The sequence below is a fragment of the Pseudaminobacter soli (ex Zhang et al. 2022) genome, assembly GCF_014595955.1.
GTDB classification, from domain to species: domain Bacteria; phylum Pseudomonadota; class Alphaproteobacteria; order Rhizobiales; family Rhizobiaceae; genus Kumtagia; species Kumtagia pseudosoli.
On record NZ_JABVCF010000002.1, the window covers coordinates 394,034 to 503,549 of the forward strand.

Annotated in this window: 103 protein-coding genes, 2 pseudogenes and 1 riboswitch; of the genes and pseudogenes, 63 read left to right on the forward strand and 42 right to left on the reverse strand. The window is 63.5% G+C overall.

The window, feature by feature from the left end; genetic code table 11:
• Positions 1–204 precede the first annotated feature (204 nt).
• Positions 205–1,839 (forward strand): AMP-binding protein, encoded by a 1,635-nt coding sequence (locus HUI96_RS05095; RefSeq protein ID WP_188253563.1) that lies wholly within the window; start codon positions 205–207, stop codon positions 1,837–1,839.
• Positions 1,840–1,894: 55 nt separating this feature from the next.
• Here the strand turns inward: HUI96_RS05095 and HUI96_RS05100 are convergent, their stop codons facing one another.
• The 3 genes from HUI96_RS05100 to HUI96_RS05110 form a co-directional block, all read right to left on the reverse strand.
• Positions 1,895–3,175 (reverse strand): GNAT family N-acetyltransferase, encoded by a 1,281-nt coding sequence (locus tag HUI96_RS05100; protein ID WP_188253564.1) that lies wholly within the window; start codon positions 3,173–3,175, stop codon positions 1,895–1,897.
• Positions 3,175–4,584, reverse strand: a complete 1,410-nt coding sequence (locus HUI96_RS05105) for an oligosaccharide flippase family protein (protein ID WP_188253565.1) — start codon at positions 4,582–4,584, stop codon at positions 3,175–3,177. Before HUI96_RS05105 ends, HUI96_RS05100 begins: the two co-directional genes overlap by 1 nt.
• Before the next feature lie 98 nt (positions 4,585–4,682).
• On the reverse strand, positions 4,683–8,426 hold the full coding sequence (locus tag HUI96_RS05110; RefSeq protein ID WP_337917980.1) for a PAS domain-containing protein: 3,744 nt from the start codon (positions 8,424–8,426) through the stop codon (positions 4,683–4,685).
• A 292-nt stretch (positions 8,427–8,718) separates the two neighbouring features.
• Between HUI96_RS05110 and HUI96_RS05115 the strand changes: the two genes are divergently transcribed.
• Positions 8,719–8,958 (forward strand): hypothetical protein, encoded by a 240-nt coding sequence (locus tag HUI96_RS05115; protein WP_425299197.1) that lies wholly within the window; start codon positions 8,719–8,721, stop codon positions 8,956–8,958.
• 77 nt (positions 8,959–9,035) lie between these two features.
• Entirely contained in the window at positions 9,036–10,091 is a 1,056-nt protein-coding gene (locus HUI96_RS05120; protein WP_188253567.1) for a dipeptidase, read from the forward strand.
• A 185-nt stretch (positions 10,092–10,276) separates the two neighbouring features.
• On the opposite strand, the gene HUI96_RS05125 is transcribed toward HUI96_RS05120, so the two are convergent.
• Positions 10,277–11,437: a M20 aminoacylase family protein gene (locus HUI96_RS05125; RefSeq protein WP_188253568.1), complete on the reverse strand. Its 1,161-nt coding sequence runs from the start codon at positions 11,435–11,437 to the stop codon at positions 10,277–10,279.
• Positions 11,438–11,695: 258 nt separating this feature from the next.
• Here HUI96_RS05125 and HUI96_RS05130 point away from each other — a divergent pair, with 258 nt between their 5' ends.
• Entirely contained in the window at positions 11,696–12,826 is a 1,131-nt protein-coding gene (locus HUI96_RS05130) for a D-alanyl-D-alanine carboxypeptidase family protein (RefSeq protein WP_237683955.1), read from the forward strand.
• A gap of 9 nt (positions 12,827–12,835) precedes the next feature.
• Positions 12,836–13,960 carry a GTP-binding protein gene (locus tag HUI96_RS05135; protein WP_188253570.1) on the forward strand — a complete coding sequence of 375 codons (1,125 nt, stop codon included), beginning with the start codon at positions 12,836–12,838 and terminating at the stop codon, positions 13,958–13,960.
• Positions 13,961–14,016: 56 nt separating this feature from the next.
• Here the strand turns inward: HUI96_RS05135 and HUI96_RS05140 are convergent, their stop codons facing one another.
• The 4 genes from HUI96_RS05140 to HUI96_RS05155 all read right to left on the reverse strand — a co-directional run bounded on the left by HUI96_RS05140 (position 14,017) and on the right by HUI96_RS05155 (position 17,582).
• Positions 14,017–15,270: a L,D-transpeptidase family protein gene (locus HUI96_RS05140; RefSeq protein WP_188253571.1), complete on the reverse strand. Its 1,254-nt coding sequence runs from the start codon at positions 15,268–15,270 to the stop codon at positions 14,017–14,019.
• A gap of 177 nt (positions 15,271–15,447) precedes the next feature.
• The gene (locus HUI96_RS05145) at positions 15,448–16,398 is read right to left on the reverse strand and encodes an acetyl-CoA carboxylase carboxyltransferase subunit alpha (protein WP_188253572.1); all 951 of its coding nucleotides are present in this window, start codon (positions 16,396–16,398) and stop codon (positions 15,448–15,450) included.
• Positions 16,399–16,485: 87 nt separating this feature from the next.
• The gene (locus tag HUI96_RS05150) at positions 16,486–17,397 is read right to left on the reverse strand and encodes a tyrosine recombinase (RefSeq protein WP_188253573.1); all 912 of its coding nucleotides are present in this window, start codon (positions 17,395–17,397) and stop codon (positions 16,486–16,488) included.
• The gene (locus HUI96_RS05155; protein ID WP_237683956.1) at positions 17,394–17,582 is read right to left on the reverse strand and encodes a histidine kinase; all 189 of its coding nucleotides are present in this window, start codon (positions 17,580–17,582) and stop codon (positions 17,394–17,396) included. Before HUI96_RS05155 ends, HUI96_RS05150 begins: the two co-directional genes overlap by 4 nt.
• Before the next feature lie 118 nt (positions 17,583–17,700).
• Between HUI96_RS05155 and HUI96_RS05160 the strand changes: the two genes are divergently transcribed.
• From HUI96_RS05160 to HUI96_RS05170, 3 genes are read left to right on the forward strand one after another with little or no spacing between them, the layout of a single operon-like run.
• The gene (locus HUI96_RS05160) at positions 17,701–18,312 is read left to right on the forward strand and encodes a shikimate kinase (protein ID WP_188253574.1); all 612 of its coding nucleotides are present in this window, start codon (positions 17,701–17,703) and stop codon (positions 18,310–18,312) included.
• On the forward strand, positions 18,309–19,430 hold the full coding sequence (gene aroB, locus HUI96_RS05165) for a 3-dehydroquinate synthase (protein WP_188253575.1): 1,122 nt from the start codon (positions 18,309–18,311) through the stop codon (positions 19,428–19,430). Before HUI96_RS05160 ends, aroB begins: the two co-directional genes overlap by 4 nt.
• Positions 19,427–20,395 (forward strand): transporter associated domain-containing protein, encoded by a 969-nt coding sequence (locus HUI96_RS05170; RefSeq protein WP_188253576.1) that lies wholly within the window; start codon positions 19,427–19,429, stop codon positions 20,393–20,395. The genes aroB and HUI96_RS05170 overlap by 4 nt, the downstream gene beginning before the upstream one ends.
• 5 nt (positions 20,396–20,400) lie before the next feature.
• Here the strand turns inward: HUI96_RS05170 and HUI96_RS05175 are convergent, their stop codons facing one another.
• On the reverse strand, positions 20,401–21,288 hold the full coding sequence (locus HUI96_RS05175; RefSeq protein ID WP_188253577.1) for a DMT family transporter: 888 nt from the start codon (positions 21,286–21,288) through the stop codon (positions 20,401–20,403).
• Positions 21,289–21,381: 93 nt separating this feature from the next.
• Here HUI96_RS05175 and HUI96_RS05180 point away from each other — a divergent pair, with 93 nt between their 5' ends.
• Both HUI96_RS05180 and HUI96_RS05185 read left to right on the forward strand, forming a co-directional pair.
• A complete protein-coding gene (locus tag HUI96_RS05180; protein ID WP_237683958.1) occupies positions 21,382–21,672 on the forward strand; it encodes a type II toxin-antitoxin system Phd/YefM family antitoxin in 291 nt (96 codons plus the stop codon).
• Positions 21,669–22,067: a PIN domain-containing protein gene (locus HUI96_RS05185; RefSeq protein ID WP_188253578.1), complete on the forward strand. Its 399-nt coding sequence runs from the start codon at positions 21,669–21,671 to the stop codon at positions 22,065–22,067. Before HUI96_RS05180 ends, HUI96_RS05185 begins: the two co-directional genes overlap by 4 nt.
• 25 nt (positions 22,068–22,092) lie before the next feature.
• On the opposite strand, the gene HUI96_RS05190 is transcribed toward HUI96_RS05185, so the two are convergent.
• Entirely contained in the window at positions 22,093–22,395 is a 303-nt protein-coding gene (locus HUI96_RS05190) for a BolA family protein (RefSeq protein ID WP_188253579.1), read from the reverse strand.
• Between the two features lie 166 nt (positions 22,396–22,561).
• Between HUI96_RS05190 and HUI96_RS05195 the strand changes: the two genes are divergently transcribed.
• The 4 genes from HUI96_RS05195 (at position 22,562) to HUI96_RS05210 (ending at position 27,328) form a co-directional block, all read left to right on the forward strand.
• Complete coding sequence (locus HUI96_RS05195; protein WP_188253580.1) at positions 22,562–23,179, forward strand: J domain-containing protein; 618 nt, start codon at positions 22,562–22,564, stop codon at positions 23,177–23,179.
• 182 nt (positions 23,180–23,361) lie between these two features.
• Entirely contained in the window at positions 23,362–24,348 is a 987-nt protein-coding gene (gene cobS / locus HUI96_RS05200) for a cobaltochelatase subunit CobS (RefSeq protein WP_188253581.1), read from the forward strand.
• An 11-nt stretch (positions 24,349–24,359) separates the two neighbouring features.
• A complete protein-coding gene (gene cobT / locus HUI96_RS05205; RefSeq protein ID WP_188253582.1) occupies positions 24,360–26,255 on the forward strand; it encodes a cobaltochelatase subunit CobT in 1,896 nt (631 codons plus the stop codon).
• 71 nt (positions 26,256–26,326) lie between these two features.
• The gene (locus tag HUI96_RS05210; protein ID WP_425299202.1) at positions 26,327–27,328 is read left to right on the forward strand and encodes an esterase-like activity of phytase family protein; all 1,002 of its coding nucleotides are present in this window, start codon (positions 26,327–26,329) and stop codon (positions 27,326–27,328) included.
• Between the two features lie 120 nt (positions 27,329–27,448).
• On the opposite strand, the gene HUI96_RS05215 is transcribed toward HUI96_RS05210, so the two are convergent.
• Entirely contained in the window at positions 27,449–28,549 is a 1,101-nt protein-coding gene (locus HUI96_RS05215) for a saccharopine dehydrogenase family protein (RefSeq protein WP_188253584.1), read from the reverse strand.
• Positions 28,550–28,670: 121 nt separating this feature from the next.
• Here HUI96_RS05215 and HUI96_RS05220 point away from each other — a divergent pair, with 121 nt between their 5' ends.
• A complete protein-coding gene (locus tag HUI96_RS05220; RefSeq protein WP_188253585.1) occupies positions 28,671–29,099 on the forward strand; it encodes an Lrp/AsnC family transcriptional regulator in 429 nt (142 codons plus the stop codon).
• A gap of 31 nt (positions 29,100–29,130) precedes the next feature.
• Here the strand turns inward: HUI96_RS05220 and HUI96_RS05225 are convergent, their stop codons facing one another.
• The 3 genes from HUI96_RS05225 to rpmB all read right to left on the reverse strand — a co-directional run bounded on the left by HUI96_RS05225 (position 29,131) and on the right by rpmB (position 30,919).
• Positions 29,131–29,826, reverse strand: a complete 696-nt coding sequence (locus tag HUI96_RS05225) for a spermidine synthase (protein ID WP_188253586.1) — start codon at positions 29,824–29,826, stop codon at positions 29,131–29,133.
• A gap of 3 nt (positions 29,827–29,829) precedes the next feature.
• Entirely contained in the window at positions 29,830–30,510 is a 681-nt protein-coding gene (locus HUI96_RS05230; RefSeq protein WP_237683959.1) for a queuosine precursor transporter, read from the reverse strand.
• 115 nt (positions 30,511–30,625) lie between these two features.
• On the reverse strand, positions 30,626–30,919 hold the full coding sequence (gene rpmB, locus HUI96_RS05235) for a 50S ribosomal protein L28 (protein ID WP_188253587.1): 294 nt from the start codon (positions 30,917–30,919) through the stop codon (positions 30,626–30,628).
• A 230-nt stretch (positions 30,920–31,149) separates the two neighbouring features.
• On the opposite strand from rpmB, the gene HUI96_RS05240 reads away from it, so the two are divergent.
• Both HUI96_RS05240 and HUI96_RS05245 read left to right on the forward strand, forming a co-directional pair.
• Positions 31,150–31,929 carry a DUF3108 domain-containing protein gene (locus tag HUI96_RS05240; RefSeq protein WP_188253588.1) on the forward strand — a complete coding sequence of 260 codons (780 nt, stop codon included), beginning with the start codon at positions 31,150–31,152 and terminating at the stop codon, positions 31,927–31,929.
• Between the two features lie 237 nt (positions 31,930–32,166).
• Positions 32,167–33,060, forward strand: coding sequence for a DMT family transporter (locus HUI96_RS05245; RefSeq protein WP_188253589.1), 894 nt, complete (start codon positions 32,167–32,169; stop codon positions 33,058–33,060).
• A gap of 4 nt (positions 33,061–33,064) precedes the next feature.
• Here the strand turns inward: HUI96_RS05245 and HUI96_RS05250 are convergent, their stop codons facing one another.
• Together HUI96_RS05250 and gloB are read right to left on the reverse strand one after the other, a co-directional pair.
• Positions 33,065–33,493, reverse strand: coding sequence for a cupin domain-containing protein (locus tag HUI96_RS05250; protein ID WP_188253590.1), 429 nt, complete (start codon positions 33,491–33,493; stop codon positions 33,065–33,067).
• Complete coding sequence (gloB, locus tag HUI96_RS05255; protein WP_188253591.1) at positions 33,493–34,260, reverse strand: hydroxyacylglutathione hydrolase; 768 nt, start codon at positions 34,258–34,260, stop codon at positions 33,493–33,495. Before gloB ends, HUI96_RS05250 begins: the two co-directional genes overlap by 1 nt.
• Before the next feature lie 166 nt (positions 34,261–34,426).
• Here gloB and HUI96_RS05260 point away from each other — a divergent pair, with 166 nt between their 5' ends.
• Complete coding sequence (locus tag HUI96_RS05260; RefSeq protein ID WP_188253592.1) at positions 34,427–35,173, forward strand: class I SAM-dependent methyltransferase; 747 nt, start codon at positions 34,427–34,429, stop codon at positions 35,171–35,173.
• Positions 35,174–35,181: 8 nt separating this feature from the next.
• On the opposite strand, the gene metW is transcribed toward HUI96_RS05260, so the two are convergent.
• The gene (gene metW / locus HUI96_RS05265) at positions 35,182–35,796 is read right to left on the reverse strand and encodes a methionine biosynthesis protein MetW (protein WP_188253593.1); all 615 of its coding nucleotides are present in this window, start codon (positions 35,794–35,796) and stop codon (positions 35,182–35,184) included.
• Positions 35,797–36,007: 211 nt separating this feature from the next.
• Positions 36,008–37,180, reverse strand: coding sequence for a homoserine O-acetyltransferase MetX (gene metX / locus HUI96_RS05270; protein ID WP_188253594.1), 1,173 nt, complete (start codon positions 37,178–37,180; stop codon positions 36,008–36,010).
• Positions 37,181–37,239: 59 nt separating this feature from the next.
• A riboswitch (SAM riboswitch) is annotated at positions 37,240–37,317 on the reverse strand.
• A gap of 184 nt (positions 37,318–37,501) precedes the next feature.
• On the opposite strand from metX, the gene HUI96_RS05275 reads away from it, so the two are divergent.
• Complete coding sequence (locus HUI96_RS05275; protein ID WP_188253595.1) at positions 37,502–38,602, forward strand: cache domain-containing protein; 1,101 nt, start codon at positions 37,502–37,504, stop codon at positions 38,600–38,602.
• A 19-nt stretch (positions 38,603–38,621) separates the two neighbouring features.
• On the opposite strand, the gene HUI96_RS05280 is transcribed toward HUI96_RS05275, so the two are convergent.
• The 3 genes from HUI96_RS05280 to HUI96_RS05290 form a co-directional block, all read right to left on the reverse strand.
• The gene (locus HUI96_RS05280; RefSeq protein WP_188253596.1) at positions 38,622–40,586 is read right to left on the reverse strand and encodes a glycosyltransferase; all 1,965 of its coding nucleotides are present in this window, start codon (positions 40,584–40,586) and stop codon (positions 38,622–38,624) included.
• Position 40,587: 1 nt separating this feature from the next.
• The gene (locus HUI96_RS05285; protein WP_188253597.1) at positions 40,588–41,781 is read right to left on the reverse strand and encodes an HlyD family secretion protein; all 1,194 of its coding nucleotides are present in this window, start codon (positions 41,779–41,781) and stop codon (positions 40,588–40,590) included.
• Between the two features lie 175 nt (positions 41,782–41,956).
• On the reverse strand, positions 41,957–43,714 hold the full coding sequence (locus HUI96_RS05290) for a hypothetical protein (protein ID WP_188253598.1): 1,758 nt from the start codon (positions 43,712–43,714) through the stop codon (positions 41,957–41,959).
• Positions 43,715–43,905: 191 nt separating this feature from the next.
• Here HUI96_RS05290 and hisC point away from each other — a divergent pair, with 191 nt between their 5' ends.
• A complete protein-coding gene (gene hisC / locus HUI96_RS05295; protein ID WP_188253599.1) occupies positions 43,906–45,015 on the forward strand; it encodes a histidinol-phosphate transaminase in 1,110 nt (369 codons plus the stop codon).
• A 2-nt stretch (positions 45,016–45,017) separates the two neighbouring features.
• Positions 45,018–45,953 (forward strand): prephenate/arogenate dehydrogenase family protein, encoded by a 936-nt coding sequence (locus tag HUI96_RS05300; RefSeq protein ID WP_188253600.1) that lies wholly within the window; start codon positions 45,018–45,020, stop codon positions 45,951–45,953.
• Between the two features lie 3 nt (positions 45,954–45,956).
• Here HUI96_RS05300 and HUI96_RS05305 read toward each other — a convergent pair whose 3' ends face one another.
• A complete protein-coding gene (locus HUI96_RS05305) occupies positions 45,957–46,937 on the reverse strand; it encodes a DUF2125 domain-containing protein (RefSeq protein WP_237683961.1) in 981 nt (326 codons plus the stop codon).
• A gap of 106 nt (positions 46,938–47,043) precedes the next feature.
• Here HUI96_RS05305 and HUI96_RS05310 point away from each other — a divergent pair, with 106 nt between their 5' ends.
• From HUI96_RS05310 to HUI96_RS05320, 3 genes are read left to right on the forward strand one after another with little or no spacing between them, the layout of a single operon-like run.
• Positions 47,044–47,580 carry a gamma-glutamylcyclotransferase gene (locus HUI96_RS05310; RefSeq protein ID WP_188253601.1) on the forward strand — a complete coding sequence of 179 codons (537 nt, stop codon included), beginning with the start codon at positions 47,044–47,046 and terminating at the stop codon, positions 47,578–47,580.
• A 52-nt stretch (positions 47,581–47,632) separates the two neighbouring features.
• Positions 47,633–48,220 (forward strand): YqaA family protein, encoded by a 588-nt coding sequence (locus HUI96_RS05315; protein ID WP_188253602.1) that lies wholly within the window; start codon positions 47,633–47,635, stop codon positions 48,218–48,220.
• 21 nt (positions 48,221–48,241) lie between these two features.
• Entirely contained in the window at positions 48,242–48,757 is a 516-nt protein-coding gene (locus HUI96_RS05320) for a disulfide bond formation protein B (protein ID WP_188253603.1), read from the forward strand.
• 314 nt (positions 48,758–49,071) lie between these two features.
• On the opposite strand, the gene secA is transcribed toward HUI96_RS05320, so the two are convergent.
• Positions 49,072–51,813: a preprotein translocase subunit SecA gene (gene secA / locus HUI96_RS05325; RefSeq protein ID WP_188253604.1), complete on the reverse strand. Its 2,742-nt coding sequence runs from the start codon at positions 51,811–51,813 to the stop codon at positions 49,072–49,074.
• 229 nt (positions 51,814–52,042) lie between these two features.
• Here secA and HUI96_RS05330 point away from each other — a divergent pair, with 229 nt between their 5' ends.
• The 6 genes from HUI96_RS05330 to HUI96_RS05355 all read left to right on the forward strand — a co-directional run bounded on the left by HUI96_RS05330 (position 52,043) and on the right by HUI96_RS05355 (position 56,328).
• Positions 52,043–52,933, forward strand: a complete 891-nt coding sequence (locus tag HUI96_RS05330) for a peptidylprolyl isomerase (protein ID WP_188253605.1) — start codon at positions 52,043–52,045, stop codon at positions 52,931–52,933.
• A gap of 247 nt (positions 52,934–53,180) precedes the next feature.
• Positions 53,181–54,422, forward strand: coding sequence for a bifunctional glutamate N-acetyltransferase/amino-acid acetyltransferase ArgJ (gene argJ, locus HUI96_RS05335; protein WP_188253606.1), 1,242 nt, complete (start codon positions 53,181–53,183; stop codon positions 54,420–54,422).
• A gap of 5 nt (positions 54,423–54,427) precedes the next feature.
• The gene (locus HUI96_RS05340; protein ID WP_188253607.1) at positions 54,428–55,207 is read left to right on the forward strand and encodes a GNAT family N-acetyltransferase; all 780 of its coding nucleotides are present in this window, start codon (positions 54,428–54,430) and stop codon (positions 55,205–55,207) included.
• Complete coding sequence (locus HUI96_RS05345; protein ID WP_188253608.1) at positions 55,204–55,614, forward strand: (deoxy)nucleoside triphosphate pyrophosphohydrolase; 411 nt, start codon at positions 55,204–55,206, stop codon at positions 55,612–55,614. The genes HUI96_RS05340 and HUI96_RS05345 overlap by 4 nt, the downstream gene beginning before the upstream one ends.
• 114 nt (positions 55,615–55,728) lie before the next feature.
• Positions 55,729–56,040: a hypothetical protein gene (locus HUI96_RS05350; RefSeq protein WP_188253609.1), complete on the forward strand. Its 312-nt coding sequence runs from the start codon at positions 55,729–55,731 to the stop codon at positions 56,038–56,040.
• A 111-nt stretch (positions 56,041–56,151) separates the two neighbouring features.
• Entirely contained in the window at positions 56,152–56,328 is a 177-nt protein-coding gene (locus HUI96_RS05355) for a Flp family type IVb pilin (protein ID WP_188253610.1), read from the forward strand.
• Between the two features lie 20 nt (positions 56,329–56,348).
• On the opposite strand, the gene HUI96_RS05360 is transcribed toward HUI96_RS05355, so the two are convergent.
• Complete coding sequence (locus HUI96_RS05360) at positions 56,349–57,242, reverse strand: methyltransferase domain-containing protein (protein ID WP_188253712.1); 894 nt, start codon at positions 57,240–57,242, stop codon at positions 56,349–56,351.
• An 80-nt stretch (positions 57,243–57,322) separates the two neighbouring features.
• Between HUI96_RS05360 and HUI96_RS05365 the strand changes: the two genes are divergently transcribed.
• The 5 genes from HUI96_RS05365 (at position 57,323) to HUI96_RS05385 (ending at position 60,868) form a co-directional block, all read left to right on the forward strand.
• Positions 57,323–58,096, forward strand: a complete 774-nt coding sequence (locus HUI96_RS05365) for a ComF family protein (protein WP_188253611.1) — start codon at positions 57,323–57,325, stop codon at positions 58,094–58,096.
• A gap of 30 nt (positions 58,097–58,126) precedes the next feature.
• On the forward strand, positions 58,127–58,396 hold the full coding sequence (grxC, locus tag HUI96_RS05370) for a glutaredoxin 3 (RefSeq protein WP_188253612.1): 270 nt from the start codon (positions 58,127–58,129) through the stop codon (positions 58,394–58,396).
• 12 nt (positions 58,397–58,408) lie between these two features.
• Positions 58,409–59,275, forward strand: a complete 867-nt coding sequence (locus HUI96_RS05375; protein WP_188253613.1) for a carbon-nitrogen hydrolase family protein — start codon at positions 58,409–58,411, stop codon at positions 59,273–59,275.
• Positions 59,272–59,697 carry a DUF1178 family protein gene (locus HUI96_RS05380; protein ID WP_188253614.1) on the forward strand — a complete coding sequence of 142 codons (426 nt, stop codon included), beginning with the start codon at positions 59,272–59,274 and terminating at the stop codon, positions 59,695–59,697. Before HUI96_RS05375 ends, HUI96_RS05380 begins: the two co-directional genes overlap by 4 nt.
• Before the next feature lie 280 nt (positions 59,698–59,977).
• A complete protein-coding gene (locus tag HUI96_RS05385; RefSeq protein ID WP_188253615.1) occupies positions 59,978–60,868 on the forward strand; it encodes a DMT family transporter in 891 nt (296 codons plus the stop codon).
• Positions 60,869–60,893: 25 nt separating this feature from the next.
• On the opposite strand, the gene ubiG is transcribed toward HUI96_RS05385, so the two are convergent.
• Positions 60,894–61,646 (reverse strand): bifunctional 2-polyprenyl-6-hydroxyphenol methylase/3-demethylubiquinol 3-O-methyltransferase UbiG, encoded by a 753-nt coding sequence (gene ubiG, locus HUI96_RS05390; RefSeq protein ID WP_188253616.1) that lies wholly within the window; start codon positions 61,644–61,646, stop codon positions 60,894–60,896.
• A 145-nt stretch (positions 61,647–61,791) separates the two neighbouring features.
• On the opposite strand from ubiG, the gene HUI96_RS05395 reads away from it, so the two are divergent.
• On the forward strand, positions 61,792–63,564 hold the full coding sequence (locus HUI96_RS05395; RefSeq protein ID WP_188253617.1) for a cation:proton antiporter: 1,773 nt from the start codon (positions 61,792–61,794) through the stop codon (positions 63,562–63,564).
• Between the two features lie 156 nt (positions 63,565–63,720).
• A complete protein-coding gene (locus HUI96_RS30230) occupies positions 63,721–63,885 on the forward strand; it encodes a zinc ribbon-containing protein (RefSeq protein ID WP_188253713.1) in 165 nt (54 codons plus the stop codon).
• A gap of 172 nt (positions 63,886–64,057) precedes the next feature.
• Here the strand turns inward: HUI96_RS30230 and HUI96_RS29820 are convergent, their stop codons facing one another.
• The 9 genes from HUI96_RS29820 to ccoN all read right to left on the reverse strand — a co-directional run bounded on the left by HUI96_RS29820 (position 64,058) and on the right by ccoN (position 74,640).
• Positions 64,058–66,214 (reverse strand): calcium-binding protein, encoded by a 2,157-nt coding sequence (locus tag HUI96_RS29820; protein WP_188253618.1) that lies wholly within the window; start codon positions 66,212–66,214, stop codon positions 64,058–64,060.
• A 342-nt stretch (positions 66,215–66,556) separates the two neighbouring features.
• The gene (gene ccoS, locus HUI96_RS05410) at positions 66,557–66,712 is read right to left on the reverse strand and encodes a cbb3-type cytochrome oxidase assembly protein CcoS (protein WP_188253619.1); all 156 of its coding nucleotides are present in this window, start codon (positions 66,710–66,712) and stop codon (positions 66,557–66,559) included.
• Positions 66,709–68,970: a cation-translocating P-type ATPase gene (locus tag HUI96_RS05415; RefSeq protein ID WP_188253620.1), complete on the reverse strand. Its 2,262-nt coding sequence runs from the start codon at positions 68,968–68,970 to the stop codon at positions 66,709–66,711. The genes ccoS and HUI96_RS05415 overlap by 4 nt, the downstream gene beginning before the upstream one ends.
• Entirely contained in the window at positions 68,967–69,464 is a 498-nt protein-coding gene (locus tag HUI96_RS05420; protein ID WP_188253621.1) for a FixH family protein, read from the reverse strand. Before HUI96_RS05420 ends, HUI96_RS05415 begins: the two co-directional genes overlap by 4 nt.
• Entirely contained in the window at positions 69,461–71,017 is a 1,557-nt protein-coding gene (ccoG, locus tag HUI96_RS05425; protein WP_188253622.1) for a cytochrome c oxidase accessory protein CcoG, read from the reverse strand. The genes HUI96_RS05420 and ccoG overlap by 4 nt, the downstream gene beginning before the upstream one ends.
• Positions 71,018–71,248: 231 nt before the next feature.
• The gene (ccoP, locus tag HUI96_RS05430; protein WP_188253623.1) at positions 71,249–72,112 is read right to left on the reverse strand and encodes a cytochrome-c oxidase, cbb3-type subunit III; all 864 of its coding nucleotides are present in this window, start codon (positions 72,110–72,112) and stop codon (positions 71,249–71,251) included.
• A gap of 3 nt (positions 72,113–72,115) precedes the next feature.
• A complete protein-coding gene (locus tag HUI96_RS05435; RefSeq protein WP_188253624.1) occupies positions 72,116–72,268 on the reverse strand; it encodes a cbb3-type cytochrome c oxidase subunit 3 in 153 nt (50 codons plus the stop codon).
• Between the two features lie 11 nt (positions 72,269–72,279).
• Complete coding sequence (gene ccoO / locus HUI96_RS05440; RefSeq protein WP_188253625.1) at positions 72,280–73,011, reverse strand: cytochrome-c oxidase, cbb3-type subunit II; 732 nt, start codon at positions 73,009–73,011, stop codon at positions 72,280–72,282.
• Between the two features lie 15 nt (positions 73,012–73,026).
• A complete protein-coding gene (gene ccoN, locus HUI96_RS05445; protein ID WP_188253626.1) occupies positions 73,027–74,640 on the reverse strand; it encodes a cytochrome-c oxidase, cbb3-type subunit I in 1,614 nt (537 codons plus the stop codon).
• Between the two features lie 210 nt (positions 74,641–74,850).
• Here ccoN and HUI96_RS05450 point away from each other — a divergent pair, with 210 nt between their 5' ends.
• The gene (locus tag HUI96_RS05450; protein WP_337917992.1) at positions 74,851–75,363 is read left to right on the forward strand and encodes a hemerythrin domain-containing protein; all 513 of its coding nucleotides are present in this window, start codon (positions 74,851–74,853) and stop codon (positions 75,361–75,363) included.
• 9 nt (positions 75,364–75,372) lie between these two features.
• Here HUI96_RS05450 and HUI96_RS05455 read toward each other — a convergent pair whose 3' ends face one another.
• The gene (locus tag HUI96_RS05455; protein WP_188253627.1) at positions 75,373–76,095 is read right to left on the reverse strand and encodes a Crp/Fnr family transcriptional regulator; all 723 of its coding nucleotides are present in this window, start codon (positions 76,093–76,095) and stop codon (positions 75,373–75,375) included.
• A 154-nt stretch (positions 76,096–76,249) separates the two neighbouring features.
• Here HUI96_RS05455 and hemN point away from each other — a divergent pair, with 154 nt between their 5' ends.
• Complete coding sequence (gene hemN, locus HUI96_RS05460; RefSeq protein WP_188253628.1) at positions 76,250–77,599, forward strand: oxygen-independent coproporphyrinogen III oxidase; 1,350 nt, start codon at positions 76,250–76,252, stop codon at positions 77,597–77,599.
• A 186-nt stretch (positions 77,600–77,785) separates the two neighbouring features.
• Positions 77,786–78,835, forward strand: a complete 1,050-nt coding sequence (locus HUI96_RS05465) for a capsular polysaccharide biosynthesis protein (RefSeq protein WP_337917993.1) — start codon at positions 77,786–77,788, stop codon at positions 78,833–78,835.
• Between the two features lie 336 nt (positions 78,836–79,171).
• Here the strand turns inward: HUI96_RS05465 and HUI96_RS05470 are convergent, their stop codons facing one another.
• Complete coding sequence (locus tag HUI96_RS05470) at positions 79,172–79,894, reverse strand: hypothetical protein (protein WP_188253629.1); 723 nt, start codon at positions 79,892–79,894, stop codon at positions 79,172–79,174.
• 201 nt (positions 79,895–80,095) lie between these two features.
• Between HUI96_RS05470 and HUI96_RS05475 the strand changes: the two genes are divergently transcribed.
• Together HUI96_RS05475 and HUI96_RS05480 are read left to right on the forward strand one after the other, a co-directional pair.
• On the forward strand, positions 80,096–80,890 hold the full coding sequence (locus HUI96_RS05475) for an ABC transporter permease (RefSeq protein WP_188253630.1): 795 nt from the start codon (positions 80,096–80,098) through the stop codon (positions 80,888–80,890).
• A 132-nt stretch (positions 80,891–81,022) separates the two neighbouring features.
• Complete coding sequence (locus HUI96_RS05480; protein WP_188253631.1) at positions 81,023–81,862, forward strand: FkbM family methyltransferase; 840 nt, start codon at positions 81,023–81,025, stop codon at positions 81,860–81,862.
• A gap of 375 nt (positions 81,863–82,237) precedes the next feature.
• Here the strand turns inward: HUI96_RS05480 and HUI96_RS29825 are convergent, their stop codons facing one another.
• Complete coding sequence (locus HUI96_RS29825) at positions 82,238–83,008, reverse strand: CatB-related O-acetyltransferase (RefSeq protein ID WP_188253632.1); 771 nt, start codon at positions 83,006–83,008, stop codon at positions 82,238–82,240.
• A 163-nt stretch (positions 83,009–83,171) separates the two neighbouring features.
• Here HUI96_RS29825 and HUI96_RS05490 point away from each other — a divergent pair, with 163 nt between their 5' ends.
• Complete coding sequence (locus HUI96_RS05490; RefSeq protein WP_188253633.1) at positions 83,172–85,643, forward strand: glycosyltransferase; 2,472 nt, start codon at positions 83,172–83,174, stop codon at positions 85,641–85,643.
• A 784-nt stretch (positions 85,644–86,427) separates the two neighbouring features.
• Here the strand turns inward: HUI96_RS05490 and HUI96_RS05495 are convergent.
• Entirely contained in the window at positions 86,428–87,084 is a 657-nt protein-coding gene (locus tag HUI96_RS05495) for a TetR/AcrR family transcriptional regulator (protein ID WP_188253634.1), read from the reverse strand.
• A gap of 122 nt (positions 87,085–87,206) precedes the next feature.
• Between HUI96_RS05495 and HUI96_RS05500 the strand changes: the two are divergent.
• The 10 genes and pseudogenes from HUI96_RS05500 to HUI96_RS05550 all read left to right on the forward strand — a co-directional run bounded on the left by HUI96_RS05500 (position 87,207) and on the right by HUI96_RS05550 (position 97,171).
• Positions 87,207–88,522 (forward strand): annotated as a pseudogene (locus HUI96_RS05500) (FAD-dependent oxidoreductase).
• A 64-nt stretch (positions 88,523–88,586) separates the two neighbouring features.
• A pseudogene (locus HUI96_RS05510) lies at positions 88,587–90,168 on the forward strand (ABC transporter substrate-binding protein).
• A gap of 190 nt (positions 90,169–90,358) precedes the next feature.
• Complete coding sequence (locus tag HUI96_RS05515; protein ID WP_188253635.1) at positions 90,359–90,982, forward strand: FMN-binding negative transcriptional regulator; 624 nt, start codon at positions 90,359–90,361, stop codon at positions 90,980–90,982.
• Between the two features lie 142 nt (positions 90,983–91,124).
• A complete protein-coding gene (locus tag HUI96_RS05520; protein ID WP_188253636.1) occupies positions 91,125–91,340 on the forward strand; it encodes a hypothetical protein in 216 nt (71 codons plus the stop codon).
• 318 nt (positions 91,341–91,658) lie between these two features.
• Positions 91,659–94,031: a tandem-95 repeat protein gene (locus HUI96_RS05525; protein WP_188253637.1), complete on the forward strand. Its 2,373-nt coding sequence runs from the start codon at positions 91,659–91,661 to the stop codon at positions 94,029–94,031.
• A gap of 123 nt (positions 94,032–94,154) precedes the next feature.
• Positions 94,155–94,541, forward strand: a complete 387-nt coding sequence (locus tag HUI96_RS05530; protein ID WP_337917995.1) for a hypothetical protein — start codon at positions 94,155–94,157, stop codon at positions 94,539–94,541.
• A gap of 246 nt (positions 94,542–94,787) precedes the next feature.
• A complete protein-coding gene (locus HUI96_RS05535) occupies positions 94,788–95,303 on the forward strand; it encodes a tetratricopeptide repeat protein (protein ID WP_188253638.1) in 516 nt (171 codons plus the stop codon).
• A 70-nt stretch (positions 95,304–95,373) separates the two neighbouring features.
• Positions 95,374–95,955 (forward strand): hypothetical protein, encoded by a 582-nt coding sequence (locus HUI96_RS05540; RefSeq protein ID WP_188253639.1) that lies wholly within the window; start codon positions 95,374–95,376, stop codon positions 95,953–95,955.
• A 95-nt stretch (positions 95,956–96,050) separates the two neighbouring features.
• Positions 96,051–96,551 (forward strand): hypothetical protein, encoded by a 501-nt coding sequence (locus HUI96_RS05545; RefSeq protein WP_188253640.1) that lies wholly within the window; start codon positions 96,051–96,053, stop codon positions 96,549–96,551.
• A gap of 248 nt (positions 96,552–96,799) precedes the next feature.
• Positions 96,800–97,171 (forward strand): endonuclease domain-containing protein, encoded by a 372-nt coding sequence (locus tag HUI96_RS05550; protein ID WP_188253641.1) that lies wholly within the window; start codon positions 96,800–96,802, stop codon positions 97,169–97,171.
• Between the two features lie 271 nt (positions 97,172–97,442).
• Here the strand turns inward: HUI96_RS05550 and HUI96_RS05555 are convergent, their stop codons facing one another.
• The 4 genes from HUI96_RS05555 to HUI96_RS05570 are packed head-to-tail and all read right to left on the reverse strand — an operon-like array spanning position 97,443 to position 100,523.
• Positions 97,443–98,120, reverse strand: a complete 678-nt coding sequence (locus HUI96_RS05555; protein ID WP_188253642.1) for a methyltransferase family protein — start codon at positions 98,118–98,120, stop codon at positions 97,443–97,445.
• Positions 98,117–98,929: a sterol desaturase family protein gene (locus HUI96_RS05560; protein ID WP_188253643.1), complete on the reverse strand. Its 813-nt coding sequence runs from the start codon at positions 98,927–98,929 to the stop codon at positions 98,117–98,119. The genes HUI96_RS05555 and HUI96_RS05560 overlap by 4 nt, the downstream gene beginning before the upstream one ends.
• Positions 98,926–99,930, reverse strand: coding sequence for a phosphatase PAP2 family protein (locus HUI96_RS05565; RefSeq protein WP_188253644.1), 1,005 nt, complete (start codon positions 99,928–99,930; stop codon positions 98,926–98,928). Before HUI96_RS05565 ends, HUI96_RS05560 begins: the two co-directional genes overlap by 4 nt.
• Positions 99,931–99,974: 44 nt before the next feature.
• Positions 99,975–100,523 carry an A24 family peptidase gene (locus HUI96_RS05570; RefSeq protein ID WP_188253717.1) on the reverse strand — a complete coding sequence of 183 codons (549 nt, stop codon included), beginning with the start codon at positions 100,521–100,523 and terminating at the stop codon, positions 99,975–99,977.
• 430 nt (positions 100,524–100,953) lie between these two features.
• Between HUI96_RS05570 and HUI96_RS05575 the strand changes: the two genes are divergently transcribed.
• The 10 genes from HUI96_RS05575 to HUI96_RS05620 all read left to right on the forward strand — a co-directional run.
• The gene (locus HUI96_RS05575; RefSeq protein ID WP_188253645.1) at positions 100,954–101,145 is read left to right on the forward strand and encodes a hypothetical protein; all 192 of its coding nucleotides are present in this window, start codon (positions 100,954–100,956) and stop codon (positions 101,143–101,145) included.
• A 130-nt stretch (positions 101,146–101,275) separates the two neighbouring features.
• Entirely contained in the window at positions 101,276–102,211 is a 936-nt protein-coding gene (cpaB, locus tag HUI96_RS05580; RefSeq protein WP_188253646.1) for a Flp pilus assembly protein CpaB, read from the forward strand.
• A 120-nt stretch (positions 102,212–102,331) separates the two neighbouring features.
• On the forward strand, positions 102,332–103,783 hold the full coding sequence (locus HUI96_RS05585; protein WP_188253647.1) for a type II and III secretion system protein family protein: 1,452 nt from the start codon (positions 102,332–102,334) through the stop codon (positions 103,781–103,783).
• A 13-nt stretch (positions 103,784–103,796) separates the two neighbouring features.
• Positions 103,797–104,093 carry a hypothetical protein gene (locus tag HUI96_RS05590; protein ID WP_188253648.1) on the forward strand — a complete coding sequence of 99 codons (297 nt, stop codon included), beginning with the start codon at positions 103,797–103,799 and terminating at the stop codon, positions 104,091–104,093.
• 81 nt (positions 104,094–104,174) lie between these two features.
• Entirely contained in the window at positions 104,175–105,713 is a 1,539-nt protein-coding gene (locus HUI96_RS05595; RefSeq protein WP_188253649.1) for a TadE/TadG family type IV pilus assembly protein, read from the forward strand.
• A gap of 5 nt (positions 105,714–105,718) precedes the next feature.
• Positions 105,719–106,198 carry a TadE/TadG family type IV pilus assembly protein gene (locus HUI96_RS05600; RefSeq protein ID WP_237683964.1) on the forward strand — a complete coding sequence of 160 codons (480 nt, stop codon included), beginning with the start codon at positions 105,719–105,721 and terminating at the stop codon, positions 106,196–106,198.
• Positions 106,192–106,785, forward strand: coding sequence for a TadE/TadG family type IV pilus assembly protein (locus tag HUI96_RS05605; protein ID WP_188253650.1), 594 nt, complete (start codon positions 106,192–106,194; stop codon positions 106,783–106,785). The genes HUI96_RS05600 and HUI96_RS05605 overlap by 7 nt, the downstream gene beginning before the upstream one ends.
• Positions 106,786–106,805: 20 nt before the next feature.
• Entirely contained in the window at positions 106,806–107,951 is a 1,146-nt protein-coding gene (locus HUI96_RS05610; RefSeq protein WP_188253651.1) for a response regulator, read from the forward strand.
• Positions 107,948–108,550 (forward strand): L,D-transpeptidase, encoded by a 603-nt coding sequence (locus HUI96_RS05615; RefSeq protein WP_188253652.1) that lies wholly within the window; start codon positions 107,948–107,950, stop codon positions 108,548–108,550. The genes HUI96_RS05610 and HUI96_RS05615 overlap by 4 nt, the downstream gene beginning before the upstream one ends.
• An 18-nt stretch (positions 108,551–108,568) precedes the next feature.
• The coding region (locus HUI96_RS05620) for an ATPase, T2SS/T4P/T4SS family (RefSeq protein ID WP_237683965.1) at positions 108,569–109,516 on the forward strand (948 nt) is incomplete at its 3' end.

Consider the following 109,516-nt stretch of genomic DNA (forward strand, 5'->3'; position numbering starts at 1 on the left):
TTGCACCGGGCCAGATCTGCACCTGCATCCAACGTGGATGGGCGTTGCGGTGCAGTATCCACGTGCAATGACAAGCCGCGTTGACGCATATCAACTTCCGCGCAATCGGCTCGGGGCCATCCGCAAGTGCCACCTTGCTGAGCGGGGGACATCGGCCTAAGCATTTCGTTGCGGTTCGATCCTGAGCCGAGCGCCGGGACCACGATGCTCCAGCAGGCCGACAGCTATGAACGGCTCTACCGCGATTTCCGCTGGTCAATCCCGGCCCGCTTCAACATAGGCGTCGCCGTCTCCGACGGATGGGCAGCGCATCAGCCCGATCGCGTCGCACTCATTGAGTACCGGGCCCAGGGAGAGCCCGACAGGCTGACCTATGGCGAACTTGCACGCCAGTCTAGTGCGCTGGCTTCTGCGCTGCGGCACCGAGGCATCGGCCGCGGCGATCGGGTTGCGCTGCTATTACCGCAATGCTTCGAGACGGTGATCTCGCATGTGGCCATTTACAAACTCGGCGCCATAGCGGTGCCGCTTGCGCTGCTCTTCGGCGTCGAGGCACTGGAGTACCGGCTCCATGCGGCGGCGGTGAAGGCCGTCATCACGAACGCAGACGGAGCGCGAAAACTCTCCGCGATCAGCGGCCGGTTGCCGGCCCTTGAACTCATCGTCTCGACGGATGGCGCCGACGGTGATGTCGCCGGCTTCGAACAGTTCGTCTCCGATCATTCGCCCGTCTTCGAGGCGGTCGACACTACCGCAGACGATCCGGCGATGATGATCTTCACCTCGGGCACGACCGGGCCGCCCAAGGGAGCGCTGCACGGCCACCGCGTGCTGCTCGGGCATGTTCCGGGCGTGCAGTTCCCCCACGAGTTCCTGCCGCAGCCGGGCGATCTCTTCTGGACGCCGGCGGACTGGGCGTGGGCCGGCGGGCTCCTCAACGTGCTGCTGCCCGGCCTCTACCTCGGCGTGCCGGTGGTTTCCGGCCGGTTCCAGAAGTTCGACCCGGAGGCGGCGCTTGGACTCATGGAGAAAATGCGGGTGAAGAATGCCTTCATCCCACCGACCGCGCTCAGGATGCTCAAGACGGTCACGGATGTCCGCAAGCGCTTCCGCCTCGAGTTGCGCACCATCGGCTCCGGCGGCGAGGCGCTTGGACGCGAGACATTCGAGTGGGCCCGCAACGAACTGGGCATCGTGGTCAACGAGTTCTACGGGCAGACGGAGTGCAATCTCGTCCTCGCCTCCTGCGCGAAGCTCGGCGTCAGTCTCAGCGGCGCCATTGGCAGGCCGGTGCCGGGCCATGAGGTCGCGGTGATCGACGCGGATGGACATGCTCTTCCTCCGGGCGAGACCGGGCAGATCGCCGTGCGGCGCCCGAACCCGGTGATGTTCCTCGGCTACTGGCGCAACGAGGAGGCCACGCGCAGAAAGTTCGTCGGCGACTGGATGACCACGGGCGACCAGGGGATGGTCGACGAGGACGGCTACTTCCACTTCGTCGGCCGCGACGATGACGTCATCACCTCGTCCGGCTTCCGCATCGGACCGGCCGAAATCGAGGATTGCCTCACCGGTCATCCCGCGGTCGCGCTAGCTGCCGCCATCGGCAAGCCTGACGTGCTGCGGACCGAGATCGTCAAGGCCTACGTTGTGCTGCGGGATGGGTTTGAGCCGAGCGAGGAGCTTGCCGGCGAGATCAAGGTCTGGGTGCGCGAGCGGCTTTCGGCGCACGAATATCCGCGCGAGGTCGCGTTCGTGGATTCCATGCCGCTGACTACGACAGGCAAGGTGATCAGGCGGATTTTTCGAGAGCGCGCCAAGGCCGAAGGGCTGGGATGAAAGAGTCCCGAGGGCAGGGCCGAGGACGATTTCGACGCACCCCGGTCCGGGCCGCCTAACGCTTCAGTATTCCCTTGATGCGATTGCGGAGAATGCGCGCCATGTTGCGCGTCTGCCGGTAAAGGTGCAACTGCGACGCGGCCTGACGCACCAGCCGATCCGAATTGGGCGTCAGCCCTATGATCATCGTTCCCATGCTGCGCCGTTCCGTCCACAGGCGGCTCATCACCGGATGATCCGGGACCGCGCAGGAATCGGTGGCCTCGATGTTGGGATCCTCGAGATGCTGTTTGGTGACCTCGATCATCAGCAGCGTGCCGGGCGAATAGGCGGAATAGGCTTCGTCGTAGGCCGTCTTCCAGGTATAGGCCATGCCCCCCTCAACGAAGACGACAAGGCTGGCGATCGGCTCTCCGTTCAGGGTTAGCAGGTGGATGCGGCATTTGTCCTGCTCGGCCAAGCCGTGCACGGCTTCACGGGCAAAGGCGGCGCGGTAGCGGTCGATCGCCATTGCCGTGCGCTGGCGTCCCTTCCAGCCGGAGGCCTCAAGGGTGAGGAAGGCCTCCAGCCCATCGCGGACCTCGTCCTCCCCCCGCGCGACCACATACTCCAGCGCGCCCTTCTCGGCGAGCCGGCGCTTCGTGCGGCAGAATTCACGGTAGTGATGCGACTTCAGCGAGTTCTTGAGATAGGTCTCGCCGTCGAGATTGCTCTTCAGGAAGGGCCGGTGCATCACCGCGGTGAGATCTGTGGGCAGTCCGCGGGCGTCGGCGACTGAGGCGATCATAGTCGCCGCCGGTCCGTCCAGGCGCATCTCCGGCAGCACGAGGACCCTCGGCAGCTTCAGATGTGGCCTCGCCAAAATGTCGAGGAAATCGTCGACCACGCCTGCGGGATCGTCGCGGTCGAGCAGCGGTATGCCGAGCGGACCGAACGGACTGGCCCAGGTCCGCATGATCGACACGCCGAGAGGCACGCTGGGTTTTTCGACTGAGAACGGCACGAGCAGCCGCAGGCGGGATTTGTCCTCGCCGCCGTCGCGGATCACCGCCAACCGCACCTCGCGGTCTTCGAGGCGTGGCATCGCGGGAGCGAGAAAATGCGGATTGAAGAAGATGTTGGGCTCGATGGTGCGGGCGCAGAGGAAGTCCAGTTCCTCGACCAGCGAAAACCCGGCGGATGCCGGGTAGATGCTGAGGCGGCGCAGCTTCTGCCGCAGTTCGATCCGCTCTTCCTGCGCAGGCAGGGCGACACGGCTCTCGAGGCCGGCGAGGCCTGAGATCATGGTGCCCGCCGGTCCGCCGCTGATTTCCTCCAGCAGAGGCTGTGCGGCCATCAGGAAGCCCTCCGGGAACGGAGCGGCGGCAGGAGGATCATCATGACAATCCCAAGCTTGCGCCAGGCGGTGAAGGACAGCACCGCCGCCTCGAACGTCATCGAGGCCGCATTGGCGAAGGCGGCGCCCCAGAGGCCGAAGCGGGGAATGAGGATCACGCTGAGCGCGACGTTCACCACCAGCGTTACAGCATAGATCACGGCACATATGTTCTGATGATCGCTCATGGTGAGGAGGCTTTCGCTCGGACCCACCGAGGCGCGGGCGACCACCCCGAACACCAGCGGGAAGAGCAGCGGATAGCCCGCCTCGAAGCCCGGCCCGAACAGCTTCAGCATGAAGTCGCCGATGAGCAGCACGGCGCCGCCCATCAGCAGCGACGGCCAGAAGGTCCATGCGGCGGTCTCCCGTGCAAATTCGGCCAGCCGCTCCTTGTCTCCGTGAGCGAACTGCGAATAGCGCTGGGCGACGCCGGCTTTCACGGCGAAATAGACGAAATGGACTAGGGCGAGGGTCTTCACCGTGGCGAAATAGATGCCGACCTCATTCGGCGGCAGGAAGAGGCCGACCATAAGCACGTCGGCATTCGTGAGCAGGAACGAAAAGCCCTCGATCAGGAAGATCGGCAGGGAAACGATGATCCAGGTCCTGAGATGAACGGTCCGCGGCCCGGGCGGTAGCTTGGCATCGACGTCGGCGGTCGTCTCGGCAAGCTGGATGATGGTCGTCGCATAGGTGCCGAGGATCGCTGACCAGATGGCGATTTCGGCGGTCGGCGGATAGCTGAGTGCGAGCGCGCCGGCCATGAAGGCTAGGATCAGGACCGGGCGGGTGATGTAGGTTGGCGCGAGCGCCGAAATGCCCCAGGAATAGGCGCGCGCCACCCCCTGCAAGAGATCCGAGAGCGCGATCATCGGCACGCAGAACAGGCCGAGGATGAAGGGCACGACGTAGTAGGGTTCGATCCGGTCGGACGCCAGCCATACCGCAGCCATTGCGACAAGGGCGAGCCCGGTCGACAGGAACAGGACCAGACGTCGGCTTGTGAGCAGCACCCCGCGCAGTTCGGCCAGCATGCCCTTGTCGCGGTATTCGGGGATGAAGCGGATCACCGAGGTGTGAAAGCCGAAGCATGCGACGCTGCCGGCGATCACCATCGCGGTCCAGACGAGCACGAAGATCCCGTACTCGAAGCCGCCCATCCAGCGTGCCAGCAGCACCTGGCTGACAAATGCGATCGCTGCGCTGACAACGCGAATGGTGAAGGCGATCAGGGACATACGGCTTGCTTCGCCGCGCTCGCCGGGATCGAAGACGATCTCGTCGATCCGGTCGACCAAAGGCCGCAGGCGGAGCGCGAGGCGCTCCGGCAGAAGCCTTTCGGCTGTCGACGCCGCGGAAAAGCGCACGCGATTTACTCTCCGATCCCGCCGTTCATCGAAGGGTCTATTCGCCACCCGTTAAGAATCGGTTGGGTGGCGGAGCGTGCTGGGAGATGCGGCGCGGTTCAGGGACTCCGCGCGGCCCCTGCATTCGAAGCGCGCGACCACCGGTCGATCTTCTCCTGCAAGGCCTTGGGGCTGATCGGCTTGGGCAGATAATCGTCCATGCCGGCATCGATGCAGCGCTCGCGATCGCCCTTCAGCGCATGAGCGGTCACCCCGACGATCGGCGTGCGCGTCCCCCATTCGGCTTCCATGGCGCGGATGGCGCCGGTCGCCTCCAGGCCATTCATCTCCGGCATGGAGACGTCCATCAGCACCATGGTGGGTCGGATCTTGGCGAATGCCTCGACGGCGAGCCGGCCGTTGGAGACGATCTGGAAGGTCAGCCCGGTCTCGGCGAGAATCTGGGTGAAAACCAGTTGGTTCACCTCGTTGTCCTCTGCGACGAGGATGTCGACGCGGTGCGGGTCGTTCTTCATCTCGGAAGGCTTCGGCTGCTGAGGCTTGAGGCTTTGGATCGGCTGCGCCTGGGCGATGTTCCCGCTCGGCGCTTCTGTCCTAGAGGGAGCACTCCGCGGCTCGAACTCGGCGCCCGGAGAGCGGCCACGGCGATGGCGGTCGGCCTGGATCGTGGCGACCAGCGTCTCGAGCAAGGCCGAGGATCGGGTCGGCTTCGTGAGCTGCGCCTGGATCAGCGCCTCCCGCACGGCTCCCACCCCGAGCGACTGATCCACCGAGGTCAACATGACGATCGGCGTCTCGGCCACGGATGGTGTCTGGCGAACGACGCGGGCCATCTCGAGCCCCGACATGCCGGGCATCTGGTAATCGAGCAGCACGCAGTCGACGGTCAGGCCGAAGCGCGCTGCCGCCTTAAGGACTTCCAACCCTTCAGCGGCACTGGATGCGGCGCAGGCGTCGAAGTTCCAACTCGCCATTTGCTCCATCATGATGGTGCGGTTGACCGCATTGTCGTCGACGATCAGGATGCGGGCGCCGGTCACATCGATCGGGACCATCTTCTGCACCTTCGGTTTGTCGCTGCGTGGCAGTGCAAGGGTAAACCAGAAGGCCGATCCTTCGCCCTCCTTGCTCCCAACGCCAACCTTGCCGCCCATCATGGCCACCAGACGAGACGTGATGGCCAGCCCAAGGCCGGTGCCTTCGTGCCGGCGGGTGGAGGAAGCATCCACCTGGCTGAACTTCTCGAACACCAGGTCCAGCTTGTCCGCCGGAATGCCGATGCCGGTGTCCTTCACAGCCACGCGCAGATTGGTGCCATCGTCGCCGTTGGAGGCAGTTGCCTCGACGAGGACGTGACCGCGTTCGGTGAACTTGATCGCGTTGCCGATAAGGTTGGTGACGATCTGCCGGATCCTGCCGACATCGCCGACATAGGCGTCCTCGATCTCGGGCGCGACCCGGACGATCAACTCGAGGTCCTTCTCCTTGGCGCGGGTGGACAGAAGCGTCGCCACGTCCTCGATCGCCTCCGAGAGGTTGAAGGGAGCCGGATCGAGGACAAGCTCGCCGGCATCGATCTTCGAGAAATCGAGGATGTCGTTGATGATGGTGAGGAGCGCGTTGCCCGATTTGACGATGATGTCGGTGAAGGTCCTCTGCTTGGCGTCGAGTTCGGACCGGGCGAGCAGTTCGGCCATGCCGAGCACGCCGTTCATCGGGGTGCGGATCTCGTGGCTCATGTTTGCCAAAAACTCGGACTTGGCACGGTCGGCAAGCACGGCGCGGCGCTGGGCATCGCGCAACTCCTGCTCACGCCGCTTCTGTTCCGTCACGTCGACGGTGGAGCCGATCAGGTGGCGAGAGCCGTCCGATGCGGCGAAGGCGGCCTTTCGGGCCACCTGATGGCGGACGGAGCCGTCCGCCTCGTTCACCACCTCCTCGGTCTCGACCATTTCGCCGGATGCCAAGACGGCGCGATCGGCATCAGCCATCAGGCCCCCATCCGCACCGAAGATTTCGAGATCGGTCCGGCCTACCGCATCGTCCCTGGAAAAGCCGGTGAGTTCGCACCAGCCCTTGTTCACATAAGTGAGCCTGAAGTCTTCCTTCTTGGCGTAGATCGCGACAGGGACGTTGTCGATCATGCTGCGGAAGATCTCGTTCTCGCGCAGACTCTCCTTCAGCTGCGCCTCGCGCGCCTTGATCTCCGTTATGTCCGTACTGGAGGCGAACAGGCGCATCGTTCCGTCATCGATCACGAGCCGGTTCTTGCGGGTCATCACCTCGCGGACCGTGCCGTCGCGATGGGTGACGGCCTCTTCCGTCTCGACGCTCCTGCCCTCGACGGCAACCTTTTGGTCGTCCGAGGAGAACCCCTCTGCCTCGCCGGCCCCGAACAAGTCCCGGTCAGTCTTGCCGGATGCCTCTTCCTTGGAGAAGCCGGTCAGCGCGCACCAGGCCTTGTTCACATATTCGATCCTAAGATCGGAAGTCTTGATGTTGGTCGAGACCGGGAGCTCGTCGAGGACGCGTCGATAGAGCTCGATCTGGCGCATCGATTCGCGCAGCGAATTCTCGCGCGACTTCAGTTGGGTCACGTCGAGAAGAAATCCGGCGACGTACTGATTGCCATTCCCGGTCTGCACCCGAGTCTTGCGTACGATCCGCGAACGGCCAACACCGGTGATCTCCAGGTCCTCTTCGGCCTCGAAGGGCTCGCCGGTCTCGAGGACACTCCGCTCGGCGCTTTCGAAGCGCGCCGACTCCGAGTCGTCGTTGAAATACTCGCTTCGCTTGCCAATCATGGATTGCGGCGAGACATCGTGGAGCGTGGCGAACGCCTTGTTCACCAGGACATATCTGAGCTCCCTGTCCTTGGCGAAGATCGGATCCTTGATGCTGTCGATGACCGCCTCGGCGAGCCGCGACCTCTCATGGATTTCGGCCAGTTCGCGTTCACGCTCCTTCATCTCGGTGATGTCGAAGTACGAGACCAACCGCTTGCCGCCTGACAGAGCAGTGACCGCATACACCACGGTCGTGCCGTCGCGCTCCAATTCGCACGGAGCGATGTCGCCGGCGCGGATCTCGGCGAGCCGGCTGGCCACATAGTCCTCCCAGCGCGCGTCCGCGATGTGAGGGTTGTTCTTACGGTCGATATCCAACAGTGCCCTGAAGGGCGATCCCACCGGAACTGCGCCCTCCGGCAGGTTCCAGATCCTGTAGAATGCCTTGTTGATGATATCGGCATTTAGGTCGGCGTCGAGCAGGACCACGCCGAGGTCGAGCGAATCGATCGTCCGCTGCAGGTCGAAAAGCAGGCGCTCCGTCCTCTCGTTCGCCTCATCGAGCGCGGCGCGCTTCATTTCGAGTTCGGTGTCGGTACATTTCCCGACCGTTGCGGCGGCGCTCGAGTCCCCGCCTGGAGCTGTGGGTTTCGGCGGGGGAGCGTCGCCCATTGCAGCGGCAAGCTCGCTCAAGGAGACAGCGAGGCTGGTGATGTTCCGGGCCGTACCGCGGTAGCCGAGAAAGCGGCCTTCCGGGTTGAACCTCGGATACCCGGTGACCGAAATCCAGCGGCAGTCGGGCTGCGCGCCCTTCAACTCGTAGACGAAATCGCGAAACGGCCTGCGCGCCTGCAGGTCCTGCATATGACGCGCGGCGCCCTTACTGCGGGCCGCGAGCTGAACGAGGGAGTCGAGCCGGAAGCGGCCGAGCACCTTCGACGGATCGATTCCCGTCTGTTGCTGATGGCCGTAGGAGAGCCAGGAGAAGCGAAGCTCGGGATCGGTTTCCCAGATCCAGTCCGCCGATGCCTCGACGATCTCCTCAGCTTCCTCCAAGGACAGATCGAGGGCCGGGCATCCGGCGACACCGGCCAGCTTCAGGGTACTTGATTCGTTCCTGCACGGAGAGGCTGGACCTCCCCCTTCTCCCAGCTTCATCGCGTTCCGACCCCACCCAGGCGAGCAGCCGCCTTCCTCCCCTGCGCACTGGTAGGGGAGAACCATTAACGATCAGCTAACCATAAAAGGCGTGGTGAAGCTCAGATCTTGGGGAGCCGTGGGGCAGCGAACTGCGTTTGCCATACGGACGCCGACGCGCGATGATCGGCGGAAGCGCGAGGAGGCGATTTTGCTGACCAGAAGACCCATTTCGACGGCGCCGATGGACGGTAGCAAGGTGAGGATCGTTTGGACCGATGCCGATGGCCAGGAGAATGAATCCATCGGACAGTACCGCTCGCTGGAGCGCATGCGTAGGACCGGCGGAGATTGGGATGACAGCGATGCCGGGTGGTGGGTATTCGTCGATGGCACGACGCAGAAGAAGGTGGATCCTACCGTCTGGATCAGCGGTGAAGACGGGGAGTGACTGGCGCGACGCCGCGCATCACGTCAGGTTCCACTGGCAATCGCCGGCAGGCGACCTCTGACCAACCAGGGAATCCCATGCAGCAGGTTTTCGACGGACACAACGACGTCCTCCTGAAATTGTGGCAGAGGCAGAGGAGCGGCTTCGAGCCGATCTCCGAGTTCATCCAGGAGGCGTCGGGTGGCCATATAGACCTGCCACGCGCGGCTGAGGGCGGTCTCGCGGGCGGCATCTGCGCGATGTTCATCCCTTCCGGCGACCTGCGCGTCGATCGGCCGGGCCGCGACGGCAGCTACCGGACGCCGCTTGCAGAACCGGTCCCGCGTGGACCATCCCTCGACATTGCTATCGAGATGGCCTCGATCGCATTCCGCCTCGAACGTGCCGGCGCATGGAAGCTTTGCCGGAATACGGTGGAGATCAGAGACGCGATGGCGACAGGCACATTCGCGGCCGTGCTCCACATGGAAGGCTGCGAGGCGATCGGGCCCGACCTGGATGCGCTGGATCTTTTCCATGAAGCCGGCCTGCGATCGCTCGGCCCGGTGTGGAGTCGCCCGAACATCTTCGGCCACGGAGTGCCCTTCGCCTTCCCCATGAGCCCAGACACGGGTCCAGGGCTGACCGAAGCGGGCAAGAACCTGGTGCGTGCGTGTAATCGCCTGGGCATCCTCATCGACCTCTCCCACATCACCGAAAGGGGCTTTTGGGATGTTGCGTCGATCAGCGAGCAGCCGCTGGTCGCCAGCCATTCCAACCCGCATGCGCTGGTGCCGGTCGCCCGCAACCTCACCGACCGGCAACTGGATGCGATACGGGAAAGTCAGGGACTGGTAGGGCTGAATTTCGCGGTGACCATGCTGAGATCCGATGGCGGCGACAATCCCAATACGCCACTCCCGGTACTCGTCCGGCACATCGACTATCTGGTCGAGCGGCTCGGGATAGACTCCGTAGCGATCGGCTCCGATTACGACGGCGCCACCATTCCCGCCGAGATCGGCGATGCAGCCGGATTGCAGAACCTTGTCAAAGCGCTGCAGGATGCCGGCTACGGCGAGGCGGAACTCGCCAAAATCTGCCGCGAGAACTGGCTGAGAGTTCTGGGGGCAGCCTGGAAGGAAGAGGAGTAGGCGCCTACGTTTTCCCGGCTGGCGGCGTTTTGACAAGACCGGACCGAGCGCCCGTCATCCCGGGCGGAGCATGAGTAAAGCGAGTGCGCAGACCCGGGATCCATTCCGTAACCTTTCGGCCGACCGGAATGGATCCCGGATAACCGCTTGTCGCTTCGCTCCTCGCGGCTTCCGGGATGACGAAGCTAAGCCAGCGCCGTTTCCGCCAGCCTCACCCAGTAGCTGACACCGTGAGGTATGGCCTCGTCGTTGAAGTCATAGGCGGGGTGGTGGAGGTTGGCGCTGTCACCGTTGCCGATGAAGATGAAGGCGCCGGGGCGGCTCTCCAGCATGTAGGAAAAATCCTCGCCGCCCATCAGCGCCGGGATGGCACGGTGGACCTGCGGGTCTCCGGCGACAGAGGCGGCGACGTCCCCGGCGAAGACCGCCTGCTCGGCATCGTTGACGGTGACGGGGTAGTTGGAATCGAAATCGAACTCCACCGATGCGCCGAAGGTAGCCGCGACACCCTCGCAGATCGCCCTCATCCTGTCGCGCGCCGTAGCGGCGACCTCCTTGCGCAGGCTGCGCACGGTGCCGGCAATCTGGGCATGTTCGGGAATCACGTTGTAGGCGTCGCCGGCGTGGAACTTGGTGACCGTGACGACGATCGAATCGGCCGGATCCGTGGTCCGCGAGGCAATGGTCTGCAGGGCGATCACGAGATGGCTCGCGATCACGATGGGGTCGATGGCCTGATGCGGCAGGGCCGCGTGGCCGCCCCGTCCCTTTATGGTGATCGTGAACTCGGCGGTCGCCGCCATGATCGGGCCGGGCCGGATCGCGAATTCGCCGACGGGCAGGCCGGGCATGTTGTGCATGCCGAACACCTTCTCGATCCCGAAACGCTCCATCAGACCGTCCTGCACCATCGCCAGGCCGCCGCCGCCGCCCTCCTCGGCGGGCTGGAAGATCACCGCGACGGAACCCGCAAAATTCCGCGTTTCGGCAAGATACTTCGCCGCGCCGAGGAGCATTGCGGTGTGCCCGTCATGACCGCAGGCATGCATCTTGCCGGGCGTACGCGACGCGTGCGGCCGCTCGACGGCTTCGGTGATCGGCAGTGCGTCCATGTCGGCACGCAGCCCGACGGTCGAGCCATCACCCCGCCGGCCCTTGATGACGCCGACCACGCCGGTGCGGCCCAGGCCGGTGACGACTTCGTCGCAGCCGAACTCCCTGAGCTTCTCGGCGACGAAGCGAGCCGTTTCGAAGACGTCGTAGTTCAGTTCAGGATTCTGGTGCAGGTGGCGGCGCCACCCCGCGATCTCGTCCTGCATCTCGGCGGCCCGGTTCAGAATAGGCATGTCGTTGAAAGTCCTGCTCACATTTCAAGGCCCGGAACTATTTACCTCCGGGCAGCTTTGCCTTCATGGCGTCACATAGGCTAAATAGCACGGCCCGGCGCAGCAGGCTTCATGCGCTCCGACCAAGCGCGACGCGGTCGCATAAGCTTATTGATCTGAGATCGATTCCGGCAAGAGGCTATTTCAATAACGATGATCAGCCGATTTTCCGTCTTAGCCACCGTCCTTATGTGCACCGCCGGCTCAACCTTGGCTCCCATGGGCCCTGCCGCGGCCAACCCCTCGATCCTTTTCGACCTGGGCACCGGCCGCGTCATTGAAAGCGATGATGCCCTGCATCGCTGGTATCCGGCCTCGCTCACCAAGCTGATGACCGCCTATGTGGCCTTTCGCGCGGTACAGGCCGGCGAGGTCAGCTTGTCGTCCCCCGTCCTTATCTCGAAGCTGGCCGCCAAGCTGCCGCCCAGCAAGATGGGGTATCCCGTCGGATCGGAGCTGACGCTCGACAACGCCTTGAAAATCATCATGGTCAAGTCGGCCAACGACGTCGCCCACTCGATCGGCGAAAGCATTGCCGGTTCGCAGGCTGCGTTCGCGCAGCGGATGAACGCGGAATCGCGCCGGCTCGGTATGACCGACTCGCATTGGGTGAACCCGCACGGACTGCACGACGAGGGGCAGTATACATCGGCGCGGGATATCGGGATTCTGGCGGCCGCGCTTCGTCGCGAGTTCCCTCAGCATTCGAAATACTTCTCGCTCGAGGGCCTGCTCGCCGCCGGGAAGCAGATGCCCAACCACAACAACCTGATCGGCCGCTTCGAGGGAGCGGACGGCATGAAGACAGGCTATATCTGTCCGTCCGGCTTCAATCTCGTCGCCTCGGCAACCCGCAACGGGCGCACGCTGATGGCAGTCGTGCTCGGTGGGGAGTCGGTCGACGATCGCGACGAAAAGGCGGCGCAGTTGCTGACGCAGGGCTTCGGCTCAGCCCCCAACAGCGGGCCGCTGCTTCAGGAGTTGAAGACCAGCGCAGCGCAGCCGATTGCTCCCTCGGACATGACCAACCAGTTGTGCACCAAGCAGGGACGCGAAGCCAAGGCGAAGAAGCAGAAGCAGCTTCAGGCCGACATCAAGGCGGGGCGTGCCCCTGCCAAGGCGGCGAGCCTGCTCAGCGACTTTTCGCGCCCGCGGCAACTGGTGAAGATCGAGCTCGGGGGAGCAACCGGACCGATGGCAAAGGCTCTTTCGGAGGCATTGGCGGCAGCCGAGGCGGAGTCCAAGGCCGAAAAGCGAGCCGATGTACCGATCCCAACCTGGCGGCCGGACCTGCCGCCGCCGACCGTGACGGCAGTCGGCCAGGGCGACGGCGAATCGCGCGTGCAATAGGCTTTATCCGTGAATCAATTCCCCATCCCCGTCTCGGTGCTCACCGGATTTCTGGGTGCCGGGAAGACGAAGCTCCTCAACCGGCTGCTGCGCGATCCGGAACTCAAGGACACCGCGGTGATCGTCAATGAGTTCGGCGAGGTCGCGATCGACCACCTGCTGGTGGAGCGCGCTTCCGACGGGATCATAGAACTCTCCGACGGGTGCCTGTGCTGCACCGTGCGCGGCGAACTGGTGGACACGCTGGCAGACCTGATCGACCGTCTTCAGACAAGGCGAATCGAAAGGCTGTCGCGCGTGGTGATCGAGACGACAGGGCTGGCCGATCCCGCGCCGGTCCTGCAGTCGATCATGGCGCATCCCGTGCTGGTGCAGGCTTTTCGGCTCGACGGTGTCATAACCCTAGTTGATGCGGTGAATGCGGAGGCGACGCTCGACGCCCATGTCGAAGCGGTGAAGCAGGTCGCGGTCGCGGACCGGCTCGTGATCACCAAGGCGGATCTCGCCGATCAGGACACGCTGGAGCCGCTGAAGCGGCGGCTGCGCGACATCAATCCGAACGCCGCGATCCTCGACGTGCGCGACCAGCAAGCCACGGGCGCCGGCTTGCTGGCATGCGGCCTCTACGATCCCGCGACCAAGACGGCGGATGTGCGCCGCTGGCTGGGGGAGGCGGCAAGCGGCGGCGAGCACCACCATCACCACGACCACGGCGACCATCACCATGATAACGACCACGGCCACGCCGGCTCGGTCCACGACGAGCGCGTAAGATCGTTCTCGCTGGTGCATCCCCAGCCGGTGCCGTATTCGGCGATCGAGATGTTCCTCGACCTGCTGCTCTCGGTGCACGGGGACAAGGTACTCAGGATGAAGGGGATTATCGAGCTTCGCGAAGATCCCTCACGCCCGCTGGTCGTCCATGCCGTGCAGCGCACGCTGCATCCCCCGGCACGGCTGCCAACTTGGCCGGATGAGGGGAGGGGCGTGCGCCTGGTGCTGATCACCATGGACATGCCGGAAGACTATGTCAGGCGACTGTTCGCGATCGTGACCAGCGAGCCCTCGGTCGACACGCCGGACCGCGCGGCGATCGAGGACAATCCGCTCGGCATTCCCGGGTTCATGCGGTAAGTGCGCCGGTAAGTTCAGGCGCCGAACTGCTGGCAGCCTCTATCGCTCCGAGAGGCTCAACTGCCGAACAAGTCGGAAAGCCGCTTGCCCATCCGGCCCAGCATCCCCGGCTGCTGGGCGTAAGCCTCGACTGGTGCCGCAACCGGCGCAGGCGCGGGCTCCGGCTTCGGGGCTTTGGCGAGTTCGGCCGCGGCAATCTGGGCGGCTCTATCGGCGGCCTTTTGCGCGGCAGCCTCCTTCTTGGCAGCCTCCGTCGCCTCGCGTTCCGCCATCTTGCGCCCCAGCGGCGAATCTATGCGTCCCATCCGGGTAGTCGTCTGGACGACCGACCCATCCGCCCCGAGGCTCGGCGGCTCGATGGCGACGCGCTCGCCGCGCGCCCGCTTCCTCGTCCATTCCGCGACGACTTTTGCCTCGTCGAGTCCGCCGATCGTCGGTTTCGGCGCAGCCTGTTTCCCGGAGCCGAGCATGCTCGTGAAGGCGGCGTCGTAGGTCGATTTATACGACTGGTAGGCCACCTTCAGCGAGTCAGGCTGGGTGAAGGCGGGGCAGGTGGCGGTCGGCGAAAAGGTGGCGCCGTCGGCGGTCACCGCGTTGAAGACATAGCGCTTCTCGCAGACGTCCACCTTCGGCGGCACCTTGGTGATCTCGAAATGATCGTAGCCGTCCTTGAGGTTCTGCCAGAACTCGTAGTTGGGGTCGTCGCGATAGCGCGCCATATTCTGCGCCGTCATGCGGAACGGGAACGACTGCACCTGGAACTCGGTCTGGCCGCCGCGGAAGGATTCTCGGGCAAGCGCGTAGATCTCGGTGATCTGCGCGTCATTCATCGAGAAGCAGCCGGACGAGGAGCAGGCGCCATGAACCATCAGGTTGCTGCCGGTACGGCCATGCGCCCGGTCAAAGGCGTTCGGGTAGCCGATGTTGAAGGCCAGATGATAGTTCGAGTTCGGGTTCATCTGCGCGGGGCGAACGGTGTAGAAGCCTTCCGGAGACTGCCGGTCACCCTCGATGAACTTCGGGCCGAGTTTCCCCGACATCTTGCAGATCTCGTAAGACGCCAGAAGATCGTAGCGGCCGTTCGTCTTCTGCTTCCAGATCTCGAGCACGCCTTCTTCCTTGAAGACGCGCGCCAGGATCGGCGAGCCCTTGTTCATGCCCTTCGTCTGCATGACCTGCACGAGGCGCGGCGGAAGCGGCGCTTCGGCATTACCCTTGGCGATGTTGTCGAGGGCGGATTCGGTGCAGCCGGCGATGCCCAATGCGGCAACGATCAAGCCGGCGCGAAGATATTTGGCAAGCTTCGGCATAATCTTCGGCGACGTCCCCATAAAGCCCGGCCCCCTCTGGCGGCCGAATCAGTCGGACCATAGGGCGGCTATGCTTGATGAATGCTTACTGCCCCAGGTCTTAGCCGGAATCTGAATGCCCGCAAAGGCGGGGCAAATTTATGGCGAAATCCTGACCTGGTCCAGTAAGGCAAAGATCTAAAGGGTTCGCCCGATCGCCAGGTACTTCTCGCGCCGGTCTTCCCGGAAGTCGATGTTGGCGCCAGCGAATTCGGCGAGGGTCTTTTCGACCACGTCTCCTGTCGCGGCGATCACGAGATCCGGGCTGCGGTGTGCCCCGCCGGTCGGTTCGGCCACGATACCGTCGATGATCTTCATCTCGAGCAGATCCTGCGCGGTGATCTTCATCGAGACGGCCGCGTCTTTCGAGCGCGTCGTGTCCCGCCAAAGGATCGAGGCCGCGCCTTCCGGCGAGATCACCGAATAGATCGAATGCTCCAGCATGAACACGCGGTTTGCGGTTGCGATGGCGATCGCGCCGCCGGAGCCGCCTTCGCCGATCACCACCGAAACCGAGGGAACCTTGAGCGCGAGGCAGGCCGAGGTCGACCGGGCGATCGCTTCCGCCTGACCGCGCTCCTCGGCGTCGACACCCGGATAGGCGCCTGCCGTGTCCACCAGCGTCAGAACGGGTATGCCGAACCTGTCGGCGAGTTCCATCACGCGCACCGCCTTGCGGTAGCCTTCCGGCCGAGGCGAGCCGAAATTGTGCTTCAGCCGGCTCTTGGTGTCGGAGCCTTTCTCCTGGCCAAGCACGGCGATGGGCTCACCCTTGAAGCGGCCGAAACCGGCGATGATCGCATGGTCGTCCCCAAACGCCCGGTCGCCTGCTAGCGGGGTGAAGTCGGTGATCAACTTCTTCACGTAGTCGACGCAGTGCGGCCGGTCGGGATGGCGCGCGACCTGCACCTTCTGCCAGGGGGTCAGCGCGCGGTAGATGTCGCGCAGCGCGTCCTTGGACCGCTTCTCGAGCCGACTGATCTCCTCGGCGACGTCGACCGCCTCGCCGTTTTCGGCGAGTTTCTTGAGTTCGATGATCTTCCCTTCGAGGTCGGCGACCGGCTTTTCAAAATCGAGATAATTGTACATGCGCTCTCGGACTTGCGAGCCCGTCGAGGTGGGCCGGGAGGATGGGGCGGACGGCCTGAAGCCGCTGAAATCCGCCTCCACATACCGTCAGAGCGGTTTATCGGCAAGCGGATGATGGTCGTTGACGAGGCGGACGAGCCGCTCTTCCAGCACATGCGTATAGATTTGTGTCGTCGAGATGTCGGCATGGCCGAGCAGTTGCTGAACCGCGCGAAGGTCGGCGCCGTTCTGCAGCAGATGGCTCGCGAAGGCATGGCGGATGACGTGCGGCGATATCTTGGCCGAAGCAATCCCCGCCCGGGCGGCGAGGGATTTCAGTTCGCGGCCAAAGACCTGCCGGGGCAGGCAGCCGGTCTCGGAAGCAGCCGGGAACAGGTATGGACTGCCAGCGAAGGCCGGATGCGCGGTCCTTGCCTCCTGCCAGGCGCGCATAGCCTGCCTGGCCTTGGGCGAGAGCGGCACGAGCCGCTCCTTGTTGCCCTTGCCCTTCACTACGAAGAAGCGCTCGTCCCGGGCGGCGACCGACACCGGCAGGCTGACCAGTTCGGAAACGCGAAGCCCGGTGGCGTAAAGCACCTCGACTAGCGCATGCAGCCGGAGGCTGGCCAAGTCGTCGGGCTTCTCCGCTGCCTCCTGGGCGGCCTGGTCGAGGAGACGCGAGGTCTCGGCCTCGCTCATCGTCTTCGGCAGGGCGCGCTCACGGCGCGGGCCGTCCAGCGTTCCGGTCGGATCGTCGGAACGAAGCCCTTCGGCATAGAGGAACTTGAAGAACTGACGCAGGACAGAGAGTTTTCTCGCCTGCGAGGTCGAGGCAAATCCGCGCGTCGCCAGGCTCGAGAGATGGGCGCGAAGCGCCTCCGTGCCGGCATTGGCAATGTTGCCGATTTCCTCGTCGGCGTCCTCGAGATCCCGGCGATAGGACGCCAGCGTGTTCTCCGATGCGCCGCGCTCGGCGCTCATCATTTCGAGAAACGCCTCGATGCGAACCGATCCTCTCACAGATTGGAGCCCGACTTCACCTTGTCGAGCGGGACATCGACCGTCATTTCGCCCTGGTGCGGCTTCACGAAGTAAGCGAGCCCGAGCATCACCGCATAGGCAATGGCCACCAGGATGGCGAGCCGCACAAGAAATCGGGAGACGGTGGGCATCATCACCGGCAGGGGCTCTCCGCACGCAAGCAAGGTAGCCTTCCTTATCTTTCTGCACCGCACGAGTTCAAGTGCACTAACCGCCGATGGCACCTGCGCTTGACGCGATCCGGCATTCATGCCGTAACGCGGCGAACGCCAAGAGGAGCAGATGGACACGGAGGAAGCCCTCTCGCCGATAGACGCCCCGCCCCGCCTGACCGAGATGCTCGGGCGGCGCTCGATCGTGTTTGTCGGTCTGATGGGCGCCGGAAAGACGGCGATTGGGCGCAAGGTTGCGACGGCCCTTGGACTTCCCTTCATCGACAGCGACCAGGAAATCGAATCGGTGTCGCGGATGACGATCCCGGAACTGTTCGAGCGCTATGGCGAGCCGGAGTTCCGCGCACTCGAGCAGCGTGTCATCCACCGTGTGCTGGAGGGCGGCCCGCAGGTGTTGTCGACGGGCGGAGGCGCATTCATGAACGCGCAGACGCGGGCGATGATCGCGGAGCACGGCATTTCGGTATGGCTCAACGCCGAACTCGACGTGCTCTTCCCACGAGTGGCCAAGAAGCAGAACCGGCCGCTCCTGAAGACCGCAGACCCGCGCGGCACGCTGGAGCGGCTGATGCACGAGCGCTATCCCACCTATGCGCTGGCAGATGTGACGGTGAATTCGCGCGACGAGCGCAAGGAAGTGATCGTGAACGAAGTCCTTGAAGCACTCGCCGCCCACCTCGCCGAGCCGAGGATAAACGAAGAAGAAAGGCCGGCGGAATGACGGGCGAGGCCGTGGATACTGTTCGCGTTGCGCTTGGCGAGCGTGGCTATGACATCCTGATCGGCCCCGGCCTGCTGGAGCGCGTCGGTGAGGAGATCGCCGCCCGCCTGCCGAAGGTGAGGGCGGCCGTCGTGACCGACGAGAATGTCGCCGCTCGGCATCTGTCGACCATGACGGCCGGCCTGGAGAATTCCGGAATTGCGGCTACGCCGATCGTGCTTGCGCCGGGCGAGAAGACCAAGAGTTTCGCTGCTCTTCAGGAGGTCGTGGACAAGGTGCTGGCGGCCCGACTCGAGCGCGGCGACGCGGTGATCGCGCTGGGCGGCGGCGTCATCGGCGATCTGGCCGGCTTCGCTGCCGGGATCATCCGGCGCGGCATGAATTTCGTGCAGGTCCCCACATCGCTGCTGGCCCAGGTCGATTCATCGGTCGGCGGAAAGACCGGCATCAACACCGCCCACGGCAAGAACCTCGTCGGCGTCTTCCAGCAGCCGCGGCTGGTGCTGGCGGACGTGAACGTCCTCGACACGCTGCCCGAGCGCGAGTTCCGAGCAGGCTATGCGGAAGTGGCGAAGTACGGGCTGATCGACCGGCCGGATTTCTTCGCCTTCCTGGAGAAGAACTGGCGCGCCGTGTTCTCGGGCGGGTCGGAGCGTACCTATGCGATCGCCGAGTCCTGCCGTGCCAAGGCGGACGTTGTTGCCCGCGACGAGTTCGAGACCGGCGACCGCGCGCTTCTCAATCTCGGCCACACCTTCGGCCATGCGCTGGAAGCGGCCACCGCCTATGACGGCAGCCGGCTCGTGCATGGCGAGGGCGTGGCGGTCGGCATGGCGCTGGCGCATCGCTTCTCGGCCCGGATGAACCTCTGCAGCCCCGACGATGCGCAGAGGGTGGAGGCGCATCTTGCGGCAGTAGGCCTGCCGTGGCGCATCTCCGATATTCCGGGGGAGCTTCCGGGCGCCGAGGGGATGCTTGACTACATCGCACAGGACAAGAAGGTGAAGCGGGGGGCGCTGACCTTCATCCTGACGCGCGGCATCGGCCAGTCCTTCATTGCAAGGGATGTGCCCGCCTCAGAGGTGCTCGCCTTCCTGAGGGAGCAGTTGGAGGGATGATAGCCGGCATCCTGATCGGGGCAGCAGGTGCGTTCGCGCTGGTCCTGATTGCATGGCTGCTTCGCAACAGCATTTTTGCGGGGCAGGCCACCCGTCTGAAGGCGATCGAGGATCGCCCGGATCAGCTTCCGCCCGGAACCGAGGAACAGGTCGCCGCAAGTGCCGCGGACACTCGCCAGGCGGATCGGCTGCGCGCGCTTGTCGATCTCCGGGAACTCGAAGTCTCGGACGTGATGGTCCATCGCACGGCCATGCGCTCGATCAATCTCGACCATCCGGTCGAGGCGATCGTCCGCGAGATCATACGGAGCCCGCATACGCGCATGCCGCTTTGGCGGGGATCGCTCGACAACATCGTCGGCGTCATTCACGCCAAGGATCTTGCGCGCGCACTCAGCGAGGCGGGCAACGACCTCTCCCAAATCGACCTCATGAAGATCGCCTCAAAACCGTGGTTCGTGCCCGACACGACGAGTTTGGCGGATCAACTCAACGCCTTCCTGAGACGCAAGACGCATTTCGCGGTCGTGGTCGACGAATATGGCGAGGTCCAAGGCCTCGTCACACTCGAGGATATCCTCGAGGAGATCGTCGGCGATATTGCAGACGAGCACGACATCGACGTCCAGGGCGTGAAGCAGGAAGCCGACGGATCGGTCGTGGTGGACGGCAGCGTGCCGATCCGCGACCTCAACCGCGCGCTCGGCTGGAACCTGCCGGACGACGAGGCGGTCACCATTGCCGGTCTGGTCATCCACGAGACGCAGTCGATCCCCGAGGAAAAGCAGTCCTTCACCTTCCACGGCAAGCGCTTCACCGTCATGAAGCGAGAGAAGAACCGGATCACCCGGATCCGGATCAAGGCGGCGAGCGACGCCGGCGTTCTGGCTCCGGCTCCTGCGATCGCCGCTCGTCCGTCCTTACCGAAACCGAACTCGCCGGAGCAGGGACTGCAACCGGGCTGACGCGTCTATGCGACCGGCGCCAGCCGGCGCCTCCGGCGATCGTGATAGACGATGAGCAGCCCGCTGGCGACGACGAGCACGATGCCGCAGATCGCAAGCGTGTTGGGCAAATGGCCGAAGACCAGCAGGCCGGAAATGACCGCCCAGACAGTGAAGCAGTAGTAGAACGGCGCGACTGCGCCCGTCGGTCCCACACGATAGGCCATGAATATGAAAAAGTGGCCGAAGATCAGGAAAAACCCTGAGCCGGCGAGCAGCAGGAGGTGCCGCAAGCCGGGGGCTTGCCATTCCTCCAGCAGGAGATGGCCGCCGGCTGCACCGGCAAGCACGATCACCACCGCCGACATGGCGACGATCATCCCGGGGATGTCGGCCCCGATGCGCCGCCCGGCCAGATCGCGCCCGGCGCAGAGCACCGCGTTGGCCAATGCGAGGATCGCGTAGACGGATATGCCCTCTCCGCTGGGCTGGGCTATCATCAGCGCGCCGGCGAAGCCGAGGCTGATCAGCGCCATGGTCATCCCCGAGACCTTCTCGCCGAATGCCAATGATGCGCCGAGGATCACGACCAACGGGGTGATCTGGCCGAGCGCCGTGGCGTCCGCGATCGGCATGTTCGCCAAGGCGACGATGAAGCACATTACGGCAATCGTCTCGAGCAGATTGCGCGACAGCACCTGAGCGTCGAACATCATGCGGATGCGACCGCCATAGCCGAGCGCGAAGAGGAGAGGCATGCCCCAGATCATCGCCGCGATGCCGCGCATCATCAGCACCTGGTAGGGCGGTAGGCCCTCCGTGGCGAGTTTCATCAGGGTATCGTTCGTCGCATAGGATCCCGTCGCCAGGATCATGAACAGCGGACCCCGGAACGGGAGGATGGAAGATGACATCTTGGGATGAACGGGTGCGAGGGCAGTTTCGCGAGCATTTGACGCAAGTCTCGTCGACAATCAATCCGGCCAGAGAGATCAGGCAACTAGACCATGGTCATTGACCCTGGTCACCAACTGCGTATTCTTATGTTCGGCAAGGTGAGTTTCATGACCAATCGCGTCTCCAAATCGCAGTTCAAAGCGCGGGCGCTGGAGTTTTTCCGCGAGATCGAGGCTTCTGGGGAGCCGATGATCATCACCGATCATGGCGAGCCCAAGCTTGAGGTTCGGCCTTATTCCAGACCGAAGCGCGATCCACGAGAGTTTCTCCGTGGGACCGTCATACGCTACGAAGATCCGTTCGAGCCGGTCGGCCTTGAGGACTGGGAAGCGCTCAAGTGATCGTCCTAGACACTCATGCCCTGATTTGGTGGTTGAGCCCGAAGCCGTCGAAGCTCTCCCGTCGAGCATCTGAGATCATCGAGCAGAAACTGCTTGAAGGAGAGGTTGTAGCGTCAGCGATCTCTGCCTGGGAAATCGCCATGCTTGTCACAAAGGGAAAGCTGGAGCTCTCAGTCGACGTCATGGCGTGGTTGGAGGCCGCCGCAGAGGTCGAAGGGTTCAGGTTCGTGCCTGTCGATACCGTCGTCGCGGTCAAGAGCCAGATGCTGCCTGGCATTTTTCACCCGGATCCAGCCGACAGGATGATCGTAGCCTTGGCGAGAGAATATGGCGCACCGCTAGTGACTGCGGACGGAAAGATAACCGAGTATCCGCATGTCACCACAATCTGGTGACTGAAAGCCGGTTAGATTGAGCCCCTCACCACCGCGTTGGCTCGCCCGGCGCGGCGGGCTCGATGGCGAGCGCGTGCAGTCCGCCCTTGAGCACATCCTTAAGCTGCTCGTTCACCGCGCGGTGGCGCTCGACGCGGCTCATGCCGGCGAAGGCCGCCGAGACGATGCGGACGCGCATATGCGTCTCGCCCTCGCCGTCGAAGGTGGCCACGTGGCCCGATTCCACGTGATGGTGGCCGGCGTGAAGATGGCTCTCGTTGATGACGAGAAGCCGCTCAGGCGCGAAGGCTTTTTGTAGTTTCGCCTCGATATCGGATTGGATCGACATTATATCTCCGACAGGACGCTTTGGGGCCGCTGAGAGGGGAGGCACCTGTTGGCCAGATGCCCGAGGGAGGCGACGGCCAATCAGATCCGCGATTCAGCGGTTAGGGTGAACCTTCCCCAAAAGTCAATTCTTGTTTCGTACCGACGACCGCACCATAACAGCTGGAATGAGCACGTTTTCGAAATATTTCGAGAAGATCCGAGTGCGCCCCGATCCCATGACCGAGGCCAAGCCGGAGGCGCCGACCTGCCAATGGGACGGCTGCACGGAGGCGGGTACGCACCGCGCGCCGGTCGGGCGCATGCGCGAAGGAGAGTATTTCCGCTTCTGCTTCGATCACGTGCGCGAGTACAACAAGAGCTTCAACTACTTTGCGGGTGCCCCGGCAGCCGAGATCGCCCGGTTCCAGAAGGAGGCGATCACAGGCCACCGTCCGACCTGGTCCGTGTCCTCAAATGGTGGCGCGCGCTTCGCGGCGGACTTTTCGCAGAAGCGCTCCGGGCGGGCGGGCTACCACAATCGCATGCGGGATCCGTTCAACCTGTTCTCGCAGCAGCGCGCCGATGCATCCCCGGCCGAGCGAAGGGCAAAGCCGCTCGAAGGCAAGGCGCTCGATACGCTTGGTCTTGACGTAGATGCGACAGGACAGGCGATCAAGGCACGCTACAAGGAGCTGGTGAAACGCCACCATCCCGACGCCAATGGCGGCGACAGGGGATCGGAGGATCGGTTCCGCGAGGTGATCCAGGCGTATCGGCTCCTCAAACAGGCAGGCCGCTGCTGAGGAGAAGGCCGTTCGCGGGCGGCGGTGCCCATCGCTTGCCAGGCTCCTCAGGCTTTTGGGCCAGACAGGAACCGTTCATTTGCGGGACCTTTTTCCAACTTTCATCCGCGGGGAAAAGGTCTTAAGACCGCGCGCGGATGACAAATTCCGGTGAAGCGCGTGGCTTCGCCAGTGGAGCAAAGATGAACAAGGTCGATCGCGACATTGCCAACCTGCCGGATACGACGGTCTCCGTGAAGGAGACGTTCGGCTTCGAATCCAATATGGTCGTGCCGGCCTATTCCGTTCCAACCGAACATGTGCCGGACATCGACCCGGACTATCTGTTCGACCGCCAGACTACACTGGCGATCCTTTCGGGCTTCGCCTTCAACCGCCGCGTCATGGTGTCGGGCTATCACGGTACCGGCAAGTCGACCCACATCGAGCAGGTGGCGGCACGGCTCAACTGGCCGTGCGTGCGCGTGAACCTGGACAGCCATGTCAGCCGCATCGATCTGGTCGGCAAGGACGCGATCGTGCTTAAGGAAGGCAAGCAGGTCACCGAATTCCGTGACGGCATCCTGCCCTGGGCCTACCAGCACAATGTCGCGCTCTGCTTTGACGAATATGACGCCGGCCGCCCGGACGTGATGTTCGTCATCCAGCGCGTGCTGGAAAGCTCGGGCCGCCTCACGCTGCTCGACCAGAGCCGCGTCATCCGACCGCACCCGGCCTTCCGCCTGTTCGCGACCGCCAACACGGTCGGCCTCGGCGACACCACCGGGCTCTACCACGGTACCCAGCAGATCAACCAGGCGCAGATGGACCGCTGGTCGATCGTCACCACGCTGAACTACCTGCCGCACGACAACGAGGTGGCGATCGTGCTGGCGAAGGCCAAGCACTACCGCGACGCCAAGGGCAAGGACATCGTCAACAAGATGGTGCGGCTGGCCGACATGACGCGCTCGGCCTTCATCAACGGCGATCTCTCCACCGTGATGAGCCCGCGCACGGTGATCACCTGGGCCGAGAACGCCGAGATTTTCGGCGACGTCGGCATGGCTTTCCGGCTGACCTTCGTGAACAAGTGCGACGAGCTGGAGCGGCCGATCGTGGCGGAGTTCTACCAGCGCTGCTTCGGCCAGGAATTGCCGGAGAGCGCGGCGAACGTGGTGTTGAGCTGATCTACGGCAAGATGTCCGGCCCCGGCGATAATACCCGCAAGAAGCCGAAGAACGGCGCAGACACGGACGTCTTCAAGCGTTCCGTGACGGTGACCATGCGCGCCATTTCGGGCGACCGGGAGATGGAGGTCGGCTTCGCCAAGGACAAGGCGGCGCTGGCCGGAAGCCGGGCGCGCCTGCCGGAGCTGCCGAAGAAGCCTTCCGCCAATGACATAGCGGTCACGCGCGGACTGGGCGACTCCATGGCCCTGAAGCGCGCCTGCCACGACAACCGCATCCATACGCGGCTTGCTCCCGAAGGACGGCAGGCGAGGGCGGTATTCGACGCCGTCGAGCAGGCGCGGGTGGAATCGATCGGTTCCCGGCGGATGGCAGGGGTCGCCGACAATATCGGCCGGATGCTCGAGGACAAATATCAGCGCGCCAATCTGGCGGATGTGCGCGAGCAGTCCGAAGCGCCGCTGGAGGAAGCTCTCTCGCTGATCGTGCGGGAGAGGCTGACCGGCCGTCCTGTTCCGAAGAGCGGCGAGCGTCTGGTGTCGCTCTGGCGCGACTGGATCGAGCAGAAGTCAGGTGGTGCACTGGACCGCCTGAGCGGCGAAGTCGAGGACCAGAATGCCTTCGCGCGTGTCGTGCGCGACATGCTGGCGTCGATGGACATGGCCGAGGAACTCGGCGACGAGCAGCAGAACGAGGACACCGAGTCGGAGGACAACGAGCCGCAGGGCGAGGAAAGCTCCGAATCGGGCGAGGACGACACCGGCGCCGAGCAGGCTCAGCCCGAAGAGACCGAAGCGACCTCCGAGGAGGAGCAGGCCGGCGAGATGGAGGCGGCGGACGCCGACGCCGACGATACGACCGATGACGAGGATGCCGACGCCGAGACGCCCGGCGAGATGCGGCGGAAGGAGGATCCCTTCGCCAATCTGCCGAGGGAGATCGACTACAAGGTCTTCACCACGCAGTTCGACGAGACGGTCGGTGCCGAGGAGCTCTGCGACGAGGAAGAGCTGGATCGGCTGCGGGCCTTCCTCGACAAGCAACTCTCCAACCTGCAGGGCGTGGTCGGGCGCCTGGCGAACCGGCTGCAGCGCCGCCTCATGGCGCAGCAGAACCGATCCTGGGACTTCGATCTCGAGGAGGGCTACCTCGACACGGCGCGACTGGTCCGCATCGTAATAGACCCGATGCAGCCGCTCTCGTTCAAGCAGGAGCGCGATACCAAATTCCGCGACACGGTGGTGACGCTGGTGCTCGACAATTCCGGCTCGATGCGCGGCCGGCCGATTACTGTGGCGGCGACCTGCGCCGACATCCTTGCGCGTACGCTGGAGCGCTGCGGCGTCTCGGTCGAGATCCTCGGCTTCACCACCCGCGCCTGGAAGGGCGGGCAGGCGCGCGAAAAATGGCTGAAGGACGGCAAGCCCGCCAATCCGGGGCGCCTCAACGACCTTCGCCACATCATCTACAAGAGCGCTGACACGCCGTGGCGCCGGGCGCGGCGCAATCTCGGCCTGATGATGCGCGAGGGGCTGCTCAAGGAAAACATCGACGGCGAGGCTCTGCTGTGGGCGCATCAGCGGCTGATCGCCCGGCCCGAGCAGCGCAAGATTTTGATGATGATCTCGGATGGCGCGCCGGTCGATGATTCCACGCTGTCGGTCAATCCGGGCAACTATCTGGAGCGACACCTGCGCGCGGTCATCGAGCTCATCGAGACGCGCTCGCCGGTCGAATTGCTCGCCATCGGCATCGGCCACGACGTGACGCGCTATTACCGCCGCGCCGTGACCATCGTCGATGCGGAGGAACTCGCCGGGGCCATGACCGAGCAACTCGCCTCGTTGTTCGGCGAGGAGACCCCGCGCGAACTGCGGCGGTCCGGCGGCCTGCGCAGGGCGGGATGACGCGGGCTCTTGAGCTGATCAAGGCACTTATTGGTTTGCCCCGTTTCGCGCGGGCGCGACGGAGATCGGTGCTGATCGGATCTTTCTTTGCAGCTCTGACCTGCCTTCAGCCTTTTACGTCTTCTTTCGCCGCCGACCCCGCTCCCATCGAGCAGATGGAGATTTCGTCGCGGACGATCACCCAGTTCCGCATCGGCCGGGACGAGACCCGGTTCGGGCCGCTGGAGTTCGTCGGCGGGCTCGAGATGACGTCGAGCGGGCGCGATTTCGGCGCGCTCTCGGCTTTCCGGTTCCTGAAGCCCGGCAGCGACTTCATCGGCGTGGCGGATACCGGCTTCTGGTTCTTCGGGAAGGTTGAGCGGGACGATGCTGGCCGACCGGTGGGCTTCGGCGACTTCCGCATGGTCCAGATGGTCGACACGGCCGGCCAACCAATCACGAAGAAAGAACTCGTCGATGCCGAGGGACTGGACGTCAAGGACGGCATAGCGACCGTAGGCTTCGAGCGCGACCATCGCCTCTCGCAGTTCAGGATCGATCCCGACAACATGAAGGCGCCGTTCAGGGAGCTCGATTTCCTGATCCCGAAATGGGAACTGCGCAAGAACCGCGGTTTTGAGACGGTGACGCGCGCCCCCGCCGGCGGTCAGCGGAAGGGTGCGTTGGTGGTCGTCTCGGAGAAGAGCCTGGACAAGGCCGGCAATATCTTCGCCGCGATCATCGAGGGCCCGGACAAGGGCATCTTCACGGTCAAGCGCATAGGCGAGTTCGACATCACCGATGGCGCCTTCCTGCCCGGTGGGGACCTGCTGCTGCTGGAGCGCAGCTACGGTCTGGCAGAGGGCGTGAAGATGCGGCTGCGCCGCATCCCGGGCGAGACGATCGCCAAAGGGAAGGTGGCCGATGGCCCCGTGCTGTTCGAGGCCGACATGTCTTACCTGATCGACAACATGGAAGGCCTGGACGTCTGGCAGCGCGCCGACGGCGCGACGATTGTCTCCCTCATTTCCGACGACAACCACTCCATCCTGCAGCGAAATCTCTATCTGGAATTCATGCTGCACGACGAGTGAGGCGCTTATACCCCCCCCTTGAGGGGAGGGTCGGGGTGGGGGTTAAGAACGTCGTGCTTTCTCGTTTACCCCACCCGACCTCAAGGCCACCCTCCCACAAGGGGAGAAGGGGATTGCGCCTTACGCCGCCAGATGCTGTGCGCCCGCCTGGGCGTAGTTGCGGCCGAAGCTGTTGGCGAGGAAGGCGTCGAGCGAGATGTCTTCCTGCCGGACAAAACCCTTCTGGGGCAGCGCGCCCGAGGCCAGCATGTCGAGCACCGCGCAGATGCCGGAGGCCGTGGTGATCTGGATCGCGCTACGCACGGTGTTGCCGATGCGGCGGCTGTAGATCTTGTTGGCGTAGGTTTCCTGCATGAGCCGGCCGTTCTTGCGTCCGCTGACGGTGACGAAGATCACCACCACGTCCTGCAGCGTCGCAGGCAGGGCGTTTTCCAGGATGTCCTTCAGCACGTCGCGGCGGTCGCGCAGGCCGAGATCGTTGAGCAGCGCCTTCATGATCGCGGCATGGCCGGGATAGCGAATGGTGCGGTAGTTGAGCGTCCGCACCTTGCCGGCATAGGTCTCGCACAGCGTCCCGAGTCCGCCCGAAGTGTTGAAGGCCTCATAGGTCACGCCGTCGAGCGAGAATTCCTCGCGCTCTTCCAGCGGCGGCACCTCGGTCAGTTCGCCGTCCACGATGGCCTCGCAAGGCTCGCAATATTCATTGATGACGCCGTCGGTACTCCAGGTGAGATTGTAGTTCAGCGCATTGGACGGAAATTGCGGCAGTGCGCCCACCCGCATGCGCACGCTGTCCAGCGTGTCGAAATGCTTTGCATGGTCGTTGGCGACGATCGAGATGAAGCCCGGCGCCAGGCCGCATTGGGGAATGAAGGCGGTGCCGGCACTTGCCGCCAGTTCCTTCACGCGGCGGGTGCTGGCAACGTCTTCGGTGAGGTCGAGATAGTGCACGCCCGCACTTGCCGCCGCCTCGGCGATCCGGGTCGTGAGGTGGAAGGGGGCCGCGCTCAGCACCGCGAATTTTCCGGCAAGCACCGCTTCCAGCGCGCCGGCCTGGCCGATGTCGATCTGCCGAGTGGCGATGCCGGAGACGACATCCAGCGCATCGAGTTGCGCCTGCGAGCGGTCCACCACGGTGACGCGATAGTCCTCGCTTCCCGCCAGCATGTCCGCGATTGTTGCGCCGATCTTGCCTGCGCCGACGACGACGATTTCCTTCATTGGCTACCCCCTTTGGAGTGGAATCCCGGAAAGTAGTAGCTTGGACCCCCGTCGGATGACAGTATCGCTTTGCGCGAAATAGCGCTACAGTTCAGGCAATCCGCCGAGGAGATTGTGCAGAATGACGACCGATGCCGACCGCGCCTTGATCGGGCTGCTGCGCGAGAACGCCCGCGCCTCGACGGCCGACTTGGCGCGCCGGCTCGGCGTGTCGCGAACGACCGTGCAAAGCCGGCTGGAACGGCTGGAAAAGAGCGGCGTGATTTCGGGCTACAGCGTGAAGCTCGCGCCGGACTACGAGAAGAACCTCGTCCGCGCGCACATCCTCGTGACGGCACTGCCCAAGCTCTCGGCTTCCGTCGAGGCCGTTCTCCGCCGCATTCCGGAGGTCCGCACGCTGCATTCTGTGAGCGGCAGTTTCGATATGATCATCATCGTGGAAGCGCCGTCCGTGCGCGATCTCGACACGCTGATCGACAGCATCGGAGCGCTGGAGGGCGTGGAGCGCACGCTGTCTTCCATCATCCTGTCCACGCGAATCGACCGCTGAAGCGGCAATTGCCAGACTCGGCGGGTGGAAATCAGCCGGCTCGCTGGCGACCTGCTTCGTCCTGCTTGGTGGCGAGCCAGATGACGTGCCGCGCGCCGCGCTTGCCGCCTGCGCGGGCTTTCACTTCCTCGGTCGAAAACCCTGCCTGACGCAGGCGATTCGTGAAGGATCGATCCGGTCCCGACGACCACACGGACAGTACGCCGCCCGGCCGCAGCGCAGCACGTGCCCGATGCAGGCCAGCCAAGCTGTAGAGCGCGTCATTGGCCTCGCGGGTAAGTCCTTCGGGGCCGTTGTCCACGTCGAGGAGAATCGCGTCGTAGGTCGCCGAGGCAGACTTTATCAGTAGGCCGACGTCGGTTTCGCGGATGGTCACGCGCGGATCGTCGAGGCAGTCGCCGAACACTTCCGCCATCGGGCCGCGCGCCCAGGCGACGACGGAGGGCACCAGTTCCGCGACGGTGACATGTGCGTCAGCGCCGAGCGCGGAAAGGGCTGCGCGAAGCGTAAAACCCATGCCCAGGCCGCCGATCAGAATCTGCGGCGAGCGTCGTCCGCCGATCCGCTGGCAAGACAGCGTTGCCAGCGCCTCCTCCGAGCCGCTGAGACGGCTGTTCATCAGTTCGTTCGTCCCCAGCATGATCGAGAATTCGCCGCCGCGCCTTTTGAGGCGAAGCTCTCCACCGCCCGGCGTCTTCGCTGAATCGAGCTGGACCCAGGGCAGCATCGACTATGCCGTGGCCGTTGCCGGCTGGCTCCAGCGGGCTGCAATCAGCCTGTAGGGAATGAGCGCGAAAACAGCGATCAGCAGCTTCAAGGTGAGGTCGCCCAGCGCCCAGGACAACCAGCGCGGCGCCTCGGTCGCGAACGAGCCGAACAGCGGCGCGGCTTCCAGCGCGAAAGCGTCCTGCGGGCCGAGGAAGGAAAAGGCCGCAGCGAAGGCCACCGAGAAGAAGATCATGGTGTCGACGACCGAACCGGCGAGCGTGCCGAAGATCGGCGCCCGCCACCAGCTCTGCCGGCGTAGCCAGTTGAATACGGTGACGTCCAGGAGTTGGGCGACAAGGAAGGCCGTGCCCGAGGCGATCGCGATACGCACCACCCGCCCGGCGGCGGTGTCGAACTCGATCAGGCCGAGCCGGAAGAGAAGCGGCGGGAAGATGATCGAGCAGGTGACCGCCAGCATGAAGCCGACGAACACCACCCGGCGGGCGAAGAGCGGGCCGTAACGCCGGTTGGCGAGGTCGGTGACCAGGAAGGCGAAGGGATAGGTAAAGGCGCCCCAGGTCAGGATGTCGGCGAGTGACAGTTGGCCGAGCGTGCCCTGCACGGGGAATTGGACGAGGATGTTCGAGGCGACGACCACGACAGCCATCGCGGCCACGAAGGGCAGATAAGTCTGGGATTTCATTTTTTTATCCTGGGTGATGGAACCAGTAGGAACCGGGGCGACGGCACACTAATGAACGGAGCCCGGCATCAGAGATGCCGGGCTCCGGTGAGGCGGTCGTCCCCCGCCTAAAAACTCAAGCAGCCTGTTCGGCCAACTTCTTGGCGATCTGCTTCTTGATGAGGCGGGCGCGCTGCGAAAGCTCGCTCTCGTCGGCCTTCGTCAGGAATGCGTCAAGGCCGCCACGATGCTCGACCGAGCGGAGCGCGTTGGCGGAGATGCGCAGGCGCACGTTCTGGTTCAGCGCTTCCGACTGCAGCGTGACGTTGACCAGATTCGGAAGGAAGCGGCGGCGGGTCTTGTTGTTGGCGTGGCTGACATTATTGCCGGTAAGAACGGCCTTGCCAGTCAGTTCGCAAGCACGGGACATTTTTCGTTCAACCTTGTTCTCGTTCCGGCCAACGGACCAGCCTCGCCGGGGTGTGGCGCACGGTCTCTGCGGGCGGCCTTTGGAAAAGTCGAGGTTCCTTAGTGGGAATTGACCGGGGCGTCAAGGCGGGTGCGGGCATCCTCGCAAATACGCGCCGGTTTCACATTGCTGCCCAATTCCTCGCATTCCTCGGTTGTATGCGAAACGAGATCCCGAGCCGGGCCAGACCCGTGAAGATTTTCGCGCGTCTCGGCGTATTGCTCGTCGCGAGCTTGGTCGCGGCGATTGCCGGCGCGATTTCCGCACAAGCCGAAACGTTCCGCGGCGAATACACGATCTACATCTATGGCCTGCCGATCGCGCGGTCCACCTTCGAAAGCGATGTCAGTCGCGACCGGTTCAGGATCGACGGCACAGTGGCCAGCGCCGGTCTCGCCGAAATCTTCGAACGCACGCGCGGCAGCGCCACTGCGTCAGGGCGCTTTTCCGGGGAGCGCACCCAGACCGGGGGCTTTCGCATGGAATATACCGAGGGCCGTAGGAAACAGATGACTGCGCTGGGGTTCAGCGGCGGAACGGTGGTGAAGAACGAAAACGTGCCGCCTCTGAAGAAGAGGGGAGACAAATGGGTGCCCGTTCGCGCGGAGCATCTGAAAGACGTCATAGACCCGCTTTCAGCGGGTCTGGTCAGGGCGAACAGTCCGGACGAAGTTTGCGGCCGCACCGTAAAGCTCTTCGACGGCGAGTTCAGGTTCGATACGACGCTCCGGCCCGTTGCCACACCGGCGGCTGCGAAGGACTATGGCGACAAGGTCGTCACCTGCCGGGTGTCCGTCACGCCTGTGGCTGGCTACAGGAAGGGCCGGCGGGCGCTGGACTACCTGAAGAGCAAGAGCAAGATCATCGTCTCGTTTGCGCCGCTGGGCTCGACGGGCGTCTATGCGCCCGTCTACGCGACCATCGGCACAGAGATTGGCACGGTGAAGGTCTTTTCAAAGCGGCTTGATTAGACGGCGACGCACCCCTCCCCCTCGAGGGGAGGGTGGCCGCGAAGCGGCCGGGAGGGGTCCTTACGGCCGGCCTCGACCTCTTCTTTTTACAATTAAGTCGCGGCCGGCCGCGACGACCCCCTCTGGCCGCTTCGCGGCCATCTCCCCCACAAGGGGGAAGAGGACGCTGGCGCGGCGACTTGAACGGCCGCCAATCGTCGCATAAGCCAGCCGAAACGCTGCGGAGGGAAGGGCAAGATGGCGCGGGCGACCCTGATCGGCTTTTCGGCCATCGCAATGTGGGCGATGCTGGCGCTGCTCACCGATGCCTCGGGCAAGGTGCCGCCCTTCCAGTTGTCGGCGATGACCTTCGCCATTGGTACCGCGGTGGGACTTCTCGCACGCGCGATCAGCCGCAAGCCGGAGAAGCCGGTCAGAATCCCGCCGGTTGTCTGGCTGATCGGCATCGGCGGGCTGTTCGGCTACCACTTCTTCTATTTCACCGCGCTGCGCAACGCTCCGGCGGTCGAGGCCAGCCTGATCGCCTATCTATGGCCGCTGCTCATCGTGCTTGGCTCGGCCGTGATGCCGGGCGAGCGGCTTCGCTGGTACCATGTCGCCGGCGCGCTGATGGGGCTTGCCGGGACGGCGCTGATCGTCACGCGCGGCGGCGGCCTCTCCTTCGAGCCGCGCTATGCGTTCGGCTATGCGATGGCGGCGGCCTGCGCGCTGCTCTGGTCTTCCTACTCGCTCTTATCGCGGCGTTTCGCCGAAGTGCCCACCAGCATCGTCACATGGTTCTGCGCTGCGACCTCGATCCTCTCGCTTGTCTGCCATTTGGCTATTGAAGAGACCGTGCTGCCGGCGAGTGCAGGCGAGTGGCTGGCGGTGCTTGCGCTGGGGCTGCTGCCGGTCGGCGCCGCCTTCTACGCCTGGGATTTTGGCGTGAAGCGGGGCAACATCCAGGTGCTGGGTGCGGCGAGCTATGCCGCGCCGCTTCTCTCCACGCTCGTGCTGATCGCGACCGGCTTCGCCGAGCCGAGTTGGAACGTGATCGCCGCCTGCGTGCTGATCACGGTGGGCGCCTTGCTCGCCGCCAGGCCGAAGTTCCTGTTCGGGTCAAGCGTCGCTCAGAACCAGGCCGCGGCCTAGGGGCTTACGGCCGCCAGCCGGGCGGGGCCAGTTCGAACGAGGCAAACTGGAAACCGGGCGCCACCGTGCAGCCCACCAGCGTCCAGTCTCCCAGGCTGCGTGCGCTCTGCCAATGGCCGGCAGGGACGACTGTCTGCGGCCGCTCTTCGGCCAAGAGGTCGGGCCCGACCCTATGAACGGCGACCTCGCCCGACGGCGAAGCGATCGATAGTTCCAGCGTCGAGCCGGCATAGAAGTGCCAGGCCTCCGCTGCATCGCGAACGCGGTGCCAGGCCGAGACTTCGCCCCGAGTGAGCAGGTAGTAGATCGCCGTCGAGGCTCCGCGACCTCCCTCCGGCGCGTCGCGAAACGTCTCGGCATACCAGCCGCCTTCGGGATGGCGCTGCATGCCGAGCGTCTCGATGATCGTCTCGGGCGTCAGCGCGCCTTTCATCAGAAACGGTCCTTGCGCCTGCGGATCTCGGCAAACACCTCCACGTCGGAGGCGCCCTCCATGCCGAGGCGGCGACGGATGGCGGGATCGTTCGGACGCAGGAAGGGATTTGCCGCGAGTTCGCTGCCGATGGTGCTGGGAAGCGTCGGCATCCCGTCCTCGCGCAGGCGGTCCACCTCGGCGGCGCGCTCGCGCAACGCGGGGTTTTCCGGGTCAATGGTCAGCGCGAAGCGCGCGTTGGACTGGGTGTACTCGTGGCCACAGTAGAAGACGGTCTCCGGAGGCAGCGCCGCCAGCGTCTGCAGCGAGCGCCACATCATCTCGGCGTCACCCTCGAGAGGCCGCCCGCAGCCTAGCGAGAACAGCGTGTCGGCGCAGAACAACGTTTTCGCGCCGGGGATGTGATACGAGATGTGGCCAAGCGTGTGGCCGGGCGTCGAGAGCACGTGAACTTCGCGGGCCCCCAGCTTGAAGATGGACCCGCCGTCGACGGTCTCATCAATGCCGGGGATGCGCGACGCCTCCTTCGCCGGTCCTACGATCCTCAGCCCGAAGCGATTCTTGAGCGCCAGATTGGCTTCGACATGGTCGCCATGATGATGGGTGGTGAGGATCATGGTCGGGGTCCAGCCGGTGCGCTCCACGGCATCCAGGATCGGCCCTTCCTCGGGAGCGTCGATCAGCGCGGTCTCGCCGGTCTCGCGGTCGCGCACCAGCACACCGAAATTGTCGCTGCGGCACATGAACTGGTCGATGTCGATCGGCATGGCGGTGCTCCCTTCGGGTTTGGGATAATAGGGCGGTTCAGCCGAGCGGTCATCCCTTACGGAGCACGCGCTTATCCCCATCGCCCAGTCGAAAGGGGAGGGAGCCCCGGATCGAGGTGCCAGACATGTTGAACTCCACCGGCCGGGAAGTTACCGTCGCGGCAGCATGAATTCGGATATCGTAGATCTCAGGGCATTCTATGCGTCGCCGCTCGGGCAGGTGGCGGAGCGCTCGATCACATTTGCGCTGTCGGCGCTCTGGTCGCCTCTGCCCGACGAGCGGCTGGTGGGGCTAGGCTACACCCTGCCTTGGCTGGAGCGGTTCGGGCCCGATGCCGAACGCGTCTTAGCCTTCATGCTGGGAACGCAGGGCGCGGTGCGCTGGCCGGCGGAAGGCCCGTCCCTGACCGCCATGGTGTTCGACGAGGAGCTTCCGCTGGCCGACTCGTCGATCGACCGGATGCTGGTGGTGCATGCGCTCGAGCATGCCGAAAGCCCGCGCGAGACGCTGAAGGAGATCTGGCGCGTGCTGGCGCCGGCCGGCCGCGCGGTGATCGTGGTGCCGAACCGGCGCGGCCTGTGGGCGCGCTTCGAGCACACACCGTTCGGCACGGGGCGCCCGTTCTCGCGCGCACAGATGGACCGGCTTCTGCGCGACGCCAATTTCACGCCCGCGGTCTGGTCCGAGGCGCTGCTTTTCCCGCCGACCAAGCGCCGCCCGATGCTCAAGCTGCATGCCATGCTCGAAAGCTCGGGCCGGCGGCTGTGGCCGATCTTCTGCGGCGTCATCGTGGTGGAGGCGCAGAAGCGGCTTTACCAGGGCCTTCCAGTCGCCAAACGCGCCTCGCGCCGGGTGTTCGTGCCCGTGCTCAACCCGCAAGGGGCCGCGCCGGCGCGTAGCTCGGCCTCTTGAGTCGATCGCTATCGCCTCAGCAGAAACACCGCCTGCTGGCCGAAAAAGTTCCAGAACCACCACGGCATCGAAAGGCCGATTCTCTCGCCGTCGGCATCGAGTGCAGCCGCGCTCTCCACCTTGGCGCCGATCTCGTCGCAGAGCGTGACGAAGTCGCGGATGGTGCAGAAGTGGATGTTGGGCGTGTCGTACCAGGAATAGGGGAGGTCCTTGGTGACCGGCATGCGGCCGCGCAATAACAGCGACAGACGCACGCGCCAATGGCCGAAGTTCGGGAACGAGACGATCGCCCGCTCGCCGATCCGAAGGAGTTCGGTGAGGACCTTCTTCGGATTGCGGGTCGCCTGCAGCGTCTGGGAGAGGATCACATAGTCAAAGCCCCGGTCGGGGTAGAAGACGAGGTCCGTGTCCGCGTCGCCCTGGATGACAGACAGGCCGCGCGCGACGCACTCGTTTACGCCGCGCTGCGATAGTTCGAGGCCACGCCCGTCGACCTGTTTCTCGCCCTGCAGCATCTCCAGAAGCGTGCCGTCGCCGCTGCCCACGTCGAGCACCTTCGCGCGCTTCGGAATGAGATCCGCGACGACGCGGAGGTCGACACGCTGGTTGTTGTTGACGCTCATGCGGCGTGCCTCGTGGCGCAGGATATTGGCCGACCCCAAGAGGTCGTTCTGGTACCCCCACTCCTAACCCCTCCCCACAAGGGGGAGGGGGACTTTGCTGCACTGCCGCGCTGTACAGGCCCACGCTCACCGAGAACGAGGCAGCCGCGGCGGAATTCCCTTCCCCCTTGAAGGGAGGGGATAGGGGTGGGGGTAGATATGTGAGCCATGATCATCTGACCGCCAGCCCCTTCGCCCGCGCGGCGGAGCGCAGAAAACCGTCGATGGCGGCGAAAAGCTCCGGCTCATCGAGAAGGAAGGCGTCGTGGCCGCGGTCGGTCTCGATCTCGACGAAGGAGACCGAGGCGCCTGCCGCATTGAGCGCATGCACCACGGAGCGGCTCTCCTCGGTCGGAAACAGCCAGTCGCTCGTGAATGAAACCAGGCAAAACCGTGTCTTCGTGCCCGCAAAGGCTTCGACCAGCCGCCCGCCATGGTCTGCGGCCAAGTCGAAATAGTCCATCGCGCGAGTGAGATAGAGGTAGGAGTTGGCGTCGAAGCGGTCGACGAAGGTCATGCCCTGATGGCGCAGATAGCTCTCGATCTGGAAGTCGGCGTCAAAGCCGAAGGTCGGGCGATCCCGGTCCTGCAGGTTGCGGCCGAACTTGCGGTGGAGCGCCGCCTCGGAGAGATAGGTGATGTGCGCCGCCATGCGGGCGACTGCCAAGCCTTTCTCCGGGCGCCGGCCGGCGACGAGATAATCACCGCCGAGCCACTCCGGATCGGCCATGACCGACTGACGGCCGACCTCATGGAAGGCGATGTTCTGGGAGGAATGGCGAGCGCCAGTGGCGATGGGCAGGGCCGAGAAGACGCGCTCGGGATAGCTCGAAGCCCATTCCAGCACCTGCATACCGCCCATCGAGCCGCCGATGACGCAGAAGAGCTGGTCGATGCCGAGATGGTCGATGAGCATGAGTTGTGCCCGCACCATGTCGCGGATGGTGATGACGGGCAGGTTGAGCGCATATGGCTTTCCCGTCGCCGGGTCGGTCGAGGCCGGTCCGGTCGAGCCGAGGCAACCGCCGATCACATTGGCGCAGATGACGAAGAAGCGGTCGGTGTCGATCACCTTGCCCGGACCGATGAGTACCTGCCACCAGCCGGGCTTGCCAGTCACCGGATTGGGGCTGGCGACGTGCTGGTCGCCGGTGAGCGCATGGCAGACCAGGATGGCGTTCGACTTGTCGGCATTGAGGTCACCATAGGTCTGGTAGGCGACCTGGAAGGGCGACAGCAGCGTGCCGGCGTCCAGCTTCAGCGGCTGGTCGGCTTCGAACCGGACGACCGGGCTCGAAGGCTGGTCCGCCTCGCTATGGGATTTGTTGACGCGCAACGCGACCATTCCATCATCCTTGCCGGGAGCTGAACGCAAAAAAACCGGCACTGCAAAGCAGGACCGGTTGCTCACCTCAAACGGTCCTTTAGCGAATTGTTTAACGTGGCTGCAAGCCGACCGGCCAAATCACCACGGAGTTCAAAGTCGAGATACCGCTTGAGCGCGAGCAGGTCAACGGTCGGGAACGCCGCTAACATTCCGGCGGGCGGCTTTGTACGGGAGATCTCTGATAGGCCCGGCGTTTGTCCGGCGGCATTAACGATTCGTTTACGATTACGGCCAAAGCCTCGTTGCACCCTGATTCACGGTATTTAGGCTCATGAAGCTATGAAGGCGAATGCGAGCAACTACGGTCGCGGATTGCCCACTCTGAGCAAGTCGATTGCCGGTTTCGTCCTGCTCGGAGCCGTTCTCATCGCGTTCGCGCTGTGGACGTTCCTGACGGAAGGAGCCACAATCTTTCGGGAGGGAGCTCTCGCCGAGGCCGTGCAAGTGCGCTCCAAGGGCGTTGAACTCGACTTCGCCCGCGCTTTGCATCAGGAGTGGGTGAGCGCCCGCACGATCGCCGAGGACATCGCCAAGCGCGACCCTGCGTCGATCCGCTCGTCGCTGGATCTGATCGCTGGCAATTCCCGCGTGTCATGGGCAGGGATCGCCGGCCTCGACGGGCTCGTCCGAGTGGCCTCGGGCGGGCTTCTCGAAGGGCAGGACGTGTCTTCCCGTCCTTGGTTCCAGCGAGGCCTAGAAGGGCCTTTTGCGGGCGATGTGCACGAGGCCGTGCTGCTGGCGAAGCTGCTGCCCTCGGAGGGCGGCGAACCGCGCCGGTTCCTGGACCTTGCCATGCCAATCAAGGACAGTTCGGGCAACATCGACGGCGTCCTCGGACTTCATCTGGACTCGGCCTGGGCAGAGCAGCACCTGAAGGAAAGTGCCGAGGCGCTTGGAATTGAGGTCTTCCTGGTCGATCGAGGCGGCGCGGTCGTGCTGGCGAGTGCTGAACTGGACGGCGATGCGTCGCAGGTGCCGAGCATGCGCATCGCCGAGACGGGAAGCGCCGCAGCTTCGCTGGAGCGGTGGCCGGACGGGCAGGGCTATTTCACCACGGTCCAGCCCGAAGTCGCCTACAAGGACCTGCCCTCCTTCGGATGGAGCCTGCTGGCACGGATCAATGACACGGCCTTCTTGCAAGGCGAAAGCAGCTTCTCCCGCTCGGTGGTCGTCTTTCTCGGCCTCATCGGCCTGATGCTGATTTTGTTGACTATCCTGTACATCCGCATGTTCGCGTCTCCCATACGACGGCTTGCCGAGAGCGCCTCGCTCATATTGCGCGGCGAGCCGGTCTACCCCTACGAATCGCGGACCACCGCGGAAGCCGCGACGCTGAGTGCCGTCCTGGCGCGGCTGCAGATGCGGGAAACGAACGAGTAGTTCGCGCCGCGCGGACGAACTAGGAAAGGCGCCGGCTCAAGTCCGCCAGCATCGCACCCCATCTGGTATGGACCACACCCGGCGCGGCTCCGGCTGCGTAGAAGCGCTTCAGCAAGGCCTCGTGTTGGTCCATCGTCGGCTCCAGCAGAAGCCTCGCGCTGTCCTCGGTGGGCGTGGATACAATGGCGCGAACCGACCCGACTCCAGGAATGTCGATGAAGACGGGCTGGTCATCGGGCAGCCGCGCGCCGCGTATTCGGACGGTGTTCTGGGTGAGGCCAATGATCCAGGCCCTGACCGGCCTGTCATTCACAAGTATGGAGACTCGCTCGGGCCTGTCGTCGAGGTGCCTCTCGCGCCGCGGTAGCTCGATGCAGACGATGATCGTGACCGCCAGGACCAGCAAGTTGTAGAAGGTCCAGAACAGGATCACGAGCTTGCCGTCCCCAGCATCGTTATGGACGAATGTGTCGGAAACGATGCCGAGTAGGACACCGATCAGGGTGAGCAGGAACAGCGTCGCGAAGGGTGCGAGCAGACGCCACTGCACTACGACCTTGCTGCGGTCGCCGCCCTTGGCGGTGACCGAGAACGGATGGCCTTTGGGCTGAAGGAGCCCCGTATAGGCGGCGCGGGTGATCGGAGCGGCGCCCAGGAGTTGGCTGACGTCGTTGACGATTGGGACGACCATTCCGCCGGACACGAAGTTCATGCTGATCAGCACCCAGCAGAAATAGGTCGCGAAGTAGCTGAGCACGTCCGGCACAGAGGCGTCGACCACCGTCACGTTCAGGTACCAGTAGAGCAGCGGGAAGACCAAAGCCGCGATGCGGAAACTGAAGGTGGTCGCCCAGAACAGGACCGAATCCACCACGCTCCAGCGATCGCGGAGCCTGAGGCCGTTGCGGGCGAGCGGCCCCAACCGGCCGCGTGCGATCTGCATGAGCCCGAGGCACCAGCGCGCACGCTGGGTGATGTATTCCTTCAGTCCCTCCGGGGCGAGCCCTTCCGTGAGAGCCTCGTTCAGGTAGACGGTGCGATGCCCCTTCTCCTGCAGGCACAGCGTGAGCAGGAAATCCTCGGTGATGCTGTCCGTTGGAAAGCCGCCAATCTCGTCAATTGCGGACCACCTGACCACGGAGGAGGTTCCGCAGCAGAACGCGATTCCCCAGCCATCGCGGGCCGGCTGCAGGTGGTCGAAGAAGAAGCGCTGCTCGTCGGGATAGGAGCGGCTGAGCCCGAGATTGTGCTGGATCGGGTCGGCGTTGAAGAAATGCTGAGGCGTCTGGACGAGGCCGACCGATGGGTCGTGGAAGAGCGCGATCGCCCGCGCCAGGAAGTTGCTGTGGGGGACGAAGTCGGCGTCGAGGACGGCCACGAAATCGGGCGGTCCCTCCTCCTTCAGGACGCGCAGGGCATTATTCATGTTGCCCGCCTTGGCTCCCTCGTTGCCGACGCGCCTGACATAGCGGACGCCGCGCTGCTCGCAGAAGTCGCGCAGCCAGTCCCGCCGGCCGTCGTCGAGGACGAAGACTTCGACGTTCGGGTGGTCGAGCGACTTGGCTCCGACGATGGTGCGTTCCAGCACCTCCTTCTCTTCATTGTAGGTCGCGATCAGCACCGCGGTTCTTGGAGCCGGTCGCTCGCCCCACCAGCCGGCGTTCTGCGTCGCCTCCTCGGACCGATCCCTGGTGCGGGACATGATCAGGAACGAGTTGAGGGAGGAGATCGCAGCGCCCGTCTCCAACGCGAAGAACGACCAACTCGCAAGGCAGTCCATCGTCAGGCCGAACGGCGCAATGGTCTGGGTCGCGCGCCACCAGAGATATCGAACCGCCAAGACCGCGGCGATTCCGAAGAGGACTGCCCGGTGAAGATTGTTCCTCGGATCGAGCAGGTGCGGCACAATCATGCCGACCGAGAGGACGAGGATGATCTGCACCGTGCTCGACCCAAGCTCGCCGAGAAGCAAGGGCGGGAACATCTCAGCTACAGAAGCTGCGGATGAAGTCGAACGGCCTTGCTTCGAAGAAGACGCGGCCGGTGCGCCCTATCGCGCAGGACAGCCCTTCGTCCTCGCGCAGCGCGGGAACGAGAAGCGTGACGTCATAGCGTCCGAGATGGCGCTTGCTGGGGGCGATCGCGAGATTGCGGTAGATCGTCTCGGCGCCGGAGCCCGCCAATCGGGTGACGCTCCCCTCGAACGAGCGACCGTCTCCACTGACCTTGAACATCGCCCGGTCGCCCTGCGCCAGGCGGTTGTACACCCTTTCGCTCACACTCAGCGTCACGATGGTTGAGCGGCAGTCGACGAGGCGCATTATGTCCTGGCCCCGCTGCACGGTTTCGCCATTGCCCGCCAACACCTCCCAGACGCTTCCGTGGACGTTGGAGGCAAGCTGGGCGGACGAGAGACGGTTCACCCGCAGCCGCTCCGACGCGATCCGCTGGCCCAGGCTCTGGGCCTTGCTTTCCTCCGCCTTCAGGTTGGCCTTAAGTTCGGTGAGCCGGAGCGACAACTCGGAGATCTGCTGCTCCGAATAGGGAGCGTCGTTGTAGCCGTCGCCGAGGAAGGTGCCTCTCCGGGCGGCCTCGAGGGAAACCTCGCTGGCGGCGGCGCGCTGCTGCGCGTCCTCCAGTTCGAGGGCGGCAACTTTCTGCGCCGCCTGGCTGCGCTCGTACGTTGCCGAGGTCTCCAGCCCGCGTTCGTTGAGCTGGCGTGACCGCGAATAGGCCGCCTTGGCCTCGTCGACGCGCGCAGCCGCAACGGATGCCTGTGAACGGGACGAACTCAGTTCCGCCTCGAGCTGGCGGATTCGATCCCTTCTGTATGCGGTCGACCTGTCGTGCAGGAGGGCGACCGTGCTCTCGATGGCCTGAAGGGTCTCCTTGAGTCGAGCCACTTCGGCGGTGACCAGATCTCGCTGCTGGAGAAGGTCGTGGAGCCGGACATTGTCGGCAAAGGGGTCCCCGACGGCTCCGAGCGCTTCGCCTTCCGTCACCCGCGTGCCGAGAGCCCTTCGCTCGATCGAAAGTTGGCCGGCGATGGGCGCGCGGATCGTGGTGAGCCGGGCATTGATCACCGCATCGGCGCTTGCGCCTGCCAGTTGCTCTCCTGCGATCAGGAACAAGGCTATGATCACCAAGAGTGCACCGATGATCAGCCGAGTCAGTCGCATTCATGCCCCCTTCAAGACTGCAGAGGACATAAAGCTACAATGCTGAAATGTGATCCCCGGGCAGCGCTCACCGGCGGGTGATCAGACCGATAGGGTTAACAATTGGTTTCCCAAAAAAGGAAAGAAGCGCACCAAGGCGCCGCGCCCATCCCGGCGCCCCTGGCGATCGAATGCCCTACATCCGCTCGAGGCTTAGCATTGCGGGCTCGCCCTTCCAGTTCTTGGCGAGTTCCGCGCCGTACCTGTCCGCCGCGGCGGTATCGCCTTTCGCGGTCGCCGCCTGTTGGAGCCCGTAGAGGGGCAAGGCGCTGCCGCGAGCGTGCTCAAGGGCCGCGTTGAACTCCTGCGCCGCCTCGTCGGCCTTGCCTTGCCGAAGCAGGGCTGCGCCGAGCGACTGCCGGACCGGATAATACCAGTAGGGCGGCTCCATATAGGGAATTGTGTCCTGGGTTTCGGCGGCCGCCTTGAGATGCTCGAGCGCGTTCACGTCCGATCCCTCCGCTTGCGCCGCCCGGGCCCTCACCACGTCGCTGGCGACCTGCAGCACCGGCCGGGCCGGGATGTTCCATTCGTCCATCGTGGACCAGTCCGTATCGTTCAGGACCTGGTCGATGGCAGTTGCTTCGGCACGCGCGGTCGCAGCGTCCCTCTTGCGGGCGGAGGCGATGCCCCTCGCATAGTGCCACATGGCCTTCACATAGGGCGGAGCGCCGGCGGGCTCGGCCATGGCCAGCACCTGATCAGGAACGCCATATTCGGCCCAGGCGAAATACGGCGCCGATTTCACCGGCTGGGCGATCGGCAGCGCCGTCGCAACCTCGTTGGTGAGCCATCTGTCGAGTTTGTCGGCCTGGGCAAGCGCCGTCTCGCGATCGCCGATCAGCGCTGCTGAGACCAGCACGAAGTGGACGTTGTGGGAGTAGTAGCCGATCGGATAGACGCCCATGGCGCCGGTCTGGGTGATGTAGTCCTCGTCCACCTTGGAGGCGGCCTTGTTCGATGCCACCGAGTCCACGTAGCGGCCTATGCGGAAATAGATGTGACTAGGCATGTGCACGATGTGGCCCGCCCCGGGCATCTGCGCGGCGAGCCGGTCGGCATAGGGTTCCGCCCGCTCCGGCCGGTCCGAGGCCTCCACCAGATGGATGTAGAGGTGGATGGCCCCAGGGTGGTTCGGATCCTTGGCAAGCACACCCTCCAACCGCTTCTGGACGTCCGCCGTGTGCCCCTTTGGCTCCTTGCCGCCCGGTTCCCAGTAATCCCATGGCTGGGTGTCCATGCCTGCTTCGGCGGCGAGGACGGCGAATTGGAGATCATCTGGGTACTTGTCCGAAAGCGCTGCCGTGGCCGCAGCGAAGACTTCATCGAGCGCCGGCCGTTCCGCTGCCGGATCACTGGAATATCGAGTCGCGACCGCCGTGATCAGATCGCGCTCCTTCTGCGTCGCTCCGGGGGCAAGCTCCAGCGCCTTGTTCAGCGCAGCAAGCGCCGGCGCATTGGCGGCCGGATCCATCGGCACGTTGATGTTGGGTCCGAGCACCAGCGCCTCGCCGAGGAAGCACACGGCGCAGTTGGGGTCGAGCCTCTGCGCCTTGCGGAAGGCGCGGACGGCTTCCGCGTGATTGAAGTTGACGGCGAGCCTGAGGCCTTGGTCGAAATAGGCCTGTGCCTCCTTGTTGCTGGTCGTGATCGGCCATGAGATCCTACCGAGATCGGTCCATAACGGCGGTTCGGCTTCCTCGAAGGCTTTCACCCCTTCGGCCGAGAAGATCTGGGTCGGAATATTGGCCATCCGGCAGGTCTGGGCCTTGGCAAGCTCGGCCGGAATCTTGGGCGCGCCTTCGCCAAGGTTCGCGTACGCTCCGCCCGCTCCAAGACCCATAAGCATGAGCGTCGGCAATCCCGCCGAGCGCAGGAGTCCATGCATTGTCATTAGAGCCTCCGTCGTGAGGCCCCCCGATCCCGCAAGGGTAAGTTCCCAATATCGATTATCCTTCCCCTACGTCACCGTGACAAATCACAATCGATACCCGCTGTCCTGCGCTCGGCCGCCACTCGACATAAAGCCGCCCGGCCTGTATTCGGCGCAGGCGGTTTTTGCCGTTCCTCCGGAAGTCGACATCCATGACGATCCCTGAAACTATGCGCCCAACACCGAAAGCAGGCGTCCTCGACATCGAAGCCTATGTGCCGGGCAAGAGCGCGGCCCCTGCCGGCGTGGCCAAGGTGCATAAGCTCTCCTCGAACGAGAATCCGCTGGGGGCCTCGCCGGCCGCGATCGAGGCAGTGCGCAATGTAGCGGGTCGGTTGGAGTTCTATCCGGACGGCGCCGCTACCAGGCTGCGCGAGGCGATTGGGGCCGCTCACGGGCTGAATCCGGCCAATATCGTTTGCTCCAACGGCTCCGACGAAGTGATCGGGCTGCTGGCCCAGGCCTATCTGGCGCCCGGCGACGAGGGCATTTTCACCGAGCACGGGTTCCTGGTCTATCGGATCTACATCCAGGCGGCCGGCGCAGTTCCGGTCGTGGCAAGCGAGACCAACGAGACGGCGGACGTCGACGCCATCCTCGAGAAGGTCACCCCGCGCACAAAGATCGTCTTTCTGGCCAACCCGAACAATCCGACCGGCACCTACATCCCCTTCGACGAGGTGAAGCGGCTGCATGCGGGCCTGCCGAAGCACGTGCTGCTGGTGCTCGACGCCGCATACGCCGAGTATGTGCGCCGCAACGACTACGAGGCCGGGATCGAGATGGTGTCGTCATACGAGAACGTGGTGATGACCCGCACCTTCTCGAAGATTCACGGGCTGGGCGGCATGCGCATCGGCTGGGCCTATTGCCCGCCGCACATAGCCGACGTGCTCAACCGCATCCGGGGGCCTTTCAACGTCAACGCTGCGGCGATCGAGGCGGGCGTAGCGGCGATGCGTGACCGCGGCCATCTCGAACGAACGGTGGAGCACAATGAGCGGTGGCTCGGCTGGCTCTCGGAGGAACTGGCCCGGCTCGGGCTGCGGGTCACGCCGAGCGTCGGCAATTTTGTGTTGATCCACTTCCCAGAAGATCGCGTGCATTCGGCGGCGGCCGCGGACGATTATCTGACGGCGCGCGGCTTCATCCTGCGCCGCGTCGCCGGCTACGGCTTCCCGAATGCGCTGCGCATGACCGTCGGCACCGAAGAGGCGAACCGCGGCGTGGTCGCCGCTCTGACAGAATTCCTGAAAAACTGATCATGCCCGATTTCCTCTATGACAAAGTGGCGCTGGTCGGCATCGGCCTGATAGGATCGTCGCTGGCGCACGTCATCCGCCGCGAGGGGCTGGCGCGCGAGATCCATATTACGACCCGGAGCGCCGCGACCTTGAAGCGGGCCGAGGAGCTTGGGCTCGGCGACTTCTATTGGGCGGACGCGAAGGAGGCGGTGCGCGAGGCCGACCTCATCATCGTCTCGGTTCCGGTTGGCGCATCCGGCGCGGTCGCGGCCGAGATCGCGCCTGTCCTGAAGCCCGGGGCGACGCTGACGGATGTCGGCTCGACCAAGCGCTCGGTGATCGAGCAGATGCGGCCGCACGTTCCGGCGCATGTGCATTTCATCCCGGGTCACCCGATCGCCGGCACCGAGCATTCCGGTCCGGATGCCGGCTTCGCTTCGCTCTTCGAGGGACGCTGGTGCATCCTCACGCCGCCTCAGGGCACCGACAAGGCCGCGGTCGATCGGCTCGCGGAATTCTGGCGGCGCTGCGGGTCCAACATCGACACGATGGATGCGGAGCATCACGACATGGTGCTGGCGATCGTCTCGCACCTGCCGCACATCATCGCCTACAACATCGTCGGCACCGCTGACGACCTGGAGACCGTGACCAAGTCGGAAGTCATCAAATACTCGGCCTCTGGCTTTCGCGACTTCACCCGCCTGGCGGCCTCGGATCCGACGATGTGGCGCGACGTGTGCCTGCACAATCGTGACGCCATACTGGAGATGCTGGCGAGGTTTTCGGAGGACCTGTCCTCGCTGCAGCGCGCCATTCGCTGGGGCGACGGCGACAAGCTGTTCGACCTCTTCACCCGCACGCGCGCCATCCGCCGCTCGATCATCGACGCCGGCCAGGAGGTGGATGCACCCGACTTCGGCCGGCAGGTGCTGGAGCACCCGCCGAAGCCGTGAGGATCACATAAGCGGAGGGAGAGTCCCGAGGGGGATGAAACCCAGGGTCGCCGTTCCCTTGGCGATGCGGAGGGGAACCTTCGGACTGCTGCCGAGGAAAGCCAGCCCTGCAAAGCCCTGCCGTATCTTGTCGGCCTGTTCGGGGAACACCTCGGCGAGTGAGGATGCCAGCTCGAGCGGGTCGGTGACCGCCACCTGGAGATCGGCGTCGATCAGCCCATCCTGATCCACCGAGAACGGCCCCGAAAGCTTCAGCGCGCCCTTTTCACCCAGTCTCAGGGTGACTTCGCGCAACTGGCCCGACCTGCCGCGAAGATCGTCGGCGCCTTTGCCCAGGAACTGCACGCCATCTTTCAGGGAGAGATCGGCCTCGCCAGCGAGCGGGGGCAGCTTGCGTCCCTCGACGAGCGCCGGGTCGATCGCAAGTCCTTCGAACCGGGTGGCGAGGTCGAGATCGGCTCCGTTCGGGCGCATGTGACCCTCGAAAGAGGAAGCCGAGACGAGATGCGCTCCATCCTGCCGGGAGGCCTTCAGCCCCCAGCCTTCGAGCGAAATCCGCTCGGGGAGGGGCTGCGCCAGCCTCACGCTCGCGCGCAGCCGCTTCCAGTCGAGCGTGAGAGGGTCGGCAGCCGCCGTCGACACGGTCGCGGGCGCGTCAAGCTCGGCGACGATCCGGAACGGGTCGTAGATCTGACCAGCCGAGCGGAAGGCGCCCGCGGAAACCGTGACCGCCGCTTCGGGCTGCTCCGCGGTGACGCGGTCGCAGTAGAGGCCGATGCGGAATGGATAGCCCCGCGCCACTGGATTGGTGCACTCGACCTTGATGCCCTGTTTCTCCAGGGTGGCGAGAGCCGGAAGCGTCTCGGACTCGATCTTGTTCGCCAGCCAGAACCATCCGGCCGTGTAGAGGCCGATCGCGACCAGCACTCCAATTCCGAGCCAAAGGATGCGGCGCGAAGCGCGCCTGTTGTTAGGTTCCTGCATGTCCCTTTTCCGGATCGGGTCTCGATCCTGCCGCATCAATGCCATTTCCCTAGACCAACGGACTCGTTTAGGAGTGCGGCGGTGCCGCGCGACATGGCTTGGGGATATGGGCGATTTTTGGGTTTTCGGCTATGGCTCCCTGATCTGGCGGCCGGGTTTTGCACATACCAGGACCGAACGCGCGCGGCTCAACGGCTATCATCGTTCACTTTGCGTCCATTCGCATGTCCATCGCGGAACACCGGAGCGGCCCGGCCTCGTGCTCGGCCTCGATCGTGGCGGGTCCTGCGTGGGGCTCGCCTTCAACGTGCCCGGCGATTTGCGCGAGGAGGTGCTTGCCTATTTGCGCGAACGGGAGTTGGTAACCAACGTCTATCTGGAGCGCGTGCTCCCCATCCGGCTTGCCAGCGGAGACGGGGTGCCTGCCGTGTGCTACGTGGTGGACCGGAATCATCGTCAATATGCGGGCAGCCTCGGGGAAGGCGAAGCTGCCCGCATCGTGCATGGTGCGGTGGGCCAGTCGGGGGCGAACGAGGACTATGTGTTGAGCGCAGTGGAGCACCTGGAGGCTCTCGGTATCCGGGACCACTGGATGGAGAAGGTGGCGCGGCTCGTCCGGGAACCCAGTTCCTCGCTCGTCTGACGCGCCTCGAACGGAAATTCGCAAATTTCAGCTAGGAACGGCGGAATAGAACATGCTTCGCAAGCTCTACGACTGGACGCTGTCGCTGGCCGCGCGAAAGTCCGCCGAATGGTGGCTGGCCATCATCGCCTTTGTCGAAAGCTCGGTCTTCCTCGTCCCCGCCGACGTGCTCTATGTGCCGATGGCGCTCGCCCGCCCCGACCGGGCCTACCGCTATGCGATCGTGGCCACAATCGCCTCGGTGCTGGGCGGCATCGCCGGATGGTTCCTCGGGCACTACGCCTATGAGGCGGTGGCGCGACCGGTGCTGGAGTTCTACGGCAAGTATGACGAGTTCGAGGCTCTGAGGATGAGCGCCGGCACCGGTTTCATCCTGCTGATGCTGATCACATCGGGAGCCGCCCACCTGCCGCCGATCAAGGTGGTGACGATCCTGGCGGGCGTAATCAGCTTCCCGCTCGGATGGTTCATCGTCTCAGCCATCGTGGCGCGCGGTGCACGCTTCCTCCTCCTGGCGTGGCTGCTCAGGAAATATGGCGAGCCGATCCGCGAGTTCATCGAAAAGCGCTTGGGCCAGCTGGCCGCAGCAGCGGCGGGGGTCCTAATTCTGCTATATGTCGTCGTCAGATACGCGATCTGACCCGCGAAACGGTTCTTGCCCATGATCAGTCTTGCCGCCCCGATCACCCGCACCCATACAGTCACGGCCCTGTTCCTGGCGCTGGCAATGGCGGCGACCGTCGGCACGGCGCTGGGATTCCAGCACATTGGCGGCTACATACCCTGCAAGCTCTGCTACGAGCAGCGCATTCCTTACTATGTGGGCGCGCCGCTGATGGCGCTCGCCTTCGTGGCGGCGCTGACGCCGCTACCAGCCATTGTCACGCGCATGCTGCTTCTCGCCGGCGGGCTTCTGATGGCCTACGGGCTTTATCTGGGCATCTACCATTCCGGCGTGGAATGGGGCTGGTGGCCGGGGCCGACCGACTGCGGGGTGGCGGTGCCGTCCCCCGACACGGGCGGGAAGGGCGTGCTCGACGCCATCGACGCCTATGTGCCGCCCTCCTGTGACAAGGCGGCGCTGCGCGTGCTCGGCCTCTCCTTCGCCGGATGGAACGTGATCGCCAGCTTCGTGCTGGCGCTCATTGCGCTGCGCGCCGCGTTCTTGCGGAAGTAGGCTGCTATCGGCTGGTCTGGATGCGTCCTTCGAGGCTCGCTTGCGAAGGTATTGACCTGCTCACGATGGATTTTGTGGGCGAGCACCTCAGGATGAGGGAGATCGTGCCGGCAAGCCAACCTCAAAGCCGGTGCATATGATTATCGCTCGTCGCGGCGCAGGTATCTCAGAGAGGCCTAAGCACAACGGTCCTCATCATGAGGTGCGACCTTGAGCGCGAGCCACGAAGTAGCGATCAGACGAAAAGGGTGCCTCGAGGGATGCACTACTTTGCTTAGTTCCGGCCGGAACCCGCCGGAACTAAGCGCCAAAGCTCAGCCAAACGCGCCGTGGCAGTGCTTGAACTTCTTGCCCGAGCCGCAGGGACAGGCCTCGTTGCGGCCGACCTTGCCCCAGGTCGATGGGTTCTTCGGGTCGCGCTGCTCGGGAGGAACGACGCGCTCGGTCGACACGCGGGTCAGAACCGCAGTATCGCCGAAGGCGCCTTCGTTGAAGTCGTCTTCGCCCGTCGTCGGGTCGATGTGCTGGCCAAACGCCTCGGGCGCCTCCGGTGGCGGTGCGTCGGCGGCCTCGCGGACCAACTCGACCCGCATCAACTGTGCGGTGACGGCTTGGCGCAGGTTGCCAAGCAGAGCCTGGAAGAGCTCGAACGCCTCCGACTTGTACTCGTTCAGCGGATCGCGCTGCGCGTAGCCGCGGAAGCCTACGACGGAGCGCAGGTGATCGAGGTTGACCAGGTGCTCGCGCCAGAGATGGTCGAGCGTCTGCAGGAGGATCGAACGCTCGACATAGGCCATCACCTCAGGGCCGAAGCGATCGGCACGATCCTGCGCAGCCTTGTTGGCCGCCTCGGTGATGCGGGCGTTGATCGCCTCCTCGTCGATGCCCTCTTCCTTTGCCCAGTCCGCGATTGGGAGGTCCAGGTTGAGATACTGGCCGACGTCCTCCTTCAGACCGGCTACGTCCCACTGCTCCGCGTAAGCGGTCTCGGGAATGTGCTTGGCCACCAGATCGTCGATCACGTCCTGGCGCATCTCGGCGACGGTCTCGGACAGGTCCTGTCCGTCCATCAGCGTCAGGCGCTGCTCGAACACCACCTTGCGCTGGTCGTTCATCACGTCGTCGTATTTGAGCAGGTTCTTGCGGATGTCGAAGTTGCGGGCCTCGACCTTCGTCTGCGCCTTCTCCAGCGCCTTGTTGATCCAGGGGTGGATGATTGCCTCGTCCTCCTTGAGGCCGAGCTTCTGCAGCATTCCGTCCATGCGGTCGGAGCCGAAGATGCGCATCAGGTCGTCCTGGATGGACAGGTAGAATTTCGAGCGGCCAGGGTCGCCCTGGCGGCCGGAGCGGCCGCGCAACTGGTTGTCGATGCGGCGTGACTCGTGGCGTTCGGTGGCGAGCACGTAGAGCCCGCCTGCGGCCAGCGCCTTCTCCTTCAGCCGCTGAATGTCCTCCCGGATCGCCTGCTCGCGTGCCTCGCGCTCGGAGCCTTCCGGCATTTCGGCGAGTTCCTGGCGGATTCGCATATCCGCATTGCCGCCTAGCTGGATGTCGGTGCCGCGGCCGGCCATGTTGGTGGCGATGGTGATCGCACCCGGCACACCCGCCTGTGCGACGATGTAGGCTTCCTGCTCGTGGTAGCGCGCGTTCAGCACCTGGAAGTTCTTGACGCCATCGGCGCGAAGCCGCTCGGCGAGGTGCTCGGACTTCTCGATCGAGGTGGTACCGACCAGGATCGGCTGGCCCTTGGTGCTGGCCTCGCGGATCTCGCGGACGATCGCCTTGTACTTCTCCTCGACGGTCCGATAAACCTCGTCGTCCTCGTCCTTTCGCTGCACCGGCAGGTTGGTCGGGATCTCGGTGACCTCCAGACCGTAGATGTTGCCGAACTCCTCGGCCTCGGTCGACGCCGTACCGGTCATGCCGGCGAGCTTCTTGTACATGCGGAAGTAGTTCTGGAAGGTGATCGAGGCGAGCGTCTGGTTCTCGGGCTGGATCTGCACGTGCTCCTTGGCCTCGAGCGCCTGGTGCAGGCCTTCCGAATAGCGCCGGCCGGGCATCATGCGGCCGGTGAACTCGTCGATGATGACGATCTCGCCGTTGCGAACGATGTAGTCCTTGTCCCTCTGGAACAGCCGGTGCGCTTTCAGCGCGTTGTTCACATGGTGGACCATCGCGACGTTCTCGACGTCGTAGAGCGACTCACCCTTCAGCAGGTCATTGGCCCGCAGCATGTTCTCGACCTTCTCCGTACCGACCTCGGTGAAGATCGCGGTGCGCTGCTTCTCGTCGACCTCGTAGTCCTCGGGGACGAGCTTCACGATCAGCGCATCCACCGTGTTGTACATCTCGGAGCGGTCCTCGAGGGGACCGGAGATGATGAGCGGCGTGCGCGCCTCGTCGATCAGGATGGAGTCCACCTCGTCGACGATGGCGTAATGGTGGCCCCGCTGCACCATCTGCGCGCGCTCATACTTCATATTGTCGCGCAGGTAGTCGAAGCCGAGTTCGTTGTTGGTGGCGTAGGTCACGTCGCAGGCGTAGGCCGCGCGGCGCTGCTCGTCCGAGAGCCCATGCATGATCACGCCAGTGGTCAGGCCAAGGAAGCCGTAAACGCGTCCCATCCATTCGGAGTCGCGCGTGGCGAGATAGTCGTTGACGGTAACGACGTGGACGCCTTTTCCCTCGAGCGCATTGAGATAGACGGGGAGGGTGGCGACCAGCGTCTTGCCTTCACCGGTACGCATCTCGGCGATGCCGCCATTGTGAAGTACCATGCCGCCGATCAGCTGGACGTCGAAGGGACGCATGCCAAGCACGCGCCTGGACGCTTCGCGCACCGTGGCGAATGCAGGAATCAGGAGGTCATCGAGGCTCTTGCCATTTGCGAGCTCTTCGCGGAACTGCTGGGTACGGCCCCTCAATGCGTCGTCCGACAGCGCCTGCATCTCGTTCTCGAGAGCGTTGATGGCTTCCACCCGGGAGCGGGTCGCCTTCACGCGACGATCATTGGCTGAACCAAATATCTTGCGGGCGAGACCGCCGAACCTGACCATCAAGGGTCCTTTCAAATACTCTGTCTGCCGGAGCTGGCCGGCCCTTCCGCAGTCCGTCGTTGAGCGGATCGCACGGAAAAAGGCGGCCGGAATTCTTTCTGGACGCCAAGTCGCAGGAGAGATAAGAGGGGGCACTTTCGATGTCAACGCTGCGCCGGGCCTAGACGTGGCGCTCAAATCAGCCACATTCGCCCACAAGATCGCGCCCGTTTCCCACCGGAGAGTTGAGATGTTGATCCGTTATCGCCGTGCTGTGCTTGCCAGCCTTGGGCTTGCCGCACTTGTCGCATTCTCCGCCAACGGAGCACGGGCCCAGGAAAGCGCTGGGGCTCAGCAGGACAAGGTCGTCGCCACGGTGGCCGGCCAGCCGATCACCGAAGCGGACCTTACGCAAGCCATCAGCGATCTGCAGGCGCAGTTCGCGCGTGTCCCCGAGGACCAGAGGCGTGCCGCGGCACTTTCGGCCATCATAGAGATTAAGGTGCTGGCAGCTGAAGGCACCGCCAAGGGCTACGACAAGTCGCCGGACTTCGAACGGCGGATGGCCTTCCTGCGGGATCGCGCACTGCACAGCGAGGTGATCGAGAAGGAGATCGCCAACAGGATCACAGACGACGAGATCCGCAAGCGCTACGACACCGAGATCGCCAACACCCCGCCGACAAACGAGGTGCATGCCCGTCACATCCTGGTGAAGACCAAGGAAGAGGCGGAAGCGATCATCAAGCAGATCGAGGGCGGGGCGAAGTTCGAGGATATCGCCAAGGAGAAGTCCGGAGACGCGGGATCAGGCGCGCAGGGCGGCGACCTGGGCTGGTTCGGTCCGGGGCAGATGGTACCCGAATTCGAGAAGGCGGCCTTCGCCCTTGGAGTGGGCGAGTTCACCAAGGAACCGGTGCAGTCGCAATTCGGCTGGCACATCATCAAGGTGGAGGACAAGCGGACCAAGCAGCCGCCTGCCTTCGACGTGGTGAAGGAGCAGATTCGCTCGCTGATGCTGCGCGAGAAGTATTTCGAGCTGGTCAAATCGCTCGAGGCAGGGAAGGTCGACATAACCGATCCAGACCTCAAGAAGGCGATCGACGCCGAGAAGGCGAACGAGGCGGATAAGGCGCAGTAAGCTCAGTCGGCTTTGTCGACAAGAATTGGGCCGGCTTCGATAAGAGGCCGGCCCTTTTCGTTTCGACCGATACGAGGCAGCCGACGGCGTTCAGGTGAAAATTCGTAGAAGTTGCCTGCCCTTTCGTCCGGCCAAGGGTGTGAGGCAATAGAGGAATTCACTTCCCGATACGCCGATCCGCCTTGCGTGCGACGGGGCTCTTTGGCAAACGAAGCGCACGCTCTGCAACGCCCTCCTTCGAGGTCTCATGTCGACAACGATCTCTCCGCTTGCCCCAAAGAAGTATCCCAAGATGCCGGAGATCGCGGGCGTACGGATCGCCACGGCGGAAGCGGGCATCAAGTACAAGAACCGCACGGACCTGCTGGCGATGGTCTTCGATGAGGGGACAACGGCGGCAGGTGTGTTCACCCGGTCGAAATGCCCGTCGGCCCCGGTCGACTTCTGCCGACAGAACCTGCCCGGCGGCAAGGCTCGAGTGCTGGTCGTCAACTCGGGCAACGCCAACGCCTTCACCGGCAAGAAGGGGCGTGAGACGACGCGGATGACCGCCGAGGCGGCTGCCGGCGCGGCGGGCTGCGGCACTGGCGAAGTCTTCCTCGCCTCCACCGGCGTGATCGGGGAACCGCTGGACGCCAGCCGGTTCTCCCATCTGCTCTCCGGCCTGGTGAAGGAGGCAGCGGCGGATCGCTGGACCGAGGCCGCCAAGGCGATCATGACGACGGACACCTATCCGAAGGTTGCGACGGCGACCGCCAGGATCGGAGACGCCGAGGTGACCATCAACGGCATCTCCAAGGGCGCCGGGATGATCGCTCCGGACATGGCGACCATGCTCTCCTTCGTCGCCACAGACGCGGCGATCGACGCGCCGGTCCTGCAGGCGCTGCTCTCAAAGGGCGTTGGCTCGACCTTCAATGCCGTCACCGTGGACAGCGACACTTCGACCAGCGATACGCTGATGCTCTTTGCCACCGGCGCAGCGGCTTCGCGCGGCGCGCCGAGGATCTCCGACCCTGCGGATCCCCGGCTCGGTCAGTTCCGGCGAGCCCTTAACCGCGTGCTGAAGTCTCTCGCGCTGCAGGTGGTGCGCGACGGCGAGGGCGCTCGCAAGCAGGTGGAAGTCACGGTGACCGGTGCGAAGTCGGCCCGCTCTGCCAAGCGCATCGCGCTGGGGATCGCCAACTCTCCGCTGGTCAAGACCGCGGTCGCTGGCGAGGACGCGAACTGGGGCCGCGTGGTGATGGCGGTCGGAAAGTCCGGCGAGCCGGCCGACCGAGACCGGCTCAGCATCTGGTTCGGCGACAATCGCCTGGCGTTCGAAGGCGAGCGCGATCCGGACTATTCGGAAGCAGCGGCCTCCGAATACATGAAGCGGGATGAAATCATCATCCGGGCCGACATCGGGCTGGGTCGCGGCAAAGCGACTGTATGGACCTGCGACCTCACCAAGGAATATGTCGCCATCAATGGCGACTATAGAAGCTGACGCAGGTGTCCGACTCGCTCGAGTTTCCCGAACTGACGACGGTGCGCCGCTTCGAGGCGGCCGGGTTTCGGGCATGGCCGGCGGGCTCGACGCATTATGACGGCGCGTGGGCTATCCGGCTCACGCCTGGACACAAGGGCAAGCGCCTGAACTCGATCAACCCGCTCGACCCGCGTGATTTTGCCGACATACAGGCCCGCCTGGAGCGTGCCTCCTGGCGCTTCGCAGTGGCGGACCGTCCCCTCACCATGCGGATTTCGCCTCTGGTTGCCTGGGCGATATCAGAGCACTTGGACGGACTCGCCTGGTCGCGGATCGCCGAGTCGACCGTGATGCGGCTCTCCCTTAGTGAGGCAAGCGTCGACGACGCACTCGACCAGATCCCGCTGAAGGACGTGGGCCGCTTCGTCGACGCCCTTGGGGCCGTGCGCGGCTACGGTAGCGCTGAAAAATCGGCGCTGTCGGGCGTGATCGGGGCGATCGAGCCCGAAGCCGGGCTGTTCGTGCTCGAGACTGGCGGCCGGCCTATCGCTACAGCGATCTGCGTTCCCGACAGCGATCTCGCCGGAATATTCGAGGTGGCCACCGCCGAGGGCGCGCAGGGCAAGGGTCATGGACGGCGCATAGTGCTCTCCGCGCTCAAATGGGCGCGGCTGCGCGGCGCGCACACAGCGTGGCTGCAGGTGGAACTTGAGAACTATGGCGCCCGACGGCTCTATGACAGCATAGGGTTCCAGGAACTCTATCGCTACCACTACCGGCAGCCGCCCGGAGGATCGGCATGAGTGCGGAAAAGCGGATCCTTCTAGTCTCCGCCTGTGCGCTCGTCGATACGGATGGTCGCGTGCTGATTTCGCAGCGGCCGGAAGGCAAGCCGCTGGCAGGCCTCTGGGAGTTTCCCGGCGGGAAGGTCGAGCCCGGGGAGACGCCGGAGGAGACGCTGATCCGCGAACTGCACGAAGAGCTCGGTATCGACACAAAAGTTGCCTGCCTCGCGCCGCTGACCTTTGCCAGCCACTCCTACGAGCACTTCCATCTGTTGATGCCGCTCTTCGTCTGCCGCCGCTTTTCCGGTGTGCCGACCCCAAGAGAGGGGCAGGCCCTGAAATGGGTCAAACCGAACCGGTTGCGGGAGTTTCCCATGCCGCCGGCGGACGAGCCGCTGATCCCCTTCCTAATCGACCTGCTCTGACCTCACCCGGCGCGCCCGGGAACCGCCGCCGCCGCTTCATTCAAAATTTACTAAAATGTGCGGAAATGGAACAGTTGATCTAGGCTGCTGATCCCTCCAGGCAAAGGACTGTCGATGGCCTTCGATCCTTACGAGGACGTTTCCCGCGGCAGGCCGCGGATCGAGCCGGTGCGCAGCGGCGCCTTGAAGATCGTCGTCCTATTCAGCGTGGCCGCAATCGTGATCGCGCTCATAGGTTCGAGCATGCTCGAGGGTCGACTCGGGAAGCAGACTGCCGGGGCCGATGCGAGTTTCGGGCTGGACTACACGGCGACGGGTACGGTGGCGAAGGGTGAGCGCTATACGGTCCGCAGGAGCGTGCTCCAGCCGTCGCCCCGGTCCATCTGCATAGTGCGCGAAAACGGCGTCCGCAGCGGCGACTGCTGAGGCGGGCCGAGGAGATCGCCATGACGAGGCGGTACACCAAACGTTAAGGCTGCCTCGTTAACCTTCCTTAACATCTCTCGTTTAGCCTCAGGCTAAGAGAGGAATGAGCCAATGGCAAAGACCCTTCGACGTTTCATCGCGGACGAGAACGGCGCGACGGCCATCGAATATGGTCTCATCATCGCGGTTCTGTCGCTTGCGATCGTAGGCGGCGTCGGGGCGGCGGGTGAGCGGATCGCATGGCTCTGGAGCGACAACAACAGCCGTCTCGTTCAGGCGCTCAAATAGGGATTCTAGACAGCCCCGGTTCAAGAGCCTCGGTCAGCGCCATTCTTATCTTCAATATCGCGCAGGGCCTCGGCCAAGGAGGCTTTCGCCGACCCTGGTCTCAGCGGCCTCTGCTGGGTAGATGAGGGCGCCCAGCCCGACATCCAGACGATCGAGAACGTAGCCCTGACGCGGCCGTCGGCGTCGGCGAAGCGCTCCGCATAGATTTGCGCCGCCCGCGCGAACAGTCCCCGTGAAGCTGGCCTGCGAGAGCGTGCGACAAGGGAACTGGTCGATCCCATCGAACGCAAATCCCGAAGCAGGCCGAACATGTCATCATATCGGACCGTCACGGTTTCCAGGTCTGTGACCGGCAGGGCGAAACCCGCGCGCTGAAGCAGCGCACCCACGTCCCTCACGTCGGCGAACGGCACTACCCGAGGGCTGGCCCCGCCTTCCAGTTCGCTCTCGGCGGCGAGCAGGCTTTCCCGCAATTCCGCCAGGCTTCCCGCGCCGGCCATTGCGCCCAGGAACAATCCGTCCGGCCGTAGTGCCCTGCGGATCTGGATCAGCACACCCGGGACGTCGTTCACCTCCTGAAGGGCCAGCAGCGAGACCGCGAGATCCAGGCTCTCCGGAGCGAAAGGCACCGTTTCGGGAGGAGCGATGATGCCCGGAGCCCCCTTCAGCAGGGCGGCGTCCGCCTCGACGCGGGTAACGGAGCGGGCCTTGCCGCTGGCGATCACCGCCTCGCGCGCATGTTCCGTCATGCAGAACAGCGTTGCTGCTTCGTCGAATTCCTTCTGGACGGTTGCCAGTCGGTCCTCGAGATCGGCCGCAGCGCGCCGCATCAGGAAATCGGCGCCCTCGTCCGCCTGGAGGAGGGCCCGACGCTTCCTGAGCAGGGCCAAGTTCGTGTCGATTACGGGCTGCACCATACCTGTCCAAGGCTCGAGGGCGATCAGCGACAAGCGCATCGCGTATGCTATTATTCCCCGGTGGGGGGAAGGTTGTCATGGCCGAATGGGCCGAGCGCATCAAGGCTGTCGGGGCTGCGGCGCTTGCCGCTCCGGCGCGCGTCCTCTTTCCGCCCCTATGTGCGGACTGCGGCCGCCAGGTTCAACAGCCCACCTCACTCTGCGGCCATTGCTGGCCGAGGCTCCGTCTGCTGGAGCCGCCCTGGTGCGCCGTTTTTGGCACGCCGTTCGAGCACGATATGGGGGAGGGGTTCCTTTCGGCAGAGGCGATCGCCAACCCGCCTCCCTTCCAGCGCGCCCGCGCCGCGGTGGCCTACACCGGGGTGGCGCGGCAGATGGTTCAGCGGCTGAAGTACCAGGACCGGACCGATCTGGCGCCGTGGATGGCGAAATGGATGGTCCGCGCCGGCTTCGAACTCTTTCCCGACACGGACCTGATCGTTCCAGTGCCGCTGCACCGGCGCCGCTTCTTCCAGCGCCGGTTCAACCAATCGGCCGAACTGGCGCGCCACATTGCCGACCTGACGGGCCTTCCGTTCGAACCGCTCGGCATGATCCGCGTTAAGAAGACGAGGCAGCAGGTCGGGCTCGGGCAGCGCGAGCGGGAGGAAAATGTCCGCGCCGCCTTCGTCGTCCCGAAGGAGATGAGGGAAAAGGTCAGAGGCTGCCGCATCCTGGTCGTGGATGACGTCTACACCACCGGCGCAACCGTCGCGGCGGTGACGCGTGCGCTGCAGAAGGGCGGGGCCCAAGCCGTTGACGTGCTGACCTTCGGGAGGGTCCTGGCAGAGGACTTTATGACCGATCTGTGAGCGACTATATAGCTTGGCAAAGGAGAAGGCATGGTCGACGTCACCATCTATACGCGCATGGCCTGCGGCTATTGCTCGGCGGCGAAACGGCTGCTGGAGAAAAAGGGCGTGGCCTTCACGGAGCACGATGCGAGCTTCTCGCCGGAGCTCCGTTCGCAGATGATAGCGCGGGCGAAGGGCCGGTCGACCTTCCCGCAGATCTTCGTGGGCGACCTACATGTGGGCGGCTGCGACGACCTCTATGAACTCGATGCGCAAGGCAAGCTGGACGGGCTGCTCACCTCGGGTGAGCTGAAGTAAAGGGTGGGAAAGATGAGCGTGTTCAAGGCGGCTGCCGTTCAGATGCGGTCCGGTATCGATCCGCGCCGCAATGTGGCGGACATGGAAGCACTGGTTCGGGAAGCTGCAGGCAAGGGCGCCGCCTACGTTCAGACACCGGAAATGACCGGCGCCGTGGTCCGCGACAAGGAACAGCAAGCCGCGGCGTTCACCACGGAGGAGAATGACCCGGTGGTGGCCGCCGGCACGCGCCTCTCCGCCGAGCTTGGCATTTATCTCCACATCGGCTCGACGGCGATCATTCGTCCCGACGGCAAAATGGCGAACCGTGCCTTCCTGTTCGGGCCGGACGGGGAGCGCATCGCGACCTACGACAAGATCAACATGTTCGACGTGGACCTCGACAATGGCGAGAGCTGGCGCGAGTCGGCAACCTACGAGCCCGGTACGGCTGCGACGGTCGCCGATCTGCCGTTCGCCCGGCTGGGCTTTGCCGTCTGCTACGATCTGCGCTTCCCGCAGCTCTTCAGGAGCGAGGCACTTGCCGGAGCCGAGGTTCTCACCGTCCCGGCCGCGTTCACGCGCCAGACCGGCGAGGCGCACTGGCACGTTCTGCTGCGGGCGCGTGCGATCGAGAACGGCGCCTTCGTCATCGCCGCTGCCCAGGGCGGAAAGCACGAGGACGGCCGCGAAACCTATGGCCACTCGCTGATTGTCGATCCGTGGGGACGGGTCCTGGCCGAAGCCGATCATGACGAGCCCGGGGTGGTGATCGCCGAAATCGACACGGCGCTTTCCGCCCAGGCCCGGCAGAAGGTTCCCAATCTCAAGAACGCGCGCGAGTTCGCGCTGAATGAAGTGGCGGTGCCGCAGGCGGCACTGCGTGGAGCTGCATCTTGATCCGCTTTTCTCTCAACTGCGAGCAGGGGCACGAGTTCGACGCCTGGTTCCGCAGCAGTGATGACTATGAGACCCAGCGCAAGCGTGGTTTCGTCGAATGCCCGGAATGCGGCTCATCGAAGGTCGACAAGGCGCTGATGGCACCAGCGGTCTCGACCACCCGCAAGAAGGAGAAGATCGCGCTTGCCCTGGGTGAGGCGCAGCGGCAGGCCATGGCGCAGCTCAAGACGCTGACGGAGAAGATGCGCGAGAACGCCGACTATGTCGGCGACAAGTTCGCCGAAGAGGCGCGCAAGATCCATTTCGGCGAGAAGGAAGCCCGTGGCATCTATGGCGAGGCCACACCGGAGGAGGCGCGCGGCCTCGTCGAGGACGGCGTCGAATTCATGCCCATCCCGGTTTTTCCCGACGAGCACAATTAATCTCTGGGCAAAGGATCACGTGTATTCGTCATCCCGGGCGTAGCAGCCGCGAAGCGGTTGCGTAGACCCGGGCTCCATTCCGACAATCCGCGGTTCTGGCTCCGCTTTGACTCCCTGGAGACGTCACGGAGTGGATTCCGGCTCGCGCTTTGCTGCGCTCGCTTGGCCGGAATGACGCGTTTTCACCCCGCCAGCCTGCGTTGCCCGAAAGTTCGCTCTGGACCATGCCCCGGCCAGCCGATTCTGATCATTTGCCGCCGAGCATGCGAGCCGGAGACCGATGAAGTCGATCTGGAATTCAGCCTTCGGCCTCCTTCTGGTCACCGGCATCTTCTTCGGCATGGCGCTGCCGTTCGGCAAAGTGGCGATGCAGGCCGGCGTGCCGGCACTGCTTTGGGCCTTCGTGATAGCGTTCGGCTCCGGCGTTGTTCTATCCGCTGTGCTGCTGATCAACGGCGGGCGGCCGACCCTCAGCCCGCGAAAACTGCGCTACTATCTGATCGCGGCAGCGATCTCCTTTGCCTACCCGAACTACCTCATGTTCGCGGCCGTGCCCCATCTCGGCGCCGGCTACACCTCGATCATGGTGACGCTGTCGCCAGTGTTCACGCTGGTGTTCTCGATCGCTTTCGGCGTGCGCCGCCCCAACTCGCTTGGCGTGGTGGGGATCGCCGTGGGGTTCGTCGGCGCGTTGATGGTCGCCGCGACGCGCGGCGAAGTGGGGCAGCCGGCGGAGATCGCCTGGGTGCTCGCCGGCCTGTTCATCCCGGTCTGCCTTGCCGCGGGAAACGTCTATCGGACGATCGACTGGCCGGCCGACGCCGGGCCGATCGAACTCGCTGCCGGCTGCAATCTGGCAGCGGCGGTCATGCTGCTTGTCGGCCTGCTGTTCTCGGCCGGTCCGTCCTCGTTCGCGACGCTTTCAGAGGTGCCACTGCTCCCCGCCGCGCAAGTGGCCGCGTCTTCGGCGATGTTCGCCTTCTACTTCCGCCTCCAGGTGGTGGGCGGTCCGGTCTATCTCAGCCAGATCGGCTATGTGGGCGCGGCCATCGGGCTTGGCGCGGGCATCGTGCTTCTCGGCGAGCGCTACCTGCCGCTCACCTGGCTGGGCGCCCTGCTCATCGCGGTGGGCGTGGCAATGACGACGGCGGCTCAGAAAAAGAAGGGCTGACACGCCCTTCACAAGCCGCTTCAGTTCACATCAGCGACGTCTTCTCGGACAGGAACATGTAGTTCACGTCCATGTCGGCGGAGCGCTCCCAGCGATCCGCGAGCGGGTGGTAGACAACGCCGGTCCGGTCGGAGACCGACATGCCGGCCTGGTTGAGGGCCTTCTCCAACTCGTCCGGGCGCACCAGCCGGCCGTATTGATGCGTACCCCGCGGCAGCCAGCGCAGCACATATTCCGCGCCGATGATCGCCAGGCCGAGCGCCTTGAGCGTGCGATTTATGGTGGCGACGAACATCAACCCGCCCGGCTTCACCATCTCCGCGCAGCGGGAGATGTAAAGGTTGACGTCGGACACGTGCTCGACGACCTCCATGTTGAGGATGATGTCGAAGGCCTCGCCGGCATCCGCAAGATCCTCCGCGGTCGTCGCGCGGTAGTCGACGTTCACGCCCGATTCGGCCGCATGCAGCCGCGCGACCTCGATGTTGGTCGCGGATGCATCAGCGCCGACCACCTCCGCGCCCAGCCGCGCCATCGGCTCGCAAAGCAATCCGCCGCCGCAGCCAATGTCGAGTATGCGCAGCCCTTCGAACGGCCGTGGGACCAGCGGGTCGCGGCCGAAACGCGCGGCGATGTGATCGCGGAGGTAGGAAAGCCGCACCGGATTGAATTTGTGGAGCGGCCGGAACTTTCCGTTCGGGTTCCACCACTCGGCGGCGAGGGCGGAGAAGCGTTCGACTTCTCCCGGATCGATCGTCGATCGTCGGGCTTCGGACATGCAGAGAACCTCCGTTCGCGAAGGAAGTCGTCCGGCAGCACGGCAAAGTCAATACGCGGTGCAAATGTGCGCTTGCGAACAAACCAGTTTCCCGGCAATGGACGAGCCTCGAAATGACGCAGCGGAATACCGGCGCGGGGGCTGGATGCATCACAACGTAACGCTGATTGCCACGATAGCCATTTGCTTCGTGCTTGCATCCATATTCGGATATCTGGCGGATCGGCTGCGCCTGCCCCCGCTCGTCGGCTATCTCGTGGCGGGTGTCGCGATCGGATCATTCGCCACCGGCCTTGTCGCTGACGGCGATCTTGCTTCGCAACTCGCCGAGATGGGCGTGATCCTGCTGATGTTCGGTGTAGGGCTGCATTTCTCAGCCTCCGATCTGTTGGCGGTGCGCGGCATTGCGGTGCCGGGCGCGATCGGTCAGATCGTCCTCGCCACGCTCCTCGGGATGGGAATCGCTTCCTTGTGGGGCTGGAGCCTGGGTGCCGGGCTCGTCTTCGGGCTCAGCCTCTCGGTTGCGAGCACCGTGGTGCTGCTGAAGGCGCTCGAAGAGCGCAACATGCTGAACACGCCGAACGGGCGGGTGGCCGTCGGCTGGCTCATTGTCGAGGACCTGGCGATGGTGCTGGCGCTGGTGCTGCTGCCCGCGGTCGCCGAGATGCTGGGGAACGGGGCGGCTCATGGGGCGGCCGGGCATGCGGCGGATGCAGGCGGCCAGCCGCTTCTGCTGACCCTGGCGATCACCCTGGCCAAGGTAGGGGTTTTCGCCGCGCTGGCGATCATGTTCGGGCCGAAGGTCGTGCCCTGGCTTCTCACGCAGGTGGCGCGCACGGGCTCGCGAGAGCTCTTCACCCTCACCGTGCTCGCGGTGGCGATCGGCATCGCCTACGGCTCTGCGCAGGTGTTCGGCGTCTCCTTTGCGCTGGGGGCCTTTTTCGCCGGCCTGGTACTGGGCGAATCCAATCTCAGCCACAAGGCGGCCGCTGAGTCGCTGCCGTTGCAGGACGCCTTCTCGGTCCTGTTCTTTGTGTCCGTCGGCATGCTTTTCAATCCGTCGGTGCTGATGGAGCAGCCGCTCGAGGTGCTGTTGGTCCTGGCGATCATCATGGTGGGCAAGGCGGTGATCGCCTTCGCCATCGTCCTTGCCCTGCGCTACCCGATCAGCCTCGGCCTCACCGTGTCGGCCAGCCTCGCCCAGGTCGGCGAGTTCTCCTTCATTCTCATCGGACTTGGCGTTGCCTATGGACTGGTCTCGCAAGAAGGGCAGGATCTGGTCCTTGCCGGCGCGCTTCTGTCGATCACCTTCAATCCACTTATCATGACCGCGGCGGGGGAGGCGAAGGCGTGGGCGAGAAACCGCTGGCCGGCCCTGATGGCAGGCTATGGACGCGTCCAGTACGATGCGCTGACCCGGGAACTCGATCGCATTCGCGCAATCCAGGAGGAGCGCGAGAAGGCGCGGCGGGTGAAGATCGAATCGCTCATCGAGACGTTCCCGCTCTTGTCGCTGATCGATGCGGAGGATCGGGAAGAACTGCTGCTGCTCTTTCGCCCGAAGACCGCCTCGCCCGGCGAGCGGGTCATCCGCACCGGCGACCGCGCCGACGGCATGTATTTTATCTCTTCCGGCGCGGTCGAGGTGGAGGTGGGCGGGCGCAGCATACGGCTGGAGCCGGGGTCCTTCTTTGGGGAAATGGCGCTGCTGAGCGGCTCACGGCGTATCGCTGACGTCATCGCCGTGGATTTTTGCGAGTTCCTGGTCCTGGAACGGCGCGACTTCAACCAGTTCATGGCCCGCCATCCGCAACTGCGCGCTGCCGTCGACGCAATGGCGCGCGAGCGGCTCGAAGCGAACCGCGCCTACGCAGACGATCTGGCCAAGCAGGACAGCGATCTGAGCGATACGCCCTAGACACCCAGAGGACGTTCGGCGTGCCCCCGGGAAATCGCGGCGGCGAGATCGCTCGCGCGGGGATGAGCCTAGGCTCTAGCGCGCCTTCCGTTGGACCCAGGAACATCTGGCAGGCTTTTCGGTTTTGCCGCGAAGCTGAATCCGGAAGGCAGGATGATGGCTGCGCATGCCGGAGAAATAGCGCAAGAGACCGGCGACTTCCGCTGCCAAAAGTGCCACCAGCAGACGCACGTCGCTAAGGGGCACAAGATCCCGAAGTGTCCTCACTGCGGGTACGAGACCTACGATACGCGCTATCACGAACCGGGGCGGAAGAGCTGACAGCCTTCTTGGAGGCAGCCAGCCGGTGGGGCATCCGAGCCGACTGAAGCAGAATGCCTGCCGGGGGAGTTTCTCTATCGAAACAAGTGAAGCCCGGGCTGAAGCCTGACGGCGCTTCAGCCCGGACGTCTTAGCTACAGACTTTTCGATCGATCGACTGACGAAACAGTCCTCAGGCGATCAGGACGAAGTCGCTCGTCGAAAGCGTGGTGACACCATTGAGCGTACCGATCAGCGCAAGATCGTACTCCGTGCCCGTTCCGTCCTGATCGAACCACAGGCGGCTGGTGTCGGTCTCGAACATGAAGATCGGCCCGTTGGTACCGGCCGGAACACCCGGAGTGGTCTGAAGCACCAGTTTCATCGCGCTGCTGGCATCCATGCCGAAGTCGGATCGCGAAACCACCAGCTTGTCGCCTTCGGCCCGCTTGAAATCGGTGATGACGTCCGCCGGCCAACTGTTTGCTCCGTACCACAAGTTGTCGAGGTGGAACCGATCGGCTCCGGTGCCGCCGGTGAGCGTATCGGAGCCGGCGCCGCCGATCAGGGTGTCGTTGCCGCCACGCGCGTTGAGGACGTCGTCGGAACTGCCACCATCGAACCAGTCGTTCGCCGCGCTTCCGAGGAACACGTCATCGTAAGACGTCCCCTCGAATTTCTCGATGCTCGTGAAGGTGTCCTTGGTCGCCGCTCCGGCGTTCTTTTCCTGGTTCGTGAGGTCCACATAGACGGACTCCCCACTGTGCCAATAGCTGACGAAGTCCGTTCCCGCCCCACCGTTTACGGTATCGGCGCCCCAGGCGATCAGGTCGTAATCGCCTGCAACCGGATTATGGGTGTCGTCGTAAAGGTGGAACGTATCGTTGCCGGCATCGCCGTTCAGCTTGTCGTTGCCGACGCCATCCCAGAAGATGTCATTGCCGTCGCCGCCATTGAGCGTATCGTTGTACGGCTTGTTGTAATCGTCTCCATCGTGGAGGGTGTCATTGCCGGCGCCGCCGTTGAGGACGTCGGTACCTGCATCGCCCTGCAGCCAATCGTTGCCGGCGCCGCCGTTCAGCTTGTCGTTGCCGCGGCCACCATAGAGATAGTCATCGAGGCCGGCGCCGGTGACCGTGTCCCCGCCTGCGCCGCCGTGGAACTCGATGCTCTCGAAGCCGACAATGGTAGTGCCGTTGCCGACATTGGTGAGCGTCTGTCCGCTGACGGCCAGATTGTAGTTCACGACGGTGGCGTACTTGGCGTCCTTCGAGTTGAGGTCGTCGAACATCAGGACGATCCGGTCGGTGCCGGTGCCGCCGACGCCCTTGTCTCCGACGCCGATCCCCACAACGTCATTGCCGGCGCCGCCGTCGACGACGTCGTAGTTGGTGCTGTCGTTGTCGGCCGTCGAACTCTCCGAGTAAACGTAGTCGTTGCCGTTGCCGCCGGTGACCGTGTCTGCGCCGTCGCCGCCATAGGCACCGTCGTCGCCGTCGCCGCCCTGCACGTTGTCGTTGCCCTCATCGCCGTACAGCGTATCGCGACCGTTGCCGCCGGTGATGATGTCAGCGCCGCCGCCGCCCGAGATGTAGTCGTGGCCCTCGCCACCATCGAGCGTGTCGCCGCCGGCGACATCGGACCAACCCCCCTCGCCATAGAGGGTGTCGTTACCATTACCACCATAGACCTTGTCGGCGCCGCTCCCGCCGTAAAGGATGTCATGACCGCCGAGACCCTTGATCGTATCGGCTCCGCCACCGCCCATAAGCATATCGCCCAGCATGTAGCCGGTGAGCTTGTCAGCATATGACGTGCCGGTGATGTTGTAGATCTCGACGTTCTTGACCGTGAAGCCGCCCGGTGCGGTCAACTGGATCAGGGGATCAGCGGCCGTGAAGGTGATGCCAGAGCCGGTCTTGGCGGAGTAGTCCGCCACCAGCGTATCGATGCCGCTGCCGCCATCGACCGTGTCGCCGTTCATTTCGCTCCATGAGCCGACATCAAGCCTGTCGTCTCCGGCGTCACCGTAAAGCTTGTCGGCGCCGGCCCCACCGTAGAGAGTGTCGCTGCCGCTGCCGCCCGAAAGCGTGTCGTTGCCGTCTCCCCCGAAGAGGAAGTCGTCGTTTTCGCCGCCGTAAAGCTTGTCGGCACCGGCGTCCCCGTAGAGCCAGTCCCGACCATACCCGCCGTTGATGATGTCGTTTCCGTCTCCGCCGAAGACAGTATCATTGCCGTAGCCTGCGTTGACGGTGTCATTGCCGGCATAGGCATAGATGTAATCCGAGCCGGTGGTACCGGTGATCGTCTCGGCGATCGTCGGATCGTCCTTCCCATTGATAGTTGCCATTGAATCAAAGTTCCTGAGTTGAGGAATCGAAGTTTCGATGAGCACGAAAACCGTGCGTCTCTGGCGCTTGGCCGAGCGGACCTTGGGATGTCGAATGAAACGGGACGATGCCGCGCAGGAAAGTGTTTGTGTAACTGTTTCGCATCAGCGACCGCGGAAACCTGCTTAAGAAAATGAGCAGGCGACACAGAGCGAACCAGTACGAAAAGGCGTTATGGTCTGCCGGCAATGCAGTCAGACCGCTGTCCGACGCGCATGGCAGGAACCCGAGGGCGATGCGTCGGGGAGCCGCGACTGAAATTCCCTTTGCTTACGCAGGGATCGGATTCTCGGTGGCGCTGGCTAGCGCCGAGGTGCGACGTCGTCCTCGATCAGAATGCGTTCGGCGGCGCCGTCGAGGTCCTCGTACTGTCCGCTGCGCAGCGCCCAGATGAAGGCGACTAGACCCATGCCGCCGAGGAAAAGCGCAACCGGGATCAGGTAGGTAAGCGTGGTCATGATGCGGCTGCCGGTTCGAGGGAACTCGGCCGCTTCTCGGCCTCGACGGAGGTAGCGGGAGCGCGGCTGCCGGCGAGCAGGCGGAGCGCGTTGGCGATCACCAGGATCGACGAGCCGGACATGGCGATTGCCGCGATGAGCGGCGTGACATAGCCGAGGATCGCGATCGGCACTGCGATTGCGTTATAGACGAGCGCCAGCGCGATGTTCTGCCGGATCAGACGGCCGGCGCGGCGCGACACCTCGATGGCGAGCGGCACGGCCTCCAGGCTCTCGCGCAGGAAGACGAAGTCTGCGGCATTGCGGCCGACATCCGCCGCGGTCGCCGGAGCGATCGAAACGTGTGCGGCCCCCAGTGCCGGAGCATCGTTCAGGCCGTCACCGACGAACAGGACCTTGCGGCCTTCTCGTGCGAGTTCCTCAAGCCGCTCGACCTTGCCTGCCGGCAGCAGGCCGGCCGCATAGTTTTCGATCGCAAGCTTCTCTGCGGTTGCCCGGCAGGCCGGCTCGGCATCTCCCGACAGCATCTCCACCAAGCGGCCTTCCTGCTTTAGGCGGGCTATCGTTTTCGCGGCACCCTGGCGCAGCACATCGTCGAATCGGAAGTTAGCGACGATCCTGCCGTCCCGCGCGAGCACTGTACCAGACTCGTCGGCGGCTTGCCCTTCGCTCGCCCAGGATGCCCGACCAAGGCGCCACGTCGAGCCTTGCGTGCGGCCTTCGATGCCGAAACCGGGTTTTTCGATCAGATCCGCAAAGACGGGGGCTGCGCCGTTGGACGTAGCCTCCCGCGCGATCGCCTGCGAAAGCGGATGGCGGGAATGGGCTGCGAGTTCCGCCGCGATCGGCATAAGTTCCGTTGCGATGTCATCGGCATTGACTAGCCGCGGCCGGCCGAGCGTTAGGGTACCGGTCTTGTCGAAGACGGTCGTATCGGCTTCCGCCAGCCGCTCCATGGCCGAGCCGTCCTTCACCATGACGCCGTGCTCGAACAGCCGCCGGCCGGCCACCACCTGGACGATCGGCACCGCTAGCCCGAGCGCGCACGGGCAGGTGATGATCAGCACCGCGATGGCGATCGTCATCGCCTGATGCCAGTCGCCGTTAATGGCAAGCCAGCCGAGGAAAGTGATGAAGGCGGTGAGGTGCACCACCGGCGCATAGAGCGCCGACACGCGATCGGCGATGCGCCGGTAGCGCGTGCGCCCGCCCTCGGCAGCCTCCATCATGCGCATCATCTCGGCAAGGAAGGAGTCCGAAGCCGGGGCGGTGGCAACCACGGTCAGCGGGCCGGTGAGATTGAGCGTCCCTGCGCGTACCATGCCGCCGCCGGCGACGGCCTGCGGGCGACTTTCGCCGGTCACCAGAGAGGCATCGATGTCGGACGCGCCGTCCTCTACCCGTCCGTCGACCGGGATGCGCTCGCCTGCGGTGATCAGCAGGCGGTCGCCGGCGGCGATCTCGGCCAGGTCGCGATAGTCCCGCCGGCCCGCTTCGTCGATGACCAGGGCGCCGCGGGGTGCCAGCCGCGCCAGGCCGATGACGGCGGCGCGCGCCCGGTCGCGCATCATATGGTCGAGCGTTCGGCCGATCAGCAGGAAGAAGAGCAGGGACACGACGCCATCGAAATAGGCATGGGGCCCGTGCGTCAGCGTCTCATAGAGGCTCATCGCATAGGCCAGCGTGATACCGACCGCGATCGGCACGTCCATGTTCATGCGGCCGTGGCGCAGCGCGCTCCAGGCGGAGCGGTAGAAGATCGCGCCGGAGAAGGCGAGGGTCGGCAGGGCGATCAGGGCCGAGATCAGGTGGAAGAGATCGCGCGTGGCACCGTCTGCGCCGGACCACACCGCGACCGAGAGGAGCATGATGTTGCCGGATGCGAAGCCCGCGATGGCGACGGCGCGGATCAGCTCGGCGAAAGTGCGGTCCTTTCCCACCTCGCCGTCCTGGAAAAGATGCGGCGGGTAGCCGATCCGGCTCAGCGTCTCGACAATTGGCGGAAGCTTGTCGCCGCGCCACTTCACGGTCACTCGCCTGGTCGACAGGTTGACCCGGGCTCCGGTCACCTCAGGCAAACGTGCGAGGCTGCCCTCGATGGTGGCGATGCAGGCGGCGCAGTGAACGGCCGGAACCGAGAGCTCCACCTGCGAGGTGCCGTCGCCCAACTGTCGGCTGGCAAGCCGAAGTTCGTCGGGGGAGAGCGTCGTCGTCAGGAGATCCGCGGCGGCTTCCGCACCGGGTGCGCAGCAGGTCATCTCAGTTCTCCATCCTGGACGGTCAGACGGCGGATCTCCCGGTAGGGATGGTCGAGACCGGCATCGATCTCGAACTCGGCAATCCACGCGCCGTCGCGCAGCGCGGTATCGGCCTCGAGTTCGCCCCCGGCGACGGGCTTGAGGAGCAGTGTACGATCCTCGGAGTCGCCGATCGGGCGTCTGATGCTGACCGTGCCCTTCACGGCGGCGACGGGCAGGTCGTCGCGATCGAACAGCTGATAGCTTATCCGGCCGTCGGAGAGTGCGAGCTTGGAACCCCAGCCTAACTCAGCCTGGGCGCGCCACTGTGCCGATTTCTCGTTGAACTCCTGGCTGGCGACATAGGAGTTGCGCACCACGAAGCCGCTCCAACTCGAATTGGCGAAAACCGCCATTGTGGCGTTGACGGCAATGATGACGCTGAAGAAGGCCAGCATGATCACGAGCATGTGGACGCCCGTGAATCCCCGCTTCCGGATGTGTGCTTCTCTCATTTCGGATGCTCCGGTGCCGTGAAGGTCGCATCGTAATGGGCGGTGTCGTGGCTCGCCTTGTCCTCGACGACGAAACGGAAGGATTGTGCGATGTCTTCGACATGTTCGCGTGGCTGGCGGACATAGACTTTCAGCGTCTTCAGTCGGTCGGGCTCCACTGTCACCGGAAAGGACCGGTCTGCCTGCTCCAGGCCGACGACGAACATCTCCGCGCCGTCCAGTCCCTCCAGCGTGACCACGATCGTGCGGGGCTCGGGGATCTTGTTGAGCAGCTTGACGGTGTAGCCGTTGCGGATCGCGCCGTCGGAGAGGACGACGTGCTGCGGGTTGCGGTCCTGCAGGACGTTGATCTCGAGCCGGTCGCGCGTCAGCAGGCCATAGACCAGCGCGAGGCCGACCAGCGACCATGCACCGCAATACACGAAGGTGCGGGGCCGCAGGATCTTGCCGAGCCGGAACTGCGCCATTCTTTCGGACAACTTGCCGTCCTTGCCGCGGACACGCGTCGGGTCGATCGCCGACGTGCCGCCGGCCGTGGCGATCGCCATGTTGGAATTGTAGTCGGCAAGGGTCGCGTAAGAGATCAGTCCCCGTTCCTTACCCAGCCGGTCCATCACGTTGTCGCAGGCGTCGATGCAGAGCGCACAGGTGATGCACTCCATCTGCTGGCCATCGCGGATGTCGATACCCATGGGGCAAACGGCCACGCAGGCGTTGCAGTCGACGCAGTCGCCCACGACCTGGCCGGCTGCTGCGGCCTTTTTCGCATGGCGGGACCGCGGCTCGCCGCGCCAGTCATTGTAGGTCACGGTAAGCGAATGCTCGTCGAGCATCGCCGCCTGGATGCGCGGCCACGGGCACATGTAGGTGCACACCTGCTCGCGCAGGAGGCCACCGAGGACGTAGGTCGTGGCGGTCAGAATAGCGACCGTGAAGTAGGCGACGGGGGCGGCCTGTCCGGTGACGAAATCCATCAGCAGGCTCGGGGCGTCGGCAAAATAGAAAATCCACGCGCCACCGGTGGCCACCGCGATCATCAGGAAGGTCGCGTGCTTGGCGCTCCGCAGGGCAAGCTTGCGCGCGCTCCAGGGCGCCTGGTCGAGCTTGATGCGGGCGTTGCGGTCGCCCTCGATCAGGCCCTCGACTGCCAGGAATAGGTCCACCCACACCGTCTGTGGGCAGGCGTATCCGCACCAGGCGCGCCCCACGGTCGACGTGACCAGGAAAAGACCTAGCCCCGCCATGATCAGCAGTCCGGCGACGAGATAGAACTCCTGCGGCCAGATCTCGATGAAGAAGAAGTAGAAGCGCCGCTGGGCCAGATCGACCAGGACCGCCTGGTCCGGCGCGAACGGGCCGCGGTCCCAGCGGATCCAGGGCGTGAGATAGTAGATGCCGAGGGTGACCAGCATGACCAGCCACTTGAAGCGCCGGAAGCTCCCTTCGGCCCTTTTCGGAAAAATCTTCGTGCGAGCGGCGTAGAGCGGGCCGCGCTTTCGCGCGGAATTGACCGCCTCGGCGTCGAGACGCTCAACTTCGGTTCTCATCAACATTTCCCACTCCGGGATCGACTTCCTGCAGTTGGCTCGGGCTTTCCCGCTCGATCAACGTGGTTCTCGTACCTCTCGCCTCCTAGGTTGTTGATCCAGGTCAAGCAGGGGGTGCGACAAATGAGAAGCCCGGGCGCGTGTCCCGGGCCTTCATACTCATCGGATCGGTTGGGGATGGGCTCGCCACGGACACAACAGCATTCATGGCCGGCAGCGACGTCGGAGCGTTCAGCCCTATTCGCCCCCGCCCAGCGAATGCACGAACACGGAGAGTTCCTTGACCGCGACATCGCCGAGCCGGCCGCCCCAGGCGGGCATCACCCCGTGTTTCGGCGAGCGGATCTGCGCGGCGATCTCGGCCTGCGATGACCCATAGAGCCAGATAGCGTCGGTCAGGTCCGGAGCGCCCATCTCGCGGTTGCCATTGCCGCTCTCGCCGTGGCAGGCGGCGCAGTTCTGCTCAAACAGCGGCTTGCCGGCGGCAGCCATCTCCGCATCCGCGTTCATGCCCGAAAGCGAGGCGGCAAAGGCTGCGACCTGCTGGATCTCGCCGGGCTGCAGGACGTCGCGGAACGCCGGCATTTCGGAGACGCGCGTGTCGGCGTCCTCAGAGTATCGGATGCCATGGGCGATGCTCTGCCGGATGGACTCGATGTCGCCGCCCCACAGCCACTCGTCGTCGTTGAGGTTGGGGTATCCGGGACCGCCTTCCGCGCCCGAGCCGTGGCACTGTACGCAATTCACCTTGAAGGTCGCGGAGCCAGCTGCGGTCGCGAACGTCCTCAGGTTCTCGTCGGCGAGAATCTCCTCGACACTCTTGGCAGCGATCTCGGCGACGTAATCGGCTTTGGCCGCCTCCACCGCTGCCAGTTCATTCTTGACGTCGGCGCGGCTGGAATAGCCGAGCAGGCCGGTGGTTGCCGAGTTGATCAGGGGCCAGGCCGGGAAGGCGATGGCGTAAGCCAGAGCCCAGACGACCGTGGCATAGAAGGTCCACAGCCACCAGCGCGGCATCGGATTGTCGAGTTCCTTGATGCCGTCCCACTCGTGTCCGGTCGTCGAAACGCCGGACACCTCGTCGATCTGCTTTTCGCTCATTGTTCAGTCGTCCTTGAGGGGGATGCGGGCGGCTTCGTCCGCAAGCTTCCGGCTTCCCGGCCGGAAGGCGAAGATCACGGCACCGATGAAGAAGAGCGTCATTCCGAGAAGCCCCCAGCTATCGGCGAAGTGTCTGAGCGCAGTGTAGAGTTCCATGACAGCGCTCCTCAGCGACGGCCGGCGGGTTCGTCATAGGTTGAGAAATCGACCAGCGTACCGAGCATCTGCATGTAGGCCACCAACGCATCCATCTCGGTGAGCGCCTGCGGATTTCCGTCGAAATCGCCGAGCCTGGCCTTCGGATAGCGGGCCTCCACGCCGGACGTGTCCGCATTGGGGTCGGCCTGAGCGATCATATCGGCTTCGGCGTTGGCGATCATCTCGTCGGAATAGGGCACACCGACCTTGGTGTTTGCGACGAGGTGCGTGGAAAAACCTTTCACATCGAGCGGCTTGTCCTTGAGAAACGCGTAGCTCGGCATGACGGATTCCGGCACGACCGAGCGCGGGTCGGTGAGATGCTGAACGTGCCATTCGTTCGAGTAGCGGCCCCCGACGCGGGCGAGGTCAGGCCCCGTCCGCTTCGAGCCCCATTGGAAGGGATGGTCGTACATCGACTCCGCTGCCAGGCTGTAGTGGCCGTATCGCTCGACCTCGTCGCGGAAGGGCCGGATCATCTGGCTGTGACAGACGTAACAGCCCTCGCGGATGTAGACGTCGCGGCCGGCCAGTTCCAGCGGCGAATAGGGCCGCATTCCCTCGACCTTCTCAATGGTGTTGTCGAGATAGAAGAGCGGCGCAATCTCGACAATGCCGCCGATCGTGACCACCAGGAGCGAGCCCGCAAGCAGAAGCGTTGCGTTGCGCTCGAGGAGGGCGTGCTTGTCCAACAATGCCATTGGATTTGTATCCTCTTATTCCGCGGGCTGCAGCGCGACGGAGGCGCGGGCACCGATCGAAGCTTCCTCGCGCTGGTAGCCGAGGATGGTCATGGTGATGTTGAAGGCCATCACGATCCCGCCGGCGAGATAGAGCGCTCCGCCGAAGGTCCGCATCACGTAGTAGGGGAGCATCGCGGCGACGGTCTCGGCGAACGAATAGACGAGGAAGCCCTGCTCATCGTACTCGCGCCACATCAGGCCCTGCTGGATCCCGGCGACCCACATGGCCGCCGCGTAAAGCACGATGCCAAGCGTGGCGAGCCAGAAATGCCAGTTGACCATGCGCACCGAATAGAGCCGCTCCCGGTTCCACAGCTTCGGCGCGAGATAGTAGACGGCCGCGAACGAGATCATGCCGTTCCAGCCCAGCGCGCCGGCGTGGACGTGGGCGATGGTCCAGTCGGTATAGTGCGATAGGGAATTGACGGCCTTGATCGACAGCATCGGGCCTTCGAACGTGGCCATGCCGTAGAAGGCGATGGCGGCGACCATCATGCGGATGATCGGGTCCGTGCGGATCTTGTCCCAGGCGCCCTGGAGCGTCATCAGGCCGTTGATCATGCCGCCCCAGGAGGGCATCCACAGCATGATGGAGAAGACCATACCGAGCGTCTGCGCCCAATCGGGCAGCGCGGTGTAGTGCAGGTGGTGCGGGCCGGCCCAGATGTAGAGGAAGATGATCGACCAGAAATGCACGATGGACAGCCGGTAGGAATAGACCGGACGGTCCGCCTGCTTGGGCACGAAGTAGTACATCATCGCGAGGAAGGGGATCGTCAGGAAGAAGGCCACCGCATTGTGGCCGTACCACCATTGGGTGACGGCGTCTTGCACGCCGGAGAAGGCCGAATAGCTCTTCGAGCCCAGGAAACTCGCCGGAATGGCGAGGTTGTTGATGACGTGCAGCATCGCAATGGTGATGATGAACGAGAGGTAGAACCAATTGGCCACATAGATGTGCGGCTCCCGGCGCCTCAGGATCGTCCCCAGAAAGACGACGAGATAGGCCACCCACACCACGGTCAGCAGCAGGTCCACATACCATTCGGGTTCGGCATACTCGCGGCTCTGGGTGATACCGAGCAGGTAGCCGGTGGCGGCCATGACGATGAAAAGCTGGTAGCCCCAGAACACGAACCAGGCGAGATTGCCGCCGAACAGCCGGGCGCGGCAGGTGCGCTGCACGACGTAGAACGAGGTGGCGATCAGCGCGTTGCCGCCGAAAGCGAAGATGACGGCCGACGTGTGCAGCGGCCGCAAGCGTCCGAAATTGAACCACGGTTCGACGTTGAGGTCCGGCCAGGCGAGTTGGGCCGCGATGACCACGCCAGCGAGGAAGCCGACGACGCCCCAGAAAACTGTGGCGATGACGCCGTAGCGGATCGGCTCGTCCAAGTAGGCGGAGGGATCGGCCGGGGCCGCCGGAGCAAAGCTTGTCCTGCGGATCAGCACCACCGTCGCAGCGGTCAGTACGAAGAACAGCACCCACATGTGCTGGCGGAAAGGTTCGTCGGCGGCGAACGCTACCCCCATCAGGGCGGCGAACGCGAACAGCCCGACGGCTACGATTTCGGTCCCGAATCTCATTATTGTCCTCGATGCGAGCGTCTGGCGGTCCCGTCCCCGGGCCGTGCCGCACCCATCACCTCTCGCGAAGGCCGACGTGTTGATCTAGGTCAAAGCTCGCCGGCATTCGCTGCAACACGCTTAGGTAAGCAAACCCAAGCGGGAGGATCATCTTTGGACCGCCTAATCAGCGAGGAGCGGACGCGCTGCGACAGGATGGAGGCCTGCCCCGTGGTCACCGCCTGCGGGCAAGAGGGCCGCGTGCCCTGCCTCGACATGCGAACCGCGCATCAGACAAAACTTCGGCTCTGCGAGACGCTCGAGCACATCGCCGACGGACTGCCGGCTGTCGACCGGCTGCAATGCCTCCAAGTGGCCAGCGAACTCACGCCCGTGCTGCGTGACTGCCATCGCTATGAGGAAGACGTCGTATTTCCGGCCTTTTTGCGGGGCCGCGCTGAGCACCCTTCCTCCGCCGCGTCGATTCGCCGCCTGCGGGTGGAGCACGTCGAGGACGAATGCGCGGCGCAGGACCTGACCGAACTCCTGCTGACAATCGGCCATGGCGGAGCCGTGGAGAACCCTGAAGCATTGGGCTTCATGCTGCGGGCATTCTTCCATGCTCTGCGGCGTCACGTCGCTTTCGAGCACGAACACATCGTGCCGTTCGCCGCCGAGGTGCTGGAAGAGGAGGCGTGTTGTGAGGCGTGCGCCGGAGGCGACGGCAACTGCGGGAACTGCTGAGCTATACGATTATTCCCCGGTCCTCGCCTCCAGCTTCGCTAGGCTCTCGACCGTCACGTGCCGATTGTTCTCGATGCGGATGATCCCCTCCGCCCGCAGCTTGGTAAGCTGCCGGCTGACGGTCTCGATCGTCAGGCCGAGGAAGTCGGCGATGTCGGCTCGCGTCAGCGGCAGGTCGAAAGCGGCGGTATCACGGTTCGGATCAGCCGACGGATCGATATTGCGGGCGATCAGCAGGAGAAAGCTGGCGATCTTCTCCGGCGCAGTCTTGCGCCCGAGCGTCACCATCCAGTCCCGCGCCTCGTCCAGTTCCTTCAGCGTCTGCCGGAACAGCCTCTGCTGCATGTCCGGCTGCTCCCTCATCATCCGCTCGACCGCCGCCTTCGGGAAGGAGCACAAGGACACGTCGGTCGCGGCGACGGCCTCTATCTCGCTTTCCGTCTTGAAGGGACGGCCGACAAAATCCGGCGCGAACTGCAAGCCAACGATCTGCTGGCGACCATCGGAAAGCGTCTTCGTCAGCTTGACCACGCCGGACAGGACGTTCGAATAGCTCTCGATCGCCGTGGCGTTGCCGACAAGCTCGGTCCCTTCCTCTGCCTTGTGGCGGCGGGAGTTCTTCGCAAGTACGACGAGTTGCTCCGGATCAAGTGCGCCGCAGATACCGCGATGGCGCGCCTCGCATGACTCGCAGAGGACCGGGACACCGCTCGTGTGGATGTCTTTTCGCATACAGCCCCTTCGCCGGCCGTCGCCGGACCCAAAACTATGCACTTTATAGTCCTTCGTTCGGCCCATGGCGGCAAGGCGTTTTGTCGCCGGGTTGATCAGGATCAAGGTGACCCGCCCTTCGCGATGAGAGGGCTGCCCCAAAAGGAGCAGCTTCATGCCTCAGAAAACGTTCTCAGGCCCCGCCCAGACGGCGCCGCGCTACACCAGCTATCCCACTGCGCCGCACTTTCATTCCGGCGTCGGACCCGCGACGGTGGAAAGCTGGCTGGCGGAACTGCCGGCGGGCGAGGCGATCTCGCTCTACCTGCATGTACCGTTCTGCGACCGGCTGTGTTGGTTCTGCGCCTGCCATACCAAGCACACCTTGAAATACGGGCCGGTCGCGCGCTTCCTGCAATCCCTTCATGTAGAAATTCGGACCGTCGCCCGCCTTCTCGGCGGACGCGTAACAGTCAACGCCCTGCATTTTGGCGGCGGCTCCCCGACGATGCTGCGGCCCGATGACACACGCGAGTTAATGCGCGTTCTGCGCGACAGCCTGCCCATTGCCGACAATGCGTCGATAAGCGTCGAGATCGATCCGAACGACATGGACGAGCCGCGGCTCGACGCACTGGCCGCCATCGGCCTGACCCGCGCCAGTCTCGGCATCCAGGATTTCGATCCCAAGGTGCAGCGGGCGATCAATCGCGAGCAGAGTTTCGAGTTCACCAGCAGCGTGGTGGAGGGCCTGCGCGTCCGGGCCATCGGCTCGATCAATCTCGATCTGCTCTACGGCTTGCCGCATCAAACCACGGCAAGCGTTGCCGCGACGATCCGTCAGGCTCTGTCCCTGCGCCCGGACCGGATCGCGCTGTTCGGTTACGCTCACGTTCCGTGGTTCAAGAAGCACCAGAACCTGATCGAGGAGGCCGCTCTGCCCGATGCCGAGCAGCGTCTGGAGCAGGCGACCGCCGCGGCCGAGATCATTCGTCAGGCCGGATACACGGCAATCGGGATCGACCATTTCGCTCTGCCGGGCGACTCGCTCGCCATCGCCGCCAGTCATGGCAAGCTGCGCCGCAACTTCCAAGGCTATACCGACGACCAACTCGAGACGCTGATCGGGCTTGGACCGTCCTCCGTCAGCCGCTTTCGGCAGGGCTATGCCCAGAACATCGCGGCGACCGGCGCCTATCAGCAGGCGGTCGATCAGGGCGGGCTCGCCATTCAACGCGGCATCGCGCTCAGCGACGACGACCGGGCGCGCGCCTGGGTGATCGAGAGGCTGATGTGCGACTTCGCCTTCTCGCGCAGCGAGGCGCGGGCCCTGTTCGGCGCCGCTGCCGAAGGCATCATCGGAGAGGCGCAGACGATGGCCATGGCGGAAACCTCGCCGCAGATCACTGTCGATGGCGAGCTTTTCGTCGTCGACCCGAGCCTGCGCCCCCTGGTCCGGACCGTCGCCGCCAGGTTCGATGCCTATCTCGGCCGAGGTACCGCGCGGCATTCCATGGCGGTCTAGCATACCACCTTGGCAGCCTAACCGTTTGTGCTGGTCATAGTTCTGAAGTAGTATCCGGCCGCAAATCTCGGAGGCGGGGTCTAGTTCATGCCGACCAGCGGTCCACTCCTGTGGGCGATGGCTATTTGTCGTTTTGCCGGAATATCCCTTGGTAAGAAAAGAGATCGCAATCGTCCGCTGGGGGTTGTGATCGGGTTTTCACCCTGGAAGACTTTTATCCGGGACTGGCTGCCCGGATACGACATCCGTCGGGAGAGCAACAAGCTCACGCGCCGCGACTTCTGGCTCAACACCGCGCCTGTCCTTCTGAGCGCTCGGCCCAATGTCGAGGTCTTTGCTTGGGGCTACAAGGAACCGCCATTCGTGACCAGGTTCTGCCGCAGGCACAAGATCACGATCAACCGCGTGGAGGACGGCTTTATCCGGTCCGTCCAGCTCGGCGCCGCGAAGGCGCCGCCATTGTCGATCTGCATCGACCGCCAGGGCCTCTATTTCGACGCGACCCGGCCGTCCGATCTCGAGGATCTCCTCAACAGCTTCGACTTCGACGCCCGCCCCGACCTCGTCGAGCGGGGACGCAGGGGTATTGAAGCGCTGCTCGGCAGCAAGCTCAGCAAATACAACACCGGCGCGTTCGCGAGCGCCGAAAGCCTCTACGGTCCGAAGCGCGGCAGGAAGCGCATCCTGGTCCTGGGGCAGGTCGAGGGCGACATGTCCATCATCAAGGGATGTGCGGCAAATCTCACCAACAACGACCTGGTCCGGATCGCGCGCAAGGAGAACCCGGACGCGCACATCATCTACAAGCCCCACCCGGAGGTCCTGCACGGCGCGCGAAAAGACCCGCCGCAGTCCGACCCGCGCGAGGTCATGGATGTCGCCCAGGTGCTTTTGCAGGACATCTCGCTGGCCGACGCGTTCGAGACGATCGACCACGTCTACACGATCACGTCGCTGTCGGGGTTCGAAGCGCTCATCCGCGGCATTCCGGTCACCTGCCTCGGCGCGCCGTTCTACTCGGGCTGGGGCCTGACCGACGACCGCCAGCTTACCGGGAGGCGCAAGCGCAAGCTGACGATCGAAAAACTGTTCGCCGGCGCCTACATTCTCTACCCCCGCTACTACCACCCGACCAGGCGGGAGATGATCGAGTACGAGGAGGCGCTGGCGCTGCTGGCCGAGATGAGGGAAGCGAGCGTCGGGAAGGGACGGAGCGTTGCCAACGTGCCGGCGTGAGTGGTCAAACACTGGTAGCTTGGACTATTGGGCTGGACGAGCCGCTGGTTAGCGTCGTGGCTGTGACATTGGCTCCGCTCAGGCCTCGTTCGTATTTGGTCTCTGTTCTCGATCTTGGCCCGAAACAGATCCTGTGCCTTGGCATTGCTCATGACGGCGCTCCCCTGCTGTGGCGCACGCAGTATTGTGCGGAGCAGGGGCTGTTACGTTTCAGGGAGGGGAATGCAGCGCGAAAGAGCGCTACCCGACAAGCACGGTGGTCATTGTCAGTCCTTCACCCACGACAACGACGAGTCGATGATGAGGAATCTTGTTGATCAGCCGTGCCATAAGCGCCTACTTGGCCAAGCCGACAAATGTTCCGATCGCCTCGATTTGATGCCGCGTCGGAGTCGTCGAATGGTGATCGTCGCCCGTCAACGACGTGACCGCGAAGCGAGCATGGGCGGCCTGAAGAGCTGCAACTAACTTTCCGGCTGCCGCGACGTCTGCGGCAAATCTCCCGTACTCAAGATAGATGAAAGGAAGCTCCGGGGCGGACCCGATGATATCGGTTAGGTCGCAAAAGCCTTCTGCCGCCGACATGCACTTCAGCCACGTCGGCGATGGGTTCAAGGTCGCACTTTCCCGATCGACTTGGGGATTGCTTGCCAAAGCTAACGGGAGACCGAGCCGGATCGCATAGTGGATCGCCGCATACCCTCCCATGGAGTTTCCGACCAGAGCCACATCCCGGCGTGAAACCCCGCAGTCTGCGATGGCTCTTTCTATCACTACTTCGTAATCCCTGCAGAGGCCGTCCCCCTTTTTTCCGAAGTAAAACGTGTTGCTGGGATCGCTTAGGAATAGATAGGCATCCTTGTAGGCGCCGTCAGCCTGCCAGTACCATGACAAGCGGCTGTAATAGCCGTTGCCCATCGCGCCAAAACATACAAGGAGTCGTCTCGGCCGATTTTTGCCCCTCAGAAAGACGAACTTGATCTTTCCGTGCGCATTTTCTTCCGCCGCGACAATTTTTGCAACGTCGACTTTCTCTCCGGCGAAAATGGCAGCGGTCATAAACTGGCTCTGTGATTAGGACTAGACTCTCCTGTGATATGCCAAGCTTTTTTTAGAGATCGCAAGTCGCATAAGGCCGTTGCATCCACGCGCGGTCAAAGCGCTGCGCGTCCAGCACGTCGGTCATTGTCAGTCCTTTGATGGTGGTGTTAGGAGGGACGCCCTCCTCAGTCGCGCAGGGCGAGATTACAAGGCGTCCAGATGCAGCACGTTCAGGCCTTCACTCTTCGGTCGCAGCTTGCCGTCATGGGAAGGGTCATCATTGCCGTCATCATCCGTGAGGTGAAGACACGGATAGGGCGCAACCGGATCGGACTGCTCTGGATCGTCATGGAGCCGATCCTTTTCACCCTGGGCGTGGTTCTCGTGCGCATGTTCCTCAGCAGGAATTCGCCGTTTGGAGAGAGCGCCGCATTGTTCATGGTGTCGGGCCTTCTGGTGGTTAGAGCTTTCACATCCACGGCTGGACAGCTCTCAAATGCAATCTCGGCGAACAAGGCATTGCTGACATATCCCCCGGTCAAGCCGATCGATCTTATCCTGGGTCGCGCGGCGCTCGAGATGGTTATCACGCTCTTCGTATGGGCGGTCTTTTTCACACTGGCCAATGTCTTCATCGAGAACAAGGTGTTGTATCATCCAGAGCGGGCATTTGCCGCCTTCTTCCTGTTGATGTGGTTCGCTTTCTGCGTCGGATACTTCAACGCTGTCGTATCAAATATTTTTTTGATGTGGTCTAAAGTCTGGACCATCATTCGCCTCCCGTTGTTGCTCTGCAGCGGCGTCTTCTACGTACCAATCCTGATGCCACCCGTCATGCAGGATATCCTTGTGTGGAATCCAGTTCTTCACTGCGTCGAGATGCTTCGAACGGGCATTTATCTGACCTACGAGCCTCTTTTGAGCGTGAATTATGTGATCTGGCTCGGCGCTATTCTCCTGCTGTTGGCAATGGCGCTAGAGCGGACATACCGCCACATCCTGCTGAACCGTTAGTTCGGTCTCTGAACAGATCCAAGCCATAGTGCCGTCCAGCACGGTGGTCATTGTCAGTCCTTTGAGGTGAAGGGTTGTTATCGGCGCTATGCTTCGCGTAGATACCGCAGCAGTTTGTCGCGGGGGAAAATCATGCTGGAGCAGCTTGGCAAAATGGCCGCCAAAAAACTCGGACTCGTCACAAGGTCTGAGCTGATCGCCATGCAGGAAATAAACATGCTGGCAACGTCGAGCCTTTACCAGCTATGGGGCGACAAGCCGCAAAGGAAGGCTTCGAACAAAGCTTTGGTGGAGCTCTTCTTCGGACTGGTCAAAATCCTGCAGCCGAGCCTTTTTATCGAGGCCGGGGCGAAGATGGCGGACACGTCAGTGCGCGCCCGACAATATTTGCCAGACGCCAGGATCGTGGCTTTTGAGGCGAGCCCAGACAACTTTGCGGTCTATTCGAAGTCCGAACCGCACGCCGAGAACCGCGTGGAATACCTGCATTACGCCTTGAGCGACAAAGAAGGCACGATCGATTTCAACATCCGCACGGCTGTTGCAGGACAGGCCGTATGGGTAAACTCGGGGGCCAACAGCATCCTTCCAAGGGCCGACGACAGGACCGAGTACAAAACCGTATCCGTCCCATCGAAGCGGATCGATGATTTCTTCGCCGGCTGCGGGAGTTGCGCCCTGTGGGTTGATGTCGAAGGCGCCAGCAAGCAGGTTCTCACTGGCGCCAAGGACACACTCAAAAAGGCTCTCGTCGCGATTGTCGAGGTGGAAGACTACGAGGTCTGGGCGGGCCAGTGGAAGGCGCGCGAAGTCATCGAAGCATTCCTTGATGCAGGTCTCGTCCCGATCGCTCGAGATTTTGAGTACAAGGGGCAATACAACGTCGTGTTTCTGAGGCAGGCCGCTTTTACCGGCAATCGCGACGTTCGCCAGAACATCGAGTTCTTCTATAGCGAGCTAGCCAAGAGGTAGGCGGGCACTCACGCCAGCCTCACCCCACTAAGCAAAGAAAAAGTAGCGGAACACCTGACTGCCGCCCTGTCTGTTCTCGACGCGAGCAGGACGAGTCTGGACCCGCCCGTTGCGCGAGGCGGCCACGGCTGTGGTGACGGGGCGGGAACAGGCTTAGGCGCGGCGCCGGCGGCTCCTTTAGCCTTTACGCGGGCAAGCACGGCCTCGACCTCATCGGGCACGACCAGCGCCTTATTCAGCCCGTCGCCGGCACAGTAGCTTTGCCCCCGCCTCACCCGCCGGTGCGCGCCGTCGGTGTCGGCAAGAACGGGGAAGGATGCCCATTCCTGCGCCAGGCGCTTGCCGAACCCCGCCGAGGCGGGGGCTCTTATTGCTTTATCGCAGTTCGATGGAATCGTCTGGTTTGACGACGATCCTTTTTGGCGTATATCGGGGAAAGCCTTCAGACACGCGCTGTTCGATTACGTCGATACATTTGTGGGGTGACGACCAATCTACTCCCCTGAGGATGGCGGGGCCATATTCCCACCACCTTGCCGCCAGAAGGCGACCTATTATCTCCTCGTCAAATCGATATCGGATAACGCGCGCAGGGACGCCCCCGACGATCCCGTAAGGAGGGACATCCCTGGTAACGACGGAACGAGCCGCTATGACTGCCCCGTCACCTATGGATACCCCTCGGGATATGTAGGCGCCGTCACCGATCCATACATCATTGCCGATTTTCACGCGACCGGCTCTTGCCGCTATTTGAGCATTCGCAGCTTGGCGTCCGACAGCGATCTGGTCGGGCGTGAGGCCGAACTCACTGAACAACTCCGGCCATTGCTTATCCCACTGGCCATTGAACATGGAGTGCGTGCCGAGCATACCAGTGGCGTGCTCCGCGGCTCCGACGGTGACATTGGGGGCAATCGAGCAGAAGCGACCGATGCTGTCGACGTGCCTGAAAACGGTCTGCCGACAGCCGAGATAAGTAAATGCGCCGATCTTCCAGACATCGAAAGCGCCACCCCGGAATTGGATAAAAGGTTCGAGTGCGATGGGGTCCTTCTTGAAGCTAAAGCCGAAGCGCGTATCGCTTGGCGGTCCCATAAAAGTCACTCTATGCCGACCAAGCGCCGCAACGACTTCCTCTTTCATCGATCCTCACCATCAATCAGACGACGAATGGAATTAAAAGAAGCACCGCGGTGACGCAACGCTTTTACGTCAAGGAGGAAGAGCCCCCTGCAGGGGTGAGGGTTGACTCATGGAGCCAAAGCCGGCCTTAACGGCAACTCCGCAAACCTATGAGAGGTTGACCATGCTTCACGCGCAGCCAAATGGCGATGAATTGCCTGCGGCCGAAACGGAAGAACTAACGAAGGTAAAATCTATTCTGACCAATACCAGACAATTCAGCAGCACCCGCGCCGCTGATGTCGTCACTCCGTCAGACATAACCATGGTCATCTGCCTGCGAGCACACGGAGGCAACCACTGGGTCATGGAGCGACTTGGCCTCATCCGCTCCTACTACAACCCGACGCCCCGCGTTCTCGTTCTCGACTTCGGATCACCGGAGCCATTCGCTTCCGAAATATCGGCCATCTGCGCGTTGAACGGGCTCGACTACTACCACGAACCGGACACGGACACCTATTCGCCGGCAGCCGCGCACAACCGCGGATTCGAGAAGTGCCAGACGGATCTCGTGTTCTTCTGCGATGCGGATTGCTTCGGCCCTGCCGACATGTTCGGTCGGATGGCAAGCATCGCCACTACTCTCAAGATGAAATCAGTGATCGATACACCGTTGATCATGCCAGTCTACCACCTCAACCAGGCTGACACGCAAGCGTTCTTTGATATCGATGACAACGCCGCTCGATCCAACCTTCTCGAAGCGCTGTCCTTCTATTCCCCTTTGGCCGAATTCCGCAAAGAGGAGAACTTTTTCATCGCTCCCTATTCGAACATATTCCTGATCAACCGCCGGATGTTTTCTCTCACCGGAGGATACGACGAGAGATTTCGTGGGCATGGTTCCGAGGATTTCGAATACCTGACAAGGCTCGGTCTCTACATCAAGAACGTGCCGTTGCCGGCCGACCTCACCAAAGATCACCTTGGACCGCTGCGTGAAGACTTCTTCAGTTCGAGGCCGTACAGCGGTTTCCGCCGATTTCTGGAGGCTCTATCCAAGCCCGCCGAGAACCTTGGCCTTCGCGTCTTCCATCTCTACCACGAGCGCTCGGAGAGCGAGGATTGGGGCTCACAAAACGACTGGAAGCGAGAACGCATGAATGAAGCGTTCGAAGTCTATGTGGAGTCAGAACACAATCTGCTTCAGGTGGATTTCCTGGTTCGTGAGAAGACCGTCGTGTGCCTCTGCAAGCATCTTGACCAGTGGGGCTATTACACGCCGCTGCGCGCCGCAGGGTATCGCCTCCAGCCCGTCTTCGACACCGAACCAGAGACAATCTCCGCAATCACTGCTGGCCTCGTGTCGGGCGAATTTTCTGCCCTAGCCATCTTCAACCCGTACATGAAGAGCCACGCACAGTTTAAGCAACTCGTCCTGCTCGCTCGCGACCTTGGTCGCGAAGTGCTCGTGATCGAGCGCGGTGCACTACCGGGCACGATCTATTATGACGACGACGTTGCCTACAATTCCCCCAACTTCTCGGAAGGCCGATTCCTGCAAGAGCAGTTCTCCGACGAAGAGCTTGAGGGTGCCCGCTCGTATATCGAAGAAGTGAAGGCCGGCGATCGCACCCTTGAGCAGATGGACGATTATGCGACCACGAAGCAGAAGCTCTCAGGGTTGGCTGCACTAAAGAGTCCTGTCTGCTTTATCCCCTTACAACTTGACGACGACATGGCCGTTACCATGTTCATCAAGGGTGAGCAGCAGTATCCGGAATTTTCTGCAAGCCTTTCACAGGTGATCGACGCCAATCCCGACATCGTGTTCGTCGTCAAGCCTCATCCGCTTTCCAAGATCGATCACCTGACGCAAAAGCCGAACCTGGTCCTCGCCTCACGAGAAGACAATATCCATTGCCTGCTCGACATCGCCTCATTTATGGTCTGCTACAATTCCGGCGTCGGCCTCCTCTCGCTTCTCCACCGGACCCCAACCGCGACAATCGGTAATGCATTCTACAACATGGCCGGAGCTGGCTATCGGGCCTTGTCAGTTCAGGACGCCATCGATGCCTTCAAGAGCGGCACTCTCACGCCACCGCCATCGAATCTTGTCGAGCGATTGGCCACGTGGTTCCTCTTCCGCCGCTATTCTCAGTTCGTCGCAACCGACAGCATCGCGGAGTTCAAGGATAGGAAGGCCCACGGCTACAAGGACATCCTCGTCACTCATTTCCGATGGAACGGGCTCGATATCCCGCTCGGTCGCCAGCGCAGTTTTGTGCAGTACAGCAAGCGCAGTTATGCTTGGTCGCAGCTTGGCGCAAAAGCGGCTACAAAGGTTACAAAGCACCATCCCTCCATGTATTACAAATGGGGCCGGTCCCACTATGCGACCGGCAATTTTGCCGCCGCAGCGAGGGACTTTATTGAAGCCTTCAACCGCGACGCATCAAAGCCGAACCTGCTTAGATACGCCGCAGAGGCGTATTGGCGAGCCGGTAACAAGAAGGCCGCAAAGGCAACTCTGACAAGGGCCATCAAGCTATTGCCGGGTAACAGGGCGGCTCGGCTCCGGTTGCTCACTATGAAATTCCCGCAGCTTGGGCTGATTATCGGGAACCACGAAATGAAGGTTCCGAGATGAAACCGAGCACGGGCAACTGAGCGACAACATCATCGATTTTCTTTCCGCTCGTATGCGTTCATACGACGACCAAAAAGGAAGGCGAATGCCGACCTTGCTGATCTTGTGAGAAGGAGATGTTGCGATTGGCTCCAGTCAGGCGAGCAGCAGAAGAACTCGCCAGCTGTTTAGCGGACGGCGAGCTCTCTAAGGCTTTCATTGTCGAGGTTGCGCATTTCCTTGACTTGCCAAAGGATAAAGAGGCAGAGCTCCTATTCTTCCTTCGTGCACTGGATGAGCGGGCCTACTGCGCCGAAAATCGTCGATGGGGTGAATGCCCTTAATTCCGGCAACTTCGGCAAGGCTGCCGAGATTTTTGACGCCTAGCAATCGCGCTTGGCAAGCCCAAATACTATCGTGCCGCTGCCGAAGCCTATGACAGAACAGGAGCTACCCACGAAGCTCTTCATCGGCTAGAGTCTGCCGTCAAATTGGCCCCCGAAATCAAGAGCATCAACCGCCGCCTTCGAGAGATGAGGCGGCCGAGATGGGTTCGGTGGCTAACGCGAAAGATCGGCATTCCGTCAGAACGCCCCTACGTCATAGAGAGTCGGAGTACTCAATCATGATTGAGGGTTTCTTTGACGAGCCCATCCCGGCAGCGCCACCCAACCATCGGTAAGGATAAGCCATAGCATCGGGTGATGCGAGGGGCAGGCCTTGTACAGGCCTGGTCTCAGCCTCCAGGCGGACGGTAGGTTGGCTCGCAGCCGGCGTGGCATCTGCCCCGGAAGCGTACCTTCCACTACAACCGGCTCCGCTCCTCCGCCCGCGAAGCAAAGTCGGAAAAATGCGCCACGTCGGATGGGCTCGGTTCCTGTCCGGTAAAACTGCGCAGATAGGCTGCGAGGTGGCCGAGCCTCGCTTCCATTGGCTCGTTCACGTCGAGCACGTAATAGCCGATCTGCGTATAGTAGAGGACGCGCGCGCGAATGACGGCGTCTGCTTCCCCATAGCCGTGCCGGCGATACATTTCGCGGATGGCCGCCAGCCGCTCCGCGTCGGCCTGCTCGATTGCATCGCGGACGCTCGCTGAACGACGGGCCCACTCGCGAATGCCGAAGTCGAGGCGAGGATCGAACAGGCGCTCGTCGGCCCAGCATTCGAAGACATTCATGACGGCGCGGATGATCGTGTCGGCCGGACGCTGGGCGCGCTCCACGATGGCCCTCGTGTTGGTGTTGCGCCAGTCCTCGAGCAACTGCGCCAGCAAGTCCTGCCTGCTCTTGAAGTACCAGTAGAAGCTCGAGCGCGAGACACCGAGTTTTTGGCCCAGCGGGAGAACGCGCACGCTCTCGACCCCCTGGGACACGAGCGTCTGCCGCGCGAGATCGATCCAGTCCTGGCGGGTCGCCTTGATATTGCCGGAGGCGGTCTCTTCGTGCGGCGCCACTGTCCTCATCTTCCTCGCATCGCACGGGGAAGAACCAGGCGCAAGCCGGCTGTACACTGGTGCCCAGAGGTGCTGGACACAAGTGTACAGAGCATCTATCGTGCCGGGGCGGATGCAGGGAGACGGGTCGGTTGAAATCGCACTATTGCGTCGTGGTGATCGGGGGAGGGGTGGTCGGCGCCTCTGTGCTCTATCATCTCGCAAAATTCGGCTGGACCGACATCGCCCTCGTCGAGCGCGCCGAACTGACGGCCGGTTCGACCTGGCATGCGGCGGCGGGCTTCCATGCGCTCAATGCCGATCCGAGCATCGCCGCCCTCCAGGACTACACGATTAGGCTCTAAAGCGAGATCGAAGCGGAATCCGGCCAGGACGTCGGCCTCCACATGCCCGGCGGGGTCATCATAGCCAGCGACCCGGCCCGCTGGGAATGGCTGAAATCGGCCTGGGCGGTGTTCCAGTCGGTCGGCATCGAGACGGCGCGGCTGGTCACCCCGGAGGAAATCAAGCAGATCTGCCCGATCGTCGATGTCACCGGCGTGCTCGGCGGCCTCTACGATACCAATGAGGGCCATCTCGATCCTTACGGCACCACGCATGCCTATGTCGGTGCGGCGCGGAAGCGCGGCGCCGACCTGATCCTGCGCAATCGCGTCGTCGAGCTGAAGCCGCGGCCGGACGGCGGCTGGAACGTGGTGACCGAGAAGGGCACCATCGTCGCCGAGCACGTCGTCAATGCCGGAGGGCTCTGGGCAAAGCAGCTCGGCCGGATGGCCGGCGTCGATCTGCCGGTGACCCCGATGGAGCACCACTACCTGGTGACGGAGGACATAGCCGAGATCGCCGCGCTGGACCGGGAGGTCGGCATCGCCGTCGATCTCGAAGGCTTCACCTATTTGCGGCAGGAGCGCAACGGCCTGCTGCTCGGCGTCTATGAGCGCAACCCGAAGCACTGGAACATGGACGGCGCTCCCTGGGACTACGGAATGCAGTTCGCGCTCTGGGGCAGCGTGCTCGCGGACGCCACGGTCTGCATCCATGCTGCCGGCTGGCTCAAGGCGGCCTCAGCGTCTCCTTCGAGTAACTGATCACCGACGTCGAGGCGCTGCAGACGGTGGCGGAGCTTTGCCAGGAGACCCCGGGCGACGCCGATGCGATCGGTTTCGATGCGATCGCCGAAGTGCAGCCGGGCGGACATTTCTTCTCCGCCGCCCATACGATGAGCCGATACCGGACCGCCTTCTACGAGCCGCTGGTGGCGGACTGGTCGAATTTCGGCAACTGGACCCAGTCAGGCTCGAAGACGGCGACCGAACGTGCCACCGCCGTGTGGCAGCAGGTGCTCGGCGAGTTCCAGCCGCCGGCATCCGCCGCGGCGTCAGCCGAGATACTGGACGAGTTTATAGCCCGCCGAACGCAGGAGGGAGGCGCGGCCCCGGTCTCTTAGGCCGATCTCAACACCGCGCAAAGCTAAGGATAGGGGACCGGCCGTAGGCCGGAGGAAACACCGAATGACTTTCTTTACACGCAATGGAAGGCCGGCGCCCGAATCTCTCGCGCGCATGGCCGAGCAAGCCAGGTCAGGCACGATCGACCGTCGCGAGTTTCTGAATCGCCAGCGCATTCGGTCTGACCATGGCGGGGGCCTACGGCATGATCGGGCTCGCTGCTCCGGTTCCGGCGCAAGCCGAGGAGCCCAAGACGGGCGGCGTGCTCAAGGTCGCGATGCTGGTCAAGGACATGAAGGACCCGCGCACCTTCGACTGGGGCGAGATGGGCAATATTGCCAGGCAGGTGCTCGAGCCCCTTGTGAAATACACCAAGGACTTCACCTTCCAGCCGATGCTTCTTGAAAGCTGGGACGTCAACGACGACGCCACCGAATACGTCCTGCATGTCCGTAAGGGCGTGAAGTGGAACAATGGCGACGACTTCGACGCAGACGACGTCATCTTCAACCTGAACCGCTGGTGCGACAAAAACGCGGAAGGCAACTCCATGGCCGCGCGCCTCGTCGCGCTGGTCGATCCGGCGACCGGGAAGGCGCGCGAGGGCGCGATCACGCGGGTCGACGGCCATACGGTCAAGCTCAGCCTTCAGAGCTCAGACATCTCAATCATCCCGAGCTTTTCCGATTACCCGCCCTGCTCGTCCATCGCGACTGCGAGAAGATGGGCTCCGACTTCGTCAAGAACCCGCTCGGCACCGGCGCCTTCGAACTGGTGTCCTACGAGGCCTCGGTGCGTGCGGTATACAAGCGGCGCGAGAATGGCGGCCTTTGGTGGGGTGGCGAGACCTACCTCGATGGGGTCGAGTTCATCGACTACGGCAACGACGCGAACGCCACGCTCAGCGCGTTCGAATCCGGCGAGGTGCATACGAACTACGAGACGACCGGCGACTATGTCTCCATCCTCGACGGCATGGAGCTTGTCCGCGGCGAAGTGCTGACCTCCGGCACGGTCGTCGCCCGCATGAACGTCAACAACAAGCCCTACGACGACAAGCGGGTCCGTAATGCGGTCCAGTTGGCCGTCGACAATGCGACGGTGCTGCGGCTCGGCTACAACAATCTCGGCGAAGTCGCCGAGAACCATCACGTCTGCCCGATCCATCCCGAATATGCCGAGCTGCCGAAGATCGGCCGCGACGTCGAAAAGGCCAAGGCCCTGATGACGGAGGCCGGGCAGATGGACTTCGAGCACGAGATCATCACCGTCGACGAGGACTGGCAGAAGAACACGGGCGACAGCATTGCCGCGCAACTCCGCGAAGCGGGCTTCAAGGTCAAGCGCACGGTGCTGCCGGGCTCGACCTTCTGGAACGACTGGACGAAATATCGGCGAGGCGTGGAATGAGTCCGGATTCTCGAACAAGGAGTTCGACGAGAAGCTGAATCAGGCTCTATCGATCGCGGACGCAGACAAGCGGCGCACAGCCATGGCCGACGTCGAACGAATCCTGCAGAACGCCGGCGTCATCATCCAGGCCTATTGGCGCAAGATTTTCCTGCATCCGGCGCCGAGCGTCAAAAACCATGGCGCGCATCCGACGCAGGAATTGAGCTTCGAAAAAGTTTGGCTTGAGGCTTGAGCACCGGGGCATCCTCGCGCCGTTGACACCGTCAGCGGCGCGCAAACGAAATGCGGTAGCCGGCGAGCGCACGGCCGTCACCGGCGCCGGCAGCCATGCTCCTGACATATGCGGCGTTTGAGCATGGTATCAGCATCGCGCCAAGTTCGGTGTATCCTCCGTCCTTGCCAAGCGCGCTAGGAGTTCAGCAATGTATACGCCGCCCGCCTTCCGCGACGACGATAAGGGCAGCCTGAGGGCGACGATCCGCGCGGCGCGGCTGGCAAACTTCGTCACCGCCACAGCGGACGGACCATTCGCGACACCGCTGCCTCTCTTCCTCGACGAGAGCGAGGGCGAGCATGGGGTGATCTACGGCCACCTCGCCAGGGCGAACCCTCAGTGGCGTGTTTCGCCGGTGGGTGACGGTTTGGCGATCTTCATGGGGCCGGACGCTTACGTCACGCCGTCGTGGTATGCGACCAAGCAGGAGACGGGGAAGGTCGTGCCGACCTGGAACTACGTCGCCGTCCACGCCCATGGCCCGGTCGAATTCTTCGACGATCCGGGCAGGCTGCTGGAAGTCGTCAATCGTCTCACCGACCTCCACGAGGGCGAGCGTGCCTCGCCCTGGGCCGTGTCGGACGCGCCGCCGGATTTCGTTCAGGCGCAACTGCGCGGAATCGTAGGTCTGCGCATGCCGATCGCGAGGCTCGAAGGCAAGCGCAAGATGAGCCAGAACCGGAGCGCGGCGGATCGAGCCGGTGTGGCCGCAGGGCTCGCATCCAGCGAGCGGGAATCAGACCGCGGGGTCGCCTCCCTCATCCCATCGTGAGGGCAGCGCGGGCAGGCGCGTTTCGTCACTTGCGTCGCCCAGCACCCGACGCTTCAACGGCCCATCAGGGTGCCGAACCAACCGCCGGCAACGCGCTCCATAATGCTTTTTTCTGGCGGCTTCCCAAGCCTGGGATGCCAGAATGGATACTCACATATGTGACGAAACGGCCAGAACTGCGCAGTCGATTCCCCATAGCTATTCCGAGCGACTTAAAACTCAAACGTTGCGCGTGCGCTTTGGACTCACGCTCAAAACCATCCGCGCCGCCAGGGATCGGCAGAAACAGGCCGGCACCTTGTCAGCTCAAAAAAAGCGGCTTCACCTGCAAAGACAGATTACCTCCAAAGAAGTATAGGTCGCTGACTACTTAAAATCGCATATCGCTTGATGCTGACATAGTATTCATGTCAGATATGCTGACCTGCGATCCGCGAGGACGACAGGGCGGCCGAGTAAGGACAATATGCGCGCGAGTACGCGAGCCCTTGGGGTGGGGTCTCATGTCTCTCAGTGAAATAGAGATCTTCGGATCAATTAGAACGGCTTGGTCCTGACGAATGGCCGCCGGCGAGAACATTCGCTTGCGGTAACAACGGACCGCGCGCCGAGATCAACAATAATCGCCTAAGCGAACACTTCCGTTCGCGAAGGGCATAATCGGGGGGAAATGGAAATGGCGACCACGACAGTCTCAGGCTCAACCGTCACGTTTTCGAACTCGGGCGCGGCAGCCAACCTGACGCAATCCTCCAACGAGGATGGCAGCCTCACGTTCGACGTGCTGGCGGCAAGCGGCGGCGGAAAGAACACGATAATCTATTCGGTCGACGACGGTTGCAAGAACGACGACGGCGGGGCTCAGATAACCATTACCAACAAGGCGTTCGCCGACTACAACAAGGACCTGCTGATCCAGGACGGTGTGAACGTCGTCGAAACCAGCAGCACGAGTGGCGCGAGATTCTGGATCGGCAGCGACAATAAGATCCACTACGACGCGAGCGCGAGTGAGAAGATCAACGCGCTCGCGGCCGGTGAGACGTTCACGGACACGATCCAGTACACGATCAAGATGTCGAACGGCACGCTGTCCGTCGGCACGCTGACAGTGAACATCACCGGCACCAACGACGCGCCGGTGGCGCAGCCGGGCGCGGCCTCCGGCGACGAGGACACGACGATCACCGGCGCGGTGACGGCGAGCGACGTCGACAACGCGGCCGGCGACCTCACCTACAGCCTGGTGTCGGGCGCCGTCGACGGCAACGGCAATGCGGTGGCGGGGCTGACCTTCAACCCCGACGGCACCTTCAGCTTCCACGGCCCGCAGGACTTCAACGGCACCGTGACCTTCACCTACAAGGCCAATGACGGGGCGCTTGATTCCAACGCCGAAACGGTGACGATCACCGTCGCCCCGGTCAACGACGCGCCGGTGGCGCAGCCGGGCGCGGCCTCCGGCGACGAGGACACGACGATCACCGGCGCGGTGACGGCGAGCGACGTCGACAACGCGGCCGGCGACCTCACCTACAGCCTGGTGTCGGGCGCCGTCGACGGCAACGGCAATGCGGTGGCGGGGCTGACCTTCAACCCCGACGGCACCTTCAGCTTCCACGGCCCGCAGGACTTCAACGGCACCGTGACCTTCACCTACAAGGCCAATGACGGGGCGCTTGATTCCAACGCCGAAACGGTGACGATCACCGTCGCCCCGGTCAACGACGCGCCGGTAAACACCGTTCCGGGTGCCCAGACCGCGACCTCCAACTCGGCCAAGGCGATAACCGGGGTGCAGGTCAGCGACATCGATTCCCAAAACCTGACCACCACGGTTTCGGTCTCCCACGGCACGCTTTCGGTGGGAGCGGGCGGCGGCACCGTCACTGCAAACGGCTCAGCAACCGTGACCATTCAGGGCACCCAGGCGCAGATCAATGCCGCGCTGGCAGCATTGAGCTATGTCAGCAACCCGAACTACAGCGGCCCCGATACGCTGACGGTGCAGACCTTCGACGGCGCTTTGTCCGACACGGATACGGTGGCGATAACCGTCAATGCGCCAATGGACTCGCAGGGTCCGACGGGCGTGAAGTTCATCCCAGACCTTGCGAATGTTGGCTCGCTCGAATCGGGCAACAATCTCGGCGCGGGCGCGCTGATGGGCAATGTCGTCGCGGTCGGCGACCCGAACAGCAACGTGTTCAGCTATGCCTTGGGCGGGACCGACGCTGCAAAGTTTGCGCTGAACACCGGCACGGGGGCACTGTCGGTAGGCGCATCGAATGTCGCGGCCGGCACCTACGAGATAACCATCGTTGCAACCGACCAGGCGGGAAACAGTTCGGCGGCTGTTCCCTTCACCATCTGGGTTGGGGGTTCCGGCGGCCAGGAATTTGCCTTTCTAGGCAGCAACGACTTCATTGGCTATGGCCTCAATGGAAATGACATTCTCACAGGCAGCAGTGGCGACGACTTCATCTCAGGCGGCCAGAACGATGATCGAATTTCCGGTGCCGCAGGCAATGACATTCTAGCCGGCGGCGGCGGGGACGATACGCTGATCGGCGGCGCAGGCAACGACACGCTGATTGGTGGCGCAGGAAACGACCAGTTCTTCTTCTCCGCTCCGGGAGCATCGAATGGCATCGACAAGATAATCGACTTCACCGGCTCGAAGGCCGGGCTTCTTCAGGGCGGCGCGGGGTGGAATGCGCCGGGAAGCACGGCATCGTCGACCGGAGCCGCCCTGGCTACCGCGGACTATGTCAACCAACAAACAGTCGCGGCCATAACCGCCGCGAACACCAACAAGGTCGTCGAGATCCAGCAGGCCCAAACAACCTCGCAGATAACCACGACGACTGCCGGTGCGGCCAATGCCTACGTCGTCGTGTTCAACAGCACCACGGGTGTCAGTGAACTGTGGCACGACGATAATTGGAGCAACACCGCGGGGCGCGTACAGGTGGCGTCTTTCCAGGACCTGGACACCCTTCCGGAACTGCTCGGGCTCAATAGCACGAACTTCGTCGAGTGGGTCTAAGGCAGTCGTCGTACAGAGCGCCCGTGAGCGCCGCCAATGGGAGCGACATTGAATATGGACGCCCAGTATCCAGGAGAAGGCGCAACGTTCACGGACCTCATGCGATTGGCCGAAGAGTACCGAGTGGCTGCGCAGACCCTGCTTCCCCACGGCCGCAAAGGCGCGCCTCTTTCTCGCGCGCCTTGCCGCCTCACCGCGCTGCAGGCAATCGAGCTTTATCTCAGCGCCTATTTGCTCGCGTCGGGCCTCGATCGGAAGTCGCTACGCGGGCTCCAGCACGATGTGGGGGCCCGATATAGACTTGCAGCCGCACATGGCCTCGTCCTCCGCAAGCGCACTGCCGACCACCTCGGCCATTTGACCGCAAGCCGTGAATACGTCGTAGCTCGCTACTGCCCGGAGATGACGGCGTCGCTTTCCCAAATCAACCGTCTCATTGCGACTCTGGACGAGCTTGCGACGAAGGTTAAGCAATGCATTGGAGACCGTCCAAAAAGCGCACGCGCTTGAGCAGCTTCGGCGACCCTGACGCATCAGCAACCATCTGAGATCGACAACATAATGGGGAGTCGCCCCGCTTTTGTCGTAACCCATTGTTAAAGCCGCTATTGCACATTTAGCGTAATGAATACTCGACTGAATATCTGCTACAGAACGAAGGCATGAATAGAAAAGTTCAATTGTCGGTTGGAATTCCGGTTAGGACGCGCTAATGCTTGATGCGGGCCGTCCTGGTATCGGGGAAGTGGCGGGACCTTGCGTAAGAAAAGTGTTTCCATAGCCGCGGCGCTGGCAGTCGCAGTCCTTATCGCCGGATGCAACTCCGCCGGGGTGCTGGATCCGTCATCCTTCGGTGACAGTGCCGCCTCGGTGAAGGATCTTCCCGACGTCTCCTACTACAAGAACGACGAGCTGATCGCGCAAGGAAAGGTCCAGTTCAAGGAGAAGAACTACGGAAAGTCCTATGCGTTGTTCAAGCGCGCGGTAGAGGTCTTTCCGGAGGATCCGCAAGCCTGGCTCGGCTTTGCCGCATCCGCCGATCACATCGCCCGCTTCGACACCGCCGACCGCGCCTATCAGAAGCTGGCGCCGATGATCGGCAACAGGCCCGAATATTACAACAACTTCGGCTACTCCCAGCTCCTGCGCGGTAACCTGCTGCAGGCGCGGCGCAATTTCCTGCAGGCCTACGAGCTCGATCCGACCAATGTGACCACGGCGAACAATCTGCAACTGCTGGAAAACAGCATTTCCTTCGCCAAGAGAAGCTGAGCAACCGCCCACGTCCCGCGGGGCTCTGGTCGTCGAGAGGCTTGCTAGGTCCGGCGTCATCGGGGGAGCCATGCGCGCATCGGAACAGGACAGGCTCACGCCGGGGGCGGAGGCAGAGGAAGTGGGAGAGGCCCGCGCGCCGCGTCTCCTGCGCGGATGGGCCGCCGCCGTCTTCAGCCTGATGTCGCTGGCGCTGGCGGTGCTGATGGCCGTGACGCTCTATTTCAGCCTGCGTTCGGTGAGCGAACTGTCTGCGCTGGAGGGGCGGCTTTTCGAACTCGGTGAGTTCGAGAAGCGCATCAGTGCCAGGGTCGACTTGGTCAACAACGGCGTACAGGCGCAGATCGAGAAGCTTTCGTCGAAGATCGGCGCGCTGTCGGCCGACGCCCGTCAGATCCAGGCCGACCTCGCCGCCGCCCGCCACGAACTCGAACTCCTCGCCGCCGGCTATGCGGAAGGCACCGACGCGCTGGAAATCGAGGAACTGCCTTCCGGCGGTGAGGTCCGCCTCACCGCGCCTTTCTCGCCGGCGGAGGACGCAGCCGAGGGCGAGGAGGCGCAGTCGACCGCCGCCACCCTGCCCACGGGCTCGCAGCGTTTCCAGCGCACGGTGGGGCCGGACGGCAAGGTGACCTATTCCCGGATTCGTTGAGGCCGGCGGGCGCCGGACTTGCGGCAGGCGCGCGGCGGAACTATCTCCTTCGAAGTTCCGTTGCGGAAGCATCGCCCAAGTCGGGGAATTCGGCCATGGTCAGGCAAGTCGCGAAGCTGCTCGACATCGTGCCGGGGATCATTTTCGGCCTCGGCGCGCTCTATGCGCTCAGCATCGGGGCGCTCGGCGCCCACCCGGCCGACCCGGAGGCCTGGCGCCGCTTCATGACGCTGCTGCCGGTCATGCGCGCACCGTTCAATTTCCTCGCCTCTCTGCCGGGCGCGACCTATGGCTCGGTTTTCATCATCTTCGCGACCGCGGCGGCCTGCGCACCGCTTCTGGCGGCACTGGGCCGCGCCGTGCCGCGCCTGCGCTTCGCCTATGCTCACGCGGCCCTGATGGCGGTGCTCTTCTCGATGGGCTCGGCAGGGGTGTTCCAGGCTGGCCACCCCGGTCCGTTTAGAGCCGCCTGGCTGCTCGACTGGTCGCCCGACCTCGACCTTTTCCCGGCCTATGGCTACGTCCTCTTCGCCCTGACGGCCCTCTCCTGCCTGGCCTGGCATATATCCATGGTTAGCGGGCTGCTTCGGCGGTAGGTTGGGCGGGTTTCCCCTTCTCCCCTTGTGGGAGAAGGTGGATCGGCGCGCAGCGCCGAGACGGATGAGGGGTGTTGGACGGAACGCAGCGCCCTGATAGCCCTCATCCGCCTTCGCTCCGCTCAGGCAGCTTCTCCCGCCAGGGGAGGCGGGGAGGCTGCCGCCATGCCGCGCCTGCCTGAGTGCCCCGCAAGGGGAGCGCCAACACTCCCCTTCTCCTGCAAGGAGAGACGGACTAGCCTTGCGGCATGCCGCACCAGATCGTTTCATCAGCCAAGCGGAGTTTTGCCAAAAGGCTGCGTCGTGGCATGACCGAGGCCGAGGAGCGGCTTTGGCGGGAACTGCGCGGCCGCCGGCTCAACGGGATCAAGTTCCGCCGGCAAGTGCCGCTCGGGCCGTTTGTCGCCGATTTCCTCTGCGCCGAAGCAATGCTGATCGTCGAGATCGACGGCAGCCAGCATGCGGATTCCGATTACGACCGCCAGCGGGACGCCGAACTGAAGGAACGCGGCTTTCGCGTGCTGCGCTTCTGGAACGACGACGTGCTGCGGGAAGTGGACTCCGTCTGTGACACCATCATTGCTTACGTGCGGGACACAAGCCTGCAACCGTGGCGGTAAAGCATTCCGCCCAACTTCGTTGAGCGGCGCGGGCTGGGCGCCCTCCTTCTCCCCTTGTGGGAGAAGGAGGATCGGCGCGCAGCGCCGAGACGGATGAGGGGTGCTGGACGGAGCGCGGCGTTAGAGGTGTGCGACCTGTGAGCTTGGCACATGTGGACATTGTCGCGATTCTTCGAGCACCCCTCATCCGCCTTCGCTCCGCTCAGGCACCTTCTCCCACAAGGGGAGAAGGGGAGCCAGGCGCAGGCCTAACGGCCTGAAAGCGCCGCAATCAGCCTCGTTCGGGCCTGGGCATGGGCATCGGTAACCGCGGGATGAACATCGGCACCGTGGCGGCGTAGTTGGCGTATTCGGGGAACGTCCTCCTCAGGACGCGTTCCTCGTTGAACATCCGCCTGAACTGGAAGGCAAACTGGACGGCTCCGACCAGCAATGCCGCCGCTGACCAGTTGGCAATCAGGACGCCGACCACACTGATCGCTTCCGCGGCATAGAGCGGGTGCCGAACCACGCCATAAGGCCCGCTGGTGACCAGCGAGCGGGCGCTCGCCATGATCGAGAACGAGCGGCCGAGCCAGGACAGGCAGTAGATCGACAGCGCCGATCCGATGGCGATGAGAATGGTGGAACCCGCGAGCAGTCCGGGGCCCACGGAGCCGGTCGGCAGCACGACTAGGAGCATCAGTGCGAATGTGCCCGCAAGGGCGCTCAATCGCGGCTCCAGCCCTCCGGCGCTCAGCTTCGGTGCGTGCCGGACAACCGTGAGCCCTACGACCAGGCACAGAAACAGCAGGCCGAGCACCCTGGAGGAAAGCACAAGGATCCAGAAATCGACGCTGTCCCGATCACGGATGATCACGACTATGGAGGCCCACTGCGTCATCGCCAAAAAAAAGAATACGACGACAATGAACGCCTTGCCGAGAACGTCTTCGAGCTTGCTGATCATGGACGCACATCTCCGGACGGCTGTGGCGGTCCACTGACGCCCCCACGGCCTGGTGAACGAATGGGATAGGCGAGTTGCTGATGATAGAGCGAAGGAACGGGATCGTCGCAGCCGTAGGCTTTCGGCATCCGTTCCGGCATATGGAGCGTGCCTAGGAGCGCGTCCCAGAGTGGCAATTGCCCTGCGAAATTCTTGTCGTAGGCCTGGCGCTCATTGGCGTGATGCCAGTGATGGAACTGGGGAGAGGCCAGAAGCCATTTTAGCGGGCCGAAGCCGATCCGCGTGTTCGAGTGAATCAGCAGCGACTGCGCCTGATAGACGATTGCATAGATCGCCACGGCGGGACCGGCAAAGCCGAGCGCAAGGACCGGCAGCAGCGAGGCCGTCATGGTGAGGATCTGATCAACGGGATGAACGCGATGAGCGGCCAGCCAGTCCATCTCCTCGATGCTGTGGTGGATTGCGTGAAACTTCCACAGAAACGGCACGGCATGGAAAGTTCTATGCGCCAGGTAGAAGCCCAGGTCGGCCACGAGGATCGCTTCGATCGCCTGCAGCCAGATCGGCTGCGCCTGCACATACTCCTCGACCTCCGTGGGGATCACGGCCCGAATGCCGATCATCAGGGACCCGATCAGCACCAGCAGGCCAAGCTTGATCGGTATGCCATTGAAGAGGAGATAGACGACGTCGTTGATCCAGTGCTTTCGCAGCACCTTCTGGCCGGCATGAAGAGGAAGAAGCCGCTCGAGCGGGATGAAGATCAGCGCGACGATAAGGATCGCCTTAAGGTTCAGGAGTTCGGTCATGACTCTTCATCCCTGACGGAAGACGGCACGAGGCGCCGCGCAGCAAAGAGCCGCCAGAAAAGGAGAACTGCGGCGAACGAGACATATCCGTCCACGGCATAGTGCCAGCCGAAGTAGACGGACCCTGCCATCGTCAGGAGCACAAATACCCATGCGAGCACGCCCGCAGCTCTGTTCACTCCGGAGAGGAACAAAGCGTTGAGGGTGGCCACCGCGACGTGGATGCTGGGCATGGCGGAGATGCCCGCAAAGAAGTCCTCCACCCCAGAGAGGTAAGCCGAATAGAGTTTGTCCGCGATGAAAAAATGGTACGTCGACATTTCACTCTGCTTCAGGAGTGAGAGCAACTCCGCGAAGCGATGGCCGCCGAAAAACTGGTCATAGAAGATCGGACCAACGGAGGCACCAATTGCAGCCAAGGCCGTGCCGAGGCCGGCGTAGATTGCTGCGAAAGACATCCAATAGCGCGAGCGTATTGCCGAACTCGGGTGGAAGGCCGCCAGGGCCGTGCAACCGAAGAACAGCAGTAGCCAGGCAGGGAAATAGATGATGAGCATGAGGCTCATCCATCTCGCAGGAATGGCCGCGTGTACCCATCGCCACGGATCCCCGAAGTGAAGAATCTGGTCGATGTCAGCGAGGGCGGGATCCGCATAGAACGGTACGAAGCGCGGGATATGGTATTTCAAAGTCCAGAAGGCGGCCATGCCGATGCACAGCGCAGCCGCTGTGGCGATGACGCCAGAGCCGCGTTGTCTGATAACGCCGGCGACGAAAGACAAGGGTGCGCCGGGCTGCTTCAGTAGACCGGCACCGACCAGGCCGACGAAACCGAGGACAAATGCTGACGGCAGGAACTGGAACGCGAAAGCGCTCAGGTTGCGAAGATAGAGTGCGGGGGAGGTTGCGACTCCCAAGAGTGTATAGACTGCAAAGCAAAGAGTCGGCCCAGCGATCGGCGGGATGTATGCGGGTGATCTGCCAATAGTTGCCTTATTCATCTCACTGCAGGCCAAGAAGGGGAAGAAGGGGAGCGCGGCGTGCCTCACATATATCGGTGCGCCATCACAATCAGAGCAGCCACAACCATGACGACGCCATAGGGAACCTTTCCTGATTTCCGGATCTCCTCCAGGCGCACGACGCCGGGAAAAGCATGATACTGCAGCGGGATCGGTAGCTTGAGGAGCACGAAGGCCAGCACGCCGCCGATCATCAGAAGAAAGGCAAAGGCGAGCAGGTCGGCCCAGCCGACGAAGAGGCCGATCGGGAACAGCAGCTTGGCGTCGCCCGCCCCCATCATGCGCAGCGCCCAGAGTGCGAAACCGATGACGAACAGAAGCGCGCCCGCACCAAGGTCCCACCAGAGACCCTGGGCTGACCAGCCCGGCCCGATCTCCGACAGTACGCCTCCGCTCGCGGCCGGCCCGGCGGGCGCCAGCAGCCAGCGCGAGAGGGCGAGGATCGCGTAAAGCGCGATCAGTGCCATCACATGGCCATTTGGGATCTTCCAGCGCGAAAAATCCTCCCACGCGGTGTAGGCCATGAGGGTCGCGGCCGCAGCTAGGATCAGAGGCTCAACCGGCGAGATCATCGGTAGCACGGCCCTTTCGGCTCGAGTTCCGTACCTAGCAACGGGGGAAGCACCGCCAGTAGGCGCGCGTGAGGACCTTCCAGTCCCTTACCACAGCACATTCCGGGCCTGATCCGAAAGGCTGCGTCAGCGACGTCCGTGCTCGGGCAAAGCGCTGGAACTCCCCCCTTACACGTTTACATGGAACGATGACGTCCCGGGATTACACCTTTCGGCCAGTGCGCGACTCGCCCATTTGAGTGAAGGCAGTAGTATATACGATTACAGATCCATCTACTTTGTAGCTTATCTGATAATAGCAGATACATTCCATGATATAGCGAGATGAAGGTCAGGCATAATTGACGCTTTTCAATTTAAGCATCTATTAACATAACTGTCGGCGCGGAGGGGGGTCCTCTCGCAGACCTTCATGTAGGGGAGTTCATCCATGACCGGAATGGCATCCATGGCTCGCGCCTTCGCGCGCGAAGAAGACGGCGTTGCGTTGAGTGAATATCTCATCCTGCTCGGCCTGCTGGTTGGAGGCGTCATACTCGCCGTCACCACGGTCGGCAATAATCTCGCTACCACTTGGAACACATGGGGAACCTGGTTCAGCAACAAACTCTCTGCTCCGTGACCAGCGCACGGAACGATGGGAAACAGTCTGGAAAGCGCGAGTAATCGCGCTTTCCAGAACTGCTAATCACGTCGTTGCTTTCACCAAGTTGAGGCGGCGGCGCGTTAAAGCAATCGTGGGGTGGCTTACAATGCGCGGTTCAACTTTGGTAAGTTTGGGCTTGTCGGCGGTTCTCGCTCTTGCAGCGGTTGTCGGCGTCCGCAGCTATCTCGCCCAGCAGAAGTTCGCGCTCCTGCAGCAGGGTGCCGCAGAGGCAAAGCCGCAGCACACGATCGTCGTGGCCGCCAGGGAACTGCGCTTCGGCCATCCCGTGCGGGCCGAGGATTTGAAGTTGCTGCCCTGGCCGAACGAGCAACTGCCGACCGGCGGCTTCGCCACCTTCGAGGACATAATCGGCGACGGCAAGGAGATGCGCTACATCCGTTCGGCGCTGGAACAGGACGAGCCGGTTCTCGCCGCCAAGGTGACCGGCTTCGGCCAGCGCGCGACGCTGTCCACCACCTTGTCGGAAGGCATGAAGGCGATGTCGATCCGCGTCAACGACGTGCTCGGCGTCGCCGGTTTCGTGTTGCCGGGCGACCGCGTCGACGTGATGCTGACGCGCACCGTGCCGGGCGACAGGGACCAAGAGGAAGCCTATGTCGACGTTCTCCTGCAGGGCGTGAAGGTGCTTGCCGTCGACCAGGAGGCCGACGAGCGCAAGGACCAGCCCTCCGTCGTCAAGACCGTCACCGTCGAGGTCTCCACCGAGGAGGCGCAGCAGCTGACGCTTGCATCCAGTGTCGGCACGCTGTCGCTAGCGCTGCGCAATGTCGGCTCGGCCGGGCTCGAAGAGACCAAGCCGGTGCGGCTGGCCGATCTCGGCGGGGGCATCGCCGCGGAGGCGCTGAAGAACGAGATGTCGGACGAGGCCAAGAAGCGCCTGGGCGACCTGGAGAAGAAACTGAGCGACCTGCTCAACCGCAAGCCCGAGCCGGTCGCGGTCGAGCCGCCTCAACCGAAGTTCCTGGTAGTGGGTGTGACACGCAACGGTGGTCGCCAAGAATATCGATTCGACCAAAAATAATTATTCAACTATTTTGGGCGGATCATAAGCTTTTTTAGGGGGAAAGCTGAAGTGGCGGCAAGGTGGGTAGGCCTGCGGGCAAGCATTCCCGCACGGCGACAAAAGAAAATTCTGAGATTGATGGCTGCGACGGCCTGGCTCGCCGTCGCGTCGCCGGTGCTGGCGAGCCTGGCGATTAGCAACGCGGAAGCGCAGGAACGGCTGATCACGCTGGGCCGCGGCTCGGTCTCTCAGGTGGTGGTGCCGCCCGGCTCCACCATCACGATCAAGACCAGCCAAAGCTTCTCCGACATCGTGGTGGGCAATTCGGACGTCGCCGACGTGGTGCCGCTCACCGAGCGCTCGCTCTACGTGCAGGGCAAGGGCCCGGGCACCACCAACATCTCGATCTACAGCGAGGCCAAGGCGCTGCTCGGCGTGATCGACGTGCGCGTGCGGCTCGATTTCGAAGAGCTCAACGGGCAGATCCGCGCGGCGGTGCCGAGCGCCCGGATCACGGTCTCCAACGTCAACAACCAGATCCGCCTGAGCGGCGTGGTCAAGGACGCGCGTGACCTAACGCGCGTGCTGGAGATCGCCCAGCAATATTCAGAGGATCCGGTCATAAACCAGCTTCGGGTCCAGGACGCGCAGCAGGTGATGCTGGAGGTGCGCGTCATCGAGGCCTCGCGCCAGGCCGGCCGCGATCTTGGCATCGGCTTCAGGGGGGTCCGTCCCGCCGATAATAGCCTGGTCACGCTCGCGCCGCGGCTCGGCATCGGCGTCGATGACAAGAGACTTGTGACGACCGTTGAACCCGTCGTCACCCAGAACGGCACGCCCTTCGGCGAGACGATCGCCAAGATCCTCGAAATATCCGGCTGGCGCATCGACCTCGTCATCAATGCGCTGGAGGGCAAGGGCCTGGTGCGCCGGCTGGCGCAGCCGAACCTCACCTCGATCAGCGGCGAGACGGCGAGCTTCCATGCCGGCGGCGAGGTGCCGATCCTGAATGCGGTGCAGGGGGAGAACGGATCGGTCGCGACGGAGACGTCCTACCGGCCCTATGGCGTAAAGCTGTCCTTCACCCCGGTGGTGCTCGACAACGGCCTGATCAACCTGACGATCGTGCCGGAGGTGAGCGAACTCGACCGCTCGGTCAGCGTCAACGGCAATCCCGGCTTCATCTCGCGGCGGGCGCAGGCCACGATCGAACTGCGCGACGGCCAGAGCTTTGCCATGGCCGGGCTGCTGCAGACCATAAACGGGACCGACGTCAAGCAACTGCCGTGGCTCGGCCAGGTGCCGGTGCTGGGCGCGCTGTTCCGCTCGACCAGCTTCCAGAAGCGCGAATCGGACCTCGTCATCGTGGTCACGCCGCGCATCGTGCGGCCGGCCTCGCCCGACGAAAAGCTCTATTCGCCGCTCGGGCAGACGCGACCCGGCAACGACGTCGAGATGTTCATGCTCGGCATGCTCGAGGTCGACAAGGACATGATCCGCGGCTTCCGGACCGGCAAGGGGGTCGTCGGACCCTACGGCCACATCATCGATCTAACCTTCGAGGGCGCCCATGCGATCGGCAAGAAATAGGCGCCCGGCAGGAATGCGGGCGATCGCGTTGGTGGCGGCGGGGCTGAGCCTCGGCGGCTGCGCCGACTATCTCGCCAACCGGGACAGCGTGACGCTGGGTGTGGGCAACGCGATGGAGGCCAATGTCGGCATCCATACGCAGGACCCGTTCCCGCCGCATGCGCAGCAAACCTACATCCCCGGCGACGGCAAGAAGGTCGCGCAGGCAATGCGCGGCTACTACGCCGTGCCGGCGGTGGTGGTGACGCCGCCGTCGGGCGCGAACGGTGACGGCAATGGCGGCGGTAGCGGCATGGCAGCCGGCAACTGAGCCGGACAGGGGAAACGAGAGAGCGGGCGGGGATCTCTGGAGGAAAGAAGAAGGGCGGATTAGCCGCCGGAGGGTTGGGAAATGGTTGGCAGGCGCTTGAGAGCTTTCCTTCGGGAAAGGCGTGGCTATGTCGCAGTCCTGACGCTGATCTCGATGCCGATGCTGCTCGGCCTGTCGCTGCTCGTCATCGACGTCGGCCGCGGCAACAACCTGCACACCGACCTGCAGAACGCGGTCGACGCGCTGGCGCTTGCCGGCGCGCGCGAACTCGACGGCGGCAGCGACGCGATCACCCGCGCCCAGGCGGCGATAAGCAACCTGGTGAAGAACCAGGCGCGGTTCTCGAACGGCGGCGCGGCCATCATCGATGCCGGTCAGGTGAGGTCGGAGTTCCTGAAGAAGATCCCTCCCAGCGACGATACCGCCATCGATGACACGTGGATCACCGGCAACAGGGCAAACAGCGGCGCCGAAGCCGCTTATGTGTTCGTCCGCGCCAATCGGCGCCCGATGACGGCGCTGTTCCCGGTGCCGGTCGGGATGAACGGCACAGTGAACGTCGAGGCCGAGGCGGTGGCGACCTACGATCTCGGGGCCTGCGACGTGACCCCGCTGTTTATCTGCAACCCCTTCGAGGGCCTGAACCCGTCCCTCAAGGATCAGTTCACCAGCGGCCAGCTCTATGCCCGCCAGATCACTCTGGTCAGCAAAGGCAACAATACGGCTGGGCCGGGTAATTTCGGCTTCCTGCGCGTAGGTGCCGGCCAGGGCGGAAGCGACCTCGGCAAGGCGCTCGCCACGGGCCACGCGGAAACCTGCTACTCGCTTCGCGGGTTGGATACCGAGCCCGGCGGTAACTGGGGGCAGGTGGACGGCCTGAATACCCGGTTCGATGTCTATGAAGGCAACTTCAAGCAAAACAAGGGCGACTACGCCTATCGCCCTGCCCGCAATATTCGCAAGGGTGCAACGGACACCAGCGGCAACAAGGCTTGCGACAGCTACACGGAGCAGACCGACGCCACGAAGGCAATGGCGCTGCCGGAAGGGACGCCTACCCAGTCCTTCACTGGCGGCGGTACGCTCCACTCGAACAACTGGACGACCGAGCTCAAGAATTACTGGAAGATCAACCACCCCGCCCATGTCGTGAGTGGCGTGGTCCAACTCCCGAGCATCCCCACGCCAAGCTATCCCGGCGCCGGAACGCCACCAACTCCTTCGCGCTACGACATCTACAATTACGAAATCCAGAAAACGCTGGCCCAGCAAAATCCCGAGAACCTGCTCGGCGACCCGAACTATCCGAACCCGGCAGGCCACCGGGCGCCAAACGGCGAGCGGGGCAGTCCTCAATGCTACACCGGCCTCGCTGACCAAGGCGGACTGGATCGACGCGTGATCTTTGCCGCAGTCGTCAACTGCAACGCGGCCGGCCTGTCCGGTCAGACCCAAGTCCCCGCGAGCGCCATCGAAGGCTTCATGACGATGTTCCTCACGAAGCCGGTGATGGGCAGTAACCAGAAGAAGATCTCCATGGAGATCGTCGACTTCACTGGATACTCCGGGAGCGACACCTTGGACATGATGATACGCCAGGAAGCCTATCTGGTGAGGTGATGAAGATGATGAACCGCCTCGCCACGCTTCTCGGGCGCCTGCATCGCGACACGCAGGGTGCAGTCCTCGCCGAGACCATCGTCGTCGTCCCGTTCGTCACGCTGTTCAGCGTCGGGATCCTCGAATTCGGCAACATGTTCTGGCAGAAGGAGCAGATCGAGACGGGCCTGCGCGACGCCGCGCGCTATCTCTCGCGCTGCCAACCCACGAACAAGGCGGCCGGTTTCGAGTCCTATTGTACCGAAGGGCTGGCGCGCAGGCTTGCCTATTACGGGACCGTAGCCGATGGGACGACGGCGCCCCGCGTGACCGGCTGGACCCCTTCCCGCAGCGAGATCAATTTCGACTATCCGATGCGTAACGGCCAAAAAGTGGTGGTGGCGCGGACAGACCATGTCTACAGCGCCTCGCCGCTGTTCAATTGGCTTCGCCTCGACCGCATCACCATCCAGGCCTATCACGAACAGAGGTATGTCGGATGGTAAGGCATCGCTCACTCCGACGCTTCCTCGGCGAAGAGGCAGGGGTCACCCTTGTTGAAGGCCTGATCTCCCTGCCGATTGTCATGCTCGCGTTCGCCGCCTTCGTCGAATTCGGCTACGCCATGTTCCAGTGGAACCAGACGGTGAAGGCGCTGCAGCTTGGGGCGCGGCTTGTGGCGGTATCCGATCGCATGCTGACGCAGGCTCAGGTCACATCCCTATCGACATCGACAGGAGGGGTTGGCGGCCAGGGCTTGCCAGCCGATGGATTGAGCTTCACTTGTGTAAATGGTGGATCGGCTGAATGTCAGGCCGGGCTTCGTCGTCTAGTCAACGGTTCTGGGCGTTGGCCTGGGCTGCGCGCCTTCAACCCTCGGATTGGGCTCGACAACGTCGCCGTAACCTATACGCGATCCGGACTTGGCTACCACGGGCGCCCCAATGGGGCGGTGGTCACCATACGTCTGGAAGCCCGCAACATCACATTCAACCTGCCGCTGCTCGGGGGGCTTCTTGGCCTCAACACGATCACCATCCCGCCGATGCCGGTGACGATTACCAGCGAAGATCTGTCGACATCATCGTCTTGAACGACCGGGAGCGGTTGCGGATGACCACGCACATGAATTTCACGCGGAAGGCCAAGATCCTGATCGTCTCGACCGATCGGGCAAGCGCCGAATTCATGGAGAGCTCGCTGCTCGCGCTTTCAACCTATGAACCCGAGCATGTCACCTTCGAGGCGCTGTCCAATCCGCGCAACACGCTGAAAGCCGAGAATTACGATCTTCTGCTGATGGATGTCGGCGATGGCGCCGTTCTCGAAGGCGGCGCGATCTCGGAAGTCAGGAAGAAATTCGCAAGCACGCCGCTGATCCTGTTGTCGGAAGTCCTGTCGGACCAGCGGATGCGCATGCTGGTCCGGCTCAACGCCAACGACTGGCTGCGCAAGCCGCTCGAGCGGAAGGCCTTCCTGGAATCCATATCGAGCCATCTGCATCTGGCCTTCGCCGGAGGGAACCAGGTCCACGCTGTAGTGTCAGCCGTGGGCGGCGCCGGCGCCACCTCGGTCGCCATCACGCTTGCCGACAGCCTGCTGCGGCTGAAGCGAAAGCAGGAGCCGACGGTCGCGCTGTTCGACCTCGACTTTTCGACGGGCGCCTGCGGCAGCTATCTCAACAGTGTCAACGACTACGATCTGAAGCCGGTGATCGCGCAGCCCAACCGCGTCGATCTCGAATTCGTGGACATCATCAAGAAGAAGCACGAGCGGGGTTTTTCACTGCTCTCCTTCAAGCAGCCGGACGTGCTTCTCTCGCGAACCGGCGGAGAACTCGTGCTTCGCATGCTGGACGTCGTCTCGTTCCAGAACAACCACACGGTCCTCGACATCCCCTATTATGCAACGGGCTGGCGCGACGACCTTCTGAAGGCCGTCAACACGATCCATCTCGTCACCGAGCCGACGATCCCGGCGCTCGCCCAAGCCAAGGATCTCGCCACGCGTATCCAGACGCTGCGGCCGGACAACCCCCCCGTCCACATCATCGTCAACAAGAACCGCCGGCGCCTGTTCAGCTTCGGCATCGGCAAGAACGAGGCGAAGCGTGTCTTCAAGCAGACGCCGACACATCTCATCGACGACGACTGGAACACGATGAGCGAGGCAATCAACCGCGGCGTACTGCCCTTCGAAGTCAGCCCGCGGTCGAGCTTCGTCCGCCGGATCGAGAAACTGGCGGAAGGGGTGAAATGAACTGGGCGGGGATCAAGGGCCTCCTTCATGTCGCAGGCCGTCATGGATTCGCGGGGGCGCTCGTTGCGGCGATAGTCCTGTTCGGCTCGCCAGTGCTTCCGGGGTCCGGTGCGGTGGCGGCGGCTGACAGCATCCCGCGCAGCCACGGCGCGAAGACGAAGCGGATCGTTGCGCGTCAGACCGGCGAGAAGCCGGGCACGATCCTGATCTCCAATCGCGCGAGGACACTGGACCTGGTGCTCGATCGCAACTCGGTCGCCCGCTATTCGGTCACGGTCGGTCGGGATGGCTTTACATGGGCGGGAACGGCACGCGTCGGCGGCAAGGCCGAATGGCCCGACTGGCGCCCGCCTGCAGAGATGCGGAAGCGCGATCCTTCGCTGCCCGAGATCGTGCCTGCCGGTCCGTACAACCCGCTCGGCGCGCGGGCGCTCTACCTCTTCAATGGCGGCCGCGACACACTCTACCGCATCCACGGGACCAATGACTCCGCCTCGATCGGGGACGACATCTCCTCGGGCTGCTTCCGCATGACCAATGCGGATGTGATGGAGCTCTATAGGCAGGTCCAGTTGGGCGCCAAGGTCATCGTGGAATAGCTGCACGGGAACAAGTTCATGGCGAACAGCATCATCGGCCGCTTTTACAAGTCCCGCTCGGAGGGGGATACCGCCGTGCTCGAAAGGCCGCCTTTGGCGCCGGACGTCAACGGGTTCGCCCAACCGTCCGAGCAGAAGGCCGAGCCTGTGCCGGATGAACCGATAGCCGCCGAGCCCGCCGGACCGGATATGGTCGCCGAGCGCGTCAACCTGCACCGGCATCTGCTCGACAAGATCAACCTCGCCTTCCTCGACACGATGAGGAACGAGGAACTGGCGAACGAGATCAGGCCGCTGGTGCGCGACTATGTCCGGCAGCGCAATTTCCCGCTCAACGCCCGCGAACTGGACGCGCTGATCAGCGACATCACCGACGAGATGCTGGGGCTCGGGCCGATCGAGCCGCTGCTCAAGGACGACACGATCGCCGATATCCTCATCAACGGCCATCAGAACGTCTATGTCGAGCGGCGGGGGCAATTGAGCGAGACACCTATCCGCTTCAAGGACGAGGACCACCTCCTTCGCGTCATCAACAAGATCGTCACGGCCGTGGGCCGGCGCGTCGATGAATCGACGCCGCTGGTCGACGCGCGCCTTGCCGACGGGTCGCGCGTCAACGTGGCGATCAGGCCTGTCGCCGTCGACGGTCCGCTGGTCTCCATCCGCAAGTTCTCGCGAAAGCCCTATACCCTCGAGCGTCTCGTCGAGGCGAACGCCATGGCCCGGGCGACGCAGATCCTCTTATCGGCGGCGGTCAAGGGCCGTGTGTCGATGGTCATCTCAGGCGGCACAGGCTCCGGCAAGACGACCATGCTGAATGCGCTGTCCTCGCAGATCTCGTTCAAGGAACGTCTGGTGACGATCGAGGACGCGGCCGAACTGCAGCTGCAGCAGCCGCATGTCGGACGATTGGAAACGCGGCCGCCGACGCTCGACGGACGCAACGAGATCCGGCAGCGCGAA

Excerpts from the sequence above, each read along its gene's own strand:
- HUI96_RS05095 (WP_188253563.1), top strand. The coding sequence starts at position 205 with ATGCTCCAGCAGGCCGACAGCTATGAACGGCTCTACCGCGATTTCCGC.
- HUI96_RS05100 (WP_188253564.1), bottom strand. The coding sequence starts at position 3,175 with ATGGCCGCACAGCCTCTGCTGGAGGAAATCAGCGGCGGACCGGCGGGC.
- HUI96_RS05120 (WP_188253567.1), top strand. The coding sequence starts at position 9,036 with ATGCAGCAGGTTTTCGACGGACACAACGACGTCCTCCTGAAATTGTGG.
- HUI96_RS05125 (WP_188253568.1), bottom strand. The coding sequence starts at position 11,437 with ATGCCTATTCTGAACCGGGCCGCCGAGATGCAGGACGAGATCGCGGGG.
- HUI96_RS05130 (WP_237683955.1), top strand. The coding sequence starts at position 11,696 with ATGGGCCCTGCCGCGGCCAACCCCTCGATCCTTTTCGACCTGGGCACC.
- HUI96_RS05140 (WP_188253571.1), bottom strand. The coding sequence starts at position 15,270 with ATGCCGAAGCTTGCCAAATATCTTCGCGCCGGCTTGATCGTTGCCGCA.
- HUI96_RS05145 (WP_188253572.1), bottom strand. The coding sequence starts at position 16,398 with ATGTACAATTATCTCGATTTTGAAAAGCCGGTCGCCGACCTCGAAGGG.
- HUI96_RS05160 (WP_188253574.1), top strand. The coding sequence starts at position 17,701 with ATGGACACGGAGGAAGCCCTCTCGCCGATAGACGCCCCGCCCCGCCTG.
- aroB (WP_188253575.1), top strand. The coding sequence starts at position 18,309 with ATGACGGGCGAGGCCGTGGATACTGTTCGCGTTGCGCTTGGCGAGCGT.
- HUI96_RS05170 (WP_188253576.1), top strand. The coding sequence starts at position 19,427 with ATGATAGCCGGCATCCTGATCGGGGCAGCAGGTGCGTTCGCGCTGGTC.
- HUI96_RS05175 (WP_188253577.1), bottom strand. The coding sequence starts at position 21,288 with ATGTCATCTTCCATCCTCCCGTTCCGGGGTCCGCTGTTCATGATCCTG.
- HUI96_RS05180 (WP_237683958.1), top strand. The coding sequence starts at position 21,382 with ATGGTCATTGACCCTGGTCACCAACTGCGTATTCTTATGTTCGGCAAG.
- HUI96_RS05190 (WP_188253579.1), bottom strand. The coding sequence starts at position 22,395 with ATGTCGATCCAATCCGATATCGAGGCGAAACTACAAAAAGCCTTCGCG.
- HUI96_RS05195 (WP_188253580.1), top strand. The coding sequence starts at position 22,562 with ATGAGCACGTTTTCGAAATATTTCGAGAAGATCCGAGTGCGCCCCGAT.
- cobS (WP_188253581.1), top strand. The coding sequence starts at position 23,362 with ATGAACAAGGTCGATCGCGACATTGCCAACCTGCCGGATACGACGGTC.
- cobT (WP_188253582.1), top strand. The coding sequence starts at position 24,360 with ATGTCCGGCCCCGGCGATAATACCCGCAAGAAGCCGAAGAACGGCGCA.
- HUI96_RS05215 (WP_188253584.1), bottom strand. The coding sequence starts at position 28,549 with ATGAAGGAAATCGTCGTCGTCGGCGCAGGCAAGATCGGCGCAACAATC.
- HUI96_RS05220 (WP_188253585.1), top strand. The coding sequence starts at position 28,671 with ATGACGACCGATGCCGACCGCGCCTTGATCGGGCTGCTGCGCGAGAAC.
- HUI96_RS05225 (WP_188253586.1), bottom strand. The coding sequence starts at position 29,826 with ATGCTGCCCTGGGTCCAGCTCGATTCAGCGAAGACGCCGGGCGGTGGA.
- HUI96_RS05230 (WP_237683959.1), bottom strand. The coding sequence starts at position 30,510 with ATGAAATCCCAGACTTATCTGCCCTTCGTGGCCGCGATGGCTGTCGTG.
- rpmB (WP_188253587.1), bottom strand. The coding sequence starts at position 30,919 with ATGTCCCGTGCTTGCGAACTGACTGGCAAGGCCGTTCTTACCGGCAAT.
- HUI96_RS05245 (WP_188253589.1), top strand. The coding sequence starts at position 32,167 with ATGGCGCGGGCGACCCTGATCGGCTTTTCGGCCATCGCAATGTGGGCG.
- HUI96_RS05250 (WP_188253590.1), bottom strand. The coding sequence starts at position 33,493 with ATGAAAGGCGCGCTGACGCCCGAGACGATCATCGAGACGCTCGGCATG.
- gloB (WP_188253591.1), bottom strand. The coding sequence starts at position 34,260 with ATGCCGATCGACATCGACCAGTTCATGTGCCGCAGCGACAATTTCGGT.
- HUI96_RS05260 (WP_188253592.1), top strand. The coding sequence starts at position 34,427 with ATGAATTCGGATATCGTAGATCTCAGGGCATTCTATGCGTCGCCGCTC.
- metW (WP_188253593.1), bottom strand. The coding sequence starts at position 35,796 with ATGAGCGTCAACAACAACCAGCGTGTCGACCTCCGCGTCGTCGCGGAT.
- metX (WP_188253594.1), bottom strand. The coding sequence starts at position 37,180 with ATGGTCGCGTTGCGCGTCAACAAATCCCATAGCGAGGCGGACCAGCCT.
- HUI96_RS05275 (WP_188253595.1), top strand. The coding sequence starts at position 37,502 with ATGAAGGCGAATGCGAGCAACTACGGTCGCGGATTGCCCACTCTGAGC.
- HUI96_RS05280 (WP_188253596.1), bottom strand. The coding sequence starts at position 40,586 with ATGTTCCCGCCCTTGCTTCTCGGCGAGCTTGGGTCGAGCACGGTGCAG.
- HUI96_RS05285 (WP_188253597.1), bottom strand. The coding sequence starts at position 41,781 with ATGCGACTGACTCGGCTGATCATCGGTGCACTCTTGGTGATCATAGCC.
- HUI96_RS05290 (WP_188253598.1), bottom strand. The coding sequence starts at position 43,714 with ATGACAATGCATGGACTCCTGCGCTCGGCGGGATTGCCGACGCTCATG.
- hisC (WP_188253599.1), top strand. The coding sequence starts at position 43,906 with ATGACGATCCCTGAAACTATGCGCCCAACACCGAAAGCAGGCGTCCTC.
- HUI96_RS05300 (WP_188253600.1), top strand. The coding sequence starts at position 45,018 with ATGCCCGATTTCCTCTATGACAAAGTGGCGCTGGTCGGCATCGGCCTG.
- HUI96_RS05305 (WP_237683961.1), bottom strand. The coding sequence starts at position 46,937 with ATGCAGGAACCTAACAACAGGCGCGCTTCGCGCCGCATCCTTTGGCTC.
- HUI96_RS05310 (WP_188253601.1), top strand. The coding sequence starts at position 47,044 with ATGGGCGATTTTTGGGTTTTCGGCTATGGCTCCCTGATCTGGCGGCCG.
- HUI96_RS05315 (WP_188253602.1), top strand. The coding sequence starts at position 47,633 with ATGCTTCGCAAGCTCTACGACTGGACGCTGTCGCTGGCCGCGCGAAAG.
- HUI96_RS05320 (WP_188253603.1), top strand. The coding sequence starts at position 48,242 with ATGATCAGTCTTGCCGCCCCGATCACCCGCACCCATACAGTCACGGCC.
- secA (WP_188253604.1), bottom strand. The coding sequence starts at position 51,813 with ATGGTCAGGTTCGGCGGTCTCGCCCGCAAGATATTTGGTTCAGCCAAT.
- HUI96_RS05330 (WP_188253605.1), top strand. The coding sequence starts at position 52,043 with ATGTTGATCCGTTATCGCCGTGCTGTGCTTGCCAGCCTTGGGCTTGCC.
- argJ (WP_188253606.1), top strand. The coding sequence starts at position 53,181 with ATGTCGACAACGATCTCTCCGCTTGCCCCAAAGAAGTATCCCAAGATG.
- HUI96_RS05345 (WP_188253608.1), top strand. The coding sequence starts at position 55,204 with ATGAGTGCGGAAAAGCGGATCCTTCTAGTCTCCGCCTGTGCGCTCGTC.
- HUI96_RS05350 (WP_188253609.1), top strand. The coding sequence starts at position 55,729 with ATGGCCTTCGATCCTTACGAGGACGTTTCCCGCGGCAGGCCGCGGATC.
- HUI96_RS05355 (WP_188253610.1), top strand. The coding sequence starts at position 56,152 with ATGGCAAAGACCCTTCGACGTTTCATCGCGGACGAGAACGGCGCGACG.
- HUI96_RS05365 (WP_188253611.1), top strand. The coding sequence starts at position 57,323 with ATGGCCGAATGGGCCGAGCGCATCAAGGCTGTCGGGGCTGCGGCGCTT.
- grxC (WP_188253612.1), top strand. The coding sequence starts at position 58,127 with ATGGTCGACGTCACCATCTATACGCGCATGGCCTGCGGCTATTGCTCG.
- HUI96_RS05375 (WP_188253613.1), top strand. The coding sequence starts at position 58,409 with ATGAGCGTGTTCAAGGCGGCTGCCGTTCAGATGCGGTCCGGTATCGAT.
- HUI96_RS05385 (WP_188253615.1), top strand. The coding sequence starts at position 59,978 with ATGAAGTCGATCTGGAATTCAGCCTTCGGCCTCCTTCTGGTCACCGGC.
- ubiG (WP_188253616.1), bottom strand. The coding sequence starts at position 61,646 with ATGTCCGAAGCCCGACGATCGACGATCGATCCGGGAGAAGTCGAACGC.
- HUI96_RS05395 (WP_188253617.1), top strand. The coding sequence starts at position 61,792 with ATGCATCACAACGTAACGCTGATTGCCACGATAGCCATTTGCTTCGTG.
- HUI96_RS30230 (WP_188253713.1), top strand. The coding sequence starts at position 63,721 with ATGGCTGCGCATGCCGGAGAAATAGCGCAAGAGACCGGCGACTTCCGC.
- HUI96_RS29820 (WP_188253618.1), bottom strand. The coding sequence starts at position 66,214 with ATGGCAACTATCAATGGGAAGGACGATCCGACGATCGCCGAGACGATC.
- ccoS (WP_188253619.1), bottom strand. The coding sequence starts at position 66,712 with ATGACCACGCTTACCTACCTGATCCCGGTTGCGCTTTTCCTCGGCGGC.
- HUI96_RS05415 (WP_188253620.1), bottom strand. The coding sequence starts at position 68,970 with ATGACCTGCTGCGCACCCGGTGCGGAAGCCGCCGCGGATCTCCTGACG.
- HUI96_RS05420 (WP_188253621.1), bottom strand. The coding sequence starts at position 69,464 with ATGAGAGAAGCACACATCCGGAAGCGGGGATTCACGGGCGTCCACATG.
- ccoG (WP_188253622.1), bottom strand. The coding sequence starts at position 71,017 with ATGTTGATGAGAACCGAAGTTGAGCGTCTCGACGCCGAGGCGGTCAAT.
- ccoP (WP_188253623.1), bottom strand. The coding sequence starts at position 72,112 with ATGAGCGAAAAGCAGATCGACGAGGTGTCCGGCGTTTCGACGACCGGA.
- HUI96_RS05435 (WP_188253624.1), bottom strand. The coding sequence starts at position 72,268 with ATGGAACTCTACACTGCGCTCAGACACTTCGCCGATAGCTGGGGGCTT.
- ccoO (WP_188253625.1), bottom strand. The coding sequence starts at position 73,011 with ATGGCATTGTTGGACAAGCACGCCCTCCTCGAGCGCAACGCAACGCTT.
- ccoN (WP_188253626.1), bottom strand. The coding sequence starts at position 74,640 with ATGAGATTCGGGACCGAAATCGTAGCCGTCGGGCTGTTCGCGTTCGCC.
- HUI96_RS05455 (WP_188253627.1), bottom strand. The coding sequence starts at position 76,095 with ATGCGAAAAGACATCCACACGAGCGGTGTCCCGGTCCTCTGCGAGTCA.
- hemN (WP_188253628.1), top strand. The coding sequence starts at position 76,250 with ATGCCTCAGAAAACGTTCTCAGGCCCCGCCCAGACGGCGCCGCGCTAC.
- HUI96_RS05470 (WP_188253629.1), bottom strand. The coding sequence starts at position 79,894 with ATGACCGCTGCCATTTTCGCCGGAGAGAAAGTCGACGTTGCAAAAATT.
- HUI96_RS05475 (WP_188253630.1), top strand. The coding sequence starts at position 80,096 with ATGCAGCACGTTCAGGCCTTCACTCTTCGGTCGCAGCTTGCCGTCATG.
- HUI96_RS05480 (WP_188253631.1), top strand. The coding sequence starts at position 81,023 with ATGCTGGAGCAGCTTGGCAAAATGGCCGCCAAAAAACTCGGACTCGTC.
- HUI96_RS29825 (WP_188253632.1), bottom strand. The coding sequence starts at position 83,008 with ATGAAAGAGGAAGTCGTTGCGGCGCTTGGTCGGCATAGAGTGACTTTT.
- HUI96_RS05490 (WP_188253633.1), top strand. The coding sequence starts at position 83,172 with ATGCTTCACGCGCAGCCAAATGGCGATGAATTGCCTGCGGCCGAAACG.
- HUI96_RS05495 (WP_188253634.1), bottom strand. The coding sequence starts at position 87,084 with ATGAGGACAGTGGCGCCGCACGAAGAGACCGCCTCCGGCAATATCAAG.
- HUI96_RS05515 (WP_188253635.1), top strand. The coding sequence starts at position 90,359 with ATGTATACGCCGCCCGCCTTCCGCGACGACGATAAGGGCAGCCTGAGG.
- HUI96_RS05520 (WP_188253636.1), top strand. The coding sequence starts at position 91,125 with ATGGATACTCACATATGTGACGAAACGGCCAGAACTGCGCAGTCGATT.
- HUI96_RS05525 (WP_188253637.1), top strand. The coding sequence starts at position 91,659 with ATGGCGACCACGACAGTCTCAGGCTCAACCGTCACGTTTTCGAACTCG.
- HUI96_RS05540 (WP_188253639.1), top strand. The coding sequence starts at position 95,374 with ATGCGCGCATCGGAACAGGACAGGCTCACGCCGGGGGCGGAGGCAGAG.
- HUI96_RS05545 (WP_188253640.1), top strand. The coding sequence starts at position 96,051 with ATGGTCAGGCAAGTCGCGAAGCTGCTCGACATCGTGCCGGGGATCATT.
- HUI96_RS05550 (WP_188253641.1), top strand. The coding sequence starts at position 96,800 with ATGCCGCACCAGATCGTTTCATCAGCCAAGCGGAGTTTTGCCAAAAGG.
- HUI96_RS05555 (WP_188253642.1), bottom strand. The coding sequence starts at position 98,120 with ATGATCAGCAAGCTCGAAGACGTTCTCGGCAAGGCGTTCATTGTCGTC.
- HUI96_RS05560 (WP_188253643.1), bottom strand. The coding sequence starts at position 98,929 with ATGACCGAACTCCTGAACCTTAAGGCGATCCTTATCGTCGCGCTGATC.
- HUI96_RS05565 (WP_188253644.1), bottom strand. The coding sequence starts at position 99,930 with ATGAATAAGGCAACTATTGGCAGATCACCCGCATACATCCCGCCGATC.
- HUI96_RS05570 (WP_188253717.1), bottom strand. The coding sequence starts at position 100,523 with ATGATCTCGCCGGTTGAGCCTCTGATCCTAGCTGCGGCCGCGACCCTC.
- HUI96_RS05575 (WP_188253645.1), top strand. The coding sequence starts at position 100,954 with ATGACCGGAATGGCATCCATGGCTCGCGCCTTCGCGCGCGAAGAAGAC.
- cpaB (WP_188253646.1), top strand. The coding sequence starts at position 101,276 with ATGCGCGGTTCAACTTTGGTAAGTTTGGGCTTGTCGGCGGTTCTCGCT.
- HUI96_RS05585 (WP_188253647.1), top strand. The coding sequence starts at position 102,332 with ATGGCTGCGACGGCCTGGCTCGCCGTCGCGTCGCCGGTGCTGGCGAGC.
- HUI96_RS05590 (WP_188253648.1), top strand. The coding sequence starts at position 103,797 with ATGCGGGCGATCGCGTTGGTGGCGGCGGGGCTGAGCCTCGGCGGCTGC.
- HUI96_RS05595 (WP_188253649.1), top strand. The coding sequence starts at position 104,175 with ATGGTTGGCAGGCGCTTGAGAGCTTTCCTTCGGGAAAGGCGTGGCTAT.
- HUI96_RS05600 (WP_237683964.1), top strand. The coding sequence starts at position 105,719 with ATGATGAACCGCCTCGCCACGCTTCTCGGGCGCCTGCATCGCGACACG.
- HUI96_RS05605 (WP_188253650.1), top strand. The coding sequence starts at position 106,192 with ATGGTAAGGCATCGCTCACTCCGACGCTTCCTCGGCGAAGAGGCAGGG.
- HUI96_RS05610 (WP_188253651.1), top strand. The coding sequence starts at position 106,806 with ATGACCACGCACATGAATTTCACGCGGAAGGCCAAGATCCTGATCGTC.
- HUI96_RS05615 (WP_188253652.1), top strand. The coding sequence starts at position 107,948 with ATGAACTGGGCGGGGATCAAGGGCCTCCTTCATGTCGCAGGCCGTCAT.